At 37.4% G+C, this 115,343-nt stretch carries 106 protein-coding genes, 5 pseudogenes and 1 riboswitch (1 of these 112 running past the window's edge); of the genes and pseudogenes, 35 read left to right on the forward strand and 76 right to left on the reverse strand.

What is annotated here, in order from left to right; translation table 11 throughout:
- Window positions 1-62: 62 nt before the first annotated feature.
- From CN326_RS16235 to CN326_RS16250, 4 genes are all read right to left on the reverse strand, one after another.
- Complete coding sequence (locus CN326_RS16235) at window positions 63-635, reverse strand: TIGR01440 family protein (RefSeq protein ID WP_098310026.1); 573 nt, start codon at window positions 633-635, stop codon at window positions 63-65.
- Between the two features lie 66 nt (window positions 636-701).
- Window positions 702-1,145, reverse strand: coding sequence for a ribose 5-phosphate isomerase B (gene rpiB, locus CN326_RS16240; protein WP_098310027.1), 444 nt, complete (start codon window positions 1,143-1,145; stop codon window positions 702-704).
- Between the two features lie 212 nt (window positions 1,146-1,357).
- Window positions 1,358-1,798, reverse strand: coding sequence for a low molecular weight protein arginine phosphatase (locus CN326_RS16245; RefSeq protein ID WP_098310028.1), 441 nt, complete (start codon window positions 1,796-1,798; stop codon window positions 1,358-1,360).
- A gap of 250 nt (window positions 1,799-2,048) precedes the next feature.
- Window positions 2,049-2,546 carry a PTS sugar transporter subunit IIA gene (locus tag CN326_RS16250; RefSeq protein ID WP_098310029.1) on the reverse strand — a complete coding sequence of 166 codons (498 nt, stop codon included), beginning with the start codon at window positions 2,544-2,546 and terminating at the stop codon, window positions 2,049-2,051.
- Between the two features lie 370 nt (window positions 2,547-2,916).
- Here CN326_RS16250 and CN326_RS16255 point away from each other — a divergent pair, with 370 nt between their 5' ends.
- The 4 genes and pseudogenes from CN326_RS16255 to CN326_RS16265 all read left to right on the forward strand — a co-directional run bounded on the left by CN326_RS16255 (window position 2,917) and on the right by CN326_RS16265 (window position 8,751).
- Entirely contained in the window at window positions 2,917-3,303 is a 387-nt protein-coding gene (locus CN326_RS16255; protein ID WP_098310030.1) for a DoxX family protein, read from the forward strand.
- Window positions 3,304-4,001: 698 nt separating this feature from the next.
- Window positions 4,002-6,890, forward strand: a pseudogene (locus tag CN326_RS16260) (PA14 domain-containing protein); the annotation flags it as partial.
- Window positions 6,891-7,100: 210 nt separating this feature from the next.
- A pseudogene (locus CN326_RS25140) lies at window positions 7,101-7,826 on the forward strand (N-acetylmuramoyl-L-alanine amidase); the annotation flags it as partial.
- A 316-nt stretch (window positions 7,827-8,142) separates the two neighbouring features.
- A complete protein-coding gene (locus tag CN326_RS16265; protein ID WP_098310032.1) occupies window positions 8,143-8,751 on the forward strand; it encodes a flavin reductase family protein in 609 nt (202 codons plus the stop codon).
- A gap of 182 nt (window positions 8,752-8,933) precedes the next feature.
- Here CN326_RS16265 and CN326_RS16270 read toward each other — a convergent pair whose 3' ends face one another.
- The 13 genes from CN326_RS16270 to CN326_RS16330 all read right to left on the reverse strand — a co-directional run bounded on the left by CN326_RS16270 (window position 8,934) and on the right by CN326_RS16330 (window position 21,196).
- The gene (locus CN326_RS16270; protein ID WP_098310033.1) at window positions 8,934-9,494 is read right to left on the reverse strand and encodes a manganese efflux pump MntP; all 561 of its coding nucleotides are present in this window, start codon (window positions 9,492-9,494) and stop codon (window positions 8,934-8,936) included.
- Window positions 9,495-9,551: 57 nt separating this feature from the next.
- A complete protein-coding gene (locus tag CN326_RS16275; RefSeq protein ID WP_098310034.1) occupies window positions 9,552-10,595 on the reverse strand; it encodes an L-threonylcarbamoyladenylate synthase in 1,044 nt (347 codons plus the stop codon).
- A 107-nt stretch (window positions 10,596-10,702) separates the two neighbouring features.
- On the reverse strand, window positions 10,703-11,161 hold the full coding sequence (locus tag CN326_RS16280; RefSeq protein WP_098310035.1) for a GNAT family N-acetyltransferase: 459 nt from the start codon (window positions 11,159-11,161) through the stop codon (window positions 10,703-10,705).
- 52 nt (window positions 11,162-11,213) lie between these two features.
- Entirely contained in the window at window positions 11,214-12,047 is an 834-nt protein-coding gene (gene spoIIR, locus CN326_RS16285) for a stage II sporulation protein R (protein WP_098310036.1), read from the reverse strand.
- Between the two features lie 380 nt (window positions 12,048-12,427).
- On the reverse strand, window positions 12,428-13,276 hold the full coding sequence (prmC, locus tag CN326_RS16290; protein WP_098310037.1) for a peptide chain release factor N(5)-glutamine methyltransferase: 849 nt from the start codon (window positions 13,274-13,276) through the stop codon (window positions 12,428-12,430).
- Window positions 13,276-14,343 (reverse strand): peptide chain release factor 1, encoded by a 1,068-nt coding sequence (prfA, locus tag CN326_RS16295; RefSeq protein ID WP_141525065.1) that lies wholly within the window; start codon window positions 14,341-14,343, stop codon window positions 13,276-13,278. The genes prmC and prfA overlap by 1 nt, the downstream gene beginning before the upstream one ends.
- A gap of 142 nt (window positions 14,344-14,485) precedes the next feature.
- Window positions 14,486-15,070 carry a thymidine kinase gene (locus CN326_RS16300; protein WP_098310039.1) on the reverse strand — a complete coding sequence of 195 codons (585 nt, stop codon included), beginning with the start codon at window positions 15,068-15,070 and terminating at the stop codon, window positions 14,486-14,488.
- Between the two features lie 111 nt (window positions 15,071-15,181).
- Entirely contained in the window at window positions 15,182-15,427 is a 246-nt protein-coding gene (locus CN326_RS16305) for a type B 50S ribosomal protein L31 (RefSeq protein ID WP_000643433.1), read from the reverse strand.
- A 140-nt stretch (window positions 15,428-15,567) separates the two neighbouring features.
- Window positions 15,568-16,839: a transcription termination factor Rho gene (rho, locus tag CN326_RS16310; RefSeq protein ID WP_098310040.1), complete on the reverse strand. Its 1,272-nt coding sequence runs from the start codon at window positions 16,837-16,839 to the stop codon at window positions 15,568-15,570.
- A 279-nt stretch (window positions 16,840-17,118) separates the two neighbouring features.
- Window positions 17,119-18,084, reverse strand: a complete 966-nt coding sequence (gene glpX / locus CN326_RS16315) for a class II fructose-bisphosphatase (protein ID WP_098310041.1) — start codon at window positions 18,082-18,084, stop codon at window positions 17,119-17,121.
- A gap of 122 nt (window positions 18,085-18,206) precedes the next feature.
- Complete coding sequence (locus tag CN326_RS16320) at window positions 18,207-19,496, reverse strand: UDP-N-acetylglucosamine 1-carboxyvinyltransferase (protein ID WP_098310042.1); 1,290 nt, start codon at window positions 19,494-19,496, stop codon at window positions 18,207-18,209.
- Between the two features lie 263 nt (window positions 19,497-19,759).
- Window positions 19,760-20,617: a class II fructose-bisphosphate aldolase gene (locus tag CN326_RS16325; RefSeq protein ID WP_098310043.1), complete on the reverse strand. Its 858-nt coding sequence runs from the start codon at window positions 20,615-20,617 to the stop codon at window positions 19,760-19,762.
- A gap of 210 nt (window positions 20,618-20,827) precedes the next feature.
- The gene (locus CN326_RS16330; protein WP_098310044.1) at window positions 20,828-21,196 is read right to left on the reverse strand and encodes a response regulator; all 369 of its coding nucleotides are present in this window, start codon (window positions 21,194-21,196) and stop codon (window positions 20,828-20,830) included.
- A 190-nt stretch (window positions 21,197-21,386) separates the two neighbouring features.
- Between CN326_RS16330 and CN326_RS16335 the strand changes: the two genes are divergently transcribed.
- The gene (locus CN326_RS16335; protein ID WP_098310045.1) at window positions 21,387-21,914 is read left to right on the forward strand and encodes a DUF2529 domain-containing protein; all 528 of its coding nucleotides are present in this window, start codon (window positions 21,387-21,389) and stop codon (window positions 21,912-21,914) included.
- 37 nt (window positions 21,915-21,951) lie between these two features.
- On the opposite strand, the gene pyrG is transcribed toward CN326_RS16335, so the two are convergent.
- From pyrG to CN326_RS16375, 8 genes are all read right to left on the reverse strand, one after another.
- Window positions 21,952-23,559, reverse strand: a complete 1,608-nt coding sequence (gene pyrG / locus CN326_RS16340; RefSeq protein ID WP_098310046.1) for a CTP synthase — start codon at window positions 23,557-23,559, stop codon at window positions 21,952-21,954.
- A 256-nt stretch (window positions 23,560-23,815) separates the two neighbouring features.
- A complete protein-coding gene (gene rpoE / locus CN326_RS16345) occupies window positions 23,816-24,352 on the reverse strand; it encodes a DNA-directed RNA polymerase subunit delta (RefSeq protein WP_098310047.1) in 537 nt (178 codons plus the stop codon).
- A 162-nt stretch (window positions 24,353-24,514) separates the two neighbouring features.
- Window positions 24,515-25,144 carry a TetR/AcrR family transcriptional regulator gene (locus CN326_RS16350; protein ID WP_098310048.1) on the reverse strand — a complete coding sequence of 210 codons (630 nt, stop codon included), beginning with the start codon at window positions 25,142-25,144 and terminating at the stop codon, window positions 24,515-24,517.
- 69 nt (window positions 25,145-25,213) lie between these two features.
- Window positions 25,214-26,353 (reverse strand): acyl-CoA dehydrogenase AcdA, encoded by a 1,140-nt coding sequence (acdA, locus tag CN326_RS16355; RefSeq protein ID WP_098310049.1) that lies wholly within the window; start codon window positions 26,351-26,353, stop codon window positions 25,214-25,216.
- A gap of 12 nt (window positions 26,354-26,365) precedes the next feature.
- Complete coding sequence (locus CN326_RS16360; protein WP_098310050.1) at window positions 26,366-27,496, reverse strand: acyl-CoA dehydrogenase; 1,131 nt, start codon at window positions 27,494-27,496, stop codon at window positions 26,366-26,368.
- 90 nt (window positions 27,497-27,586) lie between these two features.
- On the reverse strand, window positions 27,587-28,438 hold the full coding sequence (locus CN326_RS16365) for a 3-hydroxybutyryl-CoA dehydrogenase (RefSeq protein ID WP_098310051.1): 852 nt from the start codon (window positions 28,436-28,438) through the stop codon (window positions 27,587-27,589).
- Between the two features lie 17 nt (window positions 28,439-28,455).
- A complete protein-coding gene (locus CN326_RS16370; protein ID WP_098310052.1) occupies window positions 28,456-29,637 on the reverse strand; it encodes an acetyl-CoA C-acetyltransferase in 1,182 nt (393 codons plus the stop codon).
- Window positions 29,638-29,760: 123 nt separating this feature from the next.
- Window positions 29,761-31,869: a (Fe-S)-binding protein gene (locus tag CN326_RS16375; protein WP_098310053.1), complete on the reverse strand. Its 2,109-nt coding sequence runs from the start codon at window positions 31,867-31,869 to the stop codon at window positions 29,761-29,763.
- 351 nt (window positions 31,870-32,220) lie between these two features.
- Between CN326_RS16375 and cls the strand changes: the two genes are divergently transcribed.
- Window positions 32,221-33,414, forward strand: coding sequence for a cardiolipin synthase (gene cls / locus CN326_RS16380; protein WP_098310054.1), 1,194 nt, complete (start codon window positions 32,221-32,223; stop codon window positions 33,412-33,414).
- A gap of 223 nt (window positions 33,415-33,637) precedes the next feature.
- Here the strand turns inward: cls and CN326_RS16385 are convergent, their stop codons facing one another.
- Genes CN326_RS16385 through CN326_RS16400 form a run of 4 tightly spaced genes read right to left on the reverse strand, consistent with a single transcriptional unit; the run spans window position 33,638 to window position 36,999 of the window.
- Entirely contained in the window at window positions 33,638-34,240 is a 603-nt protein-coding gene (locus CN326_RS16385; protein ID WP_098310055.1) for a response regulator transcription factor, read from the reverse strand.
- Entirely contained in the window at window positions 34,237-35,364 is a 1,128-nt protein-coding gene (locus tag CN326_RS16390) for a sensor histidine kinase (protein WP_098310056.1), read from the reverse strand. Before CN326_RS16390 ends, CN326_RS16385 begins: the two co-directional genes overlap by 4 nt.
- Window position 35,365: 1 nt before the next feature.
- Entirely contained in the window at window positions 35,366-36,100 is a 735-nt protein-coding gene (locus CN326_RS16395) for an ABC transporter permease (protein ID WP_098310057.1), read from the reverse strand.
- A complete protein-coding gene (locus tag CN326_RS16400) occupies window positions 36,097-36,999 on the reverse strand; it encodes an ABC transporter ATP-binding protein (RefSeq protein WP_098310058.1) in 903 nt (300 codons plus the stop codon). The genes CN326_RS16395 and CN326_RS16400 overlap by 4 nt, the downstream gene beginning before the upstream one ends.
- 147 nt (window positions 37,000-37,146) lie before the next feature.
- On the opposite strand from CN326_RS16400, the gene map reads away from it, so the two are divergent.
- On the forward strand, window positions 37,147-37,941 hold the full coding sequence (map, locus tag CN326_RS16405; protein WP_098310059.1) for a type I methionyl aminopeptidase: 795 nt from the start codon (window positions 37,147-37,149) through the stop codon (window positions 37,939-37,941).
- A 90-nt stretch (window positions 37,942-38,031) separates the two neighbouring features.
- Here the strand turns inward: map and argS are convergent, their stop codons facing one another.
- The 7 genes from argS to CN326_RS16440 form a co-directional block, all read right to left on the reverse strand.
- Window positions 38,032-39,702: an arginine--tRNA ligase gene (argS, locus tag CN326_RS16410; RefSeq protein ID WP_098310060.1), complete on the reverse strand. Its 1,671-nt coding sequence runs from the start codon at window positions 39,700-39,702 to the stop codon at window positions 38,032-38,034.
- Window positions 39,702-40,139 (reverse strand): YwiB family protein, encoded by a 438-nt coding sequence (locus CN326_RS16415; RefSeq protein WP_098310061.1) that lies wholly within the window; start codon window positions 40,137-40,139, stop codon window positions 39,702-39,704. The genes argS and CN326_RS16415 overlap by 1 nt, the downstream gene beginning before the upstream one ends.
- A 362-nt stretch (window positions 40,140-40,501) precedes the next feature.
- On the reverse strand, window positions 40,502-40,861 hold the full coding sequence (locus tag CN326_RS16420; protein WP_098310062.1) for a YxeA family protein: 360 nt from the start codon (window positions 40,859-40,861) through the stop codon (window positions 40,502-40,504).
- A 354-nt stretch (window positions 40,862-41,215) separates the two neighbouring features.
- Window positions 41,216-42,091: an agmatinase gene (gene speB / locus CN326_RS16425; RefSeq protein ID WP_098310063.1), complete on the reverse strand. Its 876-nt coding sequence runs from the start codon at window positions 42,089-42,091 to the stop codon at window positions 41,216-41,218.
- 259 nt (window positions 42,092-42,350) lie between these two features.
- Entirely contained in the window at window positions 42,351-43,178 is an 828-nt protein-coding gene (gene speE, locus CN326_RS16430; protein ID WP_098310064.1) for a polyamine aminopropyltransferase, read from the reverse strand.
- Between the two features lie 154 nt (window positions 43,179-43,332).
- The gene (locus tag CN326_RS16435) at window positions 43,333-44,496 is read right to left on the reverse strand and encodes an MFS transporter (protein WP_098310065.1); all 1,164 of its coding nucleotides are present in this window, start codon (window positions 44,494-44,496) and stop codon (window positions 43,333-43,335) included.
- Window positions 44,497-44,501: 5 nt separating this feature from the next.
- On the reverse strand, window positions 44,502-44,909 hold the full coding sequence (locus CN326_RS16440; RefSeq protein ID WP_098310066.1) for a MerR family transcriptional regulator: 408 nt from the start codon (window positions 44,907-44,909) through the stop codon (window positions 44,502-44,504).
- 233 nt (window positions 44,910-45,142) lie between these two features.
- Here CN326_RS16440 and CN326_RS16445 point away from each other — a divergent pair, with 233 nt between their 5' ends.
- Both CN326_RS16445 and CN326_RS16450 read left to right on the forward strand, forming a co-directional pair.
- The gene (locus tag CN326_RS16445; protein WP_098310067.1) at window positions 45,143-45,868 is read left to right on the forward strand and encodes a glycerophosphodiester phosphodiesterase; all 726 of its coding nucleotides are present in this window, start codon (window positions 45,143-45,145) and stop codon (window positions 45,866-45,868) included.
- A 76-nt stretch (window positions 45,869-45,944) separates the two neighbouring features.
- Window positions 45,945-48,002, forward strand: coding sequence for a transglycosylase domain-containing protein (locus tag CN326_RS16450; protein ID WP_098310068.1), 2,058 nt, complete (start codon window positions 45,945-45,947; stop codon window positions 48,000-48,002).
- Between the two features lie 135 nt (window positions 48,003-48,137).
- Here the strand turns inward: CN326_RS16450 and CN326_RS16455 are convergent, their stop codons facing one another.
- The 3 genes from CN326_RS16455 to CN326_RS16465 all read right to left on the reverse strand — a co-directional run bounded on the left by CN326_RS16455 (window position 48,138) and on the right by CN326_RS16465 (window position 50,039).
- Window positions 48,138-48,683, reverse strand: a complete 546-nt coding sequence (locus CN326_RS16455; RefSeq protein WP_098310069.1) for a GNAT family N-acetyltransferase — start codon at window positions 48,681-48,683, stop codon at window positions 48,138-48,140.
- A 150-nt stretch (window positions 48,684-48,833) separates the two neighbouring features.
- Window positions 48,834-49,343 carry a YwhD family protein gene (locus CN326_RS16460; RefSeq protein WP_098310070.1) on the reverse strand — a complete coding sequence of 170 codons (510 nt, stop codon included), beginning with the start codon at window positions 49,341-49,343 and terminating at the stop codon, window positions 48,834-48,836.
- Between the two features lie 21 nt (window positions 49,344-49,364).
- Complete coding sequence (locus CN326_RS16465; RefSeq protein ID WP_098310071.1) at window positions 49,365-50,039, reverse strand: site-2 protease family protein; 675 nt, start codon at window positions 50,037-50,039, stop codon at window positions 49,365-49,367.
- Between the two features lie 106 nt (window positions 50,040-50,145).
- Between CN326_RS16465 and CN326_RS16470 the strand changes: the two genes are divergently transcribed.
- Complete coding sequence (locus CN326_RS16470; RefSeq protein WP_001147171.1) at window positions 50,146-50,331, forward strand: 2-hydroxymuconate tautomerase; 186 nt, start codon at window positions 50,146-50,148, stop codon at window positions 50,329-50,331.
- A 41-nt stretch (window positions 50,332-50,372) separates the two neighbouring features.
- Here CN326_RS16470 and CN326_RS16475 read toward each other — a convergent pair whose 3' ends face one another.
- The 6 genes from CN326_RS16475 to CN326_RS16500 form a co-directional block, all read right to left on the reverse strand.
- Entirely contained in the window at window positions 50,373-51,677 is a 1,305-nt protein-coding gene (locus tag CN326_RS16475) for an HD domain-containing protein (protein ID WP_098310072.1), read from the reverse strand.
- A gap of 138 nt (window positions 51,678-51,815) precedes the next feature.
- The gene (locus tag CN326_RS16480) at window positions 51,816-52,757 is read right to left on the reverse strand and encodes an ABC transporter substrate-binding protein (RefSeq protein ID WP_098310073.1); all 942 of its coding nucleotides are present in this window, start codon (window positions 52,755-52,757) and stop codon (window positions 51,816-51,818) included.
- Window positions 52,758-53,083: 326 nt separating this feature from the next.
- A complete protein-coding gene (locus tag CN326_RS16485) occupies window positions 53,084-53,923 on the reverse strand; it encodes an ABC transporter ATP-binding protein (RefSeq protein WP_098310074.1) in 840 nt (279 codons plus the stop codon).
- Between the two features lie 14 nt (window positions 53,924-53,937).
- Window positions 53,938-54,954: a FecCD family ABC transporter permease gene (locus CN326_RS16490; protein WP_098310075.1), complete on the reverse strand. Its 1,017-nt coding sequence runs from the start codon at window positions 54,952-54,954 to the stop codon at window positions 53,938-53,940.
- Window positions 54,951-56,009, reverse strand: coding sequence for a FecCD family ABC transporter permease (locus CN326_RS16495; RefSeq protein WP_098310076.1), 1,059 nt, complete (start codon window positions 56,007-56,009; stop codon window positions 54,951-54,953). Before CN326_RS16495 ends, CN326_RS16490 begins: the two co-directional genes overlap by 4 nt.
- 222 nt (window positions 56,010-56,231) lie before the next feature.
- On the reverse strand, window positions 56,232-56,456 hold the full coding sequence (locus CN326_RS16500; protein WP_098310077.1) for a YuzB family protein: 225 nt from the start codon (window positions 56,454-56,456) through the stop codon (window positions 56,232-56,234).
- Window positions 56,457-56,734: 278 nt separating this feature from the next.
- Here CN326_RS16500 and CN326_RS16505 point away from each other — a divergent pair, with 278 nt between their 5' ends.
- Window positions 56,735-57,442: an RsfA family transcriptional regulator gene (locus CN326_RS16505; protein ID WP_098310078.1), complete on the forward strand. Its 708-nt coding sequence runs from the start codon at window positions 56,735-56,737 to the stop codon at window positions 57,440-57,442.
- A 364-nt stretch (window positions 57,443-57,806) separates the two neighbouring features.
- Window positions 57,807-58,652, forward strand: a complete 846-nt coding sequence (lipL, locus tag CN326_RS16510; protein WP_098310079.1) for an octanoyl-[GcvH]:protein N-octanoyltransferase — start codon at window positions 57,807-57,809, stop codon at window positions 58,650-58,652.
- A 32-nt stretch (window positions 58,653-58,684) separates the two neighbouring features.
- Here lipL and pta read toward each other — a convergent pair whose 3' ends face one another.
- Entirely contained in the window at window positions 58,685-59,656 is a 972-nt protein-coding gene (gene pta, locus CN326_RS16515) for a phosphate acetyltransferase (protein ID WP_098310080.1), read from the reverse strand.
- Window positions 59,657-59,880: 224 nt separating this feature from the next.
- Here pta and hemQ point away from each other — a divergent pair, with 224 nt between their 5' ends.
- The 3 genes from hemQ to gerQ all read left to right on the forward strand — a co-directional run bounded on the left by hemQ (window position 59,881) and on the right by gerQ (window position 61,711).
- Window positions 59,881-60,624 (forward strand): hydrogen peroxide-dependent heme synthase, encoded by a 744-nt coding sequence (gene hemQ / locus CN326_RS16520; RefSeq protein ID WP_098310081.1) that lies wholly within the window; start codon window positions 59,881-59,883, stop codon window positions 60,622-60,624.
- A gap of 203 nt (window positions 60,625-60,827) precedes the next feature.
- Complete coding sequence (locus tag CN326_RS16525; protein WP_098310082.1) at window positions 60,828-61,250, forward strand: cell wall hydrolase; 423 nt, start codon at window positions 60,828-60,830, stop codon at window positions 61,248-61,250.
- A gap of 26 nt (window positions 61,251-61,276) precedes the next feature.
- Entirely contained in the window at window positions 61,277-61,711 is a 435-nt protein-coding gene (gene gerQ, locus CN326_RS16530; protein WP_098310083.1) for a spore coat protein GerQ, read from the forward strand.
- Window positions 61,712-61,872: 161 nt separating this feature from the next.
- On the opposite strand, the gene CN326_RS16535 is transcribed toward gerQ, so the two are convergent.
- From CN326_RS16535 to CN326_RS16545, 3 genes are all read right to left on the reverse strand, one after another.
- Window positions 61,873-62,241 carry a DUF423 domain-containing protein gene (locus CN326_RS16535; protein ID WP_098310084.1) on the reverse strand — a complete coding sequence of 123 codons (369 nt, stop codon included), beginning with the start codon at window positions 62,239-62,241 and terminating at the stop codon, window positions 61,873-61,875.
- A gap of 63 nt (window positions 62,242-62,304) precedes the next feature.
- On the reverse strand, window positions 62,305-62,586 hold the full coding sequence (locus CN326_RS16540) for a YwdI family protein (protein ID WP_098310085.1): 282 nt from the start codon (window positions 62,584-62,586) through the stop codon (window positions 62,305-62,307).
- 6 nt (window positions 62,587-62,592) lie between these two features.
- Window positions 62,593-63,585 carry a potassium channel family protein gene (locus tag CN326_RS16545; protein ID WP_098310086.1) on the reverse strand — a complete coding sequence of 331 codons (993 nt, stop codon included), beginning with the start codon at window positions 63,583-63,585 and terminating at the stop codon, window positions 62,593-62,595.
- Window positions 63,586-63,681: 96 nt separating this feature from the next.
- Between CN326_RS16545 and CN326_RS16550 the strand changes: the two genes are divergently transcribed.
- From CN326_RS16550 to CN326_RS16560, 3 genes are all read left to right on the forward strand, one after another.
- On the forward strand, window positions 63,682-64,965 hold the full coding sequence (locus CN326_RS16550) for a purine/pyrimidine permease (RefSeq protein WP_098310087.1): 1,284 nt from the start codon (window positions 63,682-63,684) through the stop codon (window positions 64,963-64,965).
- A gap of 254 nt (window positions 64,966-65,219) precedes the next feature.
- Entirely contained in the window at window positions 65,220-66,041 is an 822-nt protein-coding gene (locus tag CN326_RS16555) for a Cof-type HAD-IIB family hydrolase (protein WP_098310088.1), read from the forward strand.
- Window positions 66,042-66,273: 232 nt separating this feature from the next.
- Complete coding sequence (locus CN326_RS16560; protein ID WP_098310089.1) at window positions 66,274-66,570, forward strand: DUF3817 domain-containing protein; 297 nt, start codon at window positions 66,274-66,276, stop codon at window positions 66,568-66,570.
- 76 nt (window positions 66,571-66,646) lie between these two features.
- Here the strand turns inward: CN326_RS16560 and CN326_RS16565 are convergent, their stop codons facing one another.
- The 5 genes from CN326_RS16565 to CN326_RS16585 all read right to left on the reverse strand — a co-directional run bounded on the left by CN326_RS16565 (window position 66,647) and on the right by CN326_RS16585 (window position 71,158).
- Window positions 66,647-67,324, reverse strand: coding sequence for a uracil-DNA glycosylase (locus CN326_RS16565; RefSeq protein ID WP_098310090.1), 678 nt, complete (start codon window positions 67,322-67,324; stop codon window positions 66,647-66,649).
- A gap of 19 nt (window positions 67,325-67,343) precedes the next feature.
- Window positions 67,344-68,336, reverse strand: a complete 993-nt coding sequence (locus CN326_RS16570) for an ABC transporter permease (RefSeq protein ID WP_098310091.1) — start codon at window positions 68,334-68,336, stop codon at window positions 67,344-67,346.
- Window positions 68,329-69,246, reverse strand: a complete 918-nt coding sequence (locus CN326_RS16575; protein ID WP_098310092.1) for an ABC transporter ATP-binding protein — start codon at window positions 69,244-69,246, stop codon at window positions 68,329-68,331. Before CN326_RS16575 ends, CN326_RS16570 begins: the two co-directional genes overlap by 8 nt.
- Entirely contained in the window at window positions 69,243-70,052 is an 810-nt protein-coding gene (locus tag CN326_RS16580; RefSeq protein WP_098310093.1) for an SGNH/GDSL hydrolase family protein, read from the reverse strand. Before CN326_RS16580 ends, CN326_RS16575 begins: the two co-directional genes overlap by 4 nt.
- A 128-nt stretch (window positions 70,053-70,180) precedes the next feature.
- Window positions 70,181-71,158 carry a LacI family DNA-binding transcriptional regulator gene (locus tag CN326_RS16585; protein WP_098310094.1) on the reverse strand — a complete coding sequence of 326 codons (978 nt, stop codon included), beginning with the start codon at window positions 71,156-71,158 and terminating at the stop codon, window positions 70,181-70,183.
- Between the two features lie 133 nt (window positions 71,159-71,291).
- Between CN326_RS16585 and CN326_RS16590 the strand changes: the two genes are divergently transcribed.
- Complete coding sequence (locus tag CN326_RS16590) at window positions 71,292-71,912, forward strand: DUF6198 family protein (protein WP_141525064.1); 621 nt, start codon at window positions 71,292-71,294, stop codon at window positions 71,910-71,912.
- A 3-nt stretch (window positions 71,913-71,915) separates the two neighbouring features.
- Here CN326_RS16590 and thrB read toward each other — a convergent pair whose 3' ends face one another.
- From thrB to CN326_RS16615, 5 genes are all read right to left on the reverse strand, one after another.
- Window positions 71,916-72,839, reverse strand: a complete 924-nt coding sequence (thrB, locus tag CN326_RS16595) for a homoserine kinase (RefSeq protein ID WP_098310095.1) — start codon at window positions 72,837-72,839, stop codon at window positions 71,916-71,918.
- The gene (gene thrC, locus CN326_RS16600) at window positions 72,836-73,894 is read right to left on the reverse strand and encodes a threonine synthase (protein ID WP_098310096.1); all 1,059 of its coding nucleotides are present in this window, start codon (window positions 73,892-73,894) and stop codon (window positions 72,836-72,838) included. The genes thrB and thrC overlap by 4 nt, the downstream gene beginning before the upstream one ends.
- Window positions 73,894-75,189 (reverse strand): homoserine dehydrogenase, encoded by a 1,296-nt coding sequence (locus CN326_RS16605; protein WP_098310097.1) that lies wholly within the window; start codon window positions 75,187-75,189, stop codon window positions 73,894-73,896. Before CN326_RS16605 ends, thrC begins: the two co-directional genes overlap by 1 nt.
- A gap of 141 nt (window positions 75,190-75,330) precedes the next feature.
- Window positions 75,331-76,236, reverse strand: coding sequence for a homoserine O-acetyltransferase MetA (metA, locus tag CN326_RS16610; protein ID WP_098310098.1), 906 nt, complete (start codon window positions 76,234-76,236; stop codon window positions 75,331-75,333).
- Entirely contained in the window at window positions 76,217-77,512 is a 1,296-nt protein-coding gene (locus CN326_RS16615; RefSeq protein ID WP_098310099.1) for a bifunctional O-acetylhomoserine aminocarboxypropyltransferase/cysteine synthase, read from the reverse strand. Before CN326_RS16615 ends, metA begins: the two co-directional genes overlap by 20 nt.
- Window positions 77,513-77,604: 92 nt before the next feature.
- A riboswitch (SAM riboswitch) is annotated at window positions 77,605-77,708 on the reverse strand.
- 413 nt (window positions 77,709-78,121) lie between these two features.
- Between CN326_RS16615 and CN326_RS16620 the strand changes: the two genes are divergently transcribed.
- Together CN326_RS16620 and pdxK are read left to right on the forward strand one after the other, a co-directional pair.
- Window positions 78,122-79,372 carry a chloride channel protein gene (locus CN326_RS16620; RefSeq protein WP_098310100.1) on the forward strand — a complete coding sequence of 417 codons (1,251 nt, stop codon included), beginning with the start codon at window positions 78,122-78,124 and terminating at the stop codon, window positions 79,370-79,372.
- Between the two features lie 564 nt (window positions 79,373-79,936).
- Window positions 79,937-80,761 (forward strand): pyridoxine/pyridoxal/pyridoxamine kinase, encoded by an 825-nt coding sequence (pdxK, locus tag CN326_RS16625; RefSeq protein WP_098310101.1) that lies wholly within the window; start codon window positions 79,937-79,939, stop codon window positions 80,759-80,761.
- A gap of 190 nt (window positions 80,762-80,951) precedes the next feature.
- Here the strand turns inward: pdxK and CN326_RS16630 are convergent.
- The 8 genes and pseudogenes from CN326_RS16630 to CN326_RS16665 form a co-directional block, all read right to left on the reverse strand.
- A pseudogene (locus tag CN326_RS16630) lies at window positions 80,952-81,164 on the reverse strand (GGDEF domain-containing protein); the annotation flags it as partial.
- A gap of 193 nt (window positions 81,165-81,357) precedes the next feature.
- Entirely contained in the window at window positions 81,358-81,561 is a 204-nt protein-coding gene (locus CN326_RS16635) for a YbdD/YjiX family protein (protein ID WP_098310102.1), read from the reverse strand.
- Entirely contained in the window at window positions 81,554-83,629 is a 2,076-nt protein-coding gene (locus CN326_RS16640) for a carbon starvation CstA family protein (RefSeq protein WP_098310103.1), read from the reverse strand. Before CN326_RS16640 ends, CN326_RS16635 begins: the two co-directional genes overlap by 8 nt.
- 123 nt (window positions 83,630-83,752) lie before the next feature.
- Window positions 83,753-84,469: a LytR/AlgR family response regulator transcription factor gene (locus CN326_RS16645; protein WP_098310165.1), complete on the reverse strand. Its 717-nt coding sequence runs from the start codon at window positions 84,467-84,469 to the stop codon at window positions 83,753-83,755.
- A 155-nt stretch (window positions 84,470-84,624) separates the two neighbouring features.
- Complete coding sequence (locus tag CN326_RS16650; protein ID WP_098310104.1) at window positions 84,625-85,824, reverse strand: MFS transporter; 1,200 nt, start codon at window positions 85,822-85,824, stop codon at window positions 84,625-84,627.
- 214 nt (window positions 85,825-86,038) lie between these two features.
- The gene (locus CN326_RS16655) at window positions 86,039-86,779 is read right to left on the reverse strand and encodes a WecB/TagA/CpsF family glycosyltransferase (protein WP_098310105.1); all 741 of its coding nucleotides are present in this window, start codon (window positions 86,777-86,779) and stop codon (window positions 86,039-86,041) included.
- 142 nt (window positions 86,780-86,921) lie between these two features.
- Entirely contained in the window at window positions 86,922-88,025 is a 1,104-nt protein-coding gene (locus tag CN326_RS16660) for a glycosyltransferase (RefSeq protein WP_098310106.1), read from the reverse strand.
- 87 nt (window positions 88,026-88,112) lie between these two features.
- Entirely contained in the window at window positions 88,113-89,480 is a 1,368-nt protein-coding gene (locus CN326_RS16665; RefSeq protein WP_098310107.1) for an O-antigen ligase family protein, read from the reverse strand.
- Between the two features lie 322 nt (window positions 89,481-89,802).
- On the opposite strand from CN326_RS16665, the gene CN326_RS16670 reads away from it, so the two are divergent.
- Window positions 89,803-90,435 (forward strand): trimeric intracellular cation channel family protein, encoded by a 633-nt coding sequence (locus CN326_RS16670; protein WP_098310108.1) that lies wholly within the window; start codon window positions 89,803-89,805, stop codon window positions 90,433-90,435.
- Between the two features lie 272 nt (window positions 90,436-90,707).
- Here CN326_RS16670 and CN326_RS16675 read toward each other — a convergent pair whose 3' ends face one another.
- Window positions 90,708-91,985 carry a glycosyltransferase family 39 protein gene (locus CN326_RS16675; RefSeq protein ID WP_255258144.1) on the reverse strand — a complete coding sequence of 426 codons (1,278 nt, stop codon included), beginning with the start codon at window positions 91,983-91,985 and terminating at the stop codon, window positions 90,708-90,710.
- Window positions 91,986-92,330: 345 nt separating this feature from the next.
- Between CN326_RS16675 and CN326_RS16680 the strand changes: the two genes are divergently transcribed.
- From CN326_RS16680 to CN326_RS16700, 5 genes are all read left to right on the forward strand, one after another.
- A complete protein-coding gene (locus tag CN326_RS16680) occupies window positions 92,331-92,843 on the forward strand; it encodes an acyl-CoA thioesterase (RefSeq protein ID WP_098310110.1) in 513 nt (170 codons plus the stop codon).
- Between the two features lie 274 nt (window positions 92,844-93,117).
- Complete coding sequence (locus tag CN326_RS16685; protein WP_098310111.1) at window positions 93,118-94,572, forward strand: oligosaccharide flippase family protein; 1,455 nt, start codon at window positions 93,118-93,120, stop codon at window positions 94,570-94,572.
- A 75-nt stretch (window positions 94,573-94,647) separates the two neighbouring features.
- Entirely contained in the window at window positions 94,648-95,469 is an 822-nt protein-coding gene (locus tag CN326_RS16690; RefSeq protein WP_098310112.1) for a glycosyltransferase family 2 protein, read from the forward strand.
- 553 nt (window positions 95,470-96,022) lie between these two features.
- On the forward strand, window positions 96,023-97,621 hold the full coding sequence (locus CN326_RS16695; protein WP_098310113.1) for an ABC-F family ATP-binding cassette domain-containing protein: 1,599 nt from the start codon (window positions 96,023-96,025) through the stop codon (window positions 97,619-97,621).
- Between the two features lie 228 nt (window positions 97,622-97,849).
- Window positions 97,850-99,295 (forward strand): ArnT family glycosyltransferase, encoded by a 1,446-nt coding sequence (locus tag CN326_RS16700; RefSeq protein WP_098310114.1) that lies wholly within the window; start codon window positions 97,850-97,852, stop codon window positions 99,293-99,295.
- A gap of 105 nt (window positions 99,296-99,400) precedes the next feature.
- On the opposite strand, the gene msrB is transcribed toward CN326_RS16700, so the two are convergent.
- The 4 genes from msrB to trhA all read right to left on the reverse strand — a co-directional run bounded on the left by msrB (window position 99,401) and on the right by trhA (window position 103,595).
- The gene (gene msrB / locus CN326_RS16705) at window positions 99,401-100,360 is read right to left on the reverse strand and encodes a peptide-methionine (R)-S-oxide reductase MsrB (RefSeq protein WP_098310115.1); all 960 of its coding nucleotides are present in this window, start codon (window positions 100,358-100,360) and stop codon (window positions 99,401-99,403) included.
- Window positions 100,361-100,442: 82 nt separating this feature from the next.
- The gene (locus tag CN326_RS16710) at window positions 100,443-101,477 is read right to left on the reverse strand and encodes an AI-2E family transporter (RefSeq protein WP_098310116.1); all 1,035 of its coding nucleotides are present in this window, start codon (window positions 101,475-101,477) and stop codon (window positions 100,443-100,445) included.
- 323 nt (window positions 101,478-101,800) lie between these two features.
- Window positions 101,801-102,433: an AmiS/UreI family transporter gene (locus CN326_RS16715; RefSeq protein WP_098310166.1), complete on the reverse strand. Its 633-nt coding sequence runs from the start codon at window positions 102,431-102,433 to the stop codon at window positions 101,801-101,803.
- 514 nt (window positions 102,434-102,947) lie between these two features.
- The gene (gene trhA / locus CN326_RS16720) at window positions 102,948-103,595 is read right to left on the reverse strand and encodes a PAQR family membrane homeostasis protein TrhA (protein WP_098310117.1); all 648 of its coding nucleotides are present in this window, start codon (window positions 103,593-103,595) and stop codon (window positions 102,948-102,950) included.
- Window positions 103,596-103,911: 316 nt separating this feature from the next.
- On the opposite strand from trhA, the gene CN326_RS16725 reads away from it, so the two are divergent.
- From CN326_RS16725 to CN326_RS16750, 6 genes are all read left to right on the forward strand, one after another.
- A complete protein-coding gene (locus CN326_RS16725; protein ID WP_098310118.1) occupies window positions 103,912-104,475 on the forward strand; it encodes a DUF1836 domain-containing protein in 564 nt (187 codons plus the stop codon).
- Window positions 104,476-104,735: 260 nt separating this feature from the next.
- On the forward strand, window positions 104,736-106,628 hold the full coding sequence (locus CN326_RS16730) for a PhoX family protein (protein WP_098310119.1): 1,893 nt from the start codon (window positions 104,736-104,738) through the stop codon (window positions 106,626-106,628).
- A 967-nt stretch (window positions 106,629-107,595) separates the two neighbouring features.
- Entirely contained in the window at window positions 107,596-108,705 is a 1,110-nt protein-coding gene (locus CN326_RS16735) for a YheC/YheD family endospore coat-associated protein (protein WP_098310120.1), read from the forward strand.
- 587 nt (window positions 108,706-109,292) lie between these two features.
- The gene (gene cuyB, locus CN326_RS16740; protein ID WP_098310121.1) at window positions 109,293-109,976 is read left to right on the forward strand and encodes a cysteate racemase; all 684 of its coding nucleotides are present in this window, start codon (window positions 109,293-109,295) and stop codon (window positions 109,974-109,976) included.
- A gap of 151 nt (window positions 109,977-110,127) precedes the next feature.
- The gene (locus tag CN326_RS16745) at window positions 110,128-111,456 is read left to right on the forward strand and encodes a YheC/YheD family endospore coat-associated protein (RefSeq protein ID WP_098310122.1); all 1,329 of its coding nucleotides are present in this window, start codon (window positions 110,128-110,130) and stop codon (window positions 111,454-111,456) included.
- Between the two features lie 34 nt (window positions 111,457-111,490).
- A complete protein-coding gene (locus CN326_RS16750; protein WP_098310123.1) occupies window positions 111,491-111,682 on the forward strand; it encodes a hypothetical protein in 192 nt (63 codons plus the stop codon).
- A 78-nt stretch (window positions 111,683-111,760) separates the two neighbouring features.
- Here CN326_RS16750 and CN326_RS16755 read toward each other — a convergent pair.
- Window positions 111,761-111,877: pseudogene (locus CN326_RS16755) on the reverse strand (23S rRNA (pseudouridine(1915)-N(3))-methyltransferase RlmH); the annotation flags it as partial.
- Between CN326_RS16755 and CN326_RS16760 the strand changes: the two are divergent.
- Window positions 111,878-112,243, forward strand: a pseudogene (locus tag CN326_RS16760) (multicopper oxidase domain-containing protein); the annotation flags it as partial.
- A 200-nt stretch (window positions 112,244-112,443) separates the two neighbouring features.
- Window positions 112,444-112,737: a helix-turn-helix domain-containing protein gene (locus tag CN326_RS16765; RefSeq protein ID WP_098310124.1), complete on the forward strand. Its 294-nt coding sequence runs from the start codon at window positions 112,444-112,446 to the stop codon at window positions 112,735-112,737.
- Between the two features lie 193 nt (window positions 112,738-112,930).
- Here CN326_RS16765 and CN326_RS16770 read toward each other — a convergent pair whose 3' ends face one another.
- The 3 genes from CN326_RS16770 to CN326_RS16775 all read right to left on the reverse strand — a co-directional run.
- Window positions 112,931-114,493, reverse strand: a complete 1,563-nt coding sequence (locus CN326_RS16770; protein ID WP_098310125.1) for a glycosyltransferase family protein — start codon at window positions 114,491-114,493, stop codon at window positions 112,931-112,933.
- An 18-nt stretch (window positions 114,494-114,511) separates the two neighbouring features.
- Complete coding sequence (locus CN326_RS24690) at window positions 114,512-114,670, reverse strand: hypothetical protein (RefSeq protein ID WP_176524662.1); 159 nt, start codon at window positions 114,668-114,670, stop codon at window positions 114,512-114,514.
- Between the two features lie 172 nt (window positions 114,671-114,842).
- Window positions 114,843-115,343: the 3' portion of a glycosyltransferase family 2 protein gene (locus tag CN326_RS16775; protein WP_098310126.1), read on the reverse strand. Its footprint extends 495 nt past the window's final position; the window shows 501 of its 996 coding nt (coding positions 496-996); its start codon lies beyond the right edge, outside the window — the gene reads right to left on this strand; its stop codon occupies window positions 114,843-114,845.

Consider the following 115,343-nt stretch of genomic DNA (forward strand, 5'->3'; position numbering starts at 1 on the left):
AATCCCCTTCCTCAAAAATCTGTTAGGATTTTAGGTGGGGTAGTTCAATGTAAATTTATGACTTAACTACAAGTAAACGTTTCCTCTTTTACGGCATATACTGCACGCGCCCCGCCAATTAACTTCGGACGCGTCTTTGCCATCGTTACATGCGCATGCCCAATTTCTTTTACACGTGTGCGTACAGGCACAGCTACATGTTTTAAATGCATACCAATGAACGTATCTCCAATATCAATACCCGCATCTGCTTTTACGAACTCTACGATAACAGGATCTTTCATATTATGATATGCATATGTTCCAAGAGCCCCACCTGCTGATCTGACAGGCGTAACATTTACAATTTCGAACTGGTGCTTCTCTGCGATTTCTCTTTCTATGACTAAAGCACGGTTTAAATGTTCACAGCATTGAAACGCTAACGCAATACCACACTGCTCTTGAAATTGTTTTAACGCAGAAAAAATCGCTTCCGCTACTTCCATCGTTCCCGATGTTCCAATTCTTTCACCTAGTACTTCACTCGTACTGCAGCCCACAACAAAAATGTTCCCATTTCGCAGCGAAGCTTGCTCTTGAAACTCAGAAAGCGCTGTTTGCAACTGCTCTTTCAATTGTAATATTTCATTCATTACGCTCTTCCTTTCGCAGGTAGGTTCAACAAATTATATTAACTCTTACTAGAAGTTAGAATACGATTACTTCGCTTCGTATGTTTTAATTTTCCCTACACGATTCTCGTGACGACCGCCTTCATACTCCGTTGTTAACCAAATTTTCGCGATGTCACGTGCTAATCCAGCTCCGATTACACGCTCACCCATTGCTAACATGTTCGTATCGTTATGTTCTCTCGTTGCTTTTGCACTAAATGTATCATGTACTAATGCGCAGCGAATGCCATATACTTTGTTTGCTGCAATTGACATACCAATGCCTGTTCCGCAAATTAAAATACCGCGGTCTACCTCACCACTTGCAACCATTTCTGCCGCCGGGAATGCAAAATCAGGGTAATCTACAGAACCCGCTTCGCACTCACAACCTAAATCAATATATTCAATATTTAACTCTTCTAATAAATTTACGATTTCTTTGCGAATGTTCAATCCGCCATGATCAGATGCTACTACTACTTTCATTCCAAACCCCTCCAAATATAAAGTGAAACTTCCGTTCGGAGATGCTTTTTCTCCGAATAGTTAGTTGAACCAATCGGGCACATGCCAGCGGGTTTCTCTTCTCCCCCACTAACAATGAACTGAACAGTTGACCCCATCTCAAACCTTTGAGATATGAGATATATTACCCGTTAAATCGATATAATCTCCAATATCGTATTATACACGAAACATTAACTTTCTGAATGGTTTTTCAGCAAAGTTTGTACAAGTTGTTCCATTTCTTCCAGCGTTGCTTTATAAATAGCAAGCGAGCCGCCAAAAGGATCAGAAATGTCCTTATTTGTACCTTCTACAAATTCATATAATGTATGCACTTTTCCGTTTACTTCTGGATGATGGGCCAGTAAAAGCTGCTTATGTCCCGTTGTCATTGTTAATACAACTTCAGACCACTCTAGCAACTCTTCCGTCACTTGCTGAGAAGCATGTGCAATTGAAATTCCTTTTTCTTCTAACGCACTTTTAGCATGCGCAGATGCATCACTGCCCACTGCGGCAAATACGCCCGCAGATTGCACTTCAAAATGCTTTTCTCCATGATGCCGTAATAACGCTTCTGCCATCGGACTGCGGCATGTATTGCCTGTACAAACGAATAATACTCGCTTCACCAAACACCAACTCCTTATGATGAATATCTATTTTCATCATAACGCACAATGATAATGAAAAAAAGAAATGTATATATAAAAAAGCGCATTTCTTCTAGAAGAAATGCGCTCTCATTACACATGTGAAACTCTATTTCTAAGTGACCACAATATAGTAATACAAGGCAGGAAAAAATCTACTGTTATTCTTTCATCCACAAAAAAGGAATCCACTTCAAATATGAAATGGATTCCTTATCAATCAAAACGATTATTTCATTGTTACTTTCATTACTCCTGTTGAACCTTTTGCAGCTGTTACGCCTATAGTTGTTTCAATAGATGCTGTTGCATCTGTGTTCGTAATAACGATTGGTGTAATTGTGCTTTTTGCTTTTTCACGAATTAATTCTAAGTCGAAAGAGATTAATTTATCGCCAACTTTAACAGTTTGTCCTTCAGCTACATGTGCTTCGAAACCTTCGCCTGCCATTGTTACAGTTTCCAATCCAACGTGGATTAAAATCTCTGCACCGTTTTTCGATTTAATACCTACAGCATGTTTTGTGTGGAATAATTGCACGATTTCACCGTCTACTGGAGACACTACTACACCTTCAGTTGGATCGATTGCAACACCATTTCCCATCATACGGCCAGCGAATACTGGATCTGGCACTTCTTCAATATTTTTCACTTCTCCAGTTAATGGAGCTACGATTGTTTCTGCATTTGTTTTAGAACCAAGACCAAATAATTTCTTAAACATAGGATAATCCTCCTTATATTCCTTACTTACAATACACTTGAGCTCAATAATTACAACTCTTCGCTTTACTAGCATAAAACGTTTTCGATATAAAAAAGAGAGTTGTCAATTAGACCCTTATTGTATCGCCTTGCAAAATTCCAGTCAATTCAGACAGTCTGAATTCAAATGGAAAGAAGTGAACTTCCTCATTTCTATTTAAGCCTTTTTTTCTTCAGTTGTCTAGAAGTCTTAACAACATAATTAGTTTTTGTTCACCATTTGTAAAATTTCTTGTTATTTTTTATTAAAGTTACTTGACTAAAATAAGTAACTACTTTATTATTACTTACATAAGATAAGTAAATAACTTTTTAGGAGGTATTATAAAATGATAAACATTGGTCTTCTTATTATTCGTCTTATTATTGGGGTTACATTCATGGGACATGGTGCTCAAAAACTATTCGGCTGGTTTGGCGGCTATGGTTTAAAAGGTACTGGCGGCTGGATGGAATCAATCGGCTTACGACCAGGAGTATTTATGGCGTTTATGGCTGGGGCAACTGAATTACTAGGTGGTTTCTTATTTGCTGCTGGTATTTTCACTTGGGTAGGTGCTCTATTTATTGTCGGTACAATGTTAATGGCTATCTTCACAGTTCATGGTAAAAATGGTTACTGGGTTACACAAAACGGTTTTGAATATAACCTTATCTTAATCGCAGTTGCAGTTGGCGTTGCTCTTATTGGACCTGGCGCTTACACTTTAATTTAACTTATTATCTTGAATTCGAGATATTTACCCCGCATTAACGGGCAGTAAGACCCCCACCTCAAGATTGAGAGAGAATCGAAGGAGCTAGGTGGGGGATAACTGCCCGTAAAAGCCCGATTGGTTCAACTAACCATCAGTGGGGGATGAAGAACCCCCCCACTGATGGAAGTTTCACTTTACCAATTCAGTCCCTCACAATTGTGAGGGATTTTTTTCCTTCAATTAGTATTAACAATATTTTTACCTAATAGCTTTACTCCTCCGTTTAGTTTTTGGGGTTCGTTGCAACAGACACCCTTGTCTTAAGCTAGTCGTAATGCCTTCACGACGCGGAACTTGAACCCTAGAGAATATATACACGCTGAGCACACCACGAAAAAGCTTCTTCATAATATATAAAGAAGCTTTTTTAGCATTCCTTCAGTATGTATGAAACCAATTCGAAAATAAATTTATTCCCATAGCTACTGATAATACAAAAATTCATTATTCAAAGGTCGTTCAGTTTTTTATAAGAAAACAACATCATCGCTAAAAATTTTATCCTGCACAAACATTTATTAAAGAAGCTTTACAATTATTTTCTTTCAAAAATTTCCCATGTTCCCCAGAACAGACTGCATATGCTTGGATCAAGTTATGATAAATGCTGAAGCTTTAAGCCTAATATTACAAAACTATTATTTGTATACCTTTCCATGCAAGATTATGGTAGATTGATAAAGTTCGAGTTTATTTTAGAGAAGGGAGATAAGAAAAAAAAAGTGAATAAAAAATGGTATGCTCCAATCATAGCAGTTGGTTTTTTTCTAACCCCATTTATTGCACATGCTGCGAGCAATGATACATTTACCCAAAATGATGGAGATGTACATTACAACTGGGGATATCAAAGTCCAAGATCCGACATTTCAGCGGACCATTTTACCGGCATCTTTAATCAATCAAAACAATTATCAGCTGGAGACTACTTCGTACATACGTTAGCTGATGATCGTATCAAAGTTTCCTTTAACGGGACACCGGTAATTGATCGTTGGTATGATGCTGGTGGACAAATTGATCGTGCACTTATAACAAATGTAAAAGCGGGAACTTATAAGTTACAAACAAATTTCTATGAAAATACTGGTCAAGCAGCGGTTTTCTCTGACATTGTTCCATTTGATCACTGGTTAGCCTACTATTATCCGAACAAAAATTTAGAAGGTTATCCAGTAGACGCAAAAGTGATTCCTCCAACAGGAACAGAAAAGAAGCTGTTCCAAAACAATGGAATTGGTTCACCAACACCAAAAGTGCCCGCAGATAATTTCTCTGCTCGCTATACGACAGTAAAGCGATTACCTGCTGGAGATTATATCATTCGCGGAAAAGTAGACGATGGTATTCGTGTCTTTATTGATGGACAACTTGTTCTTGACCGCTGGGGATCCGGTTGGTTACAGGAAGATGCTCGAAAAATCCATATTAATGATGGAACTGCAGCATGGGCATTTGGTAAAACCAATCAAACAGATACCCATCTAGTTGAAGTGCAATACTTAGAAGAAGGCGGAAACAGCCAAGTAGATTTTCAAATTGAACCTTACAGCGAAGCAACAAAATCAACTAGTTGGCTCGGCGAATTCTATAATAACAAAGAGTTAAAAGGTGACGCTGTTGTTATCGGCGGAGCGAATTCTTCAGAAAAGTTAAACACAATCAACTTTAATTGGGAAGACAACTCACCGCATAAAGCTATCTCAAACGATAATTTTTCTGCCCGCTTTACTAAGGTAGATAAGTTTGAACAAGGTGAATATTTATTCACGGCGAAAGCAGACGATGGTGTGCGTGTTTACGTTGATAACAAAGTTGTAATCGATTCTTGGAATGCTAGTAACGGTGAAACTCGCAAAGTAAAAGTACCATTGTCAGCTGGAGAACATAAAATTACTGTTGAATATATGGAACAAAGCGGAAAAGCCAATCTTCAATTCGATTATAAAAAATCTCCTGGACCTTTTTCTCAAACAGGCGGAGATGTTCATTATAATTGGGGATATGGAAGTCCTACACCCGATCAAACAGAAGATGATTTCACAGCGACTTTTGATCAATCTAGGCAGCTGGCTGCCGGTGATTACTTTATACATACGTTAGCTGATGATCGCGTCAAAGTTTCTTTTGACGGGAAACAAGTAATTGACCGTTGGTATGATGTTCCTGGACAAATCGATCGTACTATCGTGACAAATGTGCCGCAAGGGGATCATAAAATTCGAACTGACTTCTATGAAAATAGCGGTCAAGCAGCTATCTTTTCTGATATTGTACCATTCGATTCTTGGCTAGCTTATTATTATCCAAATACTAATTTAGCTGGCTATCCTGTCGATGCAAAAGTGCTAGCACCACAAGGGGATACGAAGCAACTCGCTGAAAATAATGGTATCGGCGCTCCAACTTCTAAAGTTCCGGCTGACAACTTCTCCGCTCGTTACACAACGGTAAAACGTTTATCTGCTGGAGATTACGTCATTCGCGGGCGCGCTGATGATGGGATTCGTGTCTTTATTGATGGGAAACTTGTCCTTGATCGTTGGGGACCATCAGGATTTACAGAATACGCGAAGAAAATTCATATTTCTGATGGAACTGCTGCCTGGGCATTTGGTAAAGCTAATCAACCAGATACGCATTTAGTTGAAGTACAATATTTAGAACAAACAGGCCAAAGTCGCGTAGAATTTAGCATTGAACCTTACAGTACTGTACAAAATTCGTCTACTTGGCTCGGTGAGATCTATAACAATACGAATCTTCAAGGCGATCCTATTATTCTTGGTGGCAATAACGCCTTACAAAAAATTGAGAAGATTGATTTCAATTGGCAAAATGGTTCTCCAAGCCCATTTATTTCAAATGATAACTTCTCTGCTCGCTTTACAAAAACGGAATACTTTGAAGGTGGCGATTATACATTCTCGGCGAAAGCAGACGATGGCGTTCGCGTCTATGTAGATGATCAGCCCGTTATTAACTCTTGGGAAGCAAGTAACAACGGTACACGTACAGGAAAAATTTCTTTAACAAAAGGAAATCATAAGCTGCGCGTGGAGTATTTTGAAGGAAGCGGCTTAGCGAATCTTTCACTAGATTACTATATTGGCCAGCCTTATGAAACGCTAGATTTGCGCAAACCTTCAAAAGTAACTGCCCAAGAAATTGATAATTATATGAGCCGAAGAACAAACGGGACAAGCCCGCTTATCGGATATGGACAGGCGTTTATTGACGCACAAAACAAATATGGTGTGAACGCTCTATTCTTAGCATCTCATGCTATTTTAGAGTCGGGGTACGGCAAATCATTAATTGCCTATCGAAAACATAATCTATTTGGACTTCGCGCTGAAGATTCTGACCCGTTTGGTTTAGCCAGCTACTTCAATACGTTTAATGACAGTATTAATTATAATGCCTCTTACGTAAGAGCGTATTATTTAGAACCTGGAGATTGGCGCTATAAAGGGGTCACAGTAAAAGATATTAACGCTAACTATTCAACAGATACTGCGTGGGCAACTAAGATTGCAAACCTTATGGAAGAAATACATCCATATAATCGTTCTGAATATGACGGCGTGAATATTTTACCTAAAAATAATGAACCTGTTATGGATTCACATCAATTGCCAAAAGATATTCCATTTACGAACTACGCAGCAAACACAAAAGGACAAATTACAAAAACAACAGACGAGTTCCGTACAGAACCGTATCCATATGGCAATAATAAAAAAGGGACACTGCAGCAAGGAACAACCGTCGATGTACTGCGTAAAGATCCAAATAACTGGATTGAAGTTCGCATTGGCGATCAAACAGGATGGGTTCAAGCAACCGATCTACAAGTAGATCCATTAAACGGAAAAGCAATCATCATTGATCCGGGCCATGGTGGTGTCGATGATGGTCATGCTGGTATCAACGACGGCATAACAGAGGACGCAGTTGTATTGGATGTTTCCTTACGTGTTCGTGATCTATTTAATCAAAAATCACCGTTTAAAGTGCTGTTAACTCGTGAAACAGATTCACGGCCTGGTAATACCGCTAGCGAATCACTACAAAAACGCGTAGAATTTGCACAACAAAATAACGGAGATATTTTTGTCAGCATTCACGCAAATGGCTTCGATGGTACTGCACACGGAACAGAAACGTACTACTGGCAATCAAGAACTGCAGGAAACCCTAATACAGAGGAAAGCCGTGTATTAGCTGAAAAAGTACAAGGTCGTCTTGTAAATGCTATGGAAACGACAGACCGCGGTGTAAAAGATGGCGATTTTTATGTTGTTCGTGAAAATACAATGCCTGCCATTCTTACAGAGCTCGCTTTCATTGACAATCCGCAAGAAAATGAAAAATTAGGATCTGAATATTGGAGACAACGTGCTGCAGAAGCAATTTACTCTGGTATTTTAGATTACTATGAGTGGAAAGGCATCAACGTTTCATCCTATCGTCTATAATGAAGCAGATTGTATTTGTTCGATGCAACAATGAAAAACTTAGAACGTAAAAAACAAAAAGATGACATATGTCATCTTTTTGTTTTTTTAAATATATACCCCCTTAGTGAATTTCCCCTCCTATCTTCTTCCCCTCTCTCTGAACCTTGAAGTTGGGGTCTTACTGCCCTTGAATCGTTTCCATATTCCTTGTGAGGAACTGTTTCATACCCTTTACAAAAATCGGCAAAAAAATATTTTTTCAGCAGGAGTTTTCCCCCTCTATCTTGTAAACAAACAAAGAAGTGTTACAGATATTCGAAGGGAGATTACATACATGCTGTCTATTAATCCAAATGAACAAACTGAAAAAGACAATTACAAATTACTAACAGGAAGCATTATTCCGCGCCCAGTTGCCTTCGTCACAACCGTTACAAATGATGGAGTACTAAACGGAGCACCATTTAGCTACTTTAATATCGTTGCTGCTAATCCGCCTCTTATCTCAATTTCTGTGCAGCGAAAAGGTGGAGAACCAAAAGATACAGCAAGAAACGCGATGGAAAAAGAAGAATTTGTCGTTCATATTTCTGACGAATCGTACGCGGAGGCTATCAATGAAACAGCAGCTAACCTTCCTCCTAATGAAAGTGAGATTGAACTTGCAAAACTAACACCAATTGACAGCGATGTCATTTCTGTACCGGGGGTAAAAGAAGCGAGTATCCGTATGGAATGTATACTAGAGCGCGCTATTCAGCTAGGCGGAACAGAAGATTCCCCTGCATGCGATCTCTTAATTGGACGCATTGTGCGTTTCCATATCGCTGAGCACTTATATGAAAATGGACGCATTCATGCTGAAGGGTTAAAACCAATAAGCCGACTGGCTGGACATAATTACGCAAAACTTGGGGAACAATTTGAACTTGTAAGGCCATAACTAAAAGCGGAAGCGGCTCGCTCAGAACAGGAGGAGGATGGAGCTTCTGACATAGAGGCGCTCTTTGCCTCGGCGGAAGACGCGAAGCCACCGACTGTTCTAGCCGCTGGATCTGGATAGAACTAAAAATGAAAGCCCAGCCACAATAAATGGCTGGGCTTTCTTACATTATTTGTTTCACTTCATACCGAAAATAATAATTTAATCCCAAATCCAACAAGTATAATCCCGCCAAGCACTTCCCCATACGTTCCAAGAATACTTTGTACTCTGCGGCCAATTAACAATCCGATCCAAGTGAGCATCATACTCACAACGCCGAATATAAGAATAGTTACAAATGTACGTGCTCCGTAAATACCAAGGCTTAAACCGACAGAAAAACTATCCATACTCACACTAAAAGCAAACAACAGTAAACTTCCGCCGGCAGGGACGCTCCTATACTCATCATCATGAGACATTGAGCTATACACAATGTGAAACCCTAATCCCATTAATAGAATACTACCTACAATTGTAGTAATAGAACCAAATTGCTCTGATAAAAAGCGGCCGAGCATTATGCCGATGAAAGGCATGATTATATGAAATATACCAATTATAATACCGATATAAAAGATTTGGCGCTGCTTAAGCGTAATCATCCCCATACCGAGGCTGACAGAAAATGCATCAAGCCCTAGTGCAAATGCCATAATAAACAGCGGCAACAATTCGCTTATAATATGTTCAATCTTCATAATGTCCCTCCTCGGACTTGCTACTTCACAATATGCACGTCCGAGGAGAGATAGAATTTATTTTTCGAAGATGATTTGATGACCTGCAGCTTTCGTTAAACGATTCATGATTGCACTACCAATTCCATCGCTTGGGAATGACTCACTAAAAATGATATCAACACCGCTTGCATCAAATGTACGCAATACGTCATAAAGCTTTGTCGCAACTGTCGCTAAATCACTGCGCTTTCCACAAGAAAGAACAACTTCTGCTTTATACACATGCTGATATTCCTCCGTTGTTAATACACCTACTTTATAACCCTCTTGCTCTTTTTTATCCACAAGTTGTTGAATAAATGCACGCGAACCTTCAACAATGCTAAGCGGTGCTTTCGGTGCATAATGTGTATATTTCATTCCTGGTGATTTTGGTTTTTCCGTTTCATCCTTTAGCGCCGGATCTAACAAAACAGGTCCAATTACTTCTTCTAACTGCTCTTTCGTAATACCGCCTGGGCGCAATATCGTCGGTATTTCACTCGTACAATCTACTACAGTAGATTCAACACCAACACCAGTTGCCCCGCCATCAACAATACCGGCAATTTTTCCGTTTAAATCTTCATATACATGAGAAGCGAGCGTTGGGCTAGGACGACCAGAACGATTCGCACTTGGAGCTGCTACTGGTACATTTGCCGCTTCAATAAGCGCCAATGCTACCGGATGATCTGGCATTCGAACTGCCACTGTATGTAATCCAGCTGTTACCTTTTCAGAGATCCCTTCTTTTTTCGGGAAAATAAGTGTTAGTGGTCCTGGCCAGAAGTGTTTCATTAATACATTCGCAATCGGCGGAATATGAGCCACAATGCCATCTAATTGTTCTTCCGTACCAATATGTACAATAAGTGGATTATCGCTTGGTCTTCCTTTTGCTTCAAAAATTTTCGCAACAGCTTCGTCGTTTAATGCATTCGCACCGAGTCCGTATACTGTTTCAGTTGGGAACGCTACTGCTTCATTTTCTCGTAATAAATGTGCTGCTTCTTGCAACTGTGGATAATCTTTTTTTATTTCCACAATATTATCCACAACCCACATTTTTGTATTCATTTCTTCCCACGTCCTTTTCTACCATGAAATACTTGTTATTTGTAGTTTACTATGAGATTTATCCAAAAGACAAATAAGATTTATCCACAAAATGTGGATAAATCAATTTAATCGGTGGATAACTTTGTGAATAGCTGACAATTTAGTATAATTACATTCGGTTGCTTTATATTTTTACAAAAATGTTCTAATGCCTGAATTTCTTCTGACACATCATCTTTTTCTACAATTTCAAACTGAAAAAACTGAAATATTGTAACCGACTGTGGACTCTTTGTGAGTAAATATAATTGCTCAATACTTTTCTCTTTAATATACTGCAAAAACGTTTCAAAAAAATGTAAGAATGTAACTTTATCCACAGCAGGTGTGAATAAACAAGAGCGAAGAAGCGCATCAGTTCCAGCTTGCTCAAATCCAACGGCCGCTTGAATTTTTCCCTCTTCTTCTAATATCATAAAGTTCCCATATAATTGATCTAGTCGTTCTTCCTTCATATGAGCTTGTCCAAAAAAGGCCTGCAATCTTTCTACATCTGTTTTTGTAGCAAAACGTATTTGCTTCATACATAATCCCTCCCCATATTTTTATATATGAGGAGGGATTATCTTTTAGAACTTATTTTGAAAATAAAGATGCAAATGCTTCAACGATAAACAATTTTACCTTTGGCTTTTCTTCCGTTTCTTCTACTACCTTCACGTGCTCTTCTTTTTTGACAGCACTCGGTTCATCTTGCTTTACTTCTTCTTGTTCCTGTAATTCTTTCTCAGCCCTGTTTTCTCGCATAGCCTTTGCCTTTACCTTTTGTTTAGGTGCGATGTTTGTCTCTTTCTTAGCTTTAAGAGATTGTTTTACTTCTTCTCTTGCAACTTCCTTTTGCAAATAATTTTCTTCTATATCGTCCTCGTCAATTGTTTCCGCCTTTACAACATGCTCTTCTTTCTCCACAGCTGTACCACTAGAGAAATCTAAGAAACACATTGGAGGAAATAACACGCACCACCAATTTGCACCTTCACCTTTACCAATTGTCACAAGTACCGCTTCATACTCTCCAGCTGGATAAATAAAGTTCCCATACAATTTCGTTGGAAATTTAATATGCTTATTAAACTGAACTGTAAAAGTTTCCTTACTGCCTTCTCGTTTCAACGTGTTCGCCACTGTTTGTTCAAGTTCCGGAATACGGCTTCGGATGATACGACGTGCGTCTTCAAACGATTTTAAATCTGCCACCCAGCCATCGATTTGTGCTTTCACTTCATCGCGCACTTTACGTTTTAACTCTTGATCTTCCTTTGAATCACTATTAGCCAAAATACGTAATCGAATTGCTTCTTTGGGAATTACGACAGGTTCCTTTGCATCAACTTTCATATATCCAAAGTGCGCAACCATTTGTGCACCGATTAATAATAAAAGCAGATAAGCAATCGCTTGTTTTTTCATCCTATCTCCACCGCCCCTTCAGTAAAACAGTGTAGACAAGTTTTTTTCTTTCTAAACTACTAAATTCAGAATCTATTCGTTTTTTAGGTGATTCATACAAACGCTTTTCTTTTTAAGGTCATGTCCACTGATATATCGACCGTTTTTTTCGATATATCGGCGCTTCGGCACGATATAAAGTGAAACTTCCATCAGTGACGCTTTTCTCACTAATGATTAGTTGAACCAATCGGGCTTTTACGGGCAGTTTTCTTCCCCGCTTTTCTCCAGCCTTTACTGCCCGTTAATGCGGGATAAAGACCCTTCGACGATATTCAACATGCTAGATGCACTAAAGGGGGCTGACAAAAGTCCATTTTCAGGTCAGCCCCCTGTTAAAATTACATTTCCGCAAAGACCATACGATCTTTCCCATTAATATCAAAGACAATCTCGACATGTGCGTGCGGGAATGTTTCTTGCAGCAGGGCACGCACATCTTCTCCTTGCCCCACACCTACCTCAAAAGCAACAATCGCTTCTTCTTGCAGAACCTTTGGCAGCTCTTCCATAAAACGTCTATAGAAATTGAGCCCATCTTCACCGCCAACAAGCGCACGCTTTGGCTCATGCTCCTTCACAACAGAAGAAAGCCCTCTCCAATCTTCTTCTGGAATATAAGGAGGATTCGACACAACAACATCTAGCTTCTGCTTCGTTTCCTGAAACGGCGACAATAAATCACCGTGGTAGAACGTTACATTTGCCTGTAATTCTGCTGCATTTTTCTGCGCCACTTCAATCGATTCCGGAGCAATATCGACTGTGTATACATGTAAATGGGAATTTTCTAAAGAAAGTGTAATCGAAATTGCCCCGCTGCCAGTACCAATGTCCGCCACATGCACGTGCTTATCCCCAAATTTACGGCGAATACGTGTTAGCACACCTAGCACAAGCTCCTCTGTTTCTGGCCTTGGTATTAGTACTTCTTCATTTACGAAAAATGGACGTCCATAAAACATTTCATATCCAATTAAGTACTGAACAGGTATACCTTCTACATGCTTGTGGATAAAGTTTGTAAAAGTTTGCTCTTGTTCTTCCGTTAATTCTTCACGCATGTTCATCATTAAACCTGTTCGATTCGTCTTTAATACATGACAAAGGACAATTTCTCCCGCATTTTCATCTCGCCCATTTTCTTGTAAAAAAGAAGAAGCCCATTTCAGGGCTTCATAGACACGCATTACTCAGCTGCCTCCATCTTTTGCGCCTGATCTTCCATCACTAAGGCATTGATGAAATCATCTAACTTACCTTGTAAGATTTGATCCAGCTTCTGAATCGTTAAACCGATTCGATGGTCTGTAACACGGTTTTGCGGGAAGTTGTACGTACGAATACGCTCAGAACGGTCTCCCGTACCAACAGCTTGTTTACGGTTTTGATCGTACTCAGCTTGCGCTTCTTGTCTAAACTTATCATAAACACGTGCACGTAATACTTTCATTGCTTTTTCTTTATTCTTAATTTGTGACTTTTCATCCTGACAAGAAACAACTACACCAGTCGGTAAATGCGTTAAACGTACCGCTGACATCGTTGTATTAACACTTTGTCCACCAGGACCACTAGAAGCAAACGTATCCACACGAACATCTTTTTCATGAATATCGATTTCTACTTCTTCTGCTTCCGGTAATACAGCTACAGTTGCTGTAGAAGTATGGATACGTCCTCCAGATTCTGTTTCCGGAACACGTTGCACACGGTGCGCACCATTTTCAAATTTCAACTTTGCAAAAGCGCCTTTACCGTTGATCATAAAGATAATCTCTTTATATCCACCTAGTTCTGTATAGCTCGCTTCGATAATTTCAGTTTTCCAACCTTGCACCTCAGCATAACGGCTATACATACGGTATAAATCACCAGCAAATAATGCCGCTTCATCACCACCAGCAGCACCACGAACCTCTACGATAACGTTCTTATCATCATTCGGGTCCTTTGGAACAAGTAAAATTTTCAGACGCTCTGATAATTCCTTCTCTTGTCCCTCTAGCTCAGACACTTCTTCTTTTACCATTTCACGCATGTCAGCATCTAACTTCTCTTCTAACATCGCCTTTGCATCTCTTAATTGTTCACGAGCATCTTTATACTCACGGTACACCTCTACCGTCTCTTGTATATCAGATTGTTCTTTTGAATACTCACGAAGTTTGTTTGAATCACTTATAATCTCTGGATCACTTAAAAGCTCATTTAACTTCTCATAACGGTCTTCTACAGCTTGCAAACGATCTAACACACTATTCACCTCAACATCCTAGTCTCTAATACAAATAGTATATGGTACATAACAAAAAAAACGCAAATTATATTTAAAAACGCAAACGGCTCATTCAGCCCCTACGCATTTTCTAAAAAAACCCGCCTTATGTAGCGAGTTTTTATCTCTGTTTAATTGGCACAACATGACAATGACGACAACGTGGTTCATATGATTCTGATGCAGCAACTAAAATAATAGGATCATCAAAAGACGCTGGTTCCCCATCAATTAAACGTTGCGTACGACTTGCAGGAGATCCGCATTTAGCACATACTGCTTGCAGCTTCGTCACATGCTCCGCAATCGCCATAAGCTGAGGAACTTGTCCAAATGGTAGACCACGGAAATCTTGGTCTAAACCAGCAACAATCACACGATAGCCGCGGTTTGCCAATTCTTGCACCACTTCCACAATGTCCCCATCAAAAAATTGCACTTCATCAATTGCTATAACATCTATATCTTCTGTTACATGCTCAAACATCTCTTTTGAAGCCGCAACAGGAACTGCTCTTACTTTCAATCCATTATGAGACACAACATCTTCTTCACTATAACGATTATCAATACACGGTTTAAATACAATTGCATTTTGCTTTGCGAATTGTGTCCGGCGTACACGGCGGATGAGCTCTTCTGATTTCCCCGAAAACATGCTTCCGCAAACCACTTCAATCCAACCGTCTTGATTTATTACGTACATAAGAGCTCCTCCTTTCGTCTACTTATTCTTACTGTAAGTAGGTAAAGGTTTATATTTTCGCAAAAAAAACAGACAAGCGGATATATACACTTGCCTGCTTTATGTTTGTTATTACTTAAGGCCGTATTTCTTGTTGAAGCGATCAACACGTCCGTCTGCAGTAGCAAACTTCTGACGTCCTGTGTAGAATGGGTGAGAATCAGAACTGATCTCGACTTTTAATAATGGATAAGTGTTACCATCTTCCCACTCGACAGTTTCGTTAGAACCTTTTGTAGATCCGCTTAAGAATTTAAAGCCTGTGTTAGTATCCATAAATACAACTTTTTTGTAATCTGGATGGATTCCTGCTTTCATTCTTTTCATCTCCTTCCGCCCTGAATCATTTTCGAAACAGAGTTTTTCATCGTTAGCTGCAATCACAACTATAATGATGAAACGCACATGATGAAATTATAACAAGGCTATCTGCATTTTGCAACTACCTGTTTTTAGCATTACTTCATCGCGACATATCTCTTTGAATCTTCAGGGATATTTTTTAAGAATTCTTCATTTGTCTTCGTTTGACGTAACTTGCGTAAGAAGCTTTCTATGAAGTCTGGTGTATCTCTCATCGTTTTGCGAATACCCCATAACTTGTCTAAATGCTCTTTTGGAATTAATAGATCTTCTTTGCGTGTACCAGAACGACGAATATCAATAGCTGGGAAAATACGACGTTCTGCTAAAGAACGATCTAAATGAAGCTCCATGTTTCCTGTTCCTTTGAACTCTTCATAAATGACATCATCCATACGAGACCCTGTGTCAACAAGAGCTGTTGCTAAAATTGTTAAGCTACCGCCCTCTTCAATATTACGAGCTGCTCCGAAAAAGCGCTTTGGTCGATGGAATGCCGCTGGGTCAATACCACCTGATAACGTACGTCCACTTGGTGGAATTACAAGGTTGTAGGCGCGCGCTAAACGGGTAATACTATCCATTAAAATGATAACGTCTTTTTTATGCTCAACAAGGCGCATTGCACGCTCTAGCACAAGCTCAGCCACTTTAATGTGATTTTCCGGAACTTCATCAAAAGTAGAACTTACAACATCACCTTTTACAGAACGTTCAATATCTGTTACTTCCTCTGGACGTTCATCAATTAAAAGTACAATCAGTTCTGCTTCTGGATGATTCGTTGTAACACTGTGAGCAATCTCTTTTAACAGCATCGTTTTACCAGCCTTTGGAGGCGCAACAATTAGACCACGTTGACCAAACCCAACTGGTGCAATTAAATCCATGATGCGTGTTGATAGTTTCTTCGTTTCCGTCTCCAATTTCATTTGACGATTTGGATATAACGGTGTTAACGCAGGGAAATGCACACGTTCCTTTGCTGATTCTGGATCATCTCCATTGACTGCTTCAACTTGCAACAATCCAAAATAACGTTCATTCTCCTTCGGAGGTCGCACTTTACCAGAAACCTTGTCTCCATTACGCAAATCAAAACGACGAATTTGCGAAGCTGAAATATAAATATCTTCAGAACTCGGAGAATAGTTGATTGGACGTAAGAATCCAAATCCTTCTGATTGAATAATTTCAAGTACACCTTCCATGAAAAAGAAACCTTCTTTTTCTGCTCGTGCTTTTAAAATCGCAAAAATTAACTCTTTCTTTGTTAATTTGCTGTAATAGGAAATCTTAAATTCTTTCGCAAGCTCATATAACTCTTTTAATTTCATGTTCTCTAAAGCTGAAATTGTTAAATTCATTCAGACACCACACTTTGATATTATTCTCTTTTCAGATGGGTAAGGGAAATTACGGAAGGCAAATACGTAATAATGAAAGGCAATAAGTACAAGTAGGGTAATATTCACTATTGTAACCCTTTTACCTCGTTTTAATCAATACGTTGCGAGACAAATACAAGAAGCGAAGACAAGAAAATTTGTCTTCGCTCTACCCATCTTTTGCACGCTTTTTATTTTATCACGATTGATGGGAGCTTTCCATCAGCGGAGGATAAAGCCTCCCCACTAATGGAAGTTTTACTTTATAACTAAGTTTGGTTTCTTGCTTAAGCTATGACGCCCGTCAACAAAGCGAACTGTCCCAGATTTCGCACGCATAACAAGGGAGTGTGTTGTACCAGTACTTCCTTTAAATTGGACACCGCGCAGTAATTCTCCGTCCGTAACACCTGTTGCCGCAAAGATTGCATCGTCACCTCTTACTAAATCTTCCATACGAAGAATGCGGTTAATATCATCGATACCCATCTTTTTGCAGCGCTGTAATTCTGCATCATTTTGCGGAAGAAGCTTTCCTTGAATTTCTCCGCCTAAACATTTTAATGCAACGGCTGCTAGTACCCCTTCAGGTGCACCGCCAGATCCGAATAAAATATCAACGCCTGTGCGATCAAATGCTGTGTTGATTGCACCAGCTACATCACCATCGTTAATTAATTTAATGCGAGCTCCCGCTTTACGGATTTCCTCAATAATTGCTTGGTGACGTGGTCTGTTTAAAATCGTTGCTACAACATCTTCAATATCTTTGTTTTTTGCTTTTGCAACAGCGCGTAAATTATCAATAACCGGTGCATTAATATCGACAGCACCAACCGCTTCTGGGCCAACTGCAATTTTTTCCATATACATATCAGGTGCATGCAGTAAATTTCCATGGTCTGCTACCGCAATAACAGCTAACGCATTCCATCCTCCTGCTGCAACAATATTTGTTCCTTCTAACGGATCAACCGCTACATCAACACGCGGACCATATCCAGTTCCTAATTTTTCACCAATATATAGCATCGGCGCCTCATCCATTTCCCCTTCGCCAATTACCACTGTTCCTTTCATTGGTACTGTATCAAATACGTCGCGCATTGCTGACGTTGCTGCACCATCTGCTTCATCTTTCTTACCGCGTCCCATCCAACGCGCAGATGATAACGCTGCAGCCTCTGTTACACGTACTAATTCCATAGATAAACTTCTTTCCACAATAATCCCTCTCCTTTAAGCCGTAATATTTATCTCATACTAAACTTCCAATAAAATTTTTACCTTATGCCGTTTTTACTTACACTTTATACACATATATCACTTTACCCATGTAAAGATCTTTATGCATTTTTCATCTGTTCAATCTCTTGACTTGTCATTTTTTCACGCCAGATTTTTGCTCCAAGACCTCGAAGCTTATCTTCTAAATTTTCATATCCACGATCAATATGCTCTAATCCTGTAACTTCTGTGATTCCTTCTGCCATTAAACCTGCGATTACAAGAGCAGCCCCGGCGCGTAAGTCACTCGCTTTTACTTTGGCTCCTTGCAGCGAAGCAGGGCCTGTTACGATAGCAGAACGACCTTCCACTTTAATTTGCGCATTCATTCTTCTTAACTCATCTATATGTTTAAAACGCGCTCCGTAAATGGTATCCGTTACAACTGCCGTTCCATTCGCTTTCGTTAATAACGCTGTAAATGGTTGCTGTAAATCAGTCGGAAATCCTGGATATACGAGTGTTTTTACATCTACCATTTTTAGTTGGCGATTCCCATTCACCACAATTTGATCATCGTGTGTATCTACTTTTACACCCATTTCTCGAAGCTTAGCCGTTATGGATTCTAAATGCTGCGGAATCACATTATCAACTGTAACTTCACCACCAGAAGCTGCGCCCAAAATCATATATGTTCCAGCTTCAATGCGATCAGGAATAATAGAATGGTAACAACCATGAAGCGATTCAACACCATCAATACGAATCACATCTGTTCCTGCTCCTTTAATACGAGCACCCATGCTTGTAAGAAGCGTCGCTACATCAATAATTTCTGGTTCTTTCGCTGCATTTTCAATTACTGTTCTACCTTTTGCACGCACTGCAGCAAGCATGATATTAATTGTCGCACCTACGCTGACAACATCTAAATAAATACGTGCTCCCCGCAGTTCGTCTGCACGTAAATAGATTGCACCTTGCTCATTTGTTACATATGCTCCAAGCGCTTCAAACCCCTTAATATGCTGATCAATTGGCCTTGGTCCTAGATGACATCCACCAGGAAGCCCAATTACTGCTTTTTTGAAACGACCGAGCATCGCTCCCATTAAATAATAAGAAGCACGCAGTTTTTTTACCTTTCCATTTGGAAGAGGCATGGCTACCATTTTAGAAGGATCAATTGTCATTTCTTCGTCTTGATGATACGTAACAGAACCACCAATTTCTTCTAATAAGTCACCAAGTATTTTTACATCAGAAATATTAGGTACACCACCAATTGTAACTGGTGTTTCTGCTAAAATGGTCGCGGGAATAAGCGCAACAGCACTATTTTTTGCACCACTTACACGAATCGAACCTTGCAAAGGCACACCGCCTTCAATCAGCAACTTGTCCATTTTGAGCCCCCTTCTCGTGAATTCATCTACCGTTCCAGCCTCCCCACTACAACGGGTGATTTCACAACTTCGGATACGTTTTTACACGTATGAGTATATCCATGCTATTTGTTTCCTCTATTTTTACACAATTATAAAAATATTTCCTTTCAAACGCCTTAACAAGTAGAAAATTGTCTATCCCATAAAATGGTCACGCTTTCATTATACAACGAAACGAAACCGTCTAAAAGGCTAGACGGTTTCTAAAAATATTTTTAGAATTATGCTTGACCGTTAGAACCAAATTCACGAATTTTACCGATTACAGTCGCTTTAATTGCTTCACGACCAGGTCCGATAAATTTACGAGGATCATAAACTTCTTGGTCTTTATTTAATACTTCACGAACCGCTTTTGTAAACTCGATTTGGTTTTCAGTGTTTACGTTGATTTTAGAAGTACCTAAAGAGATAGATTTTTTAATGTCAGCTGTTGGGATACCAGTACCACCATGAAGTACTAAAGGTACACCAGTTAAGTCACGAACTTCTTCCATTTCTTTGAATCCTAAGTTAGGCTCACCTTTGTAAGGACCATGTACAGAACCTAATGCTGGAGCTAGGCAGTCGATACCTGTTGCAGCTACTAGTTCTTTACATTCCTCTGGATTAGCGTAGATAACACCTTCAGCTACTACGTCATCTTCTTGTCCGCCAACTGTACCAAGCTCAGCTTCTACAGATACGTTACGAGCGTGTGCATATTCTACTACTTTTTTAGTAGTTTCGATATTTTCTTCAAATGGGTGGTGAGAAGCGTCGATCATTACAGATGTGAAACCTGCATCAATTGCTTCTTTACATTTTTCGAAGCTTGAACCATGGTCAAGGTGAATCGCTACAGGAACAGTGATGTTCATTTCTTCGATTAAAGCTTTAACCATAGCTACAACTGTTTTGAAACCAGTCATATGACGAGCTGCGCCCTCAGATACACCTAAAATTACAGGAGATTTTTCTTCTTCCGCAGCAGCTAAGATAGCTTGTGTCCACTCTAAGTTGTTCATGTTGAATTGACCAACTGCGTATTTTCCTTCTAGCGCTTTGTTTAGCATTTCTTTCATGGAAACTAAAGGCATGGTGAATCCTCCTAAAAACGTTTTTTGTATCCGATAAGTTCTTATCGATGGTAGTATGACCACGAAAAGGAAAAATATGTATAATCACATACCGGACTTTTTTCTACACTCAATAGGATACCAACTTGTACTCAAAAACTCAACTGCATTCACCTGCTCATCAGCCCATGAAAACGCTTTTTTCTATATTTTTTAATAAAAAATTCACGATTATGCTTGTACTGTAATTTCTTTTCGCACAGCACTGCGAATTTCATCAATATCGAACGGCTTTGCAAAGTGCATTAATGCACCAAGGTCTTTCGCTTCTTGAATCATATCTAATTCACCATACGCCGTCATTAAAATCACTTTAATTTCTCGATTAATTTCTTTCACATGTTTTAAAATTTCAATTCCATCCATACCTGGAATTTTCATATCTAAAATAACTAAATCAGGACAGTCTTTTTTCACAATATCAAGGGCTTGAAAACCGTTTGCTGCTTGGAATGTTTGATACCCTTCCTTTTGAAACACCTCGTGTAATAAAACACGAATGCCGTATTGATCATCAACGATTAGGATTTTCCCTTCCATGTTATCCAACCTTTCTATATAAATACAAAATTTATATTTCTCATATCTCTTTCGATTATTTTCGCTACTTTTTATCAAATTCCTTCCTATTCTTTCTTATTTTACCGCCTACTATTTACTAGCGCTAGCACCTTTATGAAAAAATGAGCTATAATGAAAGCCGTCTAACACGTTAGAAAGGAGAATCCTCATGTTTAAAATTTTTTCCACTCAGCTGGGTGGTTATTTCACAAGAATTGCTCAGAAAGAAGAGATGAATATAGAAGATGGCGCTCGTTTACTTGCACAAGCATTAGTTGGAGATGGCCACATTTATTTGCACGGTACGAAAGAGATGGAAGGTGTAATTTGTGAAGCTTTGTATGGATCCGAGCCTATGCAAAGTGCAAAACGGCTATTTGAAGACGGTAAACAAGCAAGCGTGACCGTCGCTGACCGTATACTACTTATCAGCCGCTTTTCCACGGATGAAGATATCATTTCATTAGCAAAGCAGCTGCAAGAAAACGGTCATTTTATTGTTGGTATTTCTGCAAAACAAGAAGGCGAATTATCGCTAGAACAATTCACCGATGCACATATTGATACAAAGCTTGTAAAGGCATTGATTCCAGATGACGATGGCTCTCGCTATGGCTTTCCAAGTTTAATAACGGCTTTATTTGCATATCATGGATTAAAATTTACAATCGATGACATTATGAATGAATATGAGTGACGTAAAAAGGCGCCCTATATAGGACGCCTTTTTCTTATTACTTACCTTCTTTATTAATAATAGAAGCTTCTACGAAGTCACGGAACAATGGTTGCGGACGATTTGGACGAGATACAAATTCTGGGTGGAACTGTGATGCCACGAACCAAGGATGCTCTTTTAATTCGATAATTTCTACTAAACGGCCGTCTGGGCTTGTACCAGAGAAGATGAATCCAGCGTTTTCCATGTCTTGACGGAATTGATTATTGAACTCATAGCGATGACGGTGACGTTCATAAACAACTGGCTCGGTATACGCATTGTAAGCATTTGTTTCTGGAGTAAGCTTACATGGGTATAGACCAAGACGAAGTGTACCGCCTAAATCTTCTACATCTTTTTGTTCTGGTAATAAATCGATAATTGCGTAAGGCGTGTCAGGATTGATTTCAGAAGAGTTAGCTCCTTCTAATCCTAATACGTTACGTGCAAATTCGATTGATGCAAGCTGCATACCTAAGCAAATTCCTAAGAATGGAACTTTGTTTTCACGTGCATACTGAATTGCAGCGATTTTACCTTCAACACCGCGGTCACCGAAACCACCTGGTACAAGGATACCATCTGTATCGCCAACTAATTCTTTCACGTTTTCTGCTGTTACGTGCTCAGCATTTACCCATTTCACTTCTACATCTGTATCAAATTTGTAACCTGCATGACGAAGTGCTTCTACAACAGAAATGTATGCATCTTGAAGCTCTACATATTTACCAACAAGAGCGATTCTTGTTTTCTTAGACAGGTTGCGTACTTTTTCTACTAATGCATTCCACTCTGTCATGTCTGCAGCTGGATTGTCTAGTTTTAAGTGATCGCAAACGATTTGGTCCATATTTTGCTCTTGAAGAGATAATGGAACTGTATATAATGTATCTGCATCGCGCGCTTCAATTACTGCTTTTGGATCGATATCGCAGAATAATGCAAGCTTATCTTTCATATCTTGAGAAACAGGAAGTTCTGTACGAACAACGATAATATTTGGCTGAATACCTAAGCTGCGAAGTTCTTTAACGCTGTGCTGCGTTGGTTTTGTTTTCATTTCACCCGCTGCTTTTAAGTACGGAATTAACGTACAGTGAATGTACATTACATTGTCACGGCCAATATCGCTCTTAATTTGGCGAATTGCTTCTAAGAATGGTAGAGACTCAATGTCACCAACAGTTCCGCCGATTTCTGTAATGATAACGTCTGCATTTGTTTCACGACCCGCACGGAATACGCGTTCTTTAATTTCGTTCGTAATGTGAGGAATAACTTGAACTGTTCCCCCTAAATATTCACCGCGACGCTCTTTTTGAAGAACAGAAGAGTAAATTTTACCTGTTGTTACGCTGCTGTATTTATTTAAGTTAATATCGATGAAACGCTCATAGTGACCAAGGTCTAAGTCTGTTTCTGCACCATCATCTGTTACGAAAACCTCACCGTGTTGGTATGGGCTCATTGTCCCTGGGTCTACGTTAATGTATGGATCAAACTTTTGGGTTGTTACGTTTAGTCCTCTATTTTTTAAAAGTCTTCCTAAAGATGCTGCTGTAATACCTTTTCCTAAAGAAGATACTACACCGCCTGTGACAAAAATATACTTAGTCATGAAAGTACTCCCTTCTAGTTTGCTGTTATATAATCATCGCTGCAAATCGCAACGTATGTAGATAACACTTATCTTATCTTATTGTTAGACTCTTTTGTTTTTCTAAACAAAAAACAAAAAAGAAAATTGCTCCCTTTATCACTAAAAGTAATAAATAGGGAGCAATTTTCTTTTATATTTACACGTAAAAGTTATTATCGTCTTTTTTAAAGAGCCCAAAAATGATTCTACATGGACGATAATAAAAAGTCAAGGACTACTGTTCTTCCTCTTCTTCGCCTGATTCGTCGTATTCCAACTCATCTTCATCGGCAAAATCATCGTCGTCCTCTAGATCATCAAGATCTTCATCATCTTCATCCAGAATTTTATCAAGATCTTCTACATCTTCGTCTTCATCTTCAACTTCGTCAAAGTCTTCATCTGCCTCTTCTTCGAAGTCGTCCTCTTCATCATCGTTGTAGTCATCTAGCTCGTCCTCTTCTACCTTACGTTTCTTCTTAGGTTTCGGTTGAGGTAAGATTTCTTCATCAATTTGCTCATATGGATACCATCCGCGTAGTCCCCAACGATTTTCTCCGAGATTGATAAAGCGCCCATCGATATTTAAATCTGTATAAAATTGTGCGATTCTCGCAGCAACTTGCTCTTCAGTTAGTCCCAGTAATTGAGCAATTTCTTGAACTAGATCGTGAAAAGATGTTGCTTGTTGTTTTTCCTCTAACAAGCTATGTACAGCTTCGATCATGGACAATTCTTTTAGCTCTTCTGGTGAATATTGCTTTAAATTCACTTATGCGGCACTTCCTTTCTTAAAATATATCCTATTAATATAAAGGCCTGTTCAAAAAAAATCCATACTATTCATTATAAACAAAACTCCACCAAATATGCCACAAAAAAAATAGGGAATCATAAAGTGATTTCCCTACATATTGCAACGTTATTGCCCTTTTTAGTTTTGAATCATATGAGCACCATTTAATACATAACGAATTTGCATCTCTGTATATTCTTCCAATGTATAAAGTTTCTGCAGTGCCCAGCGCCGAAATCCCCACATTTGTCCTTGAATAAAAATATTATGAGCAAGCAGTTGAACCTCTTTTTTTGTTAAAGTAAATACCTTATTTTGAACACATTGCTGCAAAATATTTTCGAACATCCCTACCATTTGAAATTCTTTCTCTAATACGTAAGGCAGCGACTCTTTTGGTAAAAAACGAACTTCTTGATACATAATAAGGACCTCTTCTTGCAGCTCATCCATAACTTTAAAATAATTTGTAATCGCGGCTTTTAAACTATCAATGCTGCCTTTTTCTCTGCACAGCACTTGCTCTAAACGATCTTTTACATGTTCATAAATGCTATCGCACACTAAATAAAGCACATCATCTTTCGTTCGAATATATTCATAGAGTGTACCAATGCTAAAGCCTGCTGCTTTCGCGATTTCTCTCGTTGTTGTGCGCGGAAATCCTTTTTGCTTAAAGAGCTGTACAGCACCTTTAATCATTTGCTCGCGCCGAAGTGCAATAAGTTTTTCATCTTTCACAGATGCTTGTACATTGTGCTTAACCATATCCTTCACCCCTTTCTCTGTCATTTTGCAGGAAGAAGCGTAGGAGGCTCCCTACGCTTCTTCTAGCTTCTACTTCGTTAACATACGTGAAATAACAAGGCGCTGAATTTCTTGCGTGCCTTCGTAAATTTGCGTAATCTTCGCATCACGCATAAAACGCTCAACTGGATAATCTTTCGTATAACCATATCCCCCAAATACTTGTACAGCTTCGGTTGTCACTTTCATCGCCGTGTCTCCTGCAAACAATTTCGACATTGCCGATTCTTTGCCATACGGCAGCCCTTCTGACTCAAGCCAAGCCGCTTGATATGTTAACAAGCGTGCCGCCTCTACACCCGTCGCCATATCTGCTAGTTTAAAGCCAATCCCCTGCTGCGCGGCAATTGGTTTACCAAATTGATGGCGTTCCTTCGCATAATCGGCAGCAGCATCAAGTGCACCTTGTGCGATGCCAACCGCTTGCGCAGCAATACCATTACGGCCGCCGTCTAACGTTTGCATCGCAATTTTAAATCCTTGGCCTTCCTCGCCAAGTAAGTTCTCGGCAGGAATGCGGCAATCTTCAAATATAATCTCCGTCGTCGGTGAAGAACGAATACCAAGCTTGCTCTCTTTCTTTCCAACAGAAAATCCAGGCGCATCGCTTTCCACAATAAATGCACTTGTTCCGCGCTGCTTTGACTCTGAATCTGTCAGTGCAAACACAACATAAATATCCGCAATTCCGCCATTTGTAATGAAAATTTTCGAACCGTTCAAAATATAATGATCGCCGTCACGCTTTGCTGTTGTTTTCATTCCACCAGCATCAGAGCCTGAACCCGGCTCTGTTAAGCCGTAAGCTCCAATTTTCTTTCCTTCTGCCATCGGACGTAAATATTTCTGTTTTTGCTCCTCTGTACCAAATTTAAAAATTGGCCATCCTGCAAGCGACGTATGCGCCGATAATGTTACAGCTGTAGATGCGCAAACACGTGACAGCTCTTCTACCGCAATCACATAAGCCAAGTAATCGCTCCCAATTCCACCGTACTCTTCAGGCCACGGAATACCAGTTAAGCCAAGCTCCGCCATTTGATCAAATAAAGCGCGGTCAAAGCGTTCTTCCTCGTCGCGCTCTGCTGCCGTTGGTGCCACTTCATTTCTCGAAAAATCACGAACCATTTTCCGAATCATTTCATGTTCTTCTGATAATTTAAAGTGCATCTCTATTCCCCCTTAAAGCGCTCTGCTAATAACTAAGCGCTGAATCTCACTTGTTCCTTCATAAATCTCACATATTTTTGCATCGCGGAAGAATCGCTCCGCAGGATACTCTTTTGTATAACCGTAACCGCCAAGCACCTGCACAGCTTCAATCGCAACTTCTACTGCTGTTTTGGAAGCAAATAGTTTTGCAATTGACGCTTCTTTCCCACACGGTAAGCCTTGTGCCCTTAGTGATGCTGCACGGTATACGAGTAAACGTGCTGCTTCAACAGCCGTTGCCATATCCGCTAGCTTAAAGCCTAGTCCTTGCTGCGCGGCAATCGGCTTGCCAAATTGGTGACGATCTTTCGCATAATCAGTAGCACATGCAAGCGCTGCTTCAGCGATGCCAAGTGACTGCGCCCCGATACCAATGCGACCAACATCTAAGTTTGCCATTGCCACTTTAAAACCTTGACCCTCTTCGCCAAGCAAATTCTCAGCAGGAACTCTCATGTCTTCAAACGTTAATTGCACTGTACGAGAACCTAATAGCCCCATTTTGTGCTCATCTTTTCCAATGATTAAACCCGGTGTATCTTTCTCAACAATAAATGCCGATATCCCGCGTGTACCCGCATCCGGATTCGTAGAAGCAAACACGATATATGTATCTGCCTCGCCGCCGTTTGTGATAAATACTTTTGAACCGTTAATTACGTACTCATCACCGCATCTAACTGCCCTTGATTTCAAACTTCCTGCATCTGATCCGGCGCCTGGCTCTGTCAATGCAAATGCTCCTAAATATTCACCAGCCGCTAACTTCGGAAGATACTTTTGCTTTTGCTCTTCTGTTCCAAAATATAAAATAGGATTCGTTCCAACAGAGGTATGCACTGCTAAAATTACACCTACGGTTGCGCTTACTTTTGACAGTTCATTAATTGCTAAAATATATGAAATAAAGTCCATTTCCGCTCCGCCGTATTTCGCTGGAATAGGAATTCCCATCAGTCCAAGCTCGCCCATTTTCTGTAAGACTTCTCTAGGAAACACCCCTTGTTCCATAGTAGGAACAAAGGGAGCAATTTCCTTTTGAGCGAAGTCCCGAACCATTTTTCGCATCATTTGCTGCTCTTCTGTAAATTGAAAGTTCATATGCTCCACCTCAAATTGTTTTATATAGTAATTCAACTATTTGGTAAGACCACTAGTGCATGCAAAGAGGTGCCCTACCGGAGTATGTTATTATTCGTAAACGTAAAAACCGCGTCCTGTCTTGCGCCCTAACCAGCCTGCGTTCACGTATTTACGAAGTAACGGACATGGGCGATATTTGCTATCTCCTAACCCTTCATGCAGTACTTCCATAATGTATAGACACGTATCTAAGCCAATAAAATCAGCGAGTGTCAACGGTCCCATCGGATGATTCATACCGAGCTTCATAACTTCATCAATCGCTTCTTTCGTCGCCACGCCTTCATATAGCGTATAAATTGCTTCGTTAATCATTGGCAATAAAATACGGTTCGAAACAAATCCTGGGAAGTCATTTACTTCAACTGGAATTTTGCCGATTTTTTTTGTAATATCTTCGATCGTTTCATATACAACATCTTCTGTTGCTAAGCCGCGAATAATTTCAACAAGCTTCATAACAGGAACCGGATTCATAAAGTGCATGCCAATAACCTTTTCTGGACGATTCGTAACAGCTGCGATCTCTGTAATTGGCAGCGATGATGTATTTGTTGCCAAGATCGTATGATCCGGTGCTAACGTATCTAAGTTCGCAAAAATTTGTTTTTTAATATCCATTCTCTCTACAGCTGCTTCAATGACAAGATCTGCTTCTTTCACGCAATCAAGTGTAAGTGTTGCTGTAAGACGATTTAATGTTGCCTGCTTATCCTCTTCACTCATGCGGCCTTTCTCAACTTGCCTAGATAAATTTTTCGTAATAATCCCCATGCCGCGGTCTAACTGCTCTTGTTTTAAATCTTGCATATATACGTCATAACCTGCCATCGCACATACCTGTGCAATTCCAGATCCCATTTGTCCTGAACCAATTACAACAATGCTTTGTACCGTCATATTTATAGCCCCCTTTTTTACTGAACCTCTATCATAATTGCGTCGCCTTGACCGCCGCCGCTGCAAATAGATGCAATACCGATTCCGCCGCCGCGCTGCTTTAACGCATGAATAAGAGTAACGATAATGCGCGCACCGCTTGCTCCGATTGGATGTCCCATCGCAACTGCTCCGCCGTTTACGTTAATCTTTTCTGGATCAATACCAGCAATATTTGCACTTGCAATAGCTACAGCCGCAAATGCTTCATTAATCTCAAATAAATCTATCTCTTCTACTTTCTTACCTGTTTTCTTTAACAACTCGTTAATGGCATAACCTGGTGTTCTCGGGAAATCTTTCGCTTCAACCGCGATCGCTGTATGACCTAAAATTGTCGCAAGCGGCTTTCTTCCCTCTTGCTTCGCACGCTCTTCACTCATTAATACGAGCGCTGCCGCGCCGTCATTTAAACCTGGTGCATTTCCTGCGGTAACCGCTGCATCCTTATCAAATACAGGTTTTAATTTTGCTAGTTTTTCAACTGTTGTATCTTCGCGCGGTGCTTCGTCGTGAGCAACAACTACCGGCTCACCTTTTCGCTGCGGCACAGATACAGGTACAATTTCTTCTTCAAATCGGCCTTCCTTGCGTGATGCAACGGCGCGCATATGACTGCGGCATGCCCATTCATCTTGCATTTCGCGGGAAATACCATCTTCTTTCGCTACATCTCCGCCGTACACACCCATATGCACGCCAGAAAATGAGCACGTTAAGCCATCTGCCACGTTTAAGTCAACAACCTCGTTATGCCCCATGCGATATCCCCAGCGTGCACCGCGTAAAATATATGGACTATTACTCATCGATTCCATGCCGCCTGCTACAAGTAACGATTGGTCGCCGGTACGAATAATTTGATCTGCTAACGTTACTGCACGAAGCCCGGAAGCACATACTTTATTGACTGTTTCTGTGCGCGTCTCCCATGGGATCCCTGCTTCTCTTGCCGCCTGGCGTGATGGAATTTGTCCCTGACCACCTTGAATAACCGCTCCAAATATAACTTCTTCAATATCACTTGCTGCAACATTCGCGCGCTCTAATGCCGCTCCAATTGCAATTCCTCCAAGCTCCGTTGCCTTTACATCCTTTAAAGCTCCCCCAAACTTTCCAACAGGTGTTCTTGCAGCACTTAAAATTACTGTTCTAGTCAAAACATATTCCCCCATTTCTTCATTTTGCGGCGTTGATTGAACGCTCGTTCAGTTCAGCTGTTGTGAGAAAGAGGTGCAACCTTTGCACCCCCTTTTATCTAAAGTTGTACGGATTCTTACATGTTACATTGCTTCTTTCTTTGACCCGATAACAGAGCGCTCTAAAATCTCTGTTATATCAAGGGTTTGCACGCGTTCCTCTACTTCTTTTGCCTTCGTACCGTCACTAATCATCGTTAAGCAATATGGACAGCCCGTACCGATGATCGTCGGCGATGTAGCAAGTGCTTGCTCTGTACGTGCAACGTTAATACGAGAACCAGCAGTCTCTTCCATCCACATCAGACCGCCGCCCGCTCCGCAGCACATTCCTGTTTCGCGGTTACGCTCCATTTCAATGAGATTCACGCCTGGAATTGCTTTTAAAATATTGCGCGGCGCTTCGTACACTTCGTTGTAGCGTCCTAAATAACAAGAATCGTGATACGTAATCGTTTCTTCTACGCGGTGAACTGGTTTTAATCGTCCTTCTTCCACCCACTGTGCTAACAATTCTGTATGATGATAGACTTCTGCTTGTAAGCCAAAGTCCGGATACTCATTTTTAAACGTGTTATATGCGTGCGGATCAATTGTCACGATTTTCTTAACGCCCGATTTTTCAAACTCTTCAATATTCTTGTTCGCCATCTCTTGGAAGACAAATTCATTTCCAAGACGACGCGGTGTATCACCTGAGTTTTTCTCTTTATTTCCGAGGATAGCAAAGGAAATACCAGCTTCGTTCATCAGCTTCGCAAACGATAACGCAATTTTTTGGCTGCGGTTATCATATGATCCCATAGAGCCTACCCAGAATAAGTATTCAAACTCTTCGCCTGCTTTCGTTTTCTCTTTCACAGTCGGAATAGAAACTTCTTCTTCCATCGTACGCCACGTTTCACGCTCTTTACGGTTCAGCCCCCAAGGGTTTCCTTGACGCTCGATATTTGTCAGGGCACGCTGCGCTTCTGGATCCATTTTTCCTTCTGTTAAAACAAGATAGCGGCGCAAATCAATAATTTTATCAACATGTTCATTCATAACTGGACATTGGTCTTCGCAGTTACGACACGTTGTACAAGCCCAAATTTCTGTTTCTGTAATGACATCGCCAATTAAACTTGGATTGTATGCTAGTGTTGCTGCAGATTCATGTTGTCCCTCTCCAGCCGCCATCATCGCTAGCTGATTACCTTGTGTATTGTTAAATGCAACAGTTGGAACCCATGGTGCGCGCGATGTCACCGCTGCGCCTTTATCCGTTAAATGATCACGCAGTTTTAATATTAAATCCATCGGTGATAGCATCTTTCCTGTTCCCGTTGCTGGGCACATATTTGTACAGCGGCCGCACTCTACACATGCGTATAAATCAATAAGCTGCGTTTGTTTGAAATCTTCAATTTTTCCAACGCCAAATGTTTCTTGTGTTTCATCTTCAAAATCGATTTTTTCTAATTTTCCTGGGTTTGTTAAACGGCTAAAATATACATTTGCTGGTCCTGCAATTAAATGTGCATGCTTCGATTGTGGCACGTAAACTAAAAACGTTAACAAAATAAGTAGATGCATCCACCACGCAAAATAGAACACAACAATCGCAGCTGTTTCACCAATTCCAGAAAATAAGTAAGCGATTGCAGAAGCAATTGGTTCACTCCATGATAATTCCTCGCCATGCCAAATGATGCCCATTCCGTTACCAAGAAGAACAGATAGCATTAAGCCGCCGATAAAAATTAAAACAAGTCCCGCTTTAAAATTACGTTTTAAGCGCACAAGTTTTTCAATATACCTTCTATAAAAAGCCCAAAAGACTGCAATTAAAATGATAAGTGTGACGATTTCTTGGAAGAATGTAAATGCAGGGTATAGTGGTCCAAGTGGAAGATGTGATCCTGGTGCTAAGCCTTTCCATATGAAGTCAATTGCTCCAAATTGGACAAGAATAAATCCGTAAAAAAACATAACATGCATGATACCGCTCTTTTTATCTTTAAGAAGCTTCTTTTGTCCGAAGACATTCCCCTTAATAAGATCCCATCTTTCTTTGAAGCGGCGATCAAATTCGACTTTCTTTCCTAATTGTATGTAGGTAATCCGCGTTCGTATGAGATATACAAATAAATATGCTGCATACGCTATGATGGCGATTGTCGCCAACCAATTCACAATTAATAAGCTATTCATCTTTCTGCCAACCCCTCTCCGTGTAATATCTCCTTTTTCGAATCTTCAAAAATAAATAATTTTCTGAATTTATAGTCCCTATTTCCATTATATGATGAGTGAGCGTTCAGTCAACAGTTTTTTGTTATACAACAATATATTTTTTCATAAAGCTTTTTATTTCGGTGAAACTATAAAGTGAAACTTCCATCAGCAAGGGATTTTTTCATCCCCACTGATGGTTAACCAATTGGACTTTTACGGGCAATTATCCCCCATCTATCTTCCTCGCTTCTCTCTGAATCTTGAGGTAGGGGTCTTACTGCCCGCGAATAGCGGAATAAAAATGAATATAGAGGAGGGAATGGATACATGAGCTTTTTATTTCTCTTCCTTGTCTTTTTCTTACTGTGGATAAATTTCGACTTCATATATGGAAGAAAACTTCATTTAAAACAACTTAAACCTCGTTCATTTCCTTTGCGCCATAGTAACTTTAAACTCTATACATATGGCCAAACATTATATAAGGAGCTATTTACTGATATACAACAGGCTAAGCATCACGTACATATTTTATTTTTTATCGTAAAAAACGATGAGATTAGCCATACATTTTTACAGCTTCTAATGGAAAAAGCACAACAAGGTATTGAAGTACGCCTTCTCCTTGATCGGATTGGCAGCCATCATTTATCAAAGGAAACAATCCGTGAATTAAAACAACAGGGCATACATTTTTCATTTTGTCATAAAATCCGTCTCCCATTTCTCTTTTTTTCCGCTAATCAACGGAACCATAGAAAAATTACGATTATTGACGGAAAAATCGGCTATATCGGAGGCTTTAATATCGGTGAAGAATACCTAGGGCATAATGCTGCACTCGGTCCATGGCGTGATTACCATCTACGCCTTACCGGAGAAGGCGTACAAGACTTACAAACGCAGTTTCTACACGATTGGCGCGATGATACAAATGAAGATTTATTGCATGAAAATTATTACTTTCCAATAGTGGAAAAGGGAGAAACTTCCCATCAGTTCGTACCAACTGACGGCGCTTATTTACAACAAACTTTTCTCGATTTAATTGAAAAGGCAACGAAAGAGCTATATATCGGTACGCCCTATTTTATCCCTGGGAAAAAGCTAATGAGTGCATTGCTACGTGCAAAAAAACGAGGCGTTCGTATTACCATTCTCGTACCTAAAAAAGCGGATCATCCATTTGTTCGTGAAGCGAGACTCCCATATTGCCGGAAACTTATTGAAGCAGGCTGTCATATTTACGAATTTCAAGATGGATTTTTTCATGCCAAAATTGTAATGATAGATGGCTGTATTTGTGATATTGGAACTGCGAATTTTGATATGAGAAGCTTATATCTGAACCATGAAATCAATTGTATATTATATGGCTCACCGTTTTTAGAACAAGTGAAGAAAGAAATCAATCACGACTTAGAAGCTTCCGTTTCACTTTCAATTCAAGATGTTTCTCCTCACTCTCTTTTAGACAAAGGAAAAGAATGGATTGGAACAGTCCTTTCCTTTTTTCTATAAACACATGAAAGGCGATGTACGTATGAAAATAAGGGCAGTTTATCTCCCACCTAACTTCTTTGCTTTCACCGAATTTTGAGGTGGGAGTATTACTGCCCACGAATAGCGGAATAAAAAAAGAGATGCTAATTCATATACGAATTACATCTCCAAAATGTATGCTATTTACTGTTTTCTTCCTCTAAACCGAACCCATTACTAGATAAGACAGTTGTTTCTTTTTTCATATCCACCCTTTTTCTTCAGCAATTGTAATTGCCTCAATCCGATTTTTTGCATTTAATTTCGTTAACACATCGGAAATATAGTTTCGAACGGTTCCAGATGACAAGTATAGTGTTTTTGCAATTTCGTTTGCCGTTTTTCCTTCTTTCGCTAACAAGAGAACCTCTCTTTCTCTATCTGTTAACGGATTTTGTTCTTGCCAAAGCCCAAACATGAGCTCAGGAGAAATTTCTCTTTTCCCATTCATTACATTCCGAATTGCCGCTGCAAGATCTTCACTTGGACTATCTTTTAATAAATACCCATGCACGTCTGCTTTCATCGCTCGCTCGAAATAACCAGGACGGGCAAATGTTGTTAAAATCATAACTCTACACTGTGACTGTTGTTTCCGTAACGTTTCAGCCACATCTAATCCGCTCTGAATCGGCATTTCAATGTCCATAATACTAACATCTGGCTGTAGTTTTTCAATTAGTCGCAAAGCCTCTTCTCCGTTTTCCGCCTGCCCAACAACCTCAATATCATCTTCTAAATCAAGTAAAGCTCCTAACGCTCCGCGAAGCATACGCTGATCTTCTGCAATGATGATTCGAATCATGCTCTCACCCCATCTTTCCCTGTTCTTATAACAATTGGTACATGTATTGTTAACATCGTTCCATCATGAATAGCGTCTAGCTCAAGTACTCCATCAATAAGAGCCAAGCGTTCTTTCATTCCAAGAATGCCATTCCCATCATGATTTTTTTGTAGTCCGATTCCATTATCCTTTACTTGTAAAATCAATTTCCCTTGTGTTTCAAGTAAAGCAACCACGCACGTTGTTGCCTTGCTATGTTTTACAACGTTTGTCACCGCTTCACGTAAACACATTCCTAAAATGTTTTGTTCTAGCGGTGATAATACATTCGTACTTGTCTCTTGCTTTACTTCTAATGATATATTGGCCGCTTGGAGAATCACCCTCACTTGCTCTAGCTCTTCTTCCACCGTAATCATACGCATATCAGAAATTAATTCCCGTAATTGTTTTAACGCATTTCTTGATGTTTGCGTGATTTCCTTTGCCTCTAGACAAGCACGTTCTGGATTTTTCACAATAAGCTTCTCAACAAGCTGGCTTTTTAGCGTAATAAGCGATAACGTATGTCCTAACGTATCATGTAAATCTCTCGCAATGCGCTGGCGTTCTTCTCGCTTCACTAGATCACGAATTTGTTCATTTGCTTCACTTAATTGTGTTTTTAATATCTTTTTTTGATTAAAATTCCGCATGCCAAATGGTGTAAGAATCATTAAAATAAACATCGGAATCGCTGTTATAAAAGACGCTTTTGTAAGCTCATTCATATGCAGCAACATAAAAGAACCAATCATTACGATCAAAAGGAAAAACAACAATCGAAATTGTTTTTTTGTCGGTGTAAACCCCATTGCATTTGCTGTATAAAATCCAAAATAAATCATATATGGTTCATAAAATGCACTAAATAGAAATGTAATCACAAATTGAATACATGCCCATATAACAAATGTTTTTTTCACAAAATAAAGCTGGCGGTATGCAATAACAAAGAGTATGAGCATCCCGCCTCCTAATATCAATTTCCAACCTGATTGCCCCATCAAGTAATAAAGAGGAAACAACAAGTACACGAGCCATATATAAGGGAAAAATCCCATATGTTTTGGAAAGAATTCAAACTGTTTCTTTTCGATCATTTTATATCGCTTCCTGTCTCTTTCTTATATATATTGATAATACAACAAAAGCGATGAAATAACCTCCTAACACTGCAACATTCTCCCAGCCAATTGCCTTACCAGCAACAATATCCCAAGCACCGCTTCCGAAACGATATGTCGGTGTCCATTCCCCAATACTTCTTAACGCCTTTGGTAATACTTCGATTGGCATCCATAAACCACCTAGAATGGCTAAACACATATTTAAAATATTTGCTAGCCCCGCAGCCGCATCAGCCTTCTTAATCGAACCAATTACCGTTCCAAGCGCTAAAAATGGCGTAACACCAATTAACAACCATAATCCAGCGCCAATCCACTGTCCAATCGTTAACTGTACATCATTAATTAATATTCCCGCGATAAAAATAACTAAGATTGAAAAAGCATTTACAAGCGTTTGTGCAACAATTTTTGCAGATAAATACGCCCCTTCTGGCAGCGGTGTAATTTGTAAAAGCTGTGTCCATCCTTGCCCTTTTTCTTGTGAAAGACGAACACCAAAACTAAAAAGTGCTGTTCCTACAATACTAAAAGTAGCCATTGAAATTAAATAGTGTGCTTTCCATGCATCTCCATTTTCCGGCACTGACACGACATTTGTAAAAATGTAATAAAACATAACTGGCATTAATAACGAGAAAAAGATAAATAATTTATTGCGAAACGTACGTAATATTTCTATTTTACATTGCATCCAAAACGCTCTCATGCAATTCCCTCCTTCTGATTTGCAACAAACTGTTCAAAAGCTTCATCCAAGCTGCCGCGCTCAACAGCAATATCCATGACCGGCAAGTTTTTATTGAAAATTTCCCGGAGCGTAGCATCTGTATCATCTGTTGTCAGCACCACACGTTTTTCATGCCACTGGACACTTGTAACATGAGATAAACTTCGAAGCAGACTTGTTGGCATTTCCTCTTTTGCATAAAATGAAATTGTTTTTTGAGAAATTGTTGCTTTCATCTCATCTGGTGTTCCATCAGCAATCACTTTCCCATTTGCAAATAATAAAATTCGATCTGCTAGTGCATCTGCTTCTTCTAAATAATGTGTTGTTAACATAATCGTTTTTCCTTCACCTGCTAACTTTCGAATTGTATCCCAAAAGTTTTTTCTAGACGTGATGTCCATCCCTACTGTTGGTTCATCTAAAAATAGTAATTCTGGATTTCCAGCAAGTGCGAGCGCAAAATTCAAACGTCTTTTCTGACCACCAGATAACTTTTCACATCTTTGCTTTCTTTCTGACTCTAAATTGGATAGCTGAAGCAGTGTTTCTTTTGCAAGTGGATTCGTATAATAACTACGAAATAAATCAATTGCCTCTTCCACAGAGATACTATCAATTACGCTCACCTCTTGCAGCATTGCCCCAAGGCGATTGCGAACGTCCCGGTGCTTTGGGCTCTTGCCAAATATAGAAATATTTCCTTCTGAAGGATCCCTTAATCCAAGCATCATCGAAATTATTGTTGTTTTCCCAGCCCCGTTTGGTCCAAGTAATGCAACAATTTCCCCCTTCTCTACTGTAAATGAAACGTTATTTACTGCTTTTTTATATTTAAATGTTTTTGAAACACCATTCACTTCAATTACTTGTTCCATTTCTCCACCTCCATCGTTACTTACACTTATATTGTATAAATTGGAAGAGATGGAAAACAGTAAAAGACGTCATGATATGAATATGACAAATGTCAGGAAATCTTAAAATACGGGTTTTCCCACGCAAGTAGCAGGACAAAAACAAACGTGATACAATCATGTGAGATGTACATTCGAGGAAGGACAGTGGTTTTCATGATTATTCGTAATGAACAAGATTTAGAAGGCTTACGAAAAATCGGCCGCATCGTTGCGCTTGCTCGCGAGGAAATGAAGAAACAAGCGAAGCCAGGTATGACAACGAAAGAGCTTGATTTAATTGGTAAGAAAGTATTAGATGAGCACGGTGCCATTTCTGCACCTGAAAAAGAATATGATTTTCCAGGCACAACTTGCATTAGTGTCAATGAAGAAGTTGCCCACGGCATTCCAGGGAATCGCGTCCTAAAAGAAGGCGATTTAGTAAACGTAGATGTATCTGCAGCACTTGACGGTTACTACGCAGATACAGGTATTTCGTTCGTTCTTGGACAAGATGAAGCAAAAGAAAAACTTTGCGCTGCTGCTGAAAGTGCATTTTGGGCAGCCATGAAAAAAGTAAAAGCTGGCGCAAAACAAAACCAAATTGGTCGTGCGGTTTCCAATGATGCGCGTAAAAATGGCTACGCAGTAATTCAAAACTTAACAGGACACGGCATTGGACTTAGCTTACACGAAGCACCAAACCATATTTTAAGCTATTTCGATCCTATGGATAGTGCGCTATTAAAAGACGGACTTGTCTTAGCAGTAGAACCATTCGTATCCATGGGTGCGGATCATATTATCGAACGCGGTGATGATGGCTGGACATTTGTAACGCCAGATAAAAGCCTTGTTGCTCAATGTGAGCATACCGTTGTCGTTACACGCGGTGAACCAATTATTTTAACACAACTATAAGAAAAAGCAGGATGCACGGAAATATTTCCGTACATCCTGCTTTTTTATTATCTAGTGCCAGCGACTAGAGTACTCGTTAGTTTCACTTTATTACATCTTCTCAGGTGCAGATACTCCAACTAATGCTAATGCATTTTGAAGTGTAATGCGTACCGCACGCATTAAGTCGTAACGAGCTTTACTTAACTCTAGGTTATCTTGGTTTAATACTTTTTCTGCATTGTAGAAGCTATGAAGCGCTGCTGCTAAGTCAAATGCATAGCTTGTAATGCGGTGTGGCAGACGTTTTTGTGCTGCTTCTGCAACTGCCGCTGGGAATTCACCCAGTTTCTTTAATAAGTCTACTTCTTTCTCAGAAGCAACAAGTTTGTAGTTAACATCGCTGCCTGCAGTTAATCCAAGCTCTTCACCTTGGCGAAGGATGCTGCATACGCGTGCATGTGCGTATTGTGCATAGTATACAGGGTTTTCATTTGATTTTGATACCGCTAAGTCCATATCAAAGTCTAAATGAGAATCACCGCTGCGCATTGCAAAGAAGTAACGCATTGCGTCCACGCCTACTTCTTCCATAAGCTCACGAAGTGTAACAGCTTTACCTGTACGTTTACTCATTTTTACTTTTTCACCGTTTTGGTATAGTTGTACCATTTGGATGATTTCTACTTCTAATGTATCTTTATCGTATCCAAGCGCTTGAATTGCTGCTTTCATACGTGGAATGTAACCGTGGTGGTCAGCACCCCAAATGTTAATTAATTTCTCAAAACCACGCTCTAATTTATCACGGTGATACGCAATATCTGGCGTTAAGTATGTGTAAGAACCATCGTTTTTAATTAATACGCGGTCTTTATCATCACCGTAAGTTGTAGAACGGAACCATGTTGCGCCCTCTTCTTCAAATACCTCTTCGCGCTCTTTTAACGCTGCAAGAGCTTCATCGATTTTACCGTTTTTGTATAATGATGTTTCAGAGAACCACACATCAAATTTAACACGGAAGCTTTCTAAGTCTTTTTGAAGTTTTGCTAATTCATATTTCAAACCGTACTCACGGTAGAATTCGTAGCTTTCTTTTGCGTCAGCTTTTGCATAACGATCGCCAAACTCTTCTGCTAAACGCTTCCCGATACCGATAATATCTGCACCATGGTAACCGTCTTCTGGCATTTCTTTATCTAACCCTAACGCTTGCATGTAACGAGCTTCAACAGAAAGCGCTAAGTTATGAATTTGGTTACCAGCATCGTTAATATAGTATTCACGAGATACATCGTATCCTGCTTTTGCTAATACGTTACATAACGTGTCACCAACTGCCGCGCCGCGCGCATGTCCTAAGTGAAGGTCACCTGTTGGGTTTGCAGATACGAACTCAACTTGTACTTTCTCACCGTTACCAGTGCTTGTTTCACCATAAGCTTCGCCAGCTGTAATAATTGTTGGGATTAGATCTGTTAAGTAGCTGTTATCCATGTAGAAGTTAATGAAGCCAGGTCCAGCAATTTCGATTTTTTCAATAGAAGCTTTTGCTTTATCGAAGTTTGCAATTAATTCTTCTGCAATCATGCGTGGTGCTTTTTTCGCTACGCGTGCAAGCTGCATCGCCATGTTTGTAGAGAAATCACCGTGTGTTTTATCTTTTGGCGTTTCTAATATAACGTTTGGAATTTGTTCTTCTGTCGCTAATTCTGCTTTTACTACAGCAGCTTTAATTTCCTCTTTAATGAGTTCTTTTACTTGTTCTAAAGAGTTCATTATTGTGCCTCCTTGAGATTAATGGTAATTGTATATCGGCCTGCTTCTTGTTCACTTAGAAGCAATGCATACGTTAGAAAGAGTTGCCCCTTTTTCTTTTCTTCCGACCATTTAAAAAGGACGTTATCTGTTTTCGTTTGCAATACAAACGTTCCAAGTTCACTCGTATACGTTCCTGTTGTCCATTCGCCTTTCTTATGAGTTTGGCGCATAGAAACAGCACCTGAACGCATAATGAGAACTTGATCATCTTGGATTTTAATAATTGTCTTCACTTCGCCTTGTTCGTTCGGCTCTTGAAACGTTACATATGTACTTTGACCCTTTACATAGTATAGACCTTTTGCGTCAAAAGCAATAGTTTCCTTTCGCACTCCTTCACGAATTTCCGTTACAAAGTGAACTTGTACTGGTAAGCCTGCAAGTTGATTCTCCACGTCTTGCACACCTTTCAAAATGTTATAGATATTAAGTATAATTTATAATAAAACACTTTTCCTATCATATCAAAAAACAGCGGTGTCTGTCTGCTGAAATATTAGGAAACATATTGAAAGATGTAGTTCAAAAAAAGCAATTTATAAAGTGAAACTTCCATCAGTGGGGGTTTTTTCATTCTCCACTGATGGAAAGCTCTCACCAATCGGGCTTTTACGGACAGTTGTCCCCCACCTATCTTCCTCGCTTCCCTCTCAATCTTGAAGTGGGAGCCTTACCGCTCGTTAATACGGGATAAAAATGTTGGTATCATCCTTGTGAAACATTAAAACCCAAGTTCAGTATGAACTTGGGTTTTTCATTATTTTTTCAGTTTTTCTAGCACTTTCGTTGGCACTTCATTCTCTCGCAGTTCTGCCCATCCTTTCCCTTGGCTGCCTTTTGCGTAAATTTTCAAGTATACTCCTTGGCAAAGTTCACGATTTATCATTTTTTTCACAACTTGCTCATTTCCATCCCTATCATAAGCAGTAAATGTATACAAATACTTATCGCCTTTTTTCTCCCCTTGATTTGTTACAGCATAATAATCCTTTACTTCCTTACCTGAAAAAAAGTTATCTACAAAAGCTTGCACACCTTCTGTTTTTGATTGTAAGTAAAAGACACCTGCACTACCTAAAATAGCAAGTACTGCTGTAACTTTTAATATCATACGCATGAATCTTTCCACCTCTAACATGTATCCTTGTATAATGCTTCATTCAGTATAAAATCTATCCAAAATAGTCTCTATCGATTTTTCTTACATTTCTCTTACATCATTGTAAGAGAAGTTAATTAAAATATTTCCCCAACAAAAAAGGCTATTTCGAATTCATTCGAAATAGCCTTTTTTAGAAAGCTTACTTTTCATCTAGCTCTAGTGACCGGAATACTCAGTAGCTTCACTTTTATTTCTATCTAGCTACGCCTCCTAGGCCTTTGCGTCTAAGAACCTTCCCCGCCAAAAAGTAAAAAGCACTTTTTACGGGAAAGAACCTTAGCCACCAGGCCTAAACAGTCGGCTTCGCTTTTATTTCTGCACCCATCCAAGTAACATTTCACGCACAAATTTACTTGCTGCGATTGGTGTTTGGTCACTGTGATCATATACAGGAGCTACTTCTACTAAGTCTGCTCCAACTACGTTTATATTTGAATTTGCAATTGCAACAATGGAATCTAGTAGTTCTTTTGAAGTGATACCGCCAGCTTCTAACGTTCCTGTACCAGGAGCGTGCGCTGGGTCTAATACGTCGATATCAATTGTGACATAGACTGGGCGTCCTGCAAGTGTTGGCAATACTTTCTTTAATGGTTCTAATACATCAAATTTGTATAAGTTCATGCCAACTTCTTTTGCCCACTCAAATTCTTCCTTCATACCAGAACGAATACCGAAAGAATATACGTTTTCTGGACCAATTAAATCGCACACTTTACGAATTGGTGTAGAGTGAGATAAAGGCTCGCCTTCATACGACTCACGTAAATCTGTATGAGCATCCATGTGGATGATTGCTAAATCTGGATATTTTTTGGCCATCGCCTTAAAAATTGGCCAAGACACTAGGTGCTCACCACCAAGACCTAGTGGAAACTTACCAGCATCTAATAGTTTTGTTACATATTCTTCGATCATGTCTAAGCTGCGCTGTGCATTACCGAAAGGAAGCGGAATATCACCTGCATCAAAATATTTAACTTCCTCTAATTCACGATCTAAATATGGACTATATTCTTCTAGTCCAATTGATACTTCACGAATACGTGCTGGACCGAAACGAGAACCCGGACGATAACTTACTGTCCAATCCATCGGCATCCCATAAATAACAGCCTCAGCATCTTCAAAACTTGGATGACTGTTAATAAATACTTTACCTGAATAAGCTTCATCAAAACGCATATTCTTTTTCCTCCTATCTGGAACTGAAGGTATCCCAACCTTTCATTTTGTCTCAAATTTGGAGCGGTTTTGCTCCTCTTTATCGATTTACCACACTCTCCTCAACCCAATTAGTCGAGAAGAAATTTACTTACTTTTATTACAACTTCGGCGGCTAGCTCTGCCCCACTAGACCCTAGCATCTAAGAACCTTCCCCACGAGAAAGCAAATAGTGCCTTCTGTGGGAAAGAACCTTAGCCACCATCAGCTTCGCTTTTCTTACTTAATTAAATCCCCAACGAATTTAGGTAATACGAATGCTGCTTTGTGAAGTTCTTTTGTATAGTATTTCGTTTCGATTTCGTGGAAACGCTCTTCACTTACTTCCAGTGGATCATGCTTTTTAGACCCAATTGTGAATGTCCAAAGTCCGCTTGGGTAAGTTGGAATGTTTGCTGTGTATAGACGTGTAATTGGGAAAATTTCTTTTACGTCTTTAAACACGTTTGAAATTAATTCTGGTGTGAACCAAGGGTTATCTGTTTGCGCTACGAAAATACCGTCTTCTTTTAACGCTTTAGAGATTCCAGCGTAGAATCCTTTTGTAAATAAGTTTACAGCTGGGCCTACTGGCTCTGTAGAATCAACCATGATTACGTCATACACGTTTTCGCTTTCAGCAATGTGCATGAAGCCATCGCCTACTTTTACTTCTACACGTGGATTTTCTAACTCGCCAGCAATTTCTGGTAAGTATTTTTTAGAGTACTCGATTACTTTTCCATCAATTTCAACAAGCGTCGCTTTTTTCACGCTTGGGTGTTTTAATACTTCACGAATAACGCCGCCATCTCCGCCGCCAACAACTAAAACGTTTTCAGGGTTTGGATGTGTGAATAATGGTACGTGCGCTACCATTTCGTGATATACGAATTCATCCTTTTGCGTTGTCATAACCATGCCATCTAAAATAAGCATATTGCCGAATTCTTCAGTTTCAACCATATCTAGCTTTTGAAATTCTGTTTGCTCCGTATGTAAAGTGCGGTTAATACGCGCTGTAATTCCAAAATGCTTTGTTTGTTTCTCAGTGAACCATAGTTCCATTGTACAATCACGCCTTTCGTTGCAAATTATAATGTGACACCATTAATGTCCCCTAACAAAAATAAAACAAAACATGTAAAATGTATAGTTAAAAATATAAAAAAGAACGTAAATATATTGTAAACGAGTCGTTTTCGTTCGTATATTTAGTCAATTATGTATAAAACGGTAAGAAAACCCTTTCATTTACTCGAACTGGTAGACAAATCATCACACATCCAACTAGCGCAACAATTCCTCCTACTAAAAACGGACTTTGCGGTGAAACTACGTGACCAATAATGCCAGATAAAATTGGTGCAATTGCCCCGCCCAGCCAACGAACAAAGTTATATACACCAGATGTAATAGATCTTTCATAAGGTGAGATATCCATTACGTAACTTGTAAATAATGCATTATTAAGACCCGACGCTAATCCTGATAAAATGATTAGTACAATTTGTAACCACATGACTTGTACGAAGAACAATAGTATTAAAAAGATTGCAAATACAAGCAAGCTATAGCGTAGTAATATTTTCGGTTCGTATTTTCCTTCTAACTGATGTGCAAGCACAGCAGAACCATACGCTAATGCAAGACCCCAGCCACAAAAGACAAAGCCAAGCTGAATGGCAGATAAATGTAAAACAAGCGGTGAATATGCTAGGACAACAAAGAAAGCATAGTAATATAACATCCCGGAAATGGCACCTTGTATGAAAGGTTTATATTTCACCAGATTAATTAATTCCTTCAATCCAGCTGACTGACGTTTCACTTTGCGCTCTGGTTCTTTCACAAAAAAGAAAACAAGAATAAATGCTAAAGCAATTAAAACACTTGTCGCAAAAAACGGATAACGCCAAGAATATCCACCTAATAAACCACCTAACAGCGGACCTCCCGCCATACCTAAACCAATTGCTGCCTCATACAATCCAACAGCTTCATGCACCTCTTTGCTCAGCGCAATTAATAACGTCATTGCCGTTGCAAAAAACATCGCATTCCCTAAACCCCAGCCGGCACGAAAAATAGATAACTGCGTAATTGTTTGTGAAAATCCGCAAATACACGCAAATACCGTTACAATCGCAAGACCAATTGTCATCATACGCTTATCGCCAAATCTTGCTGCAAAAAGACCAGCTGGCAACATCATAATTGCCATCGTTAAAATATAAGCTGTAAATAGCATTTCTACTTGCCAATGCGTTGCACCGATTTGCTCTGCAATGCTTGGCAAAATTGGATCGACTACTCCAATGCCGGAAAAGGCAAAAAACGTAGCAACTACTGTAATGAGTCTTCCAAGTTGTTTTTTACTCTCCATATGAATCATTCTCCTTTTGTTTCTTCTAAAAACCTCGTTGCTCTTTCCAAGCTATGTTCTAATTCTTCTCTCACGTGCTTCATTTGCAGCATTTTCTTATCTAGCGTCTCCATTTGATTTGTCAGCATATGTGCTATTTCTTGAATTACTTCCCGGTCGCGCGGATTATCACTATTTTTTCTTTGCTCCATACGTTCTTTCAGCGATAAGAAATACTGCATTTCTTGAAGCGTAATACCTAATACTTCTTTCGCTTCTACAATTTTTTTGATTCTCTCTACATCTTCATCTGTATATAGGCGAATATTCCCTTCACTGCGCTCTGGCGGATGAATTAAGCCAATTTCCTCATAATAACGAAGAGTCCGCTTTGTTAAACCTGTTTGTTTTGTAACTTCATCAATTTTATACAATTTTATTCCTCCTCCCTAACAATATTACATTTTACGTTAACGTTAACTTTTATGCAACCATTACACCTTTGTAAATTTTTTCTACCGGCATTGTATTTTCGATTGCTCAGTTTCATAATTGAAGCAAAGTGAAACTTCCATCAGTCGGATCACCATCTATCCTCAGAATCTTGAAATAGGGAGCTTACTGTCCGTTAATAGCGGGATAAATTGAACCATAAGGAGAATTTGCTATGAAACAACCACTTATTTTTGCGCATCGCGGTGTGAGAAGTACGCACCCAGAAAATACAATGATTGCTTTTCAAGAGGCTGAGCGTGTTGGTGCGCATGGCATTGAGCTTGATGTACATATATCCAAAGATGGAGAAGTTGTTGTCATTCACGATGAAACTGTGGACCGAACTACAAATGGAGCAGGACTTGTATATGAACAAACTGTCCAGCAATTGCAAGCACTCGATGCTGGCAGTTACAAAGATCCTTCTTTCCATGAAGCAAAAATCCCAACGCTGCGCGAAGTACTTATTTGGCTTTCTACAACAACAATGCAATTAAATATTGAATTAAAAACGGATGTTATTCGTTATCCCCGTATAGAAGAAAAAGTCGTCGACCTTGTTCGCGAATTTCATCTATCTAATCAAATTGTATTTTCTTCGTTTAATCATGAATCCGTTTCCCTGCTTGCAGCTTTAGCACCAGAGATTCCCCGCGCGATTTTATACGATGAACCACTCGCGGATCCAATTGCTGAAGCAAAGAAAAGACAGGCAAATGGTCTTCATCCAAATTTTGAATTACTCACAAAAGAGTTTGTACAAATGGCTCAGCAGCAAGGATACATATTCCGCCCTTATACAATCAATGAATACAAAGACCTACAAAAGATGATAGATTACGGCGTCGATGTAATCATTACCGACTGGCCAACACGTGCTTTTGAGCTTCTTTCTTAATAAGAAGCTCTTTTTTAGTTTAAAAACAGCCAAAACCCTCAATACTAGTAAAAGTATGCTATGAGGGGTGACAAAAATGGAACTTACAACAAATGAAAAACAAGCAAAATATATACGCTTTTTCCTCACTGCACTGTTATCATGTGTTATTTTCTTTGTTTCTACTATTTTCATTGTCTTACTTGTTGCAAAAATTGCCGGACCACCACCTATTGCAGTTCCGCAAACAACTATCTTTTATGCAAATGATGACTCTGTTATGGGGCAAAGTCACGGAGCGCAGGAACGCTATAATGTTTCACTCGACCATATTTCACCTTACGTGAGAGAAGCAACGCTTTCTATTGAAGATCAGCGCTTTTATAAACATCATGGTTTTGATGTAAAACGCATCGGCGGGGCAGTAATTGCTGACATTAAAGCGAGGGCAAAGGTACAAGGCGCAAGTACAATTACGCAGCAATACGCCCGAAATTTATATTTGGACCACGATAAAACATGGAAACGAAAGATGTTAGAAGCAATGTACACCGTTCGCCTAGAAGTTAATTACAATAAAAATGATATTTTACAAGGATATTTAAACACAATTTACTACGGGCACGGTGCCTATGGAATTGAGGCAGCGGCACGTCTCTACTTTAATAAAAATGCGAAAGATTTAAATTTAGCAGAAGCCAGTATGCTTGCAGGTATTCCAAAAGGCCCAAGTGTGTATTCTCCCTACTTACATGAAAACCGGGCCAAAGAAAGACAAGCTCTCATTTTAGATGAAATGGTAGAACAGAGGTATATCACGAAGAAAGAAGCAGCAGCGGCCAAAAAAGAACAACTCACCTTGGCTCCTCTTGAAAAAGAAGAAGTAGCAGAAATGGCACCTTATTTTCAGGATGCTGTACGAGCTTCCCTCATCAATGATGCTGGTCTCGATGAACAAACAGTAGCACGCGGCGGCCTTCGTGTATATACAACGCTAGATCCAAAGCTACAAACAATTGCGGAAAGTACAGTAAAAGAAACCATCCCAAGTACAACAGAAATAGAAACGGCTATTGTATCCATGAATCCAAAAACAGGCGAAGTAATGTCCCTTGTTGGCGGACGCGATTATAAGAAGAGTCAATTCAACCGAGCGACGCAAGCGTACCGGCAGCCAGGTTCAACATTTAAACCCTTTTTATATTACGCCGCTCTTGAGCAAGGCTTTACACCAGTAACTCGCTTAAAAAGTGAGCATACTGTATTCACATTAGGTGATGGTGTTTCCAAATATAACCCAGCGAATTATAAAGGTTATTATGCAGATGACTTTATAACGATGATGCAAGCACTTGCTGTTTCTGATAATGTGTACGCTGTGAAAACACATCTTTTCTTAGGTGAAAAATCACTTGTAAAAACGGCGAAGCAATTTGGGATTACAAGCGCATTAAAAGATGTTCCATCACTTGCGCTCGGAACATCTCCTGTAAAACCGCTTGAAATGGTGAATGCTTACAGCATGATTGCTAACGGCGGAAAACAAGTCAAACCAACATTTATTCGGCGCGTTGTCGATCATGATGGAAATATCTTGTATGATGCTCATTTAGAAAATAAACAAATTCTTGATGAGAATAATGCCTTTGTGATGGAAGAAATGATGACGGGCATGTTTAATAAAAAATTAAGCAGCTACGCCTCTGTCACTGGACAAAATCTTATTTCAAAGTTATCCCGCACATACGCTGGAAAATCAGGTTCAACCGAGACAGATAGCTGGATGATTGGCTTTACACCGCAGCTCATAACAGGTATTTGGGTCGGCTACGATAAACAAAAGACGATTTCTAACCCCGCTGAGCAATCTTATGCGAAAAATATGTGGGCAACCATTATGGAGCAAGGATTAGAGGAAAGCCCGAAAAAAGATTTTAAACAGCCGGCCAATGTTATCGCATTAAACATTAATCCTGAAAACGGGAAAATCGCAACGAAAGGTTGTCCTACTTCTGTAAAAATGTATTTTGTAAAAGGTACTGAGCCAACAGAATATTGTATGGATCATATTGATGAAAAAGATGAATTTGAGGCGGTGCTAAAAGAGAAAACGAAAGGTAAAGAAAGCTGGTGGAAAAAGTATTTCCCTTGGTAACGGAAACTTATAAAGTGAGACTTTGATTAGTTACTTTTATGCAATGAAATCACTCAAAGATTACATTACAAAAAGGGCGCAGTAATTCTTCTGCTCCCTTTTCTTTCTTAAACAGCGCAAAATAAGTACTATCCCCTATTCATCCTTATCATTTACGATAGCTAACACTTGATGATCTTTCCATCTTCCATTTATCTTTACATTTTTCTTTGCAATTCCCTCTTTATGAAACCCTGATTTCTCTAAAACTTTTATCGATCCGATATTATGCGGCATAACCCCCGCTTCAATTCGGTGAAGCTTTAACTCATCAAATGCGTAAGATACTACTAGCTTAACAGCCTCTGTCATATATCCTTTCCCATTATGATTTTTATCTAGAGAATATCCAATATAGCAACTTTGTAAAGGGCCACGCAGCACCTCTGTCAGTGTAATATTCCCAATTAGTTCTTCTGTTTCGATTACGTAAATACCAAATGAGTATAGCTGATCAAGATCTTTCTTTTCCTTGTTCTCCCTAATTCGATTCAATTGACTTTCCAACGTATAAAAATCATCTTCTCGTAACGGTGTATACGTTTGAAAAAAATCTCGGTTTTTCAATTCCAAATCTAGCAATTTTTCTGCATCACTATCTTCAAGAATCTTCACAAAAATACTATTTCCCTTCAATTTCAAAATGTATCCTCCCTCTCATACTCTTTATGAAATATGTTTTCTGACAAGATTCTTTATTTCCTGCATATAAAATACATTTACTGATATTTCACCACAAACCTATTTCAGAGCAAATAAAAAAACCCCTTTCAACAAGAAAGGGATTTCCTATTACTTTCCTAACAATTCACTACGTAGTTTCTCACTAGAAAGATTCCACAGCTCTTCATTATGCTCTTTTAAGAATGTACCAAGCACTTTTTTAGAAGGTTCATCCATATGATCAACCATGATGTAACGTTTTAATGATTTATCCATTTTATTTACGTGCTCAGGCAATGATTTATAGCCGCGGCGAATTTCGCGGTCTATTGTCATTTCGCATGCAGTTACACCTGCATAATATGCACCGTTTGCAGTGCGCTCAATTGTCACCCAAACGAGCCAATATGGTTTTGCATTTGGTACTTCTTCTTTATTAGTTAAAAATTTAATTCCTTTTTCAGCAGCACTGCGTGCATGCATCGCACCGATATCAACAACTGCTGTTCCTTCTGTTACATCAATAATAACAGGAGAAATATTTTCTAGACTTAATGCGCCGACTCCAAAACCGCCATGTCCATCTGTGGAGTCATTTTTAATAATATTAAAGCCGATTTGTTTCTTTTTCTCTGCCATAAGAAAACCTCCCCTTCTCTTCTAATACAATCCAAATAATGGTCCAATTATACTATGCAGCATACCTAAAACATGCGGAATGACGACTTGGAAAATTGGCTGAATCGTATATCGATCTAACGGCGTGATCACAAGAATTAATAAAAAGATTGAACCGTATTTTTCATATTGCGTCATTTTCGCACGTAAATTTGTCGGTGCTAAATCTTCCACAACACGGTAACCATCTAATGGCGGGATTGGTAATAAATTAAAAATAAATAAAACTATATTAATCCCGATAAAAATTTGAAAGAACTGAAATAGTGTTTCTCCTACTGCTATTGGGACTGCATCAATAATTCCAAATTTCAACAAGCTATACCAAGCAATAAGCCCAAGAGCTCCTAATAATAAGTTACTAATTGGTCCAGCAATTGAAACAAGAATACCAGCAAGACGTGGTCTTTTAAAATTATAAGGATTGACGGGTACTGGACGTGCCCAACCAAATCCGATTAATAATACAGCAATAAGCCCGATTATATCTAAATGTGCCAGCGGAGATAATGTTAAACGACCTTGCCTCTTGGCTGTATCATCTCCAAATTTATATGCAACATAAGCATGTGCGAATTCGTGTACTGACAGCGCCATTACAACAGCCATTGCCAACAACGGTAATTGTTGCAGCGGATATGCAAAAAAGTGTTCCATACTTCCTCTCCCTCTTCATTATGTTAAAAAAATTTTCTTTTTCTGATTGTTCTCTTTAAGAATCCGTTATAATAGTACTGTAATCTACATAAAAGGAGCGATACATATGCCATACGTAACAGTAAAAATGCTAGAAGGACGCACAGAAGAACAAAAGAAAGCTCTTGCTGAGAAAGTAACTGCAGCAGTAAGCGAAACAACTGGTGCTCCTGAAGAAAACATCGTTGTTTTCATCGAAGAAATGTCTAAAAATCACTATGCAGTTGGCGGAAAACGCTTAAGCGACAAATAATTTCATTTTTCTTTAATAAGAAGCAGTCCTCAGGCTGCTTCTTATTTCTTTCCTTCTAATAGCTGAATAATTTTTTCTTTATATTTTCCTTTCCTTCCTTCTTCGTAGATTAAATCATGTGGATAGAACAATTTTTGATCAGTTCTCTTTTTACCTGTAATTGCCTCAACAATATCCGACTCACGAGATAATTCACGCAGCTCTCCATTTGGCATAAGGAGTAAAATTGGCAGACGTTCTTCCTCTTCACCTGCACGGTAAAAGTCATATGGCAGATCTGATGTGGAATCTACTACCAAATAATATTCTGGATCAAGCCCAATTTTCTTAAATAAACTATTTAATTCTACCCAATTGTTTAGCCCGTGCTTTTCTGTGAAATCTACACATTTGAACAAGTTACGGTTCATAAAACGGCGACATAAATCACTTAAAATGGCATCCTCTTCTTCCTGCCATACTTGGAAGTAATAATACATCACATTCTCGTCTAACTTTAAATAATCCTCTATCGTTACTTCTCCTTCGAATAAAGAGTAGAAATGAACCGGATGATATTTAAATGTATAGTACTGTTCATGCAATGCTTTCGCCCGGTGCAAAATTTTTGTTAAGATTACTTCAGCACTGCGCGTTACCGGATGAAAATACACTTGCCAGTACATTTGATAGCGACTCATAATATAGTGCTCTACAGCATGCATTCCGCTATATTTAATCACAACTTGATTATTAAATGGACGCATTACTCGTAAAATCCGCTCCATATCAAAGTTCCCATATTTCACACCTGTGAAATACGCATCTCGTAATAAATAGTCCATGCGATCTGCGTCAATTTGGCTGGAAATCATACTGATCGCTAATTTATTAGTAGAAGTTTTCGCAATGACATCCGCTACCTTTTGCGGAAACTCATGATCAACACGGCTTAATACATCATGAATTTCTGTATCACCTACAATAATTGCTTGTGTAAATTTTTCATGGTTTAACTCAAAGACTTTTTCAAATGAATGCGAAAAAGGACCATGTCCTACATCATGCAGGAGTGCTGCACATAAGCACAACAAACGATCTTCAGCATTCCAATCTGGTCTTCCATCAAACACATCGTCAATCATACGGCGGATAATTTCATAGACACCTAATGAATGAGTAAAGCGACTATGCTCCGCACCGTGAAATGTAAAAAATGTCGTCCCTAGCTGCTTAATGCGGCGCAGACGTTGAAACTCTTTCGTCCCGATTAAATCCCAAATCACGCGATCGCGCACATGCACATACTTATGCACTGGGTCTTTAAACACTTTCGTTTCATCTAATTTGTCACTTACATATGCCATTAAAATTCACCGCCCTCCACTATACGTTCTTACTCCTATTATAAACGAAAGGCGAAACAGAAAGAAATGAAAGACTGTATATTACTGTATAAAAAGCAAATCACCTTCAAAAAACGAAGGTGATTTGCTCTATCATCATTATTTTTCTAAAATAAAATTAGATAGCTCATCTAATAACATCTCTTTACCAAGCGGGAAGTATCCTTTATTGAGATCTTCATTTTTAATCATATACACATGATTGTTTTTCACAGCGTTCATGTTTTTCCAAATTGTTTCTTCTTGGAATTCTTTTAGACGCTGCGTGCCGTCACCTGTTGTAAATACAAATAAATAGTCCGGATTATAATCAATTAATGCTTCTTTTTGCAATTGTACTAACGGCTTATCTGTTGGTGTGCCATTAACTGCTGGCAATTTTAAATCTTTAAATAGAACACTACCGTAACCGTAATCACCGTAAACACGGAATGCGTTCGGATATGCAGCCATTACCATGAATTTCGCATCGCCAGTTTTTGCAACGATTTCATCATGTAATTGGCTTGCTTTTTCATCATATTTCTTCAGCCATGCAGCTGCTTCTTTTTCTTTACCGAAGATTTCACCTACTTCTTCAAACTTTGGACGCCACTGATCTAATGGGGTACTTAACATAACTGTTGGTGCAATTTTAGATAATTGATCATAGATTTTTTCTTGACGATTGTTCACCAAAATTACATCTGGTTTTGCAGCAGCTACTGCTTCGATGTTAATTTTATCGCCCCAAGCAGAACCAACTGGCTTCACACCTTTTAATTGATTTGCAATATGTGCATCAATTTTCTCTTCGGTCGTATTTGCCGTAATAACAGGTTTCATGCCGAATATTAATAATTCTTCTGTTGACCCGCTTAAATCAGCAATTCTCTTTGGATTTGCAGGAATTTTAATTTCCCCTTTAGCATGTTTGACAACGCGCTCTTCACTTTTTGCATCTGCTTTCTTTTCTTCTTTCTTATCAGAAGAACATGCAGCAAATAATACAGAAATAATAGCTAACACGAAAACTAATAGAGTAACTTTGAACTTCTTCATGATTCTCTCTCCTGACCTTATTATAATCTCACTCTAAATAGACAGCGCTACGAAACTCTTTCTTACAAAATGACCATCTACAAGAGTCTCTTCATAAAACCAACCATTTTTACAAAATTATGGAAACCTAACCTTCTCCCGTTCTAACGGGCAGTAAATCTCCGACTCTATCGTCAGCCATTTATTGCCCGCTAGAACCAAATTAAGCCTGCTTACGCACTTGTTTATCCCGCATTAACGGGCAGTAAGACCCCCACCTCAAGATTGAGAGACAAACGAAGAAGATAGGTGGGGGATAACTGCCCGTAAAAGCCCGATTGGTTCAACTAACCAGCAGTGGGGGATGAAAAAACCCCCACTGCTGAAAGTTTCACTTTATTGATTTCCATTAAATCGTAAGTAAGACAAATTGGTTTGCCATTGACAGGACACGAAACAATTTGTGCTTCAATTTCAAACACTTCGCGAAGTGTTTCAGATGTCATGACTTCATCAGGCGTTCCTTGTTTCATTAATTTTCCATCTTTTAACGCAATCATATGATTAGAAAAACGAGAAGCATGATTTAAATCATGAATAACCATCACAATCGTCCGGCCTTCTTCTTCATTTAACTTTCTTAATAAATTCAACACTTCAAGTTGATGCGCCATATCAAGATACGTTGTTGGCTCATCTAACACAAGCAAGTCTGTTCCTTGTGCGAGTGCCATCGCAATCCAAACACGTTGACGTTGCCCACCTGAGAGTGCCTCGGCTGGTCGATTTGCAAATTCCCTCATGCCAGTCACATCAAGCGCCCAGCGAATGTAGCGATAATCTTCTTCTGATAGCGTACCGAACCCTTTTTGATGCGGGAAACGTCCATATGAAACAAGTTCAAATACAGTAAGACCTGTTGGCACTTCTGCTGTCTGCGGCAAAATCGCCATTTTTTTCGCAATTTCTTTCGTCGCCTGTTTCTCAATTGCTTTCCCGTCCAAATAAACAGTGCCCCGTTTTGCCTTTAAAATGCGCGAAGTTGTTTTGAGCAGCGTAGATTTCCCACATCCATTTGGACCAATAATTGTTGTAATTTTCCCTTCAGGTATTTCAACAGATAACCCATCAATAATGAAATTTTCATTATATCCAACAGATATCGAATCAACTGATAAAGATGGCATATAGATCGTCTCCCTTATCTTGTTTTTACAAGTAAATAAATGAAATACGGCGCGCCTATCACTGAAATGACAAGACCGACTGGTATTTCTGATGTTGTAAGTAAACTGCGTGAAAGAAGATCAGAAAACAATAGCAATAATGTTCCAATTAACGCAGCAGTTGGTAACATTATTTGATGCTTTCCACCTACTAAGCGGCGCGCAAGATGGGGAGCCATTAATCCAATAAAACTAATTCCCCCTGCTACTGCAACGGAGGCACCAGCTAAACAAACAGCGATAAATAGTAACTTGCGGCGTTCTTTCTCAACATCCAAACCGAGACCTGTTGCCGCTGCATCTCCTAAATTCATTACATTTAAGACGTGTGCCTTCATAAAAGCAATCGGTAAGAAAATAAGCATCCACGGCAGAACGCTTAATACGAATTTCCAATCTGTTCCCCATAAACTTCCCGATAACCAAATCGTAGCAAAGCGGAAATCATTTGATGTCATTTTCATCGAGAATACTAGACTTACAGCTCCAAATCCGGCTGCTACGGCAATCCCGACAAGAATTAAACGAACCGGAGAAACTCCGTCCTTCCAAGCAAGCGCATAAATAATAACTGCCGCCAGTATTGCACCAACTAAAGCAAAAAACGGCAAAATAAATACAGATAAAAACGAAGACATCGTTACTTTTCCAAAGAAGAAATAAACAAAGACAACAACCGATAATCCAGCCCCGGCATTAATACCCATAATCCCTGGATCAGCAAGTGGGTTTCGAGATAGTCCTTGCATAATTGCACCTGAAACAGCCAAAGCTGATCCAACGAAAATTGCAATAATTATTCGTGGCATACGAAAATCAAATAAAATTGTTGCTTGATCTTCGGCTCCAAGTCCAACGAGTGTTTTTAATACTTCAACCGGTGACACTTTGAATGTACCTGTATATAAGCTAATGAAAAATACTGCACAAATTAAAATACTAATACTAGATAAAATTGAAATATTTTTTTTCGTTAAAATTCCTTGATTCACATTTTCCCTCTCCCTTCTTTACGTGCTAAGTAGAGGAAGAATGGTACTCCGACCATCGCTGTTACAGCACCAATTGGTGTTTCAAATGGCGGATTTATAATACGGGAGATTATGTCGGCACATTCAACAAGCAAGCCGCCTAAAACGGCAGCACACGGAATCACCCAGCGATAATCTGACCCAACAAGAAAGCGCGTTAAGTGTGGAATAACAAGGCCAACAAACCCAACAGATCCAGCCATTGAAACCGCAGAACCTGTTAAAATAAGGACAAGGATAGTTCCAATCAACTTAATGAGCTTCGTATTTTGTCCAAGTCCAATAGCAATTTCTTCACCAAAACTTAAAATCGTAATATATCTTGCTAGCATAATAGCAACAATAAGACAAACGAGACCAACTGGAAGTAGCATACGTAAACTTTCCCATTTTACACCAGCAACACCGCCTGCATGCCACATACTAACTTCTTGCGCTAAGTTAAAATATAGTGCAATCCCAGAGGAAATTGCGCCTAATAATGCACTAATCGCCGCTCCTGATAACGCTAACTTAATTGGCGTTAATCCACCCTGAGATGCTGCACCAATCCCATACACAATGCTCGCACCAAATGCTGCACCAATAAAGGAAGCAATTACGAACATGAAGTATGGCGAGTTTGGAAAGAACGCAAACATAATCGCAATTCCAAATACTGATCCGTCTGTAATCCCCATAAGTGACGGAGACGCAAGTGGGTTTCGCGTCATCCCCTGCATAATCGCACCAGATACTGCTAAAAATGCTCCAACAACTGCTCCTCCAATCGCTCTTGGAAGCCGCAATTCTTGAATAACATTATGGTATGTAATCGATTCATCAAACTGAAACACAGCTTGCCATACTGTTTTCAAACTAATATCGGCAGCACCAAACGATATAGAAGTTGCCATACTTAAAGCTAATAAAGCAGTCCCAACAATTAAAATCATTAAGGCAATAAGAGGCCGGCTTTTTATCTCTTTTACGTCTACCGATTCTTCTTCGTAAAACCTTCTCGTACTCACTTCCATCTACAACATCCTAACTCTTAATATACATAAATAATAATGAAATTCATTCTCATTATAGGGCAAAAAAGAAAACCAAGAGCGGTTCTTGATTCCGATAATGATTCTCAATATCATTCTACAAATTTACACTAAAATTTGTCAACCACTAATTTTGTTATACAAAACTTTTTTACGCCCTGAAAAACTTTAGTGTACAAAAAAAAGATACGATATCGTATCTTTTTACTTGTTTAACTTTGCTTCAATTTTTTTAATTAACTCATCTTCATTTGGTGCTGCAACTGGACGGTTATTTACAAATGCAAATGATTTCTTACGACCGGGACCGCAATACGATTGGCATCCGATTTGAATATCTGCACATTCATCTATTTTTTTTAAACGCGGTACTAACGTCTTAATATTCGTTGCCTGACAATCATCACACACACGAAATTCGTTTCCCATTTTATATAACACTTCCTCTATTTGAAACTTTTCTCAAGTACATATAACAATAAACACTAAATGGTATTTTACCTTTCTTTTTGATGTGATGCAAGTTTTCTTCCTGCCAGGTTTCATGTCAAACCAATCACATACTCTCGCTTTTTCGCACAGCAAATATAACCTGCAAACACACTTCCGCTCAAAATCTACCATAATTTTAAAAGCTTTGTATAAAAGGGGTTTATTTTGTCCATTCTAAAAATAAGATATTGATAAAAAGAAAGGGAGATGAATCTATGAAAGTAAGACAAGATGCTTGGACTGAAGAAGATGATTTACTTCTTGCTGAAACCGTTTTGCGCCACGTTCGCGAAGGAAGTACACAATTAAATGCCTTTGAAGAAGTTGGTGATAAATTAAATCGTACCTCAGCAGCTTGTGGATTTCGTTGGAATGCTGTGGTGCGCTATAGTTACGATCAAGCATTACAACTTGCGAAAAAGCATCGTAAAGATAAAATGCGTGCAAATGGCGGCGAACAGGCGAAAAAACGCCTTCTATATACACCGCCGATTTCATCTACTGTAACAACCGATGAAAATATAGCTATCGAAATTGAGCAACCTATCCAAACCGTTCAAAACGTTCAAACTGTTCAAACTGTTCAAACTGCCCAAGTAACGCCAACAACTTCTTCCATTGCTATGCACGACGTTATCCATTTTCTACAGTCACTCGGAACTTCTAATGTAAAAGTATCCGCGCTTGAAAGAGAGAATGAGAGATTGAAACAAGAAATTGCCGAGTATATGCGAAGAAATGCTGAATTAGAAACGAAAGTGGAAAAACTAGAACAGCAATCAACTACAGTTCAAGAAGATTACGAGACGCTGATGAAAATTATGAACCGCGCGCGTAAACTTGCATTAATGGACGACGAAGAGCGTACACAAACCTCGTTTCGCATGGATCGAAACGGAAATTTAGAAAAGATTGCGGAATGAGAAGGATGCTATGATAGCATCCTTTTTATTATGGTTTCATTCACCGTTTAAAATTCTTCCATCTTAGATTCTCTACGTACATCGGGATAACTCTCTTTTTTCGGATTTTCTTTTAACTCTAGTTTTTTCTAGCTTTTTCAATCCTTTCAGGTTCTTCTTCACAACCTTCCTCTCTACTCTCTCTTTTTTGCTATAATAAAGTGAAACTTCCATCAGTGGTGTTTTTCCCCCACTGATGGAAAGCCCGCCCAATCGGGCTTTTACGGGCAGTTATCCCCCACCTATCTTCTTCGCTTTTCTCTGAATCTTGAGGTGGGGGTCTTACTGATAAATATTGTCATTTTATAGATAAGGGGTTATTTACATGAGCGATTCTCGTTCGATTCTATCTCAACCAGAGTGGCGCATTGTTGATCAATCAAGCTTAGGTCCGCAATTCCATGCGCTGCAGTCTTTCGCAATGGATGATACGTTATGTACAACAGTCGGAAACGGTACATCTGCTGCAACAATGCGCTCTTGGGTTCATCACAATACAATTGTTCTTGGCATTCAAGATACACGATTACCTTATTTAAAACAGGGAATTGAATTTTTAAAAAGTAAAGGTTTCAATGCCATTGTCCGCAATTCAGGCGGGCTCGCTGTTGTGTTAGATGAGGGTGTTCTGAACGTCTCTCTTCTATTCCAAGAAACAGAAAAAGGCATTGATATCGATCTTGGCTATGATACAATGTGGCATTTAATTAAAGAAATGCTAAAAGATTATGATGTCAATATTGAAGCAAAAGAAATCGTCGGCTCTTACTGTCCTGGTAGCTATGATTTAAGCATTGACAATAAAAAGTTTGCTGGTATTTCACAGCGCCGCATTCGTGGAGGCGTTGCTGTACAAATTTATTTATGTGCCACAAATAGCGGTTCAGAACGCGCTGCACTTGTTCGTGATTTTTATAACTTAGCTATTCAAGGAGAAGAAACAAAGTTTACCTATCCCGAAATCGTTCCAAGTACGATGGCTTCCTTATCAGAACTACTTGGTAAAGACATTACCGTACAAGATTTGATGATGCGACTTTTACAAACATTACAGCATTTCACACCGCAGTTAACACCGTCACAGCTTACAATAGACGAAGTACCATTATACGAACATCACTTACAGCGCATTATTGATCGAAACAATAAATCACTTGGATTAGAAAACTAAAAAGCCCCGCAAATGCGGGGCTTTTTTCATAATTATAGTGCTTGAGCTGCTGTAATTAGAGCTAACTTGTACACTTCTTCTTCGTTACAACCACGAGATAAATCATTTACTGGCATGTTTAAGCCTTGTAAGATTGGTCCCACTGCTTCGAAGTTACCTAAGCGTTGTGCAATTTTGTAGCCGATATTACCAGCTTCTAAGCTTGGGAATACGAATACGTTAGCATCACCTTTAATAACAGAGCCTGGTGCTTTCTTTTCTGCTACAGATGGTACGAATGCAGCGTCAAATTGGAACTCACCGTCTAATGTTAACTCAGGAGCCATTTCTTTCGCGATGCGAGTTGCTTCTACAACTTTCTCTGTTTCTGGAGATTTCGCAGAACCCTTTGTAGAGAAGCTTAACATTGCAACGCGTGGATCGATGCCGAATAATTCAGCTGTTTTTGCACTTTCAATACCAATTTCAGCTAAATCTTGGCTGTTTGGAGCAATGTTGATTGCACAGTCAGCGAATACATATTTCTCTTCTTCACGTACCATGATAAATACGCCAGAAGTTTTTGTAACGCCTGGTTTTGTTTTAATGATTTGAAGTGCTGGACGAACTGTATCAGCTGTAGAATGAGCTGCACCGCTTACTAAGCCTTGTGCTTTTCCCATGTATACAAGCATAGTACCGAAATAGTTTTCGTCTTTTAAGATTTCACGAGCAGCTTCTTCTGTTGCTTTACCTTTACGGCGTTCAACGAAAGATGCTACCATTGCATCCATTTCTTCGTATGTAGCTGGGTCATAAATATCAACACCTGCTAATGTTAAGTTCATGCTAGCAGCTTTTGCGCTAATTTCTTCTTTATTACCAACTAAGATTGGTTTTACTAATTCTTCTTTTGCTAAACGCTCTGCAGCGCCTAAAATTCTTTCATCAGTTCCTTCAGGAAGTACGATAGAAACGCCTTTCCCTTGAACTTTTTCTTTTACTGTTGTAAATAAATCGCTCACGAATAACCCTCCTACAAATTCAAATCCATATTTAAGAATACCGCTTTTTATCTATATTTTAAACTTATTGCTTCTAAAAAATAGGCAAAATAAAAATGATTATATTTTCTTAAAATTCCGCCATGAAATGTGACAATTTTGTGCTTCCAAGATTCCGATACATGCTTTTTCATCTATATATGATATAGTTAACGTGTAAAACTTGACTATTCGAGGTGAATCTAATGAGTGAAGCAGCAAAAACGTTAGATGGTTGGTATTGTTTACACGATTTCCGTTCTATGGACTGGGCGGCATGGAAAACATTATCTAGTGACGAACGTCAGCAAGCAATGTTCGAATTTTTCAACATCGTTGAAAAATGGAACAAAACAGAAACTGCAAAACAAGGTAGCCATGCAATGTATACAATCGTTGGACAAAAGGCTGATATCATGTTCATGATTTTACGTCCAACAATGGAAGAATTAAATGAAATTGAAGCAGAATTCAATAAAACAACATTAGCAGAGTATATGCTTCCTACATACTCTTACGTATCTGTTGTGGAGTTAAGTAACTATCTTCCTGCTGAAGAAGATCCGTACCAAAATCCACAAATTCTTGCGCGTCTATACCCAACATTACCAAAAGCAAATCACGTTTGCTTCTATCCAATGGACAAGCGCCGCCAAGGTGATGATAACTGGTACATGTTACCGATGGAAGAGCGTAAAAAATTAATGTATAGCCACGGCAAAATCGGTCGTCAATATGCAGGAAAAGTACGCCAAATCATTACTGGCTCTGTAGGTTTTGATGATTATGAATGGGGCGTAACATTATTCGCTGATGATGTTCTTCAATTTAAGAAACTTGTATACGAAATGCGCTTTGATGAAGTAAGTGCACGTTACGGTGAGTTTGGAACATTTTTCATTGGAAACATTTTACCAAGCGAGAAGGTCGCAAAATTTTTACATGTATAAGCTAAAAAGGAACGATTTTTCGTTCCTTTTTTTATACCCTGCTAACACTCTCAGTTGAATCAACCCTCAATCAAACTAAAGATTATCCCTCATCACAAAACATGGCTTAGTTGTCATATCTGCTCCTTTTTTTTCATACCTATGAATTAGTGATTGTTCTACACTTTCTTTTCTCTAGCAGAGTAATAAGAGAGGTGAAAGAGATGGGTGTTATTGCCTATACAGATGAAGAATTAAGACTACTCGCAAGGTTAATGCGGGCAGAAGCAGAAGGAGAAGGGCCTAAAGGAATGCTTTTGGTTGGAAATGTCGGCGTCAATCGCGTAAGAGGGAATTGCTTAGACTTTAAAAAGATTCGAAACCTTCGTCAAATGGTATTTCAAAGTCCTGGTGGGTTTGAGGCGACGCAAAAAGGTTACTTTTATCAGCGTGCTCGTGAAAGTGATGTCGCTTTGGCAAGACGCACAGTTCAAGGTGAACGCTTTTGGCCTGCTAATTTTTCTTTATGGTTTTTCCGACCACCAGGTGATTGTCCGCCAACTTGGTTTGATCAAGAAAATTCTGGTCGTTTTAAAAACCATTGCTTTTTCCAACCAACTGGTGAAGCCTGTCCAGGTGTATATTAGTGAATTGAAAAGAGGAGGGATTTTGTATGGCACAGCAACAAAACCCATACTATGGGGGAGGATTTTATCAACCATCTGGTGGATATATGCAGCCGCAACCAGGGCAACCAGGGCAACCAGGACAACAAATGCAAATGCCACAAACGCCGCAACCTACTCAAGCGCAAATTGCCGCTTCTCAAGGTATGCTTCCACTTGAGCAATCGTATATTGAAAATATCCTTCGTTTAAACAAAGGAAAACCAGCGACTTTTTTCATGACATATGAGCGCGGCAGCACACTTGGTACACAATCCTATACAGGCATCATTGAGGCTGCAGGACGCGATCATATCATTGTAAGTGAACCTAAGTCCGGAAAACGTTATTTACTACTTATGATCTATCTTGACTATGTAGAATTTCCTGGAGAAATCACCTACTTCCCAGGACAACAACCAGCAACTTACCCTCCAAGATGATAAGAAAAAGCTGGCAAATGCCAGCTTTTGTTTTATTTTTATCCCGCCCAAACAGCTGGTAAGAGGTTAGATAAGGAAGTAAAGTACAAACCATCTGAAGGGCCCGATTGGTTCAACTAACCTCTTGGGAAGAAAAACGTTTCCCAAGAAGAAGTTTCACTTTATAATCCTTTTACGACCGCAGTTCCCAATAAAACCCAGCCTACAATAAATGCTACGCCGCCAAGCGGAGTGATTGGACCAAAAAATTTCATACCAGTTGTACTTAATGCGTATAAGCTTCCGGAAAACATAATAATACCTGCCACCATACACCAGCCTGCTGCGCTTACAAGAGAAGATTGAATCTTGTCCATTAACAAAGCTACAACAAATAATCCACCTGCATGAAACATTTGATACGTAACACCTGTTTTCCACACATCTAACATTTTCGCAGAGATTTTCCCTTCAAGTCCATGCGCTCCAAATGCACCGAGTGCAACAGCTAGTGCAGCTGCAATACAACCTAATAAGAAGAAAATTTTCATTGGAATTCCCCTTTTTATTTTTATAATAAAAAATTTTTTACACATAATCCAACTATTTAACTCTTAAAAATCAAAAAGAGAGTTTCCATTTGCATCGTCTTCTTTTATATATACAGGCTCTCCTGAAAACGAAGCAATTGGCTGAACCGGCATTTGCGGCGCTATAACATGTGTTTGTATTTTCGGCTCAACATACGCAGGAACTTCCGTCTGTTCTTCAAGCAATAAATCGCATAATGCACGAACAACTAGAAGATGTTCTTTCGTTTTATGTGATTCGCTTCCTTTCGCTTTTGCAATTTCGCTTGCCATTTTATTCAAAATCTTATCGCTAGATATTTGCATTCTTTATCACCTCATGTATTGTAATTCTTTCTCAAATTGCTCCAATTTCTCTACTGGACCAAATACTATTATCATATCACGTTCTGCCAACTTTTCCGCCCCTGTTGGGTTATGAATAATATGCCCATCTCGCAAAATCGCTAAAATCGTAACATCAAAACGATTTCTTACATTTCCTTCTATTAATGTTTTCCCAATTAAGGATGACCCTGCAGCCATTTCAATTTCTTCAATAGCAAAATTCTGTTCTGTTCCATATAACACTGTATCTATATAATTAACCGTTAAAGGATTTGTAATGCCTTTTGCAATATGAATTCCCGCCATACTGGATGGATTAATAACTTTATTCGCGCCAGCGCGTCTTAGCTTCTCTTCCGATTCTTGTTTTTCTGCCCGAGCTATGATTTTAATATTCGCATTTAGGCCCCTTGCAGTTAATGTAATGAACACATTTTCTGCATCACTGGAAACGATTGCCACTAAACCAATTGCCCTCGTAATACCAGCTTTATGTAACACCCCATCTTCTGTTGCATCGCCGTGTACATATAAAAGCTTTTGCTCTACTAATACAGACTCTTCTCTATCAACAACAATAAACGGAATGTTTTTTTCTCGTAATTCTTGCACAACTTGCAAACCAACCCTGCCGCACCCGCACACAATAATATGATCTTTTATTTCTGCAATTTGTTTCTCCATCTTCTTCCTCCGCATCGCTTGAAATAAATTTCCCTCGACAATCATAGCTGCTACTACCCCAATTGCATACGTCACAATACCGACACCAAGTGGAATAATTAAAAGGGCAAAAATCTTTCCTGCTTTCGTTAATGGGACGGCATCTCCATATCCAACTGTTAATACAGTAATCATTGTCATCCAAAATGCTTGAAACATACTAATCTCTTCTATTATCATAAACCCGATAGTTCCGACAATTACAACGAAACACATACATATAATTGCAATAATCAATTGTTTACGTGCACTCATGATATTCTTTCATCTCTTTTCTCTATGTTCAATCTTTGCCACAACAAATCAAATACATATATACTAGAAACGGAATACAAGAAAGAGGTCGATAAGATGAAAACATTTCTTTCTGCCTTGCAATGGGCATTATTTATTTTAGCCGGTAGTCTTATTGTTCCGATTAGTGTTGCTGCTAATTACGGACTTGAAGGGGCAGAGGCTATCGCTTTTGTACAACGAACATTATTTGTTCTTGGCTTTGCCGGCATATTACAAGCTGTATTTGGACATCGCTTGCCAATTCAAGAAGGGCCTGCTGGACTTTGGTGGGGTATATTTTCATTATACGCAAGCCTCGGAATTACGTTATTCGGGTCAAGTGGTGAAACACTTCGTGTATTACAATATTCTTTTTTACTAAGCGGTCTCATTTGTATCCTTCTTAGTGTATTTGGGCTTATCGATAAGCTCGTGCGCTATTTTACACCAACAGTCGTCGGAACATATTTATTTCTTCTCGTTGCCCAGCTAAGCGGCTCCTTTTTGAAAGGAATGTTTGGACTTGATGGACAACATAAAGAAATACAAGGAAAAGTACTTCTTCTTTCTCTCATCGTTATTTTACTATCATTCTTTATTATGAAGCTACCTGTTCTGGGACAATATTCTGTTTTATGTAGTATCGTAATCGGCTGGATTCTATTTGCTTCCTTCGGACTCTCTAATCCGATTACACCAGTAAATGATATCATCCATCTTCCTTCTATCTTTGTTTTCGGTATGCCCCGCGTAGAATGGAATATGGTCATTACGGTTGTTTTCGTAACACTACTACTGCTTACAAACATGTTAGCAAGTATTCGCGTTGTGCAACAAGTCGTTTCAAAACATGAAGAAACCCCAATACAAAATCGATTTAAACAAGCAGGGGTTATTACTGGCATCAACCAGCTTCTTGGGGGCCTTTTTTCAGCAATTGGGCCTGTTGCTATTTCTGGATCAGCTGGTTTTATTTCAACAACAAATATTTATAAACGATTACCGTTTATTCTAGGTTCAACCTTTATTATTCTCATTAGCCTATTTCCGAAAGTTACATCTTTCTTTGCAGCGATTCCAGTAGCTGTTGGTTATGCAGCTATTTATCCTGTATTTGCAAGTATGATTGGGCTAGCTTTTCGAGAATATGAAACTGTAAAAGATAAAGAGCGCTTATTCAAAGTTTCCGGTCTCGCTCTCTTTACCGGGATTGGTGTCATGTTCATCCCATCAGAATCCTTTTCTTCACTTCCACCGTTTCTTGCATCCTTTTTAAGCAACGGCCTTGTACTCGGTTCTGTAATGGCAATTATACTAGAAGTATTATTTTCTCGTTCAACGGACAAACAAGCATCGTAAAGTGAAACTTCCCTCAGTGTGGGGTTCTTCCTCCCCCACTGAGGGTTAGTTGAACCAATCGACACAAAATGTAAATCAAATTGGCAAACTTCAAGCATTGCAGTCTATTTTAAGTATTGTTACGATAATAGAGACATATACGAGCAGACAAAATTCTTCTGCTTGTATATGAATGCGCACGGAATCGATTCCATTAACAGAGAAGTTCGATGTCTTATAACTTATGTTAAATCCATATAGGAAGGACCATTCAAATGTCTTATAAAATGATTGTACTAGATTTAGATGATACATTACTTCGCGATGACCATACCATTTCACCGCGTACAAAAGAAGCGCTGATGAAAGCACAAGAGTGCGGCGTGAAAGTCGTACTAGCTTCTGGCCGTCCAACATTTGCGATGTGGGCGATTGCAAAAGAACTTCGTTTAGAAGAATACGGAAGTTTTATTTTATCGTTTAACGGCGCAAAAATTATTAACTGCAAAACAAATGAGGAATTATTTAGCAGTACGTTATCACCTGAAACCGTTCATAATTTATATAAAACAAGCCAGCATGAGAATGTTTGGATTCATACGTATATCGGCGATGACATTGTAACAGAAGAAAATAATCAATATACAGAAGTTGAAGCTCATATTACGGGTATGCCAATTATTGAAATTGATAGTTTTGTAGATACAGTGAAAGAACCTGTTGTGAAAGTATTAATGATGGAAGCACCAGAACGCCTTGTAGAGGTTGAAAAAAAATTACAGCAAGAATTTGAAGGACAATTAAGTGTTATGCGCTCAAAGCCATTCTTCTTAGAATTTACAGAGGCTGGCGTAACAAAGGGCACAAGCTTAAACCAACTCATCCAAAAACTTGGTATTCAACGTGAAGAAGTTATCGCAATGGGCGATAGCTACAATGACCTAGCAATGATTGAATTTGCTGGCCTTGGCGTTGCAATGGGCAATGCACCTGATGACATTAAAGCCATTGCTAATCATGTAACAGACACAAACATGAATGACGGTGTTGCAAAAGTCGTAGAACAATTTGTATTAAACAGCGAAGTGCTTGTATAGAATAGCTTGCTCGCTGAAGATTAATTAAACCAATCGTCTATAAAATCCCGCTGAAGTCAAATATTTCAGCGGGATTTATCTTTTATTTTTAGCAGCTTGTGAAGATATTTTGAACTTTGCACTATTCTTGTAGTGTAAAGTTTATTTTCGATTATAATGGAATAAAATAGGCTATTTTATTCACAAAAAGAATACAAATTTATCATAGACAGGCTTATAAGGAGGTCATTTTATGTTATCAACACCGATTGGACGTTTAAGAGTTATTGGAGTACTTGAAGGAATTTCTTTTCTCATCCTTCTATTCATCGCAATGCCGCTGAAATATTTTGCAGGTTTTGCAAAAGCCGTTACTGTAGCAGGTATGGCACATGGTGTCTTGTTTATACTATTCATCTACGCTGTCTTTCAAGTAACCACTATTCATCATAAATCAAAGTCATGGGCATTTGGTGCGCTTGTTGCATCTGTTATTCCATTTGGTACGTTCGTACTAGATGCGAAATTAAAAAAAGAAGAAAATAAATAAATAAATAAAAACAGGCCGCTACATATGTAGTGGTCTGTTTTTACATGTATAAATCTCTAAATGAAAGAACTCTCATTTAGAGGTTCGGAATTTGCCAATCAATCTCCTGTTCTCCTTGTTTTACTAACAAGTTGTTTATTTTTGAAAATGGTTTGCTGCCAAAGAACCCTCGGCGTGCTGATAATGGGCTTGGATGAACAGATTCAATAATATGATGATTTGGATTTGTAATGAGCTTTTTCTTTGCCTGAGCAGGTCGCCCCCATAACACAAAGATAACTGGTTTCTCACGTTCATTTAACAATTCAATAATGCGATCTGTGAAAACTTCCCATCCTTTTCCTTTATGGGAGTTGGCTTCTCCTTGACGCACAGTTAATACAGTATTTAGTAAAAGCACACCTTGCTCCGCCCATTTTACTAAATAGCCGTTATTCGGGATTGGATAGCCAAGGTCATCCAGTAATTCTTTATACATGTTTTGGAGTGACGGCGGCGTACGTACACCAGGTTGCACCGAAAAACTTAAACCGTGCGCTTGATCTGGCCCATGATATGGATCTTGTCCTAAAATAAGCACCTTCGTATCTCGGTAGCTTGTATAATGCAGAGCATTAAAAATATTCTCCTGCTTTGGATATACAACGTGTGTACGATATTCTTCTTTTAAAAGTGATTGTAATTGTTGATAATATGGTTTCTCAAATTCAGGTGCGAGCAACGGCGCCCAATCATTCTTTAGTATTTGTTCCATTCTTTCACTTCCTATCGTATTAATTGACCATATCTTGTTTTGTAAATACTGCAAAAGCAATAATAAGCGATGCAACTGCCCATATTGTTAGATTAAGTAATGAAAAGCTCATTGATAATCCTGGCAGTGCTGGTAACTGTCCTGATAAATAATCCGTTAACGATAAATTGACACTAAAAATATATTTTGCGCCTTCCCAAGACGTTGCAAAATTATTTAAGATATTTCCAGCAATTAACGCTGCCAGCATAACTCCCATACCAGCTGGCGTATTGCGAATCAGCACAGAAACCATAAATGAGATTGTACCGACGACAACCGCTACAAACCAAGCAAGTCCGTAAGCCATAACAATGTATTGCCACTGCGGAATAAGATGAACAAAGTTTGTGTTTAACGCATCCTTCTCAGTGATGAACCCTGTCAGCACCGGCAAATTCCACCCCGAATAACCAAATACGATTCCTGATATTACGTAAGAAAGAACACCAACAAACAATAAAATGAGCGAAATAAACAATACCATCGTCACGTATTTACTTAAAAGAATTTTCCAGCGCCGAATCGGCCTAGTAAGGAGCATTTTCATCGTTCCATCACTTCGTTCTCCCGACACGATATCAATTGCTACAATCATGACGAGAAGCGGAATAAATAACGTAATTCCTTGTTCAATAAATGCGCGTACAAATGTTGGTGCTCCTGGGGCACGTGGATTAATATTATGATCTAAATAATATTGTTGCTGTTCCACGTTTACCTTTAACCACTTCTTCCATTCTTCCGGCAGACGCGAATTATTTAAGCGGTTTTGCGAATCAACAATTTGCTGCTGCAATGATACTTTCCAATCACTTGTACCAAGACGTTTTATAGTCGTCTGCACTTCCCGGTACTGCGCATAAACAAAAATTGGAATTAAAATTGCCAAGATGAGCATGACTACTACAATGCGTTTCTTTCGATATATTTTCTCCGCCTCATTATAGACGAGGTTCGCAAATTCACGCATGTTGCTCCCCCTTTGTCAGTTCCATAAATAAATCTTCCAACGTAAATACAATTTCTTTTACACTATGAACGTCTACATCACGCTCTACTAATTTCTTATTATAAAAACTTACACGTTCTTCATTCATACGGCACAATAATCGTCCTTCTTCTACTACAAGTTCTGTCACTTCACCAGATTCTTCAAGCAAAGCCTTTGCTTTTTCAAGCGGTGTCACAACCCACTCCACACGGCCACTCGCTTGCTTCACTAATTCTTCAACCCTCGCTACCGTAATCACTTTTCCTTTATTAATAATCGCAACACGGTCACAAATCATTTGCACTTCACTTAACAAATGGCTGGAGATGAATACGCTCATGTTTTCCTCTTTCACAAGCGTATGCACAAATTCACGAAGTTCTCGAATACCAGCCGGATCAAGTCCGTTCGTCGGTTCATCTAATATAAGGAGTTTCGGATTCCCAAGAAGAGCTTGTGCAATCCCAAGGCGTTGTTTCATTCCAAGTGAATATGTTTTCACCTTATCGTGAATGCGTTCATCAAGATGTACCATTTTTGCAATTTCTATAATACGCTCATCAGAAATCCCGCCCAGCATGCGAGCAAATTGCTTTAAATTCTCAAAGCCAGTCAAATATGTATACAATTCAGGGTTTTCAACGATACTCCCAATTTGCCTCATCGCCCCGCGAAAATCTTCTTTTATATCATAACCACCGATTGAAATTGTTCCCTCTGTTGCTTGAATAAGACCGACAAGCATACGAATCGTTGTTGTTTTCCCCGCTCCGTTTGGCCCCAAAAAACCAAATACTTCTCCTTGTTGTATATCAAACGATACATTTTCAACAAGCGTTTTTTTCTTAATTACTTTTTTTAAATTTCGTGCAGATAGTACCGTCGTCATTTCTCTTCACCCCCAGTAAGCTTTAATTTACTCACAACATTTTGTAATAACCGATCCGCTATGAATGTATAGCCTGTTTCATTCGGGTGAAAGTGATCAGAATATAATAAATCCTTACCACGATTTTGGAACATATCAAATGTCGGGATAACATATACGTTTGGATAATCGAGTGCAATTTTTTCTAATGACGCATTCCAATCAATAACAATTGGAGACGAGCCTTTTAGCTCTTCTACATCTTCAAATGGATTATACAAACCAATCCAGAAAATTGGGCTGTTTGGATTTAATTGCCGCAGCTTGGATAAAATTTGCTTAGCATTATTTTGAAATGTTACTGTATCAGGGCGATACGTCGTTAAATCAAGATTTCCAAGCGATCCCCATCCTGGAAATAAGTCATTTCCTCCAATTGTCAAAACAAGCACATCAGCTTGCTTGATTGCATACCCGGCGCCGCTGCTTTCCATTTGTTTCAGTAAATCAGGCATTTTTGCACCGCTCACCGCTAAATTTGTAAGCGCTACCTTTTGTTTGTATTTCGTTTGCAATTCATTCTTCATACGTCCAATATATCCAATGCCTTCTTTATCTCCAACACCGCGCGTTAAAGAATCACCTAAACTAACAATTTGTAACGTTCCTTTTTGTTGTTTTCCTTTTGCTTCTTTTGGCACAGCGGGAGTTAACTTAGAGACTTTCGGATTTAGAACATCATTTACACCGGCAATAAAGCCGTAAGCAAATAAACAAAAAGATGCCAGTGTAACAAATAAAATAGCTTTCACAAATTTCGATCTCATCCTAAAACCCCTTTATCCCCTTATAGATTGACCATATTATACCAAATGGAAATTCGAAAAGCGATTTTCATCAGCCTATGAAAAAAGCACAATCATTTTAATCCAGATTGTGCTTTTCACTTTATTCCTTATGTTGTAAGTCTTTCCGTTAATTTCGCAAATAACTCAATTCTTTTTACTTCTTTTTCTCTACTCGTAATTTGGTCATGCAAAATTGTAAATGCACCTGCACCAACCTCTACACTCGAATGAGCAATTGTTGTAATATCTAGTATCTCTGCAACTTGCTGATCATCACAACCAATAATCGTGATATCATCTGGAATAGAAAGGCCGCTTTTTTGAGCGGCTGTTACAATACCAGCTGCAATATGATTACAAGATACAAGAAGGGCGGTTGGACGCTCTTTCATATGAAGCAGTGATTGAACAACACGTTTCCCGTCCTCTATTGTAAAGCAATCTACAAACTCCCACTCCTCTTTCGGCATAACATGGATAGATGATAGAGCGTCCAAGTACGCTTGCTTTCGATTTTGACTGTTGAAACTATTACTTCGTCCAACGCAATAACCGATTCGTTTATGTCCCTTTTCTATTAAATATTCCATTCCTAGCGCAAACGTTTTGTAATGATCAATATGAATGCTGGAAAGTGTACTTGATACTGTATCTTCACACGTCACAATTGGACCAAATTTTGCGTACTTTTCAATCTCCTGGCAAGCATTGACTTTCGAACATATAATGACCCCGTCTAACTTTTTCATCTTTAACATATTCAAAATTTCTATTTCTTTATCCGCGCTATAACCCGTTTGGCAGAGCATCATGTTGTAATTATGTTTTGCGGCCTCTCTGGAAATGCCTTCTATAATTGCACTGTAATATTGATTGTTTGCAAAAGGAAGGAGCACACCAATAACATTCGTTTTCCCTCTTACTAAATGGATAGCATTCGAATTTTGCGTGTAATTTAACTTTTCGATAATTGCTAATATCTCTTTTCGTTTTTGCTCATTTACATACGGATGATTATTTAAAACGCGTGAAACGGTAGAAATTGAGACACCTGCCATTTCTGCGATTTTTTTTATATTTGGCATAATAAAATCCTCCTTCCCATCATTCATATTATCGCATACAAAAAAATTTTAGAAATGTACCCCTTGACCTGGTAAGCTTTTCACATTATATCCTTTGCTAGCAAGCTTATTAAGAAAGGATTTGTGTTTCATTATGAAAATTAAGCTAGAGTATATCTTTTTTATAAGTGGATTACTGCTACTCTCTCTCGGTATAAATATGATGACAACGATTACTTCATTTGGTCTTAGTCCGTATGATTCGCTTTTCATTGCTTTATATCAAAATTTTGGTTTAAGCATCGGATCTTGGATGTTTATTATCAATCTTATCTTTACCCTTATCGTACTGTATATGAACCGAAAGCGCATTACAATTGGTACAATCGTAACGATGGTGCTAATCTCCGTTTTTGTTGATATGATTGGCTCCGTTGCATTTATAATGGATGGCATTCGATCTCTTCCAAATTATATAACACTTATATGCGGAAATGTATCTGTCGGCGCAGGGATCGGTATCTATGTTTCATCACAGCTTGGCACTGCGCCGCAAGAAGCATTTGTTTTAACAATCTCTGAAAAAACAAAGTGGTCCTTTCAGAAAACAGAAATTTCTCTAGCTTGTCTATTTTTAGCTGGTAGTTTCATGCTACATGGGCCTATTTATTTTGGTACCATTATTCTATCTTTTACAACAGGCTGGCTCATTCAAACATTTATTCAAATTGGTACAAAAATCTTACAAAGTAGTCGTACGCAAGAAGCCCATTGAAAGCTATATGCTTTCAATGGGCTTTTGTTGTTCGTATATAATATGAACCCCTTCGTTTACAACTTGAAGCGTTTCTACTACGCAATGACTGAAAATAGATTGCAGCCATACCTTCACTTCTTGAGCACTTCCTTTTTTCACATAACAAAGCACAGTTGGACCGGCACCGCTTAAAGAAACACCATATACATTCTCATGCTCTAATTCATGAAGTTTTTGTAATTCAGGAACAAGCTGCTTACGGTACGGTTCATGAAACATATCCTGTTTCATCATTTCTCCAGCAAGCACCCAATCCTCTTTACATAAAGCTGCTACAAGTACATTGGCAACACCACTGCCGCGAATGCCGTCCATATACGATAACTTACTCGGAAGCACGTCTCTTGAATGAACTGTTTTGAGTTCATATGAAGGAATAACTGCAACAAGTTCTACATCATGAATAGGCTGTGACAAAAATGCAATATCTTTTCCATCATACGTTCCTATTATAAGTCCACCATATAACGCAGCTCCAACATTATCGATATGTCCTTCTATTTCCGTTGCAATCAATAGCTTTTCTCTGCTAGATAAATGCAAATCACAGAGCTGATCGGCAAGTTCAATCCCAGCAATAATTGCCGAGGCACTGCTTCCAAGGCCTCTTGCTAATGGAATATCACTATCGAGATAGAGACTACAATATGGAAGCTCCTTATTATAACGAGCGGCTATTCCCCTAGCAGTCTCAATCAGTAAATTATTCTCATCTTCTGGAACACCTTGAAGAAGTGGTGTTTTGACCTTGCACTCCCATCTGTAATGCGAAAATACATCTACCGTTAAATATTTACTTACCGCAAGGCCAATTGAATCAAAGCCTGGCCCAAGATTTGCTGTACTGGCAGGCACACGAATTGTAAACATGGGAGCCGCCTTCATCGCAGGACAGCTCCTTGAATGTGTTCAAACACAACCTTTTCATCATTTGGCAAAACAAGCGGCTGAATTTTTTTCGTATCAATTGCAATATCAGGATCTTTTAAACCATTTCCTGTTAAAACAGCAACAATTTTACTTCCCTTTGTTATTTCTCCTGTTTGTACTTGCTTATAAATACCAGCAAGCGACGCACAAGAAGCAGGCTCTGCAAAAATCCCTTCATACTTAGCAAGCCATTCATATGCCTGAAGAATTTCTGCATCTGTTACCTCATCAATTTTTCCATTTGAATCACGGGCAGCTGCAACGGCTTTATCCCAGCTTGCAGGGTTACCGATGCGTATTGCAGTGGCAACTGTCTCAGGATCTTCAATTTTATATCCGCGTACAATCGCTGCCGCTCCTTCCGCTTCAAAGCCGCGCATTTCCGGTAAACCCGTACTATGCTTTTCGTTATACTCTGTAAACCCTTTCCAGTATGCTGTAATATTGCCCGCATTCCCAACTGGAATGGCTAAAATATCAGGCGCTTTTCCAAGTGCATCACAAATTTCAAATGCTGCTGTTTTTTGCCCTTCAATGCGATACGGATTCACTGAATTCACAAGTGTAATGAGCGATGAGTCGCTCAGCTTCCGCACCATTTGCAGAGCATGGTCAAAGTTCCCGTCAATACTAATAATCTCAGCTCCGTACATCACTGCCTGAGCCAACTTACCGTATGCAATTTTTCCGTTCGGAATCATAACAATACAAGATAAACCTGCGCGCGCTGCATAAGCAGCCGCAGACGCAGATGTATTTCCTGTTGAAGCACAAATAACCGTTTTGCTGCCAGCTTCCTTTGCCTTCGCTACTGCCATAACCATCCCGCGATCTTTAAAGGAACCAGTCGGGTTTGCCCCTTCTACTTTCGCATAAACAGAAACACCCCATTTTTCTGAAAGGTTTTCTAATAAAACAAGTGGTGTATTTCCTTCTGATAACGAAAGGGCCGGCGTCTGATTAGTAATCGGTAAATATTCTTTATAAGCAGCAAGTAGTCCGTTCCACATTAGCGAGCATCTCCTTCAATACGGTAATTCGCTTTCACGCAAGCCACTTCTTCATACGTTTCTAGCGTTTCTAAAATATACGCATAATCTGCAAGGGATGCGCGATGTGTAACGATGACAATCTCAGCCGCTCCTTTCTCTTGTAATGGCATTTGAATAATCTTTTCGAAGCTTACACCGCGTTCAGAGAACAGAGATGTAATTTTTGCAAACACACCTACCTCATCTTTCACATGAAGGCGTAGAAACTTCTTCACATAAATTTCGTCTTCCTCTTTTAACACTTTCTCATATTGCGGAGTCACAGCACTATTCCCTGTTACACCGAGGCGTACATTTTTCATAACCGCAACTAAGTCAGATACAACAGCTGTTGCTGTTGGTAAACTTCCTGCACCTGGTCCGTAAAACATTGTTTCTCCTACCGCTTCGCCGTATACATATACGGCATTATATTCATTTTGAACAGCTGCAAGCGGGTGCGCATTTGGCAGCAGTGTTGGTTCTACTGTCACCTCTAACTTCTCACCATCACGCTTCGCTACGCCGATTAACTTAATTGTATAGCCTAAGCTCTTACTATATGTAATATCCTCCTCCGTAATGGATGTAATCCCTTTTACATTCACATCATGAAGTTCTACATTTGTAGAAAAGCCTAGTGTCGCTAAGATCGTCATCTTTCGAGCCGCATCTAACCCTTCAACGTCCGATGTTGGATCTGCTTCTGCAAATCCCAGTTGCTGTGCTTCATTTAACACGTCTTCGTATGCTCTCCCTTCGTCAGACATTTTTGTCAAAATAAAATTCGTTGTTCCGTTCACAATCCCCATCATTTTCGTAATTCGATCAGAAGAAAGACCTTCCACAATGCTTCGCAAAATCGGAATACCGCCTGCTACACTTGCTTCATAAAACAAATCAGCTTGATTTTCTTTTGCCACAGTAAGAAGTTCTGCACCGTGAAGTGCCATTAAATCTTTATTTGCTGTTACAACGTGCTTTCCGTTTTGCAGCGCTTGTAAAATATATGCTTTCGCATCTTCTACACCGCCCATCACTTCAATAACAACGTCAACATCTGGGTTATTTATAATTTCATCTGGATTTCTCGTTAACAATGTAGGGGTTAATTGGACCTCACGTTCTTTTTCTATGTTTTGTACTAACACTTTTGCTACTTTGACAGGACAACCGATTTGATGCGCTAAACGATCTTGATGATCTTCAATAATACGCACCACACCGCTTCCTACAGTTCCAAGACCTAATAAGCCGACTCGAATTTCGTTCATAATATTGTCCACCCCTCTAAAAATTGTATTTAGGTGCCATTATATAAGGTAAAATTCAAAAAAACAATATATTTGGAACATTCCGAATAATAAAAGGCACTCCTTACAAAGAAAACGCTACCAAGTGTTGTATAGTTTCCTTTACAAAATATAAGGGGTTTCTTGATATACATAGTAATTTAGCCAATTTGAAAATAGTAGATTCCCATGGCTACGCCATTTTACCACTGGCTTTTCCAATGGATTGTCATGCCTAAAATAGTTTTTTGGAATAGCAATATCGAGCCCCTTTTGTTGATCACGCTCATATTCTTGCTTTAACGTCTCGCAGCTGTATTCACTATGGCCAAGAACAAAAATATGCTTTTCGTCTTTACTCATAACGAGATGAACACCAGCTTCTTCAGATGTCGCTAACATATCAAGTTCCTGCACTTTTTGAATATCAGATGCACGGACTTCTGTATGACGAGAATGCGGTGCAAAAAAGCTTTCATCAAAACCGCGTAACAATTTCACATGCTCCTGCTTCACTTCATGCTCAAACACACCAAACATCTTTTGCTGAAGCGGATGTTTCGGAACACCATAGTGATAATACAACCCCGCTTGTGCCCCCCAACAAACGTGAAGCGTCGATGTAACATGCTTCTTCGAATAGTCCATAATTTGCTTCAATTCTTCCCAATAATCTACCTCTTCAAAAGGAAGTGTTTCAACCGGAGCGCCTGTAATAATCAGTCCGTCAAATTTTTCCCCTTCAATATCCCGAAATGTTTTATAGAAGCTTGTTAAATGCTCCTGCGCCACATTTCTTGATGTATGAGATTCCATATGCAGTAAATGTACATCGAGCTGAAGCGGTGTATTTCCAATTAAACGAAGCAACTGCGTTTCAGTTTCTTGCTTTGTTGGCATTAAATTTAAAATAGCAATCTTCAAAGCACGGATATCTTGTGTTTCTGCTCGTTCTTTCGTCATCACGAAAATATTTTCATTTTGTAATACTTTACGAGCGGGTAAATCTTTAGCAATGATGATCGGCATACTGTTTTCCTCCAGAAAGGGCTTCTGCTAAATCAGCAATAATATCCGCCGCATCTTCAATACCAACCGATAACCGAATTAAATCAGGCGTTACACCGGCCAGATGCTGCTGCTCTTCAGTAAGCTGACGATGCGTCGTGCTTGCAGGATGAATCACACAAGTTCTTGCATCTGCCACGTGCGTCACCAATGCTGCGAGCTTCACATTTGCAATAAACTGCTTAGCGGATTCAATACCGCCTTTTACTCCAAACGTTAAAACACCGCTCGCACCTTTCGGTAAATATTTTTGTGCCAATGCATAATTTTCATTACCTTGAAGTCCTGGATAATTGACCCACTCAACGCGTTCATGCTGAGATAGCCACTGTGCAACAGCTAGTGCATTTTGACTATGACGCTCCATACGAAGATGCAATGTTTCTAAGCCAATATTGCTTACATACGCATTGAATGGACTCATACAATTTCCATAGTCTCTTAATAACTGTACACGAGCTTTCACAATGTATGCCGCCTGCCCAAATCTTTGGACGTAACTCACACCATGATAACTTGGATCTGGTTCAACAAATTCAGGAAACTTGCTCCAATCGAAATTACCGCCATCAATGACAATACCGCCAAGTGAACTTGCATGACCATCAATATATTTCGTTGTAGAATGAACGACAATGTTTGCACCATGTTCAAATGCATGACATAAATACGGCGTCGCTAACGTATTGTCGACGATAAATGGCACCTCAAGCTCTTTTGCTGCATCAGAAAGCTCTTTAAAATTAAGAACATTCATCGCTGGATTTCCAAGCGATTCTGCATACACAAGCTTTGTTTTCTCATTTGCGAGAGCAACAATTTCATCAGCGGCTAAATTTGGATTAAAGAAGGTAACCTCAATGCCAAGTTTCCGTAGACTAACTGCAAATAGATTAAATGTACCGCCGTATACTGTTGATGAGCAAAGTAGGTGATCGCCGCTGCCGCAAATATTTAATACCGCTAACATAATTGCAGCTTGCCCAGATGCAGTTGCAACCGCACCAACTCCGCCTTCTAACTCCGTCAGTTTCTGCTCAAACGCCGCAAGCGTTGGGTTACCAATACGGGTATAAATATAACCTTCTGCCTCTAAATTAAAAAGAGCTGCTAAATCGTCAGATGTATCGTATTTATACGTCGTACTTTGATAAAGCGGCAAAACACGCGGTTCACCATTTTTCGGCGTATAACCACCTTGTACACAAATTGTGCCTTTTCCCCTTGTATCACTCATTCCTCAATCCCCTTTCTTTCTTAACATAAAAAAAACTGCTTCTTTCCTAAATAAGAAAGAAGCAGCTTAGATAAACGCTCGACATGTCGCCTTTCTTATCGTTCAGGAAATACCTGCAGGATTTGGCACAATTCCGTTTTACGGCTGTTGCCAAGGTTTCGTAGGGCCCGGTCCCTCCACCTATTCTTGATAAGACTTATGCAATTACCGTTGATTTTATAGCAAATATTTCCTAGTGTCAATTATTTTTCTGAATCTTTGTAAAAATAACAACAATCCGTTTGTTCATTCTCAAACTTTAAATTATATTAAAAAAACATTGATATTCTATACTAAAAACAAAAAAAACGTTTCAAAAACTTTACTTACTATGTAAAATTAAAGAGTTATACTTAATTTTAGCAAGCATCAAAATATATGTATAAACATGATTAAAATTATGACTAGTTCAGGGTTTCATACAATAATGATGCTGCTTTTTGTAATATACTTTGAATAAGTAGCTCTTTAAAAAAGATAATATCCATATTGAATGAGTTATCCAATTATTTTCGTATCAGAATCTCTAACTTTTTCATAATAGGATGTAACATAAAGGAGGCATAAAAAATGGCTACTAGGAGAAACATGCACTATTTACTCATCATGTACGGTATATTTCTAGGTACTATAGTTGGTGCTATAGTCTGGTTATTTTTAGTTATCACAAATGTTGGAATCCAGTTTATTTGGGAATATTTACCTAAAGAATTAGGATCACCCTCTTATTACACAATTTGTGTAACAGTAATTGGTGGTGTTCTTGTCGGACTGACACAGAAGTATTTCGGTACATATCCTCGTTTAATGCCAGAGACCATGGCTGAATATCAGAAAACAGGTAGAATCGAGTACCATTTTGTGCATAAGGCTACGTTAACAGCTATTATTGTTTTAGTATTTGGCGCAAGCTTAGGACCGGAAGCAGCACTTGTTGGGATTATAGGTGGGCTTTGTACGTGGGTTGGTGATCGCTTTAAATTTACTTTAAAAGGAATGCACGAACTAACAGAATTTGGGATTGGCGCTGCTTTAAGTGTTATTTTTAATGCACCACTATTCGGTTATTTAGCTCCAAGAGAACATGAGGATACACAACTCACTGAAAATTTTAAAGGGAAAAAGACTATTGTATATCTCGCTACTACTTTTGCTGGTTTTACTGTTTATTTATTTCTCAGTCAGTTCGATAATCGAGGATCCTTTATTGTTAATTTCGGAGAAGGATCTTTTGCACTCCATGAATGGATTGCCTTTCTCCCTCTTATTTTTATAGGTGTTGGGGTAGGATACTGTTATTTCCAATTCGAACATATATTAGAAAAAATAGTACATCCTTTTCAAGAATATAAGCTAACATTAGCGATTATAGGTGGTATCCTTTTAGGGATTGCAGGAACTATACTTCCGTATACACTGTTTTCAGGAGAACACCAATTAAAAGACTTAGTAAATGAATGGACAGGAATATCATTTGGGATACTGGCTCTTTCAGGGATTTTAAAGTTGTGTATAACCGCGGTTTGTTTAACTACAGGTTGGCGTGGCGGACATATTTTTCCAATTGTATTTTCTGGTGCAAGTATTGGCTATGCTATAGCAACTGTCATACCGTCATTAGATCCAGTTGCTTGTGTAGCTATTGTAACGACAGCCATTTCAAGCTATGCAGTACGAAAACCAATCGCTATGACATTATTATTACTCATGTTCTTCCCAATTAATTTATTGTTACCAATGATTGGAGCTGCAATGATCGGTAATGTATTTCCACTTCCGAATCATAATAAGAATGAACAAGAAGAACTAGTACAAGAATAAAATAGTAAAATAAAGCGAAACTCCCAGCAGTGGGAGTTTTTCTTCATCTCTCGATAATAAAAAATCCACTCAAAAGCAGCGGGATAAAGTGAAACTTTAATCAGTGGGGGTTTTCTTCATCCCCCACTGATTATTAGTTGAACCAATCGGGCTTTTACGGGCAGTTTATCTCTCACCTATCTTCTTTGCTTTCACCGAATTTTGAGGTGGGAGTATTACTGCCCACGAATAGCGGGATAAAAAAACAGTACCAGCACTTTTATAGTGTTGGTACTGCTCTATTAAATAGCGTTTGTTTTGTTAATTAGAACGCACTTGCTACTTTAACAGCTTTTTCAAGACCTGCTGCAATAATTTCTTCTGCTGTTAAATCAAATCCTCTACCAGCCTTAAATGTGTCGTTAATCATATCTACTCCTACATACAATATTTTCATTTCTCATTGTATCAAATTCAGTCTCTTCTAAAACATGCAAGTAACTTTTTCACTTTGTAGTTATTCATAACATTGATATAATGGATAAAAATGTAGTTTTCATTATATTACTTGAGGGGGCTTTCACAATGACATTAAACAAAGCACTTACAATTGCTGGATCTGATACAAGCGGCGGCGCTGGTATGCAAGCAGACTTAAAAACATTCCAAGAGCTTGGGGTATACGGTATGACAGCTCTTACAACAATCGTAACAATGGATCCACATAACGGTTGGGCACATAATGTGTTCCCAATTCCAGCGTCTACATTGAAACCACAATTAGAAACGACAATTGAAGGCGTTGGCGTTGATGCATTAAAAACAGGTATGCTTGGATCTGTTGAAATTATTGAACTTGTTGCTGAAACAATTGAGAAACATAATCTACAAAACGTAGTAGTAGACCCTGTTATGGTATGTAAAGGGGCAGACGAGGCGCTTCACCCGGAAACGAACGAATGCTTACGCGATGTGCTTGTTCCAAAAGCATTGATTGTAACACCAAATTTATTTGAAGCGTATCAACTAAGCGGTGTAAAAATTAACTCACTTGAAGATATGAAGCAAGCTGCTGAAAAAATCCATGCTTTAGGTACAAAATATGTACTTATTAAAGGCGGCAGCAAGCTAGGAACAGAAAAAGCAATCGATTTATTATACGATGGAGAAACATTTGAAATTTTAGAATCTGAAAAAATTGAAACAACATACACACACGGTGCAGGTTGTACATATGCTGCTGCAATTACAGCAGAGTTAGCAAAAGGAAAATCTGTAAAAGAAGCTGTGCAAGTAGCAAAAGAGTTTATTACAGCTGCAATTCACCACTCATTCAAACTAAACGAATATGTGGGTCCAACTCATCACGGTGCATATCGTAAATTTGGAGCTGGAAAAGAGCTTGTATAAAGTGAAAATTCAATCAATGGTAGGGGTCTTACTGCCCGCGAATAGCGGGATTAAAATTTAAAAATAAAGTCGTCCATACGTGACGACTTTATTTTTCATGAAACAGCACTCACTTGATTTCTTCTATTTCGTTGGAAGAGTATAATGCATCATCTGCAAGTTGAATAAATTGCTGCAGTGAGTCTACATAGATTGAAGCACCTACCGAATAATTCGTTAACAATAAACGTACAATTAAAATAATGATGAAAGCTAATATAACAAAAAGATAGCGTAAATCTAGCATCACATCCTCAATATGGACACCAAACTTCATAAGCAGAACACCTAAAGTTCCCATTACAATACCAACAAAAATAAAAGAAAGGATAATAGTTGTATTAACAACTAGATTATCTAGCATAAAAATATACCTGGTCTTTTTACAACTTGAAGATTCACATGAAAGTTCCATCCCTATCCATTTTGTACCCCTTTTCCTATTTATTTTTGTATATTATCCCCCTACAATTCCCAAACTTTTCTTTATATGTTTCACGTGAAACTTTGAAACATAAAAAAAGAGCGAGATATCGCCCTTTTTTACTATATTCTCTCTAACAGCATCTCGAAATTTTACCGCCCTTCGCATTAAATCTTGCTTCTTGCGCTTCGGCAAAAAATTGTTTTCGAGATAATATCATTTCATTTGGATGTTGTTGTTTCATATGAGCAACATACTTCTCATAGCTAGGTACACCAACAAGCAAACTAATAAATTGTTTTCGGTATCTCCACATGCTTATCATTGTTTTAAGCATAGTGCTGTGCCTCGCTTTCATCGCGTGGAACATACGCCGCTTCTTTTAATGGAGTTGCTTTATTGTTCAATACTTGTATCCATATTCTAATAGACGATATCAGTACCGCGATTACAACAAGCATGAAAATTCCACAAAGCGTCGCATCAATATAATCATTAAAAATAATTTGTTTCATTTGTGCTACGTTTTTCGCCGGTGCTAATAGTTTCCCTTTATCTAGTGCACTTTGGAACACTTTTGCATGAGAGAGGAATCCAATTTTCGGATTTTCATGAAATAACTTTTGATAGCCAGCTGTCATTGTAACAATCAGTAACCACGTTGTCGGAATGAGTGTCACCCAAACATATGCCTTTTTTCCCATTTTAAACAAAACAGTCGTTCCAAGTAATAATGCAATCCCAGCTAACATTTGATTTGCGATTCCAAAGAGCGGCCATAGCGTATTGATACCACCAAGCGGATCAATTACCCCTTGATATAAGAAATATCCCCATCCTAGAACACACAGCGTTGTTGCAACAATATTGGAAAGCATAGAATCTGTTTTTGCAAATGGTTTATAAACGTGCCCTAAAATGTCTTGAATCATAAACCGACCAACACGTGTTCCTGCATCAATCGTTGTTAAAATGAAGAGCGCTTCAAATAAAATTGCAAAGTGATACCAAAATGCCATTAATGCTTTTCCGCCAATTACTTGAGAGAAAATATGAGCCATCCCAATCGCGAACGTCGGTGCCCCACCTGTACGAGATAATATCGTTTGTTCTCCGACGTTTACAGCCAATTCTTTCAGCTCATTTGGCGTCACAGTAAACCCCCAAGAACTAATTACTTGTGCTGCCTGTGTTACATCCGTTCCAATGACTGCCGGAGGGCTATTAATTGCAAAGTATGTACCTGGCGTTAGTACACAAGCTGCAATCATTGCCATCGCTGCAACAAATGATTCCATAAGCATAGCACCGTAACCAATTGGCTGTGCATGTCCTTCCCTTTCTATCATTTTCGGGGTCGTACCAGAAGAAACAAGCGCATGGAAGCCAGATACAGCTCCGCAAGCAATTGTAATAAATAAGAATGGGAATAAATTCCCTGCAAATACTGGGCCCGTTCCATCAATAAATTGTGAAACTGCCGGCATTTGTAAATCTGGTGCAACAATCACGATACCGAGCGCTAAACCAACAATTGTTCCAATCTTTAAAAACGTACTTAAATAATCACGCGGTGCAAGTAATAACCAAACAGGCAATGCAGAAGCAATAAATCCATAAATAATAAGCATAATTGCAATTGTTTCACCTTTGAATGTAAACATCGTAGCAAGCGTTGGGTTTTCTGCTACATACTGACCCGCTACAAGCGACAAAAGAAGTAAAATAATACCGATAACTGAGCCTTCTCCAACACGGCCTGGACGAATGTAACGCATATATACACCCATTAAAATTGCAATTGGAATTGTTGCTGCAATCGTAAACATTCCCCACGGGCTTCCTACGAGCGCTTTCACCACAACAAGAGCTAATACCGCTAATAAAATAATCATAATTCCCAAAATACCGATCATCGCAATAAAACCTGTTACTGGACCAATCTCTTCTTTAATCATTTCACCAAGCGACTTCCCGTTGCGACGCATAGACGCGAACAAAATCACAAAATCTTGTACAGCTCCGGCTAACACAACTCCAACAATAATCCAAAGCGTTCCTGGTAAATATCCCATCTGTGCAGCTAAGATTGGACCAACTAGCGGTCCAGCCCCAGCAATTGCCGCAAAGTGGTGCCCAAATAAAACCCATTTATTTGTCGGAACATAATCTTTCCCATCATTCAAAAGCTCTGCCGGTGTTTTTCGATTATCGTCCAATTCAAAAACTTTTCTGGAGATAAATCTACTATAAAAGCGATATGCAACAGCATATACGGAAACAGCGGCAACCAACAACCAAACTGCATTAATCGTTTCACCGCGAGATAACGCTAAAACAGCAAATCCTGCTGCTCCTAAAGCCGTAATCACACCCCAAAGTAAAATAGATTTCCATGCTTTCAACAAAAATCCCCCCTAATGTTATGCCTTAGAGGGAATTGTACTAAATTTTCAGAATAGTTAAATATAATATTCCTTATGATGAATGTTTCCTATTTTAACATGTTTAAATTCGTCCACGACTTGTTACAACTCAATTTTATTTCGAAGCCGTTTTACATAATTTCGACTAACAGGTATCGGCTGGTTATCATACCTTTCCAGATATAAGTTATACGTTCCGTTATAATAAGGCTTTAATTCTCGCACATATATAACGTTAATAAGATAACTTTTATGAACACGTAAAAAATCGTATACCGCTAACTTACCTTCTAATTCTTGCAATGTATACGTTGAGATATATTGATTATTGATTGTATAAATTGAAACTGTTTTATTTTCTTTATTTTTACTTATATATACAATATCGTCTGGAAGAATATATGTAATTCCTTCATGACATTCAATCGGGAGCTTTTGCAATCGATTCCTCTCTCGTGTTACTCTTTCTTGCTCAATACTATGCAATAAAAACTGCAAGTCTTCCTGCTTAAATGGTTGCAATAAATAGTAAAAAGCGTGAAAACGAAATGATATAATTGCATCTTTCATGTCGTTTCCTGTAAATATAAACTTTGTATGTAATGTTAATTGGCGCAACAAGCCTGCGACTTCAAAACCCGTTGCATCTGGTAATTGTGTATCTAAAAAAATAAAATCTGGCGTATACTTTTTCGCTATCTGTAGTGATTCCATTCCTGTTTTCGCTTCAAAACATTCCAAATTCTTTACATGTTCTTTGAAAAAATCTATTAATTGTCCTCTGTTTTCTTCTCGTTCATTTACGATTAAAATTTTCATGTCTGCCCAACCACCTAATCCTTTTGTCCATACGCCTTGTTGTATACATTCGCTTTTTTCGAAATAATCCCTTTTTATAAACCATTTTTCTATCAAATATACCATGTTTTTGTCAGAAAACAATGAAAAGGAAGCTTTACATAGCTTCCTTTTCATTATATTAATTCTTGTTGTTTTGTTTCTTTTCCAAGCACAAGTACAGCAAGAGCACCAATTACAATAGCTGTACAAAAGACCGTAAAGATAACAGAAAGAGAAACATGCGTGGCTACGAGATAACCAACTAATAATGGTCCTAAAATACCACCGATGCGGCCAAATGCCGCTGCCATCCCAGCTCCTGTACCACGAATAACTGTTGGATACTGCTCTGGCGTATACGCATATAACGCTCCCCAAGCTCCTAAATTAAAGAAAGATAGCAACATACCTGCGATCATTAACGTGAGAAGTGAATCTGCTTCCCCGAAGAAATATGCGCTGCATGCCGTTCCAAGTAAGTATGTGATCAACACAAACTTCCGGCCAAAACGTTCAATAAACCAAGCAGCTGTAAAATAACCCGGAAGCTGCGCAAGTGTCATAATTAACACATATTGAAAGCTTTTAATTAAACTAAACCCTTTTAATACTAGTACACTTGGAAGCCAAAGGAACATTCCATAATAAGAAAATACAACACAAAACCATAAAATCCAGAGCATAGCAGTCGCTCTTCTGTAATCCCCAGACCAAACTGCCTTTATATTTGCAAATACAGATTGTTTTTGAGGTGCTTTTTGAAATTGTGGTGAATCTGGTAAACTCCAGCGTAAATATAGTGCATAAAAAGCTGGAATTGCACTTAAAACCATCGCTGTTTGCCAACCATATGTCGGAATAACAAAATATGAAATGAGAGCAGCAATTAACCACCCACCAGCCCAAAAGCTTTCTAATAAAACAACAATTTTACCACGTTCATGTGCGGCAACACTTTCAGATACAAGTGTTGATGCAACAGGTAATTCTCCTCCAAGTCCCATTCCAATAAGAAAACGAAGTATAAGAAATACAGTTAATGTTGTTGATAAAGCTGTTAAACCGCTACCAACAGAAAATAATAATAATGTAATAATAAAAACGGGTTTACGACCGATTTTATCTGCTAATATCCCAAATATAAGTGCTCCAACTGCCATTCCAATGGAGTTAATACTACCAATCCACCCCATCTGCTGTGCACTAAGCTGCCATTCTTTCTGTAAAGCAGCAATAATAAACGAAAGAATCCCAACATCCATTGCATCAAATAGCCAACCAAGCCCAGCAATTCCGAGAAGCTTTCGATTCGAGATTTCTGTAACTTTCCCCACTAGAGGTCCTCCTTACAAAGCTGTCTTTACACTTCATTTTACATATGTATATTACATAAGTAAAATACTTTTTTAATTACGTACTAAAGAAGACAAACTACCTACATAAACCTTATCTTTCCCATGAAAAAACACCTCATACATAGGTATTTTTTCATGGGGAAAGTGCGTTACGTATACAGACTTGCATAGAAAAAAAGGTAGCAAAATATCGCTACCTTTTCGACCGAACCACTTCTTTTAAAAATTCAACTAATACAAGTTGACGACGCCAGCGCGTTGGATTGCTGCATAAACGATAAAACCATTCTAAATGAATAGCTTGAATCCATTTCGGGGCACGCTTTACTTCTCCTGCCCAAACATCAAAACTTCCCCCAACACCAACAGCTATCTTTGTATTTAAACGATGTTTATTCTGCTGAATAAAATTTTCCTGTCTTGGGAATCCAAGCGCAACAAGCAAAATATCTGGCTGCGCTTCTTGAATACGTGCAATAATTTCTTCTTCCTGCTCTTGTTTAAAATATCCATCTTGTGTACCTGCAATGGATAGCGCTTCATATCTTTCTGTTAAAGTTTGAGCAGCTTTTTCTACAACATGCGGCTTTGCTCCAAGTAAAAAGACAGATACCGATTTCTTCTCTTGTGATAATGTTTTAAATAAATCACTCATCAAATCAAAACCTGCTACACGCTCTTTTAACGGTGTACCTAGCATACCGCTTGCCTTTACTACGCCAATTCCATCCGGTGTAATAATATCTGCCTGAAGAAGCGTTTCATGGAATTTAGCATCTTTTTTTGCACACATCACAATTTCAGGGTTTGCCGTTACAACTTGGAATGTATTCTCTTGTTCCTTTTCTAGCTGCTGCAGCATATATCGAATCGTTTCTTCCATTGTCATCGTTGAGAAGGGCACGCCTAAAATATCAATTGTTTGCACTGCCATATTTAAAATCCTCTCTATTTCAAATATCTTTTCTATTTCTATAAGGTTCAACTAACCATCAGTGAACTCGCTTCTCACTAATGGTTAGTTGAACCAATCGGGCTTTTACGGGTAGTCTAACTTTCCTAATTTAGTATAATAGTTACTCCGATAAAAGCTTTTCATACGCTTTATGCGTATCTTCATACACCTTTCGTAAAGAAAAGTGAGAAGACGCATGCATATATAAACGCTCACCCATTTCCGCCAATTCACCATTCTTCCATTTTTCATATGCTTCCTCTAATGCATGAGCAAGAGCCGCAGCATCGCCAGTTGGAATGATCCAGCCATATGTCTCATCGACAATGAGCTTTGACATATCACCAACATCTGTAGCAATAGAAGTTAAACGTTGATTTGCCGCTTCTAATAAAACAAGTGAGAAACTTTCACTATGTGATGTAAGTAAGTTAATATGTGCCGATGCATATAATTCTTTTACATCTTGACGATGTCCTAAAAATAGTACTTTATCTTCTATTCCTTTTTGTTTTACCATTTCTTTTAGCTCATTCTCAATCGGACCATCGCCAAGTAACAATACTTTTATATTTGGAATCTCCGTATTTTGTAATGCCTCAAATAATATTTCATGCCCTTTAACAGGGTGAAGACGCGCTACTTGAATCGCTGTAAATACGTCTGCTTGTATACCGAATTGTTCCTCTAAGTTATAAGGCTTTGCTGGTGTAAGATCATATTCAATACCATTATAGATTGTACAAATTTTATCCTCTGGTACACCTAGTGTTACCGTATTTCTCTTAAAACGTTCTGTAATTGCAAAAAACAAATCAATCTTCTTAAACGAACGTAAATTTAACTTTGTAAAAATCCATCCTTTTAAACCACGTTTCATAAAATCCAGTGTCGGATCACTGTGAACTGTTGTGACCCATTTGGCACTTATCTTTCTTTTTAATAGAGAAAGATAAAAGTTTGCTCTTGCTCCATGTGTATGAACGATATCAAAACGTTCTTCATTAATAAAAGAACGTATTTTTGAGAGAATAGATATATCATAGCGAGATGATTGTGAAAAAACGTGTACCTTTATCCCTAACGCTCTCGCTTCGCTTGCAATTGGACCTTCTTCAAATACTGCTAATTCTACTTCATCTTTCGGAAATTGTGACAAAAGTGAAATAATATGCGTTTTTCCGCCACCTGTTTCTGCTCCAGCATTCATATGTAACACTTTCATCTTTTTCTTCCTCCGTTAATATATTTTTCCTTTGTTTTACTATAACAAAAAATAAAAGCTAACATAATGCTAGCTTTTATTTCCCCATCATTCTATTTCTAAATCTACGATTAAATATGCCAATAATACAGCAAAGTAAATACTTACCCCTGGTGCCGTTAATACGTGACCTGCTGTAAAAGCAATTCCTAATGCTAACAAAAGACCCGCAGCTAACAACGCATACTTAACTGTAAACATATCACGAAACCTTGTTATAAATACCATTAGGATTCTCAAACCATAATACACAAATGGAATCATAAGGAAAATGAAACCGATAATTCCAAATGTGTAAAACCAATCATGGAAATCTCTTTCAATTAATTTTGGGGCATCTTTAAAGTTACCACCATACCCCATACCAAGTAACTTCTGAGACATAGGCGCTTGTTTATAAAAGTCTTTATACATCTGTGTAAATAATTCACGTCCACTGAAAATGAGAGATTGTGTCTCAGCCTGTTTCTCTTCTTCTTTCTCTTTTTTAATATCCTCTGGTGTAACAGGTTTATTCTGTTGTTTTTTCTCCCGTTGTACTTTTTCAAAAACTTGAACATGAATACTTGTATTTTTATATATTGGCGAGAACGGAAAATACCCCAATACTCCTACAAATATAACTGTTGCAATCAAACCATTTAACAAATATGGCTTTTTATTATGCTCTTTCCGTTGTAAAAATGCTTGTATAAAGCACATAAAAATAGCAATAGCAACTGTACAGAAAATAGCTCCCGCTCCTACTTTTGTACCAACTGCAAATAATGAAAATATTATTAAAAGAGACGGAATCCAAAAATAGCTCTTTGCCAAGCTTGTTGTTTTTTCAATAGAATACAAAACAACAATTGGACATATTATTGCTAAAACCGATCCAAGTTCATTCCCTGCAAAAAACCAGCCACGTGAACCTTCTTTAAAATATTCATAACTATTAGAATCTGTTCCCGTTGCGATAGATACAACCATAACCACATTTATAATTAAAGCTGCATACGCTACATAATTTCTCATCTTTGTATGCATCGTTTCTTTCATTTTTAATGACTTAAATACTAGAATATAACAGCTTATCATGACAAATGGGTATAACGTCTTTGCGATAAACTTAATCTCTTCTCCTTGTAACATCGGATTCTTAATCATTTTATTATTTAAAAATCCTAATCCAAGGACAATTCCTAGTCCAAGTAAATATATAATATATTTTCGGTTTTCTCTAACACGGGCTTGCATGAGAATATAAATACCAGCAAGAGCCATAACAAAGAAACGCGATATCACTCCAACCGTTGCATCAATTTTGAGCACTAAAATACAAAATGATGTAAGCAAGTCTATAATTGGTTGTAATATAATAAAAATCAATAGAAAGCTCTCGAATTTATAACCTAAACTATTGTTATTTAACATCTTTGCCTCCGATAAATATTGTAAGTATCGTAACTCGTTCCAAATACTTATTATAGCATAAGTCCTCAATTGACTAAGTGGTATTTTAATTGAATACTAAAATCTTTAAAAACCTCATTTTTATCCCGCATTAACGGGCGGTAAGACCCCCACTGAGGGAAGTTTCACTTTATAATTTATTCACTCTCAAATAGCATTTTCAAACGCTTTCTTTCCTTATTCTTTCACTTTTTTTACATGTAGCGAAACAGTAATTGTTATTTTCATAACTTTAGTGTATATTCTTTCCTTGGAACATCTTTAGAAGGAAGGGATTGGAGCAATGTTTTTAATTGATGTATTTACATTTCTCGGTATTATCGCAGCTGCCATTTCTGGTACATTAGTAGGCTTGAAAAAAGAACTTGATTTATTTGGTGTCCTTTGTTTATCTGTAGCAACTGCACTTGGCGGCGGGATAATTCGCGATGTTATGATTGGAAACTTACCTCCAGTTGCATTTGTTCAACCCATTTACTTTTTCATTAGTATCTTAGCCGCATTATTTACTTGTATGTTTTTTGAAAGAATTCATAAATTACAAGTTGTTATTATGCTCTCAGACGCTGTTGGTTTAGGCGTATTTACTGCAATCGGTGCAAATGCAGCCATTACCCATCATATGACTGCTTCTTTCTTAGTTGTTTCTATGGGAGTAATTACAGGTATTGGCGGTGGAATTTTACGCGATATTTGTGCTCAAGATATCCCATATGTCTTTCGTAAAGAAATTTATGCAATTGCCTCCATTCTAGGTGCAATTAGCTTTCTTATTACGTATGAAATGGGATCACACGTATTAGCTTTCTATATTTGTTTACTTGTGACATTTACTATACGTGTTGTAACTTTTATCTATAATGTACATTTCCCAGTCTTTTTTAAGACACATGCAAAAATGAATAAAGGTCATTGATCTATTTTCATACAAAAGGGAATTCTCGGAAGAATTCTCTTTCTTTATGTTATTATAATCACTTAAATTAAATATAAGAATTTAAAGAAAATCTATAATAAATAAAATGCCAAACATTTTATAAGGTAAAACTTCTACCAACAAGGGATTTCGCCTTTAAATTTTGAGGTAGGGGCTTATTGTCTAGAGATAGCAGGATAAACATATACAGGAGGAACAATCATGCTAAGCATTTTTAAAGATGAAAAAAGAATCCTACTTAGAGGATTCTTTTATTTTTTAAAAAACAGCTTTTGACAATATTGATATACTATATATATCCCATAGCTTTGTAATATCAATAAACTAGGGACTAGTATGCCATCATATACAATACGCATATCCATAAATCTTGTAAATAAATAGCCTCCTGTAATGAATAGAAGCAGCATATAACTTTCATTTCCCGGTTTTTGAAATAGAAGATGTAACATAGCAATTGCTGCAAATATTGTAATCATTATATATATAAGGTACCCACCCTTTATAAGAGTGTTTTGTATTCCTTGTTTCTGAAATTTCCCTAAACTCATTTGAATAGAGGTAAACTGATCCATCTCTATTGCTTTCAACTTTTTATTTATAAAATCCACAGTATACTCTTTTTTCTCTTTCTTCTCTTGTTCTGTTGTTTTTTCATTTCCTCCTACTAATACAGATTGAACATACTGATCATTTGTAAATGTATATTGTAAACTATTTGATTTTGCCAACGCGTAACTTACTCCGTAATGGACACCATAAAATATAACGCATACACCTACTATTTTAAAAAGCATTTTTTTTCGTTCTGCACTTTGCAAAACTTCCACCACTACAAGGTACATAACAAGGACTATAATCAAAAATAAACCTAATGGACGAATCATATTACTAAAAGCAAATAAAGCAGCAGCCACTCCCCACATATACGAGTGACTTAAACCTTTATGTATAAGTAAGTAACATGCAAAATAAAATAAACATGTTGCTAAATGTTCATTCGTTAACACGGAACAAAGTACAATATTAGGAATATACAAAGCATACAACATAGCTGCAATTCGGCCGCATTCTTCATGAAATAGCGTAGAAGCAAGCTTGTAAATAAAAAAGGCTGTAGCCCCGCAATATAAGATATTACATATCTTTAATACAAACATTGCATCTCCAAAAAAACGAATAAAAAAGGATTCATACATAATAAAAGGTAATTGTACAAGATTTTCTAGTCCGCTAAAACTAGTATTCCCTTGCCCAATTTGCTTAGCGGCCTCATATATCACCTTCGCGTTACCTTCAAGTGGGGCTCCCATCGACACAATTGATAGAAAGCGAAGTACCACAGTAATTGAAATAAGAAAAATAATAAATTGTTTACTCGTAAATCGATATTGTAAAATAGATGTAGCCAGCAAAATTAAAATGATACAAACACCTAACACAATCACTAAACTAGAAGAGTTTATATCAAAAATATTGCTTACCTCTTCAAAAGAATACCAAAATGAATATAAAAAAAAGAGGAACATGAGTCCAACTACTATCTTGTTAAAAAAAGAATGAAAGCCTATCTGTACATTACTCATAATTCTATTGCATTGCACCTCTTTTTCTCTTTGTTAAAGGATATCTATTCCCTTTAACTTTATATTTTTAACAAGATGATTTTATCATGAATAAAAGGAGTGCTGGTAGCCTATTTCTATGACAAAGCTAGTAACATCACATATTCTCCTTGCAATGTAAGCGAAATCTCTTTTACACTACAATCTATATGGAGTGAAACTTCTGTTCATTAATTACTATAAATAATGAACAGAACAAATCGAGTTCTTATGGATATCATTAGAACAAAACAAACAGGAGTAGATAATATGGAAAAGAAATTTATGAGAGAATCCAAGGCGATAAAAACAACACGTGTTTTTCCGAATGACTTAAATAACCATCAAACATTATTTGGCGGAAAATTATTAGCAGAAATTGATAGCATTGCTTCTATCGCAGCTGCACGTCATAGTCGTAAACACTGTGTGACAGCTTCTATCGATTCTGTTGACTTTTTAACACCAATTCATCAAACTGATTCTGTTTGCTATGAAGCATTCGTTTGTTATACAGGAAGATCTTCTATGGAAGTATTCGTAAAAGTCGTTGCAGAGGATTTATTAGGCGGTGAACGCCGCATTGCTGCTACTTGCTTCATTACTTTCGTGGCATTAGAGGACGGAAAACCATCCTCTGTACCAGGTTTAATTGCTGAAACAGAAGAAGAGCAATGGTTATATAATACAGGTGCAGAACGTGCAGAAAAACGAAAACTGAACCGACTAAAAAGTAAAGAAATGGCAGAAGTACTAACCATCCAAAAACCGTGGAATGCATAATTAAAGAAACCACCATCCTCTATTAGGATGGTGGTTTCTCATACTTCTTCTTAATCTTTAATATGACATTTAAAATCCGTTTTCATCAATGATTATTTCCATAAGTTGCTTTACAAAGTTTACGTGCGTTACACTGATAAGGTTACTTATAAGTTAGCTGGGGCTTTTAAAAAAATTTGCCCACAACATAAGATAAATCGTATAATTACGAAATGTGTAATAGATAAAGCACGAATCATAAACTCCATAAAATTATGTATAGAAGGATCTAGTTATGCAAAAATCACTATTTAAAAACATTTTGTATAAGATTGCACTGAATGTCTTTAACATTATTCTCCCCTTACTCGTTGGACCATACGCTTACCGAGCGCTTGGAGCACAATCAATGGGAACTGTTAACTTTGCTGATACGATTTTTAATTACTTCTTCATTTTTGCTGTATTTGGTATTTATCAATATGGATTACGAGAAATGAGCTTAATAAAAAATGATAAAAAAAAGGTAAGTCAACTTTTCACAAACCTTTACCTTATTAATTTAATGACAAGCTTATTTGCTCTTTCAACCTTTTTAATATTTAGTTACATCGGCTATGGCAATGAAAAAATATTCCCGGTATTAGTTATTTTCGGATTTAACTTCATTTCGAATATGTTCTACGTAGAATGGGTAAATGAGGCTCATGAAAACTATGATTTTATTGCTATAAAAACCATTTGTGTTAGATTAACTTACGTTGTGCTATTATTTATAATCGTTCATAATGCAAACGACTATAAACAATTTGCAGCACTATTAGCTCTTTCAACATTTTTAAATCATTTTACTAGCTTTATATACATTAAGCGGAAAATAAAATTTGATTTCTCTAATATTACAATCGTTCCGCACTTAAAACCATTACTAGCAGTTGTTATTTTCTCAAATACAAGTATCTTGTATACACAATTAGACCGTTTCTTACTTGGAGAATATTTAGGTGCAGAATATGTGGCATTCTATGTAATGGCCTTTCAAATGATGACCATTGTTAATACACTAATGGTCAGCGTAATTCAAGTTACCATTCCAAGACTATCCTATTTATCAGGAAATGCTGATGAAAAAGAGTATGAAACATTATTAAATAAGATTTCAAAGGTATACTTTATTACACTCTTCCCTGCTGCTGTTGGCCTAATTTTAATTTCTCATGCTGCCGTTATTATTTACGGCGGATCCGAATTTGCACCTGCTGGGAATACATTATCTATTTTTGCTCTATATATGGTTTCCGTAGGAATCGAGTCAATTCTATCGAACCAAATTATTTATGTGAAGAAGAAAGAACATATTTTAGTTCGCTTTTTATTCATATGCGGTTTCACAAACCTTGTATTAGATATTTTATTAATTATCTTTCATGTCTTCACACCAGCAACTGCTATTTTCACAACAACAATTGCAAACTGCTTATTGATTGTTTTGGAATATATGTATGTAAAGAAAAAATTAAAAGTAAATTACACATTGTTTGATATGAGCAAATTAAAATATTTACTTTACTCACTAACGTTTATTCCATTAACATTTATTGTAAAGATGTATTTCAAAAACACGCTATCATTTGCTTTTATCACAATTTCAGTAAATATATTTGCTTACGCTCTTATCTTATTGGTAACAAAGGATGAAATTCTCTTTATGTTTTTAAATAAAATAAAATTAAAATTTAAAAAAGCGTAATACACATGAGGAAAGGATACTACATCTTTTCCTCAATCCTCCTGCTAACGAAACTTCTTAAAGGAGCTGTTACGATTGAAATTCTCTTTAATCATGGCCACTTGCGGCAGACGTGATGATATTATAGATTTACTAACATCGCTAGAAAAACAAACATACAAAAACTTTGAACTCATCGTAGTTGATCAAAATGATATACCAATCTCTGATTTATTTGAAGATTATAAAGAAAAATTCCCAATCAACTATATATACACACCAATTAAAGGTCTATCTCGTGCACGTAACACAGGATTAAAAGTAATTGACGGCGATATTATTGCTTTTCCAGATGACGATTGTATTTACGAAACAAATGTATTAGAAAGCATCCAAGAAACGTTTGGTAGAGACAAAGATATTCACTTTGTCTCTACCAATACAACAAATGTAGAAGGGACAGGCTCTTTAATACACGCACCAGAAACAGACATCATTTTAAATAACAAATATGGCTTCATGGGACCTTCCTTTGCACTATTCTTCACGAAACAATTTGTACAAGATGTAGGCACATTTGATGAAGACTTAGGAGTTGGATCAGGAACGATTTATGGAGCCGGTGAAGAAACTGACTTCGTACTTCGCGGTATGAAGAATGGATATACAGGTGTATTTAAGAAAGACCTTTTCGTATATCATCCTGTAAAAGAAGAAGTCATTAATGAGCAATCATTGAAAAGAGCAATTTCCTATGCTGGAGGTTTCGGCAGAGTCATTCGCTTGCATTACGGATTCCCTTACTTTGTACGTGCCATTGCTGCTGCTACATTCCGTACGATGCAAAACATCTCTAACGATAAACGAAAATTCCATGCAAATCGCTTAAAAGGAATTGTCAGAGGGTACTTTAAATAAAGTGAAACTTCCATCGGTGAGGAGTTTCTTTATCCCCACTGATGGTTAGTCGAGCCAATCGGGCTTTTACGGGACAGTTAGCCCCCACCTATCTACTGCACTTCTCTCTCAATCTTGAGGTGGAGGTCCTACTGCCCGCGAATAGCGTGATAAAAGAAAAAGCAACTGATCCTTCGTTGGACAGTTGCTTTTTCTTTATAGGGTTTTAACTTACAAAAAAACAAGGAGATTTTTTATAATCTCTAAACAAGTGATGAATAAAATAATGACAATTTATCATCTTGGTATAAAGCACGCATCATCGTATTTATCATTATATTTATTCATCTATATGTTCATAAGGCCTTGTTAACGAAAGTGTATAATATATAAAAGGAATCAACTATCGATTTATCTTACAAAAAAATTACATTATTGTAAGGTAAATCGATAGTTACAACAATTCATATTCTTCCTGAGTACAAACATAACTTTTTCCCATAAAGTTACATATCCCATTCATAAGGAATACGTGATAATTTAAAGATAGCTTTATATTTAAGAATTTAGTATCATGATTCAAGATACTATTTCAAACAGGGCGGAGGACACTATGAGCTTATTAACAGTTGAAAACCTAGGGCATACCTTTGGCGATCGTACATTATTTAAAGATGTATCAATGCGTTTATTAGCAGGAGAACATGTTGGCTTAGTCGGCGCAAACGGCGTTGGTAAATCAACATTTATGAATATTATTACAGGGCAACTTATTCATGATCAAGGACGTGTAGAATGGACACCAGGTACGCATTACGGATATTTAGACCAGCACACAATTTTAACGCCTGGAAGAACTATTCGTGACGTATTAACAGATGCATTCTTACCGTTATTTGAGAAAGAAAAAGAGTTAAATACAATTACTGAAAAAATGGCAACGGCATCACCAGAAGAATTAGAAGTACTACTTGAACAGATGGCAGAAGCGCAAGATGCACTTGAAGCAGGCGGTTTCTATTTATTAGATATTAAAATTGAAGAAGCAGCACGCGGTCTTGGAATTGATGCAATTGGTTTAGATCGTGATGTTTCAGCATTAAGTGGTGGACAACGTACGAAAGTATTGCTTGCTAAACTATTACTTGAGCAACCAGAAGTGCTATTACTCGATGAGCCGACCAACTATTTAGACGTTGAACACATTCAATGGTTAGCAAACTATTTAAAGGAATATCCACATGCGTTCCTTTTAATTTCCCATGATACAGAATTTATGAACAAATGTGTCAATGTTATTTTCCATCTGGAATTCTCAAAAATGACACGCTACACAGCAACATATGAAAAGTTCTTAGAACTAGCAGAAATCAACAAAAATCAACATTTACAAGCATATCAAAAACAACAAGAGTTCATTAAACAGCAAGAAGATTTTATCGCACGAAATAAAGCGCGTTACTCAACGACAGGACGTGCAAAAAGCCGTCAAAAGCAGTTGGAGCGTATGGAGCGTATTGATCGTCCAGAAACTGCTATGAAACCTGAGTTTTCTTTTAAAGAGTGCCGTGCAAGCAGCCGCTTTGTCTTCGAAGGAGAAGATGTAGAAATTGGCTATACACACCCTCTATTACCGAAATTAACAATGACAATTGAACGTGGTGAGAAAATTGCCATTGTCGGATGTAATGGTGTCGGAAAATCAACATTACTCAAAACGATTCTTGGAAAAATTAAACCGCTAAGCGGAAAAACAAGCCTTGGTGATTTCTTAGAGCCAGCTTATTTTGAACAAGAAGTAAAAGCAGAAAATATTACACCAATTGATGATGTATGGAATGCGTTCCCACACTTAGACCAACATCAAGTACGTGCAATGCTTGCGAAATGCGGTTTAAAAAATGAGCATATTTCTCGTCCATTGAGCCAACTAAGTGGTGGTGAGCAAGCAAAAGTTCGTTTATGCAAATTAATGGCAACAGAAAGTAACTGGCTATTATTTGACGAGCCAACAAATCACCTTGACGTAACAGCAAAAGATGAATTACAGCGCGCTATGAAAGCCTATAAAGGGACAATCGTTCTTGTTTGCCACGAACCAGACTTTTATGAAGGTTGGATTACAAAAGTTTGGAACGTAGAGGAATGGGCGGAAAAAGCTGCTCATCAATAAAGTGAAACTTCCATCAGTGGGGGTCTTACTGCCCGTTAATGCGGGATAAAAATATGCCTCTTGTCTAAGACAAGAGGCATATTTCATTATTTCTTCTTTAGGAAAAACATTTTACCTTGTTTAAAAAATTGCATTCTTATGAAGAGTGCGCTTTATTCCCATCTAAATACATAAATTATTACTATACTTCACCTTGAAAATTAATAAAAACAAGGAGTGTAATAAGCCATGTTAACCCTACAATGGAATCGTTTAAATTCATTGTTAGCAAAATGCCTCGTGTTTTTATGCTTACTTATCTTTGCTTTTACTATTTGGAGCTCTTATTTAACTGTTAAAGAAACTCTAAGTGTTCGAACACTTATTAGCGGCCCAATTGTAATTATCATTATGATTTTGCTGATATTACTAACTTACCTTTGTAATAAATATCTTTCTAAAACTGCCTTTATTATTTTGTTAATACTTTGCACGTTTACCCTTCGGTTCATTTGGATTCTAAAAGTCCCAACACCAATTGAATCTGACTTTGCATTAATGTATAGGAGTGCTGTACAAGCTGCTCACGGTGACTATAGTTTTTCAAGTTCTCCCTACTATACAGCATGGGTATATCAACTTGGATTTACGATGTATCAAGCTTTTATCATCAATGTATTCGGTAACCATATATTCATCTTGAAGTTGTTAAATGTCCTTTATTGTACAGGAACTACCATATGTATATATAGTATTACAAACAACATTTTTAATGAGTGGACTGGGCGTATAGCTGGACTATTATATGCTTTTTTTATTCCAAGCATTATGATGAGCTCTGTCTTAACTAATGACCACCTTGCAACATTTTTATTTTATTTAGGGTTCTATTTATTAGTGTCAAAAAGATTCTATAGTAAATATACTTGGATCTTTGTAGGGATTACACTAGCGCTTGGTGATATAACACGTCCTCTAGGTAGCTTTATTTTATTAGCAGTTATTATTTATCTATTCCTTCACGGGTTTCTTGGGAAAGATAAGAAATCAATGGTTACTACAACAAAGAAACTTATTGGTATTCTTTTTGTCTTTTATGCTGTCCATTATCTCGTGAGCTCTGCATTCATTGCTACAGGAGTTACACAGTATCCTTTATCTAATCGTGATCCCCTTTGGAAATTTGTCGTAGGACTTAACCACGAAACAACAGGATTATATTCAACATCCGATGCTGAACAAATCATGAGTCTAGAAATAGGTGAAGAAAGAAAAGAATTAGAAATGAAACTCATTAAAGAGCGAATTGCAGATAAAGAAAAGCTATTCACACTCTTTGGAGATAAATTTTCCTATATGTGGGGAGGTCTTGATTCCGCCGGTTACTGGAGCTTAAATCAATTAAATAAAAAAGAATTAGCTGATACAGCCATGGAATATGAAAAGTATATTTATATTGCAACCATGCTATTTGGTATGATTGGATTATTATACCTTCTTTTCACAAAGCAGAAAAACCTTCAGTATACATTATTCCTATTACTTATTATTGGATATATATCTATTCACTTTTTAATAGAAATACAGACAAGATATCGATATTTTATCATTCCAAGCTTCTTTATTATTCAAAGCTATGGAATCTATGTGATTCATCAATATATGAAAAAACTCACACGATTACCATTTCTATAAAAAGTGTAAAACTTAATTAAATGAAACGGTTTATACATGAAATAAAAATAACGTAATAACAGCCTGTTCCAAAAATGAAATAAGCGGAACAGGCTGTTATATTTTTTAGCGTCTAAACAAGATGAGAAAATCTCCGTATCCTTCTTTCTCTAAATCCGCTTTAGGGATAAAACGAAGTGCAGCAGAATTAATACAATAGCGTAAACCATTAGGTCCCGGCCCATCTGGAAATACGTGTCCCAAATGAGAATCTGCATCTTTACTACGTACTTCCGTTCTCGTCATATTATGGCTCACATCTATTTTTTCTTTTATACTTGCTGATAACATCGGCTTCGTAAAACTAGGCCACCCACAACCGCTATCAAATTTATCTAAAGAACTAAATAAAGGCTCTCCTGAAACGATATCAACGTAAATACCTTCTTCTTTATAATCCCAATATTTATTTTGAAATGGTGGTTCTGTTCCATTTTCTTGTGTAACATAAAATTGCACTTCTGTGAGTTTTTCTTTTAGATGAGTATTATCCTTTGGCCAATATTTTTTGATAAACGCATCACGTCCCGAGCCTTGACGATATAACGCATATCGAAACGAATTTTTCTCATGATAGCTTTGATGGTATTCTTCTGCAGGATAGAATGCTGCAGCCGGTAAAATTTTTGTGACAATCGGCTTCAAAAATCGTCCACTTTCTTCTAATTCACGTTTAGACGCTTCTGCCGCCTCGCGTTGCTCTTCACTATGATAAAAAATGACTGTTTCATACGATTGTCCGCGATCATGAAATTGACCTCCAGCATCAGTTGGGTCAATTTGTTGCCAATATAAGTGAAGTAATTGCTCATACGGCATACGCTCTGGATCAAAAGTAATTTGTACCGCTTCATAATGCCCTGTTGTCTCTGAGCAAACTTCTTTATACGTTGGATTTTCCTTATGTCCACCTGTGTATCCAGATACAACCTTCATAATGCCATCCATCTCTTCAAATGGCGACACCATGCACCAAAAACACCCTCCGGCAAATGTTGCAAATTCATATTTTTCGTTTACAGCCACTTCTTCACCCCACTATCTTTTCTTACAGTATGGCATACAAAAATGTAAGTTATAAATAAAAAAGCATCAAAATAGATGCTTTTTATTTCTTGTTCACCATTTCTTCTTTCTCATCACTTGTTACTTCTAACACATCTAATAAAAACATAAAGATCGGAATCCCTATAATTAATCCCCAAACTCCTAAGAAATGTTCAGAGAAAATTAAAATCATAAATGTATAAAAAATAGGTAGATTCGTTTTAACTGACATAAATTTTGGATTTAAGAAATAACTTTCAATCGCATGAATGACTGCCACAATAATTAAAATGTATAGTACATATACAGTGCCCCCAATATTGTAAGCAATTATACAAAGCGGAAACAGTGATATAATTACACCTGCAACAGGAATAAGACCCAATAAGAAAATCATTAAAGCTAACCCGAGCAACTGCGGAAAACCTAAAATCCAAAGGGCAATAACAGATAACACACAATTTATAACAGCAATAAAGAATTGGGCCTCAATTACTTTTCCAAACGAGCGAGCGAATTTCTTTCCAAAATACTCAATCTCATTATAAAAAACAGCCAATTTACTTTCTTTGAACTTTACTGTAAATGCAACAATCCGAGATTTTTCTAACAAGAAAAATAAGCTTAAAATGAGTGAAAGTAAAATTTGCAAGCTTACTTTCCCAATATTCGCTAATGAACTATAAATGATGTCAACACCTTGATTCACATACTTCGATAACTCTATATGATCAATTGCAGAAACTAAATATTTAATTACCTCATTATCAGGTGGATTTCGTACAAATATATTGAACTGATACACGAGCTGTGTAATTTGTATCATTAGAATTGGTAAATACTTGTATAATGTAATAACAATCCCACTAACCAATGTTATATAGAGAAACGCAATAATTATTCTTCTATTAATCGGTAAAAAATGGTCCAGTTTACGAGAGATAAATTTTTGAAATCGGTCCATTAAATACGTAAGAATAAATGTAATTAAGATTAAGTTAAACATACTTTTCAACCCATATAATATGAGCACAAGTAACCCTAATATAACTAACCTCTGAAACCCTTTGCTTTGAAACAGGTTTTTCATTTGCATAATCGAAGCTTGATCTCTCCTGTCCTTATAATTCGTACTAATCTCATTTTACAATATAAATGGGACTTTCAGAACGTATTCTTGTAAACTGAATAAAAAGTTTTACTGGTAAATTTAAATTTTCTTTAAACAATATGTATCTAAATTAATGTAACATAAAAAAACAAGCTATTAATAGCTTGTTTTCTTTATAAAAGTCAATGTTATTTATTATTTTCCCTCTTACGAAATGCTTTATTATCAACTATTAAGCTGCTTTTTCAGGATGCCCAACACCTATATAATCGACGCATTCATCAATCCTTGAGAGGATCAGCAACTAACTAATAACTCGTGTGTGCATCTATATTTTTTTGAGCAGCATTTACATTAGCTTTCAATTTAAACGTACAAACACAGAAATATATAATCGAAAGAATCGATACATATATCCATAGGTTATATACATAAGAGTTTTTCCATACACCTATCAAGGAGAGGAGCGCTGGGCACGTCAGTGTAACCCATGACTGTACAAAAGCTATTTTTCCAATATAATGATTGATATTCTTTTTCTGCACATTAGAGATAAAGAATAAGAACCATAGAAACGCCCACATTAACCAAGTTAACGCATTAACAATATCTTGAAAATGTATAATAGCCACAACCATGTAGAATAGTGCAATAATTGCTACCCAAAGAGAAAACCAGCCTAATCCATCACCTTTTAATCCTACGATGAAAGTAACTCCTACGTATAAATAAGTTAAACCAAATAAAAAAGTAGCCGCATATAAATACACTGTCCAATTGCTTTGATCGGACACTACAATTAAATAAAAAGGAATAATAATTTGCAGTACACCTACAAATAAATTAAAAACACCAATACTCTTTTCTTCCGCTTTTCCTAGCATTACAAGGCTATTTAAAAAGAGCACTGCACCGGAAAGCAATAATCCAACATCACCCATATATATTCTTGTGAAAAACAAAACTGTTTTTCACAACGATACCTCCTTACATCATACATTCATTTTTTAATAGTTTTAACAATAAAAAGCAGTCCCTCTTCTCCAATAACATGTAGCAGAGGAACTGCTTGTCTTTAGAAAAATTTGCAACAGATAATACATTTGAAGTGCATATAAATTTTGAATCAAGCGCTTTCAAAACGAAAAGTATACATTATGAAAACGATATCAATATAATAACAGCATTCGGCATAAAAATAAATGATAAAAAAAATAGTATATAACCCACAAAATACCTTTATTTATAAAATCATTACAATCAGATGGCGCTTCTATCAGTGAGGGTATTACTCCTGGCTCCTTTTTAACGAAAAAACTCCTATCTTTTTTCCTTGGATAGGAGTTATCTATGCAATATTTGTGAGTTTATCCATCTATACGACACTCTATATACAAAAATTCATTAAGCTATAAAGTTTCTTATCACATCTTAACTTTTATTTATATCCAAATACTAAATTACATAGAAGTAAACACATAAAAAGTGAGCAAGGCTACCTAGTAACACAAAAATATGAAAGATTTCATGATGGCCCATATTTTTAAACTCCAACCATTTCGGTTTTGCACCATAAATAAATCCACCAATCGTATAAAATACCCCTCCTAATATCAATAACACGAGACCATTTACACTGAGATTTTCTGATAATGGAGCAAAAAAGAATATAATCAGCCATCCCATTAAAAGATAAACAGATGTCGATAACCACCTAGGACAACTAAACCAAAACATTTTAAAAATAATTCCGCACACAGCAGTTGCGTACACCAATATGAACAATAGCAAACCTTTGTCGTCTTGTAACGTAATTAAACAAAAAGGTGCATATGTACCTGCAATTAAAACAAAAATCATGGAATGATCCAGTTTTCTAAAAAAATAAATGACACGATCATTTGCAACAACCATGTGGTATACAGTGGATGCAGCGTAGAGAATCATCATCCCCACTCCAAACAAAATGACTGCTGAAATTGTAGTGACAGACGGCATGTTTATAGAAACTTTCACTAACATGGCAAGAAGTGCGACAAATGATAAAATTGCGCCTCCAAAATGCGTAAATGCATTAACCGGTTCTCTCACATAAGAATTCACATTAACGACCCCCTATATAATCACATGTAGTTTTAATAACTACATGTGATTATATAGTAATTAATTCTAAAGGTCAACATTTACAAGAAATCTGTTTCATAATACTATAATTAAACATACAGGAATAACCACAGAAAGTTATAATCACTAATAAAGTGAAACTTCCACCAGTGAGAGTTTTTTATCGCCCACTGATAATTAGTTGAACCAACCGAGCACATGCCAGCAGCTACCCCTCACCTTGTTTTCTCATAACCTTGAGGTGGGCATATCGATATAAAAATTTACATCATTCCTATAAAAGTGAGGATTTCATATGAAAAATATAAAAGATTTACTAGAAACATTACATTTAGAAAAAAAAATTACACTTGAAGATATCCCTAACGTAGATTTATATGTAGATCAAGTCGTTCAGCTATTTGAAAATAGCTACAACATGACAACTAGAAATGAAGATGAAAAAGTACTAACGAAAACCATGATTAACAACTATGCAAAAGGAAAACTGTTTTTTCCTATTAAAAATAAAAAATACTCTAAAGAGCATATAATCTTAATTAGTTTAATTTATCAGTTAAAAGGGGCACTTTCTATTAACGACATAAAAAGCTCATTAGTTGAAATGAATGAAAAATTAGTACACGAAGACGATTTTGAACTAGATGCTCTTTATAAAAGTTACCTCCATCTAACAGAAACAAATATCAACACCTTTAAAAATGATGTAAACAATCGAGTAGACGAAGTGAAAGCAGAAGCAGCCATCTTCGAAAATGAAAATCTTGAGAAGTTCTTATTGCTTACATCTTTCGTAACCATGAGTAATATGTATCGACGTTTAGCAGAAAAAATAGTGGATGAAATGAAGAATTCCTAATTTGAACTGCACCCCAATTGTTAGACATATTCTAACAATTGGAGGTGTAGTTTTTTATGGCTAAATTTTCTTCAAAAGAAAAAATACGAGCAATGAGACGATATTTAGAGGGTATTGAAGGTGGGGTCTTCTTGCCAATTTTCCGATAAATTTATTATTATTTTAATAAATTCTCAACAGTAAAAAGTATTTCTTAATATCCTCTTAACAATTTAATGATTTAATAAAATTATTAAAATCTTAGGAGGAATCAAATCATTATGAAAAAAGCAGTCTCAGTTGGTCTTTCTATGGCTATAATGGCTTCCGCTGCAATTCCGACTTTTGCATCCGATTTTGATCACAGTTCTAAGTCTCAAAAACACAACCAAATAGAGCGCGTAGAATTTACTTCTATGAAAGCTCCAACTACTATTGAAAACATGGTCAAAACTTATTCAGAGGCTAAGGTGAAAATCACCTATAAAGACGGCAGTGTGAAAGAAACGCCTCTTGATTACAACTCTCTATTTTTATCCAAAGATAAAATTGTAAAAAATAAAGGTGAAATGATCCCAGCGGGCACCCCTATTGACGTGAAAGGGAATCCAATTGTCGATAAAAGTGTTCCGGACAAGCCTTCTTATTTTATATCTGATGCACCTGACTCCAATAGTTTTATTACGGTCGCTGGAAAATCTTATATTATCTCTCATTATGAATATGATTCAATAGATAATGCAGGAAAGTCAATTTCTGGTCTACCGGCATCTATGACTCTTACACAAGTTGATCAAAATAAAGAAAATGGCGAACTAACTGTTAATAACGCCAAAAAAATTGATTTTTCAAACGTAAATGGTCTTTGGAATCCATGTAATGGAACTACAACAGAGTGGAACACTCATCTTGGCTCAGAAGAATATGAACCAGATGCACGCTCATTCGAAGATCCTACATCCAGTTCGTATAAAGCTGTTACAAACTTTGCTAACTACTACTTTGGTGATAAATCTAAAGCAAACCCTTACTTTTATGGCTGGATTCCTGAAATCTCCGTTAATGCACAAGGAGAATCTTCCGTTGTCAAACATTATAGTACAGGAAGATTTTCTCATGAATTGATGCAAGTTTTACCTGATGATAAAACGGCAATATTTGGTGATGATGGCGGAAATACGATGATGTTTATGTATGTGGCAGATAAAAAGAAAGATTTTTCTGCAGGAACGCTATACGCAGCTAAATTTAAACAAACAAGTGCTGAAAATGGCGGTGCAGGAAACTTAGAATGGATTAAGCTGGGTCATTCAACTGATGAAGAAATAAAAGCTATTATTGATAAAGGTGTCAAGTTCAGTGATATTTTTGATACAGCAACTCAGCCTACCGCTGGCTATACGGCAGTCAAAACATCAGCAAATAAAAACATCGAGTACCTTAAAGTAAAACCTGGAATGGAAAAAGCAGCTGCATTCTTAGAATCTCGCAGATATGGCGCTATATTAGGTGCAACATCTGAATTTAATAAAATGGAAGGCCTCGCTGTTAATGAGAAAGATAAAAAAGCGTATATCGCTATGTCCTATCAAAATGGCAGTATGCAAAAACAAGAAGGCAGTATTCAAGACGATATTCAGCTACCCGCTATTAATTCTGGCGTAACCTGGCAGATAGACCTAAACAGCGAACAAAAAGATAACAGCGGCCGTCACATCGAAAGTGAATTCGTACCTGCTAGTATGAAAGGACTTATTGTTGGAGAAGATTTGAAAACTCCAGATGCCTACGGAAATACAGCTGCACCAGACAAAGTAGCAAATCCTGATAACCTAACCTTCTCAAACGATTTAAACACGTTATTCATTGGAGAAGACAGCTCTATGCACACAAATAACTTTGTATGGGCTTATAATGTTAAAACTAAGCAACTATCAAGAATTCTTTCAGTTCCTGCTGGCGCAGAAGCAACAGGATTAAGAGCAGTTGACGATGCTAACGGCTTCCGTTATATCTTAAGCAACTATCAGCATCCAGGTGAAGACCTTGAAGGCAAACAAATTACAGCCGTCGACAAAACTAAATTAGAAGAAGCGATGAAACAAGGCATAGGCATTCAGGAGACTGGAGGAGTTGGCTACATATCTGGACTACCTTTTGGAAATAAAAAATAATAACTCTGATAAAATGAAACTTCCATCAGTGGGGAGGCTTCATCCCCCGCTGATGGTTAGTTGAATCAATCGGGGTCTTACTGCCCGTTAATGCGAAATAAATAAAATATAACCTACAGCTCCTATGGCCTAGTTCACATATTTGTGAACTAGATCATAGGGGTTATTAGTTTTGATCTACCTCTTATCTTCTATAATTCATTCTCTTTAATAAATTAAATGCCCCATCCCCTAATTCTTCCAAATAACCATTTCATTTTTTGATAAAAACATAATCTCTAGTTTATTTATTGAATGAAAAACAGTTTTAATATCGCATATTTGTTTAATTCTACTGTCTTATGCTAATTGGATATAGTGTATACTTTCTGTTGATTACCGGGTCTTGTTCTTGCGTTTTTTGGATACTATTGGATCGTTGGTGCTACGACATTATTTGTCTTACCTTTAACCATATTAAAAAATTATTTTATGTATCGATATCAAAAACGAATTTTTAGAAATCTTGATTTAAAAATAAGAAAAAATAAATTGGGATTTCTAGCTTATGTTCTAATTTACCAGATGATAATAAGTCCGGTTTCAGTTTGGGATTATATTCAAGAAGGGTTAAACCTAAAAAGAGTTTGGAAATAGTTCCAAACTCTTTACTTTTTTAAATAAGATTAGTGCCATTGACGATACTAACCTTATCACTTTTATTGAATTCTATTCATCTATCAGCCAGCCTTAGTTGAACAAGGACTAAACAAATATGTATGTAAAAAATTAGCTAGAAGATAAGGCCAATGAAGGGTTTTTATAAAATTAATGAAATTGCAAAACAATTTATTTCTCTTTAGTCATTAATCGTCCCAATGCAATAATAAAAATGGGTAACAAAGTTATATAAAAAGGGCTGTATGATTATACCTCCCAAAAAAGCAAGCATACAATAGAACATCTATATTGGGGAGGTCAATTTAATATGGATTTAAATGAGAATAAACCTTACGTAGGTGTACATGTGAAAAGGCGTGTCATCGATAGAAAACTTAATAAACAGAAAAAGGGTAGACTTCAAAAGATGAACCAAATTGCAAATACAAATTTATATTTTTTTTCGGACAAAGATGTGAATTTTGAACAAAAGCTTATAAATGGGACTTTTTTTGATACAGAGGAAAAAAAATGGACTCAAGCTGACTTTCCATTTCCAGATGTTTACTATAACCGTAGGTCATCCAATTTAAATAAGGGAAATATTGTTGATAAAATTAGGAATACATTTGAAGAAATGGGCATTCCCAGCATAAATAGCCAACACTGTTTTGATAAATGGCATGTTGATCAGCAATTAAGACAATATGAAGAATTACGACCTCATTTACCAGAAACAAGATTCTGTAAAAACAAAAAAGATCTAAAGAGAATGTTCAAAAAAAGCTCTAGAGTTTTTCTTAAAGCCCTAAGTAAAAATAATGGAATCGGAATTATGTGCGTAACTATGAACTCGGAGGGCTATGAATACACTCGTTTTGGTAAATCATCTTTAAAGACGGCCACTTTTAAAAATTTTAATGATCTATTTAAGGCAATTAAGTTATTTTATAATGGCAAGCCATTTATTATGCAAAAAGCCATTGACTTAATTCAATTAAATGATAGAACTGCGGACATAAGGTCTGAGATACAGCGTAATGGACAGGGGCAATTAGAATGTGTTGCGCATACTATACGATTAGGTACAAAAAATTCACCTGTTACGAATACCCGTACACAATCGACGATTTATCCATTCGATGATTTTTTCAAAAATAAGATGGGTTATACAGATGATGAAACCACAAAATTGAAAAAACAGCTGGAGAAGCTTCTTCTCTATATTTACGAGAAAATTGAACTATCCTACGGTGCCTTTGGTGAAATCGGTATTGATTTTGGACTAGATAAAACAGGCCATTTATGGTTCATAGAATGTAACGTAAAAACCGGAAAAAATACATTACGGGCACATAATAAAAAAACGATTGATCGAGCATACCTCAATCCCCTGGAATATGCCAAATTTATTACTAGAGAGAAGCAACAAAAATAATTATGAATTCTAATCTAACTTTTATTTTTTATGTCAGCATGTAGATTGGGGCCAGATTTAAAAAACAATGGTCACTCTTTACCACCCCTATACCTTTCTTATTTATGGTGATTTAATATGATAATTATTTTTCTTAATCACTTGTTAATGCGAGAAAAGTTTCTACCTTAATAGAACGAAATGTGATATTCGTGTATTTATTGGAATTCGTTTATACAATGCTTGGTAAATCTCTATATTTAAACTAAAGAAACAACGGATATTTGAGTTTTTATTTACCCGTTGTTTCTTATAATTTGCCGTTACTTGTGATACGGTTCCCCCTAGTATGTCTAAATGAGGTTTTTATTTAGCATTTAAATTTCGTTGTTTGTAACAATGTTAAGAGGTTCTTTTTCAGATATATCCTTTCATTTATTCGTGGTGCAAATTCTCATGTAATCTCATGCCTTTGGCTGGCAGAACCACGAATTGGAAATAGTTACCGATAATTAAAAATAACGTCCACACTACAATTCTTCTATAAACATATTATTACTACTAGAATGATAATTAATTAAGTTTAACAAAGGAGAAAATAGAATTAAATGTCTAAAACTATAGGAATTCTTGGAGGAATGGGTCCAGCAGCAACATTGGACTTATTCCATAAAATTATTTTAAACACTCCTGTACAAACAGAACAAGAACATCATCGCATTATTATCTACAATAACCCTAAAATCCCTCCTCGAACGCAACATTCGTATCCATTACCCGAGCTAATCAAATCTGCAATATTATTGGAAAAAGCAGGTGCAGATTTCATTATTATGCCCTGTAACACAGCACATATATGGCTAGAACAAATAAAAGCAACCATTCAAATACCGTTCTATAGCATAATTGAAATCACTGTGGAATCAATGTTTTTAGAAGAAAAAGACTCTACCAATAAAAAAATCCTTTTACTCGCTACTGAAACAACCATAAATGATGGATTATATCAAAAAGCATTTCATAATACCCCTTATGAAATAATCACTCCTATTAAAGAAGAACAAAATATCATTGATAACACCATTAAAGATGTTAAATTAGGAAAAATTTCATCTAATCAATATTTAAAAGATCTTAACAGAATCTTAAATGTCTATAAAGAAATCGGAATTTCCGTGATTATAGGTGGTTGCACTGAAATACCATTATTGTTTCATTTATTCAAAACAGACATGAAGATGGTTGACCCAACTCTATTACTAGCAAAATTGGCTGTACAAAAAGCAACATAGTGCTATCGTTAAAACATATTAGATCGAACATAAATTTTAACAAAAACAACGTAGTTATAAGGAAATTTTTTAAAATTATGGTAATCTTTTTACACAAAAAGATATCATATTAAATATGATAATTACAAAATATTAAGGAGTTGGATAAGCTATGACAGAACACTTTATCTGTTCGGCCCTTATTGATAAGGAACTTGATCCACTTTATATTAATTTGAATGATGAAACATTAAAACGATTAAACATTGAGTCAAATTCCATCATACTAAATTTTGGTGAATTCAAAAAAGAACTTACGATTGAAATCGATAATAATCTAAAACTTAATCAAATTAAACTCTCATCCTATTTGAACGAAAACATATCTATACCCGAACTGCCATATGATTCCTTTTTTAATAAAAATCATTTATTCTTAGGTCCAGTTATTGGCTTTCTATTAACACCTGGGTACTACAATAATATGCAAGAGATCGTCAAGTTACGTTTTTCAAATTATGACAAGATTAAGGGGTTAATATATATTTTTAATAGGAAAACAATTAATCAATCTAATAAAACGATTTCTGGCTATTATTACGAACCAACTACAAATAAATTCATGAAAGGCACCTTTCCTTATCCTTGTGCAATCTACAATCGTTCTAATATGAAGCCAAACATTTATAGACACTTTAAAAAACATATAGGTAAAAATATATTTAACTATCCATATCGAAATGGCAATAAATATTCTTTTTGGCACAAAATATCCAAAATACCTTATATAGGAGAGCATTTACCTATTACAAGAAAGTATAACGGGGTAGAAAGTTTGGTTCAAATGCTTACAAAATATGAATCCGTCTTTTTGAAACCTACCTCATTAAGTAGAGGTAGGGGAATTTTTCATATAGAAAAAGCGGATAGAGGGTATATATTATCATATAACACTGGAAATAAGGTTCTTATTGAATCAATAGAGACTTTAAAAGAGAGATTAAATTCAAGCATAAAGAAAAATAGAAAATATATTATTCAACAGGAAATTCCTTCTAACCACTCTGGGAAAAAAATCGACTTCCGACTATACCTCCAAAAAGATGAAACTAAAAACTGGAAATATTCAGGCTTGGAAACGAGAGTAGCAAAGGTTGGAAGTGTAATAACAAATTCAAGTCACAGAGAGAAAGTTATACCAGGAGAAGTAGCTCTTAAGGAAATCTATCATTTGAGTGAAGATCAAATTAAACAAAAAATAGTTGAAATTACCCAATTATGTATTAATATTTTAAACGTTATGGAGAATGCTGAAGAAGCACACTTCGGTGATGTTGCTATTGATCTCATATTAGATAAAAAGTGCAAGATTTGGTTGTTGGAAGTGCAACGAAATTATGCTGCAGAAAAGAAAGCAAATTGGACAAAAAGTGACAGAAGAATCCTACCCTATATACTTCCAACCCCATTTGAATATGCCAAGTCCCTAGCAGGGTTTTAAATTCAATCAATACATTAGAGCTGGATTGAAACAAATGAATGAAGAAACTCGCTCAAAAATAATGGCTGAAACCGAAATATTAGGCTTTGTTATAAATTATGCCACTGAGAAAAAAGCAAATTGGACAAAAAGTGACAGAAGAATCCTACCAGATATTCCCCCACCACTCTTTGAATACAAAAGGTTTAGCAAGGTTTTAAAACAAAATTTTTTTGCATTACGATAAGTAAAATAAGAAATCTTTTCTCATCAGTTTATTACAGAGACAGTCTCTTTCAACTCTTTCGTACACATAAAACCTCATTTACTTATGGTAAGGCTCCCCACGATTAATCCGAAATGCACGATACACTTGCTCTAAAAGCACTAGTCTCATCAATTGATGTGGTAATGTCATCTTTGAGAATGAAAGAGATTCATTAACCCGATTCACTTGCATCTTGTAAATTTTCAAATTTTGAATCGTGCTGTATTTACTGGCGATCCAAATGGTTCTAACCTCAAAGTCGGGCCGCCAATGCCACCCGATCCAGGCGAGAAAGGGTGGAAGGATACTGTTCGTGCCAATCCCGGAGAAGTTATCCGGATTATTGTACGTTTTGGGCCATTTACAGGAATCTACCCGTGGCACTGCCACATTCTTGAACATGAAGATCACGATATGATGGGACCATATGAGGTTCTAGCTAATCCTACCTTTAACCCATGTGAACGAAATTCAGAACAATGCAGCGATAACTCCTTTGCTCAATGTTTTGACTGCCATAAATATCGTAAAAATAAATAAAGTAAGCAAAATCAACACAACGACTGTTTAATTTAATATTCAAATTTAATGGTCAACTTTTCAGCAATCATCTTAACAGGTTCAATTTTTTGTCCCTTTCAAATCTCAAAACAAAAAAGAAGAGAAACAATGATTCATTGATTTCTCTTCTCCCTTTAATTTAATGGAAAAAAAGAAGAACTTTTTCGGTTGATTTTAAAATGAAAGCTATTGAAATGTACTTACATAGAGGAATGGGTAGTAAATTAATTGGAAGAGAATTAGGAGTTACGTATTCAGTTATAGACAGGTGGATTAAAAACTATAATAGCGAGGGTATTCTTGGCCTACAAGAAAAACGAGGAAGATCTGGACAAACAAATCAAAATTCAATAAAAACAAGTCAAGATGACAGAATAGAACAATTAGAAGCAGAAAATGCATACTTAAAAAAGCTCTTGGCTGCGAAAAAGGAGATGGGGTATTACAATAACAAACGATTCCAAAAAAATTAAACAACCTTAGTCCTGTTAAATTTAGAACTAAGGCTGCTTAATGAGAAGACACCTAATCTTTTACTGTCCACTTGACAGGGGTAAGACCACAATACCGGAGCCATCTATTAGTGATATCATTCCATCTGGTTTTTTTAGAACATTCGTTTTAGAGGTAAATCTATTGTTCAATGTGGAGATCCTTATCAAATATTTAATCTTTCTGCTTATAGAGTAAATATTTAGTTCGTGATCCTTCCAAGAATTGCTCTTGCTCAGCAACCAAATGGTAATTTTGATTCAAGTAAGGAACTTTTACCTGATTCGGCTTTGTCGCTGGATCAACCCTTAATACAACAAATTGAACCTTTTTCTCTCTTATATAGCGATTTTGCTCATCCATATTTTCAGGATATTCCTCATAATTAATGTTTTGTCTTTCAAAATAGCGGACATTCGGTACAATATCTGCCGCTAAGTAAAATCCCCCATCTAAAAAACCATAGTTTAATAATGTTGGATTCGGTTCTTCATGCATGATTTTTGCAAATTTTTCTTGTGCAAGTGGCTCCTTCTGATATAGCTTGGAAGATTTCATATTTGAATTATAACCAAAGCAAAGAAAAATTGTTGTTATTGCCATCATCGACAGGGCAAACCATTTACTTTTATCCAACTTAATCTGCGATTGTATGTTAGAATTTTGAATAAAATTACCGATTGCTATTAATCCAAATAATCCTAGCGGAGTTATAAGAAGGAAATAGTATGGATAGCCTCTTCCTCCAATATATATCCCTACTATTAAGAAAATGACAGTACTTAAAAGTAACCATTTTTGGCTCTTGTCTTTAAAATATTTCCACGTAAACATAAAATCAACCAAACCAATAAGAATCATCACTTTACTTTCAAAATTGCCATTAGATGCATCCCCAAAAGTAAACGCAAAATTGATGAGTTTTTCAGTTGTACCAACTTGTGATGAATAAGTACCAAGATTAAATTTTAAATACACATCGATTAAATCTTGAATTGCATGATTCATACCAAAATAGATCAACCATGGAATACTTGCAAGAACTAACCCCACAAACGTGTAAACAATAGCATTCGTTAAATCTTTCCATCTTTTACCATAAATACAAATGATCAAAATTGCGAGGTAGAATCCAATCCAAGCTCCGACAAGAGTAAATTTAATCCAAAATACACAGCCGATCATAATCCCATTTAAAAGAAAAATTGACCGTTTAAAAAGAGAATCAGAGCCATACTTATAATATTTAAATATTATATATAGAAGAGCCATTATGAAAGGAATCGAAAACTCTTCAGCGCTATCCCCAAAACGGAAGGCATTTTGATTTAATATTAATATCGGGAAAAAAATAGCTATAGTAGCGGAAGGCATCCAATTCAAATAAAGACGTGAAATCTTAAATGCTAAAACCATATTGGCAAACATCGCAAGACTTTCCAATATGTATACACCAAAAAACGTTGTATGTGAAACAAAATAAGCTAGTGCATGCAAGCCATATAACAAAGGCCCCTTTTGTTCAAAAAGATCTTGATAGGGTACTAGTCCATTAGCCATACCTTTTCCAACTGTAAAAAAGGCATTCGAATCTACCCACTCGCTTAATACAAAAAATGGAGAAGTTTCTGTAAAAAACAACATAATAATAAAGGAATAAAAAAACAAGAAAATATTTAGTTGTTCAAATGATCTTTTATTTGTCCTGAGCTCATTAAACCTAGCTGAATTTTTCATTTCTTTTAAGTCTTCCTCTCATTCATTTAATTCAAGCCGGGAACATTTCATGATTAGCTCATACATCCGCTTTAAATGCTCCGTCAAATTTAACGTATTCCAAAGTTCATCCCCATCTTCATACGCTTGACGGGCAATCGCCCAGCGGTAAGATGGGGATGAATTTCGTTTAGACAAAGCCTAAAATAACCTTTAGAAAATACTCGTAAGTTTCGTCCGTCCCATAGGATGTAGTTTCTCTTCATCCATGATTCAATGTGCCTGCACCTTCTTATACAAGAAAATTTGCGGGCGTCCATAAAGGAATAAGGCTAGACAATCAAGCTTTTTACAAGTTTCTATTTTTTTATTATCTTTTTACCAAGTCTGATAAGTATTCTTTTTGCTTCTCAAGAACGCTATTTCTTTCAATTGTATATCTCGGGCGTCCTTTTGTTTCTTTGAAAATTTTCCCTATATATTCACCAATAATTCCAATTGCTAATAATTGCACGCCTCCGACAATCCAAATAGATAACATTAATGAAGTCCAACCACTAATTGTATATGAAAACACTTTTGCAAATACTGTATAAAAAGCAATTCCAATTCCGATCAACACCATCAAAAACCCTAAATATGAAACAAATCGTATTGGTGCCACGCTAAACGAGGTAAGCCCATCGAAAGCAAATGCAATCATTTTCTTTAACGGATACTTAGATTCGCCAGCAAATCTTTCTTTACGATCATAATAAACTTTAGTAGATTTAAAACCTAAAAGAGGAACGATTCCGCGAATAAATAAATTTTCTTCTTGGTATTTTATAAATTCATCTAATGCCCTTTTGCTCATTAAACGATAATCTGC

The sequence above is a fragment of the Bacillus sp. AFS018417 genome, from assembly GCF_002560985.1.
GTDB classification, from domain to species: Bacteria; Bacillota; Bacilli; order Bacillales; family Bacillaceae_G; genus Bacillus_A; species Bacillus_A rhizoplanae.

What these genes read in the sequence shown, in the direction of transcription:
- CN326_RS16465 (WP_098310071.1), bottom strand. Translation starts at nt 50,039, where the DNA reads ATGGAACACTTTTTTGCATATCCGCTGCAACAATTACCGTTGTTGGCA.
- metA (WP_098310098.1), bottom strand. Translation starts at nt 76,236, where the DNA reads ATGCCGATCATCATTGCTAAAGATTTACCCGCTCGTAAAGTATTACAA.
- CN326_RS16505 (WP_098310078.1), top strand. Translation starts at nt 56,735, where the DNA reads ATGAAAGTAAGACAAGATGCTTGGACTGAAGAAGATGATTTACTTCTT.
- CN326_RS16365 (WP_098310051.1), bottom strand. Translation starts at nt 28,438, where the DNA reads ATGACGGTACAAAGCATTGTTGTAATTGGTTCAGGACAAATGGGATCT.
- acdA (WP_098310049.1), bottom strand. Translation starts at nt 26,353, where the DNA reads ATGCACTTTAAATTATCAGAAGAACATGAAATGATTCGGAAAATGGTT.
- CN326_RS16270 (WP_098310033.1), bottom strand. Translation starts at nt 9,494, where the DNA reads ATGAAGATTGAACATATTATAAGCGAATTGTTGCCGCTGTTTATTATG.
- CN326_RS16500 (WP_098310077.1), bottom strand. Translation starts at nt 56,456, where the DNA reads ATGGGAAACGAATTTCGTGTGTGTGATGATTGTCAGGCAACGAATATT.
- CN326_RS16615 (WP_098310099.1), bottom strand. Translation starts at nt 77,512, where the DNA reads ATGAGTGATACAAGGGGAAAAGGCACAATTTGTGTACAAGGTGGTTAT.
- spoIIR (WP_098310036.1), bottom strand. Translation starts at nt 12,047, where the DNA reads ATGAAAAAACAAGCGATTGCTTATCTGCTTTTATTATTAATCGGTGCA.
- CN326_RS16655 (WP_098310105.1), bottom strand. Translation starts at nt 86,779, where the DNA reads ATGGCAGTGCAAACAATTGATATTTTAGGCGTGCCCTTCTCAACGATG.
- speB (WP_098310063.1), bottom strand. Translation starts at nt 42,091, where the DNA reads ATGCGTTTTGATGAAGCTTATTCAGGTAAAGTATTTATTAACAGTCAT.
- CN326_RS16280 (WP_098310035.1), bottom strand. Translation starts at nt 11,161, where the DNA reads ATGAAGCAAATACGTTTTGCTACAAAAACAGATGTAGAAAGATTGCAG.
- CN326_RS16360 (WP_098310050.1), bottom strand. Translation starts at nt 27,496, where the DNA reads ATGAACTTTCAATTTACAGAAGAGCAGCAAATGATGCGAAAAATGGTT.
- CN326_RS16645 (WP_098310165.1), bottom strand. Translation starts at nt 84,469, where the DNA reads ATGAAAATTTTAATCGTAAATGAACGAGAAGAAAACAGAGGACAATTA.
- CN326_RS16765 (WP_098310124.1), top strand. Translation starts at nt 112,444, where the DNA reads ATGAAAGCTATTGAAATGTACTTACATAGAGGAATGGGTAGTAAATTA.
- CN326_RS16745 (WP_098310122.1), top strand. Translation starts at nt 110,128, where the DNA reads ATGACAGAACACTTTATCTGTTCGGCCCTTATTGATAAGGAACTTGAT.
- CN326_RS16335 (WP_098310045.1), top strand. Translation starts at nt 21,387, where the DNA reads ATGTTTAAAATTTTTTCCACTCAGCTGGGTGGTTATTTCACAAGAATT.
- CN326_RS16700 (WP_098310114.1), top strand. Translation starts at nt 97,850, where the DNA reads ATGTTAACCCTACAATGGAATCGTTTAAATTCATTGTTAGCAAAATGC.
- CN326_RS16300 (WP_098310039.1), bottom strand. Translation starts at nt 15,070, where the DNA reads ATGTACGTAATAAATCAAGACGGTTGGATTGAAGTGGTTTGCGGAAGC.
- CN326_RS16540 (WP_098310085.1), bottom strand. Translation starts at nt 62,586, where the DNA reads ATGCAAATATCTAGCGATAAGATTTTGAATAAAATGGCAAGCGAAATT.
- CN326_RS16675 (WP_255258144.1), bottom strand. Translation starts at nt 91,985, where the DNA reads ATGTTCCTCTTTTTTTTATATTCATTTTGGTATTCTTTTGAAGAGGTA.
- prmC (WP_098310037.1), bottom strand. Translation starts at nt 13,276, where the DNA reads ATGCGTGTCTATGAAGCCCTGAAATGGGCTTCTTCTTTTTTACAAGAA.
- CN326_RS16470 (WP_001147171.1), top strand. Translation starts at nt 50,146, where the DNA reads ATGCCATACGTAACAGTAAAAATGCTAGAAGGACGCACAGAAGAACAA.
- CN326_RS16665 (WP_098310107.1), bottom strand. Translation starts at nt 89,480, where the DNA reads ATGTTAAATAACAATAGTTTAGGTTATAAATTCGAGAGCTTTCTATTG.
- CN326_RS16545 (WP_098310086.1), bottom strand. Translation starts at nt 63,585, where the DNA reads ATGAGTGCACGTAAACAATTGATTATTGCAATTATATGTATGTGTTTC.
- CN326_RS16485 (WP_098310074.1), bottom strand. Translation starts at nt 53,923, where the DNA reads ATGCCATCTTTATCAGTTGATTCGATATCTGTTGGATATAATGAAAAT.
- speE (WP_098310064.1), bottom strand. Translation starts at nt 43,178, where the DNA reads ATGGAACTATGGTTCACTGAGAAACAAACAAAGCATTTTGGAATTACA.
- CN326_RS16375 (WP_098310053.1), bottom strand. Translation starts at nt 31,869, where the DNA reads ATGAATAGCTTATTAATTGTGAATTGGTTGGCGACAATCGCCATCATA.
- thrB (WP_098310095.1), bottom strand. Translation starts at nt 72,839, where the DNA reads ATGAAGGCGGCTCCCATGTTTACAATTCGTGTGCCTGCCAGTACAGCA.
- CN326_RS16525 (WP_098310082.1), top strand. Translation starts at nt 60,828, where the DNA reads ATGGGTGTTATTGCCTATACAGATGAAGAATTAAGACTACTCGCAAGG.
- CN326_RS16460 (WP_098310070.1), bottom strand. Translation starts at nt 49,343, where the DNA reads ATGGCAGAGAAAAAGAAACAAATCGGCTTTAATATTATTAAAAATGAC.
- CN326_RS16390 (WP_098310056.1), bottom strand. Translation starts at nt 35,364, where the DNA reads ATGATCGAAAAGAAACAGTTTGAATTCTTTCCAAAACATATGGGATTT.
- CN326_RS16385 (WP_098310055.1), bottom strand. Translation starts at nt 34,240, where the DNA reads ATGATTCGAATCATCATTGCAGAAGATCAGCGTATGCTTCGCGGAGCG.
- cls (WP_098310054.1), top strand. Translation starts at nt 32,221, where the DNA reads ATGAGCTTTTTATTTCTCTTCCTTGTCTTTTTCTTACTGTGGATAAAT.
- CN326_RS16330 (WP_098310044.1), bottom strand. Translation starts at nt 21,196, where the DNA reads ATGGAAGGGAAAATCCTAATCGTTGATGATCAATACGGCATTCGTGTT.
- CN326_RS16730 (WP_098310119.1), top strand. Translation starts at nt 104,736, where the DNA reads ATGAAAAAAGCAGTCTCAGTTGGTCTTTCTATGGCTATAATGGCTTCC.
- CN326_RS16770 (WP_098310125.1), bottom strand. Translation starts at nt 114,493, where the DNA reads ATGAAAAATTCAGCTAGGTTTAATGAGCTCAGGACAAATAAAAGATCA.
- CN326_RS16605 (WP_098310097.1), bottom strand. Translation starts at nt 75,189, where the DNA reads ATGAACGAAATTCGAGTCGGCTTATTAGGTCTTGGAACTGTAGGAAGC.
- CN326_RS16445 (WP_098310067.1), top strand. Translation starts at nt 45,143, where the DNA reads ATGAAACAACCACTTATTTTTGCGCATCGCGGTGTGAGAAGTACGCAC.
- CN326_RS16395 (WP_098310057.1), bottom strand. Translation starts at nt 36,100, where the DNA reads ATGAGAGCGTTTTGGATGCAATGTAAAATAGAAATATTACGTACGTTT.
- CN326_RS16305 (WP_000643433.1), bottom strand. Translation starts at nt 15,427, where the DNA reads ATGAAAGCAGGAATCCATCCAGATTACAAAAAAGTTGTATTTATGGAT.
- CN326_RS16570 (WP_098310091.1), bottom strand. Translation starts at nt 68,336, where the DNA reads ATGCGTGAATTTGCGAACCTCGTCTATAATGAGGCGGAGAAAATATAT.
- CN326_RS16680 (WP_098310110.1), top strand. Translation starts at nt 92,331, where the DNA reads ATGGAAAAGAAATTTATGAGAGAATCCAAGGCGATAAAAACAACACGT.
- CN326_RS16475 (WP_098310072.1), bottom strand. Translation starts at nt 51,677, where the DNA reads ATGGCATATGTAAGTGACAAATTAGATGAAACGAAAGTGTTTAAAGAC.
- CN326_RS16725 (WP_098310118.1), top strand. Translation starts at nt 103,912, where the DNA reads ATGAAAAATATAAAAGATTTACTAGAAACATTACATTTAGAAAAAAAA.
- CN326_RS16495 (WP_098310076.1), bottom strand. Translation starts at nt 56,009, where the DNA reads ATGGAAGTGAGTACGAGAAGGTTTTACGAAGAAGAATCGGTAGACGTA.
- CN326_RS16250 (WP_098310029.1), bottom strand. Translation starts at nt 2,546, where the DNA reads ATGTTTAAGAAATTATTTGGTCTTGGTTCTAAAACAAATGCAGAAACA.
- CN326_RS16660 (WP_098310106.1), bottom strand. Translation starts at nt 88,025, where the DNA reads ATGAAAGTGTTACATATGAATGCTGGAGCAGAAACAGGTGGCGGAAAA.
- pdxK (WP_098310101.1), top strand. Translation starts at nt 79,937, where the DNA reads ATGACATTAAACAAAGCACTTACAATTGCTGGATCTGATACAAGCGGC.
- CN326_RS16635 (WP_098310102.1), bottom strand. Translation starts at nt 81,561, where the DNA reads ATGCTTAAAACAATGATAAGCATGTGGAGATACCGAAAACAATTTATT.
- lipL (WP_098310079.1), top strand. Translation starts at nt 57,807, where the DNA reads ATGAGCGATTCTCGTTCGATTCTATCTCAACCAGAGTGGCGCATTGTT.
- hemQ (WP_098310081.1), top strand. Translation starts at nt 59,881, where the DNA reads ATGAGTGAAGCAGCAAAAACGTTAGATGGTTGGTATTGTTTACACGAT.
- CN326_RS16535 (WP_098310084.1), bottom strand. Translation starts at nt 62,241, where the DNA reads ATGAAAATTTTCTTCTTATTAGGTTGTATTGCAGCTGCACTAGCTGTT.
- cuyB (WP_098310121.1), top strand. Translation starts at nt 109,293, where the DNA reads ATGTCTAAAACTATAGGAATTCTTGGAGGAATGGGTCCAGCAGCAACA.
- CN326_RS16580 (WP_098310093.1), bottom strand. Translation starts at nt 70,052, where the DNA reads ATGAGATCGAAATTTGTGAAAGCTATTTTATTTGTTACACTGGCATCT.
- CN326_RS16565 (WP_098310090.1), bottom strand. Translation starts at nt 67,324, where the DNA reads ATGGAACAAATACTAAAGAATGATTGGGCGCCGTTGCTCGCACCTGAA.
- CN326_RS16235 (WP_098310026.1), bottom strand. Translation starts at nt 635, where the DNA reads ATGAATGAAATATTACAATTGAAAGAGCAGTTGCAAACAGCGCTTTCT.
- CN326_RS16435 (WP_098310065.1), bottom strand. Translation starts at nt 44,496, where the DNA reads ATGGAGAGTAAAAAACAACTTGGAAGACTCATTACAGTAGTTGCTACG.
- CN326_RS16620 (WP_098310100.1), top strand. Translation starts at nt 78,122, where the DNA reads ATGGCTACTAGGAGAAACATGCACTATTTACTCATCATGTACGGTATA.
- CN326_RS16480 (WP_098310073.1), bottom strand. Translation starts at nt 52,757, where the DNA reads ATGAAGAAGTTCAAAGTTACTCTATTAGTTTTCGTGTTAGCTATTATT.
- CN326_RS16265 (WP_098310032.1), top strand. Translation starts at nt 8,143, where the DNA reads ATGCTGTCTATTAATCCAAATGAACAAACTGAAAAAGACAATTACAAA.
- rho (WP_098310040.1), bottom strand. Translation starts at nt 16,839, where the DNA reads ATGAATTTAACAATTTCAGCTTTAGAGAACATGAAATTAAAAGAGTTA.
- CN326_RS16685 (WP_098310111.1), top strand. Translation starts at nt 93,118, where the DNA reads ATGCAAAAATCACTATTTAAAAACATTTTGTATAAGATTGCACTGAAT.
- CN326_RS16735 (WP_098310120.1), top strand. Translation starts at nt 107,596, where the DNA reads ATGGATTTAAATGAGAATAAACCTTACGTAGGTGTACATGTGAAAAGG.
- thrC (WP_098310096.1), bottom strand. Translation starts at nt 73,894, where the DNA reads ATGTGGAACGGACTACTTGCTGCTTATAAAGAATATTTACCGATTACT.
- CN326_RS16420 (WP_098310062.1), bottom strand. Translation starts at nt 40,861, where the DNA reads ATGCGTATGATATTAAAAGTTACAGCAGTACTTGCTATTTTAGGTAGT.
- CN326_RS16555 (WP_098310088.1), top strand. Translation starts at nt 65,220, where the DNA reads ATGTCTTATAAAATGATTGTACTAGATTTAGATGATACATTACTTCGC.
- pyrG (WP_098310046.1), bottom strand. Translation starts at nt 23,559, where the DNA reads ATGACTAAGTATATTTTTGTCACAGGCGGTGTAGTATCTTCTTTAGGA.
- gerQ (WP_098310083.1), top strand. Translation starts at nt 61,277, where the DNA reads ATGGCACAGCAACAAAACCCATACTATGGGGGAGGATTTTATCAACCA.
- CN326_RS16695 (WP_098310113.1), top strand. Translation starts at nt 96,023, where the DNA reads ATGATTCAAGATACTATTTCAAACAGGGCGGAGGACACTATGAGCTTA.
- CN326_RS16715 (WP_098310166.1), bottom strand. Translation starts at nt 102,433, where the DNA reads ATGGGTGATGTTGGATTATTGCTTTCCGGTGCAGTGCTCTTTTTAAAT.
- CN326_RS16575 (WP_098310092.1), bottom strand. Translation starts at nt 69,246, where the DNA reads ATGACGACGGTACTATCTGCACGAAATTTAAAAAAAGTAATTAAGAAA.
- CN326_RS16710 (WP_098310116.1), bottom strand. Translation starts at nt 101,477, where the DNA reads ATGCAAATGAAAAACCTGTTTCAAAGCAAAGGGTTTCAGAGGTTAGTT.
- CN326_RS16450 (WP_098310068.1), top strand. Translation starts at nt 45,945, where the DNA reads ATGGAACTTACAACAAATGAAAAACAAGCAAAATATATACGCTTTTTC.
- CN326_RS16670 (WP_098310108.1), top strand. Translation starts at nt 89,803, where the DNA reads ATGTTTTTAATTGATGTATTTACATTTCTCGGTATTATCGCAGCTGCC.
- CN326_RS16550 (WP_098310087.1), top strand. Translation starts at nt 63,682, where the DNA reads ATGAAAACATTTCTTTCTGCCTTGCAATGGGCATTATTTATTTTAGCC.
- CN326_RS16320 (WP_098310042.1), bottom strand. Translation starts at nt 19,496, where the DNA reads ATGGACAAGTTGCTGATTGAAGGCGGTGTGCCTTTGCAAGGTTCGATT.
- CN326_RS16590 (WP_141525064.1), top strand. Translation starts at nt 71,292, where the DNA reads ATGAAAATTAAGCTAGAGTATATCTTTTTTATAAGTGGATTACTGCTA.
- CN326_RS16350 (WP_098310048.1), bottom strand. Translation starts at nt 25,144, where the DNA reads ATGGTTAAGCACAATGTACAAGCATCTGTGAAAGATGAAAAACTTATT.
- CN326_RS16275 (WP_098310034.1), bottom strand. Translation starts at nt 10,595, where the DNA reads ATGAATACAAAAATGTGGGTTGTGGATAATATTGTGGAAATAAAAAAA.
- CN326_RS16255 (WP_098310030.1), top strand. Translation starts at nt 2,917, where the DNA reads ATGATAAACATTGGTCTTCTTATTATTCGTCTTATTATTGGGGTTACA.
- argS (WP_098310060.1), bottom strand. Translation starts at nt 39,702, where the DNA reads ATGAACTCTTTAGAACAAGTAAAAGAACTCATTAAAGAGGAAATTAAA.
- CN326_RS16400 (WP_098310058.1), bottom strand. Translation starts at nt 36,999, where the DNA reads ATGGAACAAGTAATTGAAGTGAATGGTGTTTCAAAAACATTTAAATAT.
- CN326_RS16560 (WP_098310089.1), top strand. Translation starts at nt 66,274, where the DNA reads ATGTTATCAACACCGATTGGACGTTTAAGAGTTATTGGAGTACTTGAA.
- CN326_RS16585 (WP_098310094.1), bottom strand. Translation starts at nt 71,158, where the DNA reads ATGCCAAATATAAAAAAAATCGCAGAAATGGCAGGTGTCTCAATTTCT.
- rpiB (WP_098310027.1), bottom strand. Translation starts at nt 1,145, where the DNA reads ATGAAAGTAGTAGTAGCATCTGATCATGGCGGATTGAACATTCGCAAA.
- CN326_RS16750 (WP_098310123.1), top strand. Translation starts at nt 111,491, where the DNA reads ATGAATGAAGAAACTCGCTCAAAAATAATGGCTGAAACCGAAATATTA.
- CN326_RS16325 (WP_098310043.1), bottom strand. Translation starts at nt 20,617, where the DNA reads ATGCCTTTAGTTTCCATGAAAGAAATGCTAAACAAAGCGCTAGAAGGA.